This is a genomic window from Streptomyces sp. NPDC085931 (assembly GCF_044540565.1).
Taxonomy (GTDB): domain Bacteria; phylum Actinomycetota; class Actinomycetes; order Streptomycetales; family Streptomycetaceae; genus Streptomyces.
In genome coordinates this window covers 1-115,343 of sequence record NZ_JBITSK010000002.1, presented here as the reverse complement: position 1 = coordinate 115,343, position 115,343 = coordinate 1, and the positions used below count along the sequence as shown (strand labels likewise).

42 protein-coding genes and 2 pseudogenes (1 of these 44 running past the window's edge) are annotated in these 115,343 nt (G+C 74.3%); 24 read left to right on the top strand and 20 right to left on the bottom strand.

All coding sequences use genetic code 11. The features are described from left to right. The 4 genes and pseudogenes from ACIGAN_RS03685 to ACIGAN_RS03670 all read left to right on the top strand — a co-directional run. Positions 1-49, top strand: the 3' end of a protein-coding gene (locus tag ACIGAN_RS03685; protein WP_399854663.1) for a futalosine hydrolase. Its footprint begins 710 nt before the window's first position; the window shows 49 of its 759 coding nt (coding positions 711-759); the start codon falls outside the window, past its left edge; it ends in the stop codon at positions 47-49. Between the two features lie 584 nt (positions 50-633). Beyond that, complete coding sequence (locus tag ACIGAN_RS03680; protein ID WP_399854662.1) at positions 634-24,819, top strand: type I polyketide synthase; 24,186 nt, start codon at positions 634-636, stop codon at positions 24,817-24,819. Positions 24,820-24,885: 66 nt separating this feature from the next. After that, positions 24,886-35,028 carry a type I polyketide synthase gene (locus ACIGAN_RS03675; RefSeq protein ID WP_399854661.1) on the top strand — a complete coding sequence of 3,381 codons (10,143 nt, stop codon included), beginning with the start codon at positions 24,886-24,888 and terminating at the stop codon, positions 35,026-35,028. A 67-nt stretch (positions 35,029-35,095) separates the two neighbouring features. After that, positions 35,096-45,937: pseudogene (locus ACIGAN_RS03670) on the top strand (type I polyketide synthase); the annotation flags it as partial. A 74-nt stretch (positions 45,938-46,011) separates the two neighbouring features. Here ACIGAN_RS03670 and ACIGAN_RS03665 read toward each other — a convergent pair. The 9 genes from ACIGAN_RS03665 to mqnE all read right to left on the bottom strand — a co-directional run bounded on the left by ACIGAN_RS03665 (position 46,012) and on the right by mqnE (position 57,750). Beyond that, positions 46,012-47,046 carry a ketoacyl-ACP synthase III family protein gene (locus tag ACIGAN_RS03665; protein WP_365099786.1) on the bottom strand — a complete coding sequence of 345 codons (1,035 nt, stop codon included), beginning with the start codon at positions 47,044-47,046 and terminating at the stop codon, positions 46,012-46,014. A 110-nt stretch (positions 47,047-47,156) separates the two neighbouring features. Beyond that, the gene (locus ACIGAN_RS03660) at positions 47,157-51,197 is read right to left on the bottom strand and encodes an AMP-binding protein (RefSeq protein WP_399854660.1); all 4,041 of its coding nucleotides are present in this window, start codon (positions 51,195-51,197) and stop codon (positions 47,157-47,159) included. Next, on the bottom strand, positions 51,190-52,041 hold the full coding sequence (locus tag ACIGAN_RS03655) for an ABC transporter permease (protein WP_365743310.1): 852 nt from the start codon (positions 52,039-52,041) through the stop codon (positions 51,190-51,192). Before ACIGAN_RS03655 ends, ACIGAN_RS03660 begins: the two co-directional genes overlap by 8 nt. After that, positions 52,041-53,030: an ATP-binding cassette domain-containing protein gene (locus ACIGAN_RS03650; RefSeq protein ID WP_399854659.1), complete on the bottom strand. Its 990-nt coding sequence runs from the start codon at positions 53,028-53,030 to the stop codon at positions 52,041-52,043. The genes ACIGAN_RS03655 and ACIGAN_RS03650 overlap by 1 nt, the downstream gene beginning before the upstream one ends. A 49-nt stretch (positions 53,031-53,079) precedes the next feature. After that, positions 53,080-54,285: a cyclic dehypoxanthinyl futalosine synthase gene (gene mqnC / locus ACIGAN_RS03645; RefSeq protein ID WP_399854658.1), complete on the bottom strand. Its 1,206-nt coding sequence runs from the start codon at positions 54,283-54,285 to the stop codon at positions 53,080-53,082. Positions 54,286-54,322: 37 nt separating this feature from the next. Next, the gene (locus ACIGAN_RS03640; RefSeq protein ID WP_399854657.1) at positions 54,323-55,228 is read right to left on the bottom strand and encodes a menaquinone biosynthetic enzyme MqnA/MqnD family protein; all 906 of its coding nucleotides are present in this window, start codon (positions 55,226-55,228) and stop codon (positions 54,323-54,325) included. A 62-nt stretch (positions 55,229-55,290) separates the two neighbouring features. After that, the gene (locus ACIGAN_RS03635; RefSeq protein ID WP_399854656.1) at positions 55,291-56,058 is read right to left on the bottom strand and encodes a thioesterase II family protein; all 768 of its coding nucleotides are present in this window, start codon (positions 56,056-56,058) and stop codon (positions 55,291-55,293) included. Positions 56,059-56,211: 153 nt separating this feature from the next. Then, entirely contained in the window at positions 56,212-56,514 is a 303-nt protein-coding gene (locus ACIGAN_RS03630; RefSeq protein WP_351366603.1) for a ferredoxin, read from the bottom strand. A 72-nt stretch (positions 56,515-56,586) separates the two neighbouring features. Then, positions 56,587-57,750, bottom strand: a complete 1,164-nt coding sequence (gene mqnE / locus ACIGAN_RS03625; protein WP_351366600.1) for an aminofutalosine synthase MqnE — start codon at positions 57,748-57,750, stop codon at positions 56,587-56,589. A gap of 482 nt (positions 57,751-58,232) precedes the next feature. Between mqnE and ACIGAN_RS03620 the strand changes: the two genes are divergently transcribed. From ACIGAN_RS03620 to ACIGAN_RS03610, 3 genes and pseudogenes are all read left to right on the top strand, one after another. Then, positions 58,233-59,093 carry a 1,4-dihydroxy-6-naphthoate synthase gene (locus tag ACIGAN_RS03620; protein ID WP_399854655.1) on the top strand — a complete coding sequence of 287 codons (861 nt, stop codon included), beginning with the start codon at positions 58,233-58,235 and terminating at the stop codon, positions 59,091-59,093. Positions 59,094-59,528: 435 nt separating this feature from the next. Continuing rightward, positions 59,529-69,686, top strand: a pseudogene (locus ACIGAN_RS03615) (type I polyketide synthase); the annotation flags it as partial. Between the two features lie 90 nt (positions 69,687-69,776). After that, complete coding sequence (locus tag ACIGAN_RS03610; protein WP_399854654.1) at positions 69,777-79,307, top strand: type I polyketide synthase; 9,531 nt, start codon at positions 69,777-69,779, stop codon at positions 79,305-79,307. Positions 79,308-79,465: 158 nt separating this feature from the next. On the opposite strand, the gene ACIGAN_RS03605 is transcribed toward ACIGAN_RS03610, so the two are convergent. The 6 genes from ACIGAN_RS03605 to ACIGAN_RS03580 all read right to left on the bottom strand — a co-directional run bounded on the left by ACIGAN_RS03605 (position 79,466) and on the right by ACIGAN_RS03580 (position 91,200). Next, positions 79,466-80,032, bottom strand: coding sequence for a LuxR C-terminal-related transcriptional regulator (locus tag ACIGAN_RS03605; protein WP_399854653.1), 567 nt, complete (start codon positions 80,030-80,032; stop codon positions 79,466-79,468). A gap of 603 nt (positions 80,033-80,635) precedes the next feature. Beyond that, positions 80,636-83,458, bottom strand: a complete 2,823-nt coding sequence (locus ACIGAN_RS03600) for an AAA family ATPase (RefSeq protein ID WP_399854652.1) — start codon at positions 83,456-83,458, stop codon at positions 80,636-80,638. A gap of 707 nt (positions 83,459-84,165) precedes the next feature. Next, entirely contained in the window at positions 84,166-87,024 is a 2,859-nt protein-coding gene (locus tag ACIGAN_RS03595; RefSeq protein ID WP_399854651.1) for an AAA family ATPase, read from the bottom strand. A 281-nt stretch (positions 87,025-87,305) separates the two neighbouring features. Beyond that, positions 87,306-88,688 carry an acyltransferase gene (locus tag ACIGAN_RS03590; protein WP_399854650.1) on the bottom strand — a complete coding sequence of 461 codons (1,383 nt, stop codon included), beginning with the start codon at positions 88,686-88,688 and terminating at the stop codon, positions 87,306-87,308. Positions 88,689-88,695: 7 nt separating this feature from the next. Beyond that, the gene (locus tag ACIGAN_RS03585; protein ID WP_399854649.1) at positions 88,696-89,916 is read right to left on the bottom strand and encodes a cytochrome P450; all 1,221 of its coding nucleotides are present in this window, start codon (positions 89,914-89,916) and stop codon (positions 88,696-88,698) included. Positions 89,917-89,976: 60 nt separating this feature from the next. Next, positions 89,977-91,200, bottom strand: a complete 1,224-nt coding sequence (locus ACIGAN_RS03580; protein ID WP_399854648.1) for a cytochrome P450 — start codon at positions 91,198-91,200, stop codon at positions 89,977-89,979. 401 nt (positions 91,201-91,601) lie between these two features. Between ACIGAN_RS03580 and ACIGAN_RS03575 the strand changes: the two genes are divergently transcribed. From ACIGAN_RS03575 to ACIGAN_RS03560, 4 genes are all read left to right on the top strand, one after another. Next, a complete protein-coding gene (locus ACIGAN_RS03575) occupies positions 91,602-91,814 on the top strand; it encodes a ferredoxin (RefSeq protein WP_365099080.1) in 213 nt (70 codons plus the stop codon). Positions 91,815-91,861: 47 nt separating this feature from the next. Beyond that, positions 91,862-93,109 carry an activator-dependent family glycosyltransferase gene (locus tag ACIGAN_RS03570; protein WP_365743287.1) on the top strand — a complete coding sequence of 416 codons (1,248 nt, stop codon included), beginning with the start codon at positions 91,862-91,864 and terminating at the stop codon, positions 93,107-93,109. A gap of 100 nt (positions 93,110-93,209) precedes the next feature. Continuing rightward, a complete protein-coding gene (rfbB, locus tag ACIGAN_RS03565) occupies positions 93,210-94,226 on the top strand; it encodes a dTDP-glucose 4,6-dehydratase (protein ID WP_399854647.1) in 1,017 nt (338 codons plus the stop codon). Beyond that, positions 94,220-95,011 carry an AfsR/SARP family transcriptional regulator gene (locus ACIGAN_RS03560; RefSeq protein WP_399854646.1) on the top strand — a complete coding sequence of 264 codons (792 nt, stop codon included), beginning with the start codon at positions 94,220-94,222 and terminating at the stop codon, positions 95,009-95,011. Before rfbB ends, ACIGAN_RS03560 begins: the two co-directional genes overlap by 7 nt. 135 nt (positions 95,012-95,146) lie before the next feature. Here ACIGAN_RS03560 and ACIGAN_RS03555 read toward each other — a convergent pair whose 3' ends face one another. Next, positions 95,147-96,130 (bottom strand): NAD-dependent epimerase/dehydratase family protein, encoded by a 984-nt coding sequence (locus ACIGAN_RS03555; protein ID WP_365099076.1) that lies wholly within the window; start codon positions 96,128-96,130, stop codon positions 95,147-95,149. Between the two features lie 187 nt (positions 96,131-96,317). Between ACIGAN_RS03555 and ACIGAN_RS03550 the strand changes: the two genes are divergently transcribed. Continuing rightward, complete coding sequence (locus ACIGAN_RS03550; protein WP_365099075.1) at positions 96,318-96,926, top strand: dTDP-4-dehydrorhamnose 3,5-epimerase family protein; 609 nt, start codon at positions 96,318-96,320, stop codon at positions 96,924-96,926. Between the two features lie 48 nt (positions 96,927-96,974). Continuing rightward, a complete protein-coding gene (locus ACIGAN_RS03545; RefSeq protein WP_399854645.1) occupies positions 96,975-98,207 on the top strand; it encodes a macrolide family glycosyltransferase in 1,233 nt (410 codons plus the stop codon). An 89-nt stretch (positions 98,208-98,296) separates the two neighbouring features. On the opposite strand, the gene rfbH is transcribed toward ACIGAN_RS03545, so the two are convergent. Continuing rightward, complete coding sequence (rfbH, locus tag ACIGAN_RS03540; protein ID WP_365098002.1) at positions 98,297-99,598, bottom strand: lipopolysaccharide biosynthesis protein RfbH; 1,302 nt, start codon at positions 99,596-99,598, stop codon at positions 98,297-98,299. Positions 99,599-99,858: 260 nt separating this feature from the next. On the opposite strand from rfbH, the gene ACIGAN_RS03535 reads away from it, so the two are divergent. Further along, entirely contained in the window at positions 99,859-101,214 is a 1,356-nt protein-coding gene (locus tag ACIGAN_RS03535) for an acyltransferase (protein ID WP_399854644.1), read from the top strand. An 89-nt stretch (positions 101,215-101,303) separates the two neighbouring features. Next, a complete protein-coding gene (locus tag ACIGAN_RS03530) occupies positions 101,304-101,930 on the top strand; it encodes a haloacid dehalogenase (protein WP_399854643.1) in 627 nt (208 codons plus the stop codon). A 207-nt stretch (positions 101,931-102,137) separates the two neighbouring features. Here the strand turns inward: ACIGAN_RS03530 and ACIGAN_RS03525 are convergent, their stop codons facing one another. Further along, entirely contained in the window at positions 102,138-102,947 is an 810-nt protein-coding gene (locus ACIGAN_RS03525) for an alpha/beta fold hydrolase (protein ID WP_399854642.1), read from the bottom strand. Positions 102,948-103,157: 210 nt separating this feature from the next. Between ACIGAN_RS03525 and tap the strand changes: the two genes are divergently transcribed. The 6 genes from tap (at position 103,158) to ACIGAN_RS03495 (ending at position 109,213) form a co-directional block, all read left to right on the top strand. Further along, a complete protein-coding gene (tap, locus tag ACIGAN_RS03520) occupies positions 103,158-105,410 on the top strand; it encodes a telomere-associated protein Tap (protein ID WP_399854641.1) in 2,253 nt (750 codons plus the stop codon). Positions 105,411-105,422: 12 nt separating this feature from the next. Next, entirely contained in the window at positions 105,423-105,980 is a 558-nt protein-coding gene (gene tpg, locus ACIGAN_RS03515; protein ID WP_365098011.1) for a telomere-protecting terminal protein Tpg, read from the top strand. Between the two features lie 107 nt (positions 105,981-106,087). After that, entirely contained in the window at positions 106,088-106,540 is a 453-nt protein-coding gene (locus ACIGAN_RS03510; RefSeq protein WP_399854640.1) for an FAD-dependent oxidoreductase, read from the top strand. Between the two features lie 124 nt (positions 106,541-106,664). After that, positions 106,665-106,925, top strand: coding sequence for a WhiB family transcriptional regulator (locus ACIGAN_RS03505; RefSeq protein ID WP_399854639.1), 261 nt, complete (start codon positions 106,665-106,667; stop codon positions 106,923-106,925). A gap of 377 nt (positions 106,926-107,302) precedes the next feature. Continuing rightward, entirely contained in the window at positions 107,303-108,478 is a 1,176-nt protein-coding gene (locus ACIGAN_RS03500) for a glutamate--cysteine ligase (RefSeq protein WP_399854638.1), read from the top strand. Positions 108,479-108,676: 198 nt separating this feature from the next. Then, complete coding sequence (locus tag ACIGAN_RS03495; protein WP_399855315.1) at positions 108,677-109,213, top strand: Dps family protein; 537 nt, start codon at positions 108,677-108,679, stop codon at positions 109,211-109,213. Between the two features lie 283 nt (positions 109,214-109,496). On the opposite strand, the gene ACIGAN_RS03490 is transcribed toward ACIGAN_RS03495, so the two are convergent. Together ACIGAN_RS03490 and ACIGAN_RS03485 are read right to left on the bottom strand one after the other, a co-directional pair. Further along, positions 109,497-110,759: a VanZ family protein gene (locus tag ACIGAN_RS03490; protein ID WP_399854637.1), complete on the bottom strand. Its 1,263-nt coding sequence runs from the start codon at positions 110,757-110,759 to the stop codon at positions 109,497-109,499. Between the two features lie 1,058 nt (positions 110,760-111,817). Next, positions 111,818-112,669, bottom strand: coding sequence for a LysR substrate-binding domain-containing protein (locus ACIGAN_RS03485; RefSeq protein WP_399854636.1), 852 nt, complete (start codon positions 112,667-112,669; stop codon positions 111,818-111,820). Positions 112,670-112,750: 81 nt separating this feature from the next. Between ACIGAN_RS03485 and ACIGAN_RS03480 the strand changes: the two genes are divergently transcribed. The 3 genes from ACIGAN_RS03480 to ACIGAN_RS03470 all read left to right on the top strand — a co-directional run bounded on the left by ACIGAN_RS03480 (position 112,751) and on the right by ACIGAN_RS03470 (position 114,620). Further along, the gene (locus tag ACIGAN_RS03480) at positions 112,751-113,245 is read left to right on the top strand and encodes a cupin domain-containing protein (RefSeq protein ID WP_399855313.1); all 495 of its coding nucleotides are present in this window, start codon (positions 112,751-112,753) and stop codon (positions 113,243-113,245) included. A 171-nt stretch (positions 113,246-113,416) separates the two neighbouring features. Beyond that, complete coding sequence (locus tag ACIGAN_RS03475) at positions 113,417-113,776, top strand: DoxX family protein (protein WP_365744111.1); 360 nt, start codon at positions 113,417-113,419, stop codon at positions 113,774-113,776. A 232-nt stretch (positions 113,777-114,008) separates the two neighbouring features. Further along, on the top strand, positions 114,009-114,620 hold the full coding sequence (locus ACIGAN_RS03470; RefSeq protein ID WP_399854635.1) for a cadmium resistance transporter: 612 nt from the start codon (positions 114,009-114,011) through the stop codon (positions 114,618-114,620). Positions 114,621-115,343 lie beyond the last annotated feature (723 nt).

The following is a 115,343-nucleotide window of genomic DNA, read 5'->3' as shown; positions in this document are numbered from 1 at the left end:
GGTCCTGCGCACCGTGCTCACGCGGGGCGTCCCCCCGCCCTACGGCTGACCGCGGGGGCGGCCGGCGGCAGCTCCGGGGCGTCACATCTCTCCGCGGCCGACCGCCGGGTCCCCGCCCCGGCCGGATCGCCCCGCCGGGCCGCCTCTTCCCGCATCTTCCTGTGCCTGATCACCGGATGGGTGCGGTGGCTTCGCCCCGGCGGGACGATCCGCCCGCCGGGCTGCGTCCTGCTGTGCCCGATCGTCGGCGGGTCCGTGGGCCTCGCCAGGGCGGATCGCCCGCCGTGCTCCCGGGCCGGCCGCCCCCCGACGGCCGTCCTCCCTGGCGGGTGACCCCCGGCACCTCGCCGCAGCCGTCCCGGCCCCAACTCCGCTCGCGCTCACGGCCGTAGAGCGACACGGCCGTGCTCCCGGCCGATGCCCCGGCCTGCGCGAACAGCGAACCGCGGCCGATTTCCAAGGGTTTCCCCAAACAACCCCGCCGGGGGCCGGAATCGGGTGACCGCGCGGGTCATGCTGTCCCCACCGCACGAGGAGATCACCACCGGCGGGGCCCCATCGGGCGCCCCGGCCCGGCACCCGGGCCTCCACGCGGCACCACCGTCACCGAACCGAACAGCATGGGGGCAGTCCATGACGAATGAAGCGCAGCTTCGGGACTACCTCAAGCGGGTCACCGTCGATCTCCACACCACCCGCCGCAAGCTGCGGCAGCTGGAGGCCCGCGAACAGGAGCCCATCGCCATCATCGGCATGAGCTGCCGGCTGCCCGGAGACGTGCGCACCCCGGACGACTTCTGGAACCTGCTGGTCTCCGGAACCGACGCGGTGACGGACTGGCCCACCGACCGCGGCTGGCCCACCGTCCCCGGCACCGACTCCGGCCACCGCCGGGGCGGCTTCGTCCACGACGCCGACCGCTTCGACCCCGCCTTCTTCGGCATCTCCCCGCGCGAAGCCCTCGCCATGGACCCGCAACAGCGCCTGCTGCTCGAAGTGGTCTGGGAATCCCTCGAACGCGCGGGCATCGACCCCGCCGCCCTGCGCGGCAGCCGCTCCGGCGTCTTCGTCGGCTGCAGCGACCAGGGTTACACCTCCGGCCTGACCGAGGTGCCCGAGGACGTCCGCGGTCACCTCCTCACCGGCAACTCCATGTCCGTCCTCTCCGGCCGTGTCGCCTACACCCTCGGCCTGGAGGGCCCCGCCGTCACCGTCGACACCGCCTGCTCCTCCTCCCTGGTCGCCCTCCACCTGGCCGCCCAGTCACTGCGGTCCGGCGAGTGCTCCCTGGCGGTCGTCGGCGGTGTCACCGTCATGTCCAGCCCCGGCGCCTTCACCGAGTTCGCCCGGCAGGGCGGCCTCGCAGGCGACGGCCGCTGCAAGGCGTTCTCCGACGACGCCGACGGCACCGGCTGGGCCGAGGGCGCCGGCATCCTCGTCGTGGAGCGCCTCTCCGACGCCCGCCGCAACAACCACCCCGTGCTGGCGGTCGTCCGCGGCAGCGCCGTCAACCAGGACGGCGCCTCCAACGGCCTGACCGCGCCCAACGGCCTGTCCCAGCAGCGCGTCATCCTCGCCGCCCTGGCCAACGCCGGACTCCCCGCCACGGAGATCGACGCCGTGGAGGCCCACGGCACCGGCACCGCGCTCGGCGACCCGATCGAGGCGCAGGCGCTGCTGGCCACCTACGGCCAGGGCCGTCCCGCCGACCGTCCCCTGCTGCTCGGCTCGGCCAAGTCCAACCTCGGCCACACCCAGGCCGCCGCCGGCGTCGTCGGCGTCATCAAGTCCGTGCTCGCCCTGCGCCACGGCGTACTGCCCCCCACCCTGCACGCCGAGCGGCCCTCGACCCATGTCGACTGGACCGCCGGCCACGTGCGGCTCCTCACCGAGGCCCACGACTGGCCGGAGACCGACCACCCGCGCCGCGTCGGCGTCTCCGCCTTCGGCGTCTCCGGCACCAACGCCCATGTCATCGTCGAACAGGCCCCGCAGCCGACGGCCGAAGAGGCGGACGGCGCCGACCGGACCGACCGGACCGACCGGACCGACCGCGCCGACCGCGCCGATCGCACCGACCGGACTCCGCGGGCGAGCCTTCCGGTACTGCCCTGGGTCCTGTCCGCCCGCGACGAGGAGTCCCTGCGCACCCAGGCCCGCCGCCTGGCCGACCACCTCGCCACCCGGCCGGACGCCGACCCCTACGACCTGGCCGCGTCCCTCGCCACCACCCGCACCGCACACCCGTACCGTGCCGCGGTCGTGGGCGCCGACCGCTCGGAACTCCTGTCCGCGGTGGAGGCGTTGGCCCGCGGCGAAGCCGCTGCCGACGTCTTCACCGACACCGCGCAGGAAGCGGGCAAGATCGCGTTCCTGTTCTCGGGCCAGGGTGCGCAGCGTCCGGGTATGGGGCGTGAACTGTACGAGGCCTACCCGGTGTTCGCGGAGGCCTTCGACGCGGTGTGCGCGCACGTGGGTGGCGAGTTGAAGGATGTCGTCTTCGGTGACGACGCGGAGCGCCTGGCGCGTACGGAGTGGACGCAACCCGCGCTGTTCGCCGTCGAGGTGGCGTTGTTCCGGCTGCTGGAGTCCTGGGGCGTGCGCCCGGACTATGTGGGTGGCCACTCCATCGGTGAGATCGCGGCCGCTCACGTGGCCGGGGTGCTGTCCCTGGAGGACGCCTGCACGCTGGTGAGCGCTCGGGGCCGGCTGATGCAGGCGTTGCCTGAGGGCGGCGCCATGATCGCGGTGGAGGCTGCCGAGGACGAGGTGCTGCCGCTGCTAGCCGGGCGTGAGGTGTCGATGGCGGCGGTCAACGGCCCCCGTGCCGTGGTGATCGCGGGCGATGAGGCGGCTGTGTCCGAGGTCGCCGCCGAGCTGGCCGGACAGGGCCGCCGCACGACCCGTCTGCGCGTCTCCCACGCCTTCCACTCACCCCTGATGGAACCGATGCTGGCGGAGTTCCGCCAGATCGCCGAAAGCATCACCTACACCACTCCGACCCTTCCGGTCGTCTCGAACGTCACCGGACAGCTCGCGTCCGAAGGGGAGTTGACGGCCGACTACTGGGTCCGGCACGTCCGCGAGGCGGTCCGGTTCGCCGATGGTGTCGCCACTCTCGCGGCGGAAGGCGTCACCCGGTTCCTGGAGATCGGCCCGGACAGCACCCTGACGGCGCTGGCCCGTGCCTGCCTGGCCGACGACCGCGGGCTGCTCTTCCTGCCCGCGCAGCGCAAGCAGGGCACCGAAGCCCGCAACCTGATCGGTGCCTTCGCCCGGTTGCACCTGCACGGGGCGGCGGTGTCGTGGCCGGCACTGCTTCCGGGCGCCCGCGTCGTCGAGCTGCCGACCTACGGCTTCCGCCGCGACCGTTACTGGCTGGAGCGCTCGTACGCCGACGATGGCGCCGCGCTCGTTCCTTCCGGGCCACATCACCACGTCGTCTGGACCCCGGTCCAGGGGCTGCCGGAAACGGCGCGGCTGTCCGGGCGCTGGCTGCTCGCCCGTCCCGCGTCCCTCGACGGCGACGACGGATGGGACGGCGTGCTGACCACCGCGCTGCTCGACGCGGGCGCCGACGTGGTCACCGTGGACCACCACCCCCTCGACACGCGGGCCGAGCTGGCAGGCCGTATCGCCGCCGCCGTCGGGGACGGCCCGGTCACCGCGATTCTCTCCGCGCCGGCGCGCAACGGCTCGGTGGACGACGTGCCCGCGGGCGTGCCCGCCACCGCACTGCTTCTCCAGGCCCTCGGCGACGCCCATGTCGACGCTCCGCTGTGGGCGCTCACGCGGGGCGCCGTGACCGCCGACGCGAACGATCCGGCACCCGACCCCGCGCAGGCCGCCGTCTGGGGCCTCGGCCGTGTCGCCGCCCTGGAGCACCCCGACCGCTGGGGCGGGCTCGCCGACCTTCCGCCGACGCTGGACCAGCGTTCCGCGGCGCGGCTCGTCGCCCTGCTCGCCGACGGCACGACGGGCCCGTACCCGCGCGAGGACCAGGTCGCCGTCCGCGCCGCCGGAGCCTTCGCCCGCAGGCTGGCCCCCGCCGCTCCCTCCGCGGATGCGGCCTGGCAGCCGACCGGAACCGTCCTGGTGACCGGCGGCACCGGTGCGCTGGGCGCCCGAGTGGCCCGCTGGGCCGCACGACAGGGAGCCGCGCACCTCCTCCTGGTCAGCCGACGGGGTGCGAAGGCGCCCGGCGCGGAGGCCCTCGACGAGGAACTGCGCCGTCTGGGCAGCGACGTCACGTTCGCCGCCGTCGACCTGACGGACCGTGAGGCGGTCCGGGAACTGCTCGACGCGCACCCGGTGGACGCCGTGGTCCACACGGCCGGCGTCATCGACGACGGAGTGCTCGACGGCCTCGGCCCGCAGGCCTTCCGTTCCGTGTTCGCGGCCAAGACGACGGGGGCGCGGCATCTCGACGAACTGACCCGCGACCGCGACCTGTCCGCCTTCGTCCTGTTCTCCTCGTTCGCCGGCACCGTCGGCTCGGCCGGGCAGGGCAACTACGCCGCCGCCAACGCGTGGCTGGACGCCCTGGCCGAGCGGCGGCGGACCGAGGGCCTGCCCGCCACGTCCCTCGCGTGGGGGCCCTGGGCCGGCGGCGGCATGGCGGCCGACGCCGACGCCGAGGACCGCCAGGTGCGCGGCGGTGTCGGCCTGCTCGACCCCGACCGGGCCCTGGAGGCCCTCGCCCTCCACGCCACCGGGCACCACGCCGCGCCGCTGGTCGCTGACGTCGACTGGGACCGCTTCGGCGCCGCCTTCACCGCCGTCCGCCCCAGCCCGCTGCTCACCGAGGTCTACGGCCACCCGGCCGAGGCCCGTACCACCCCGGCAGCGGCCGGCCTGCGTGACCGCCTCGCCGGCCTGACCCCCGAACGGCGGCGGCACGAGCTGCTGGCCGAGGTGCGCACCCGTGCCGCGGCGGCCCTCGGCTACGCCGGGGTCGAACAGGTGGGTGCGGAGCGGGCGTTCCGCGACCTGGGCGTCGACTCGCTGATCGCGGTCGAGCTGCGCAACACCCTCGCCGCCGCGTGCGGTCTCTCGCTCCCGACGACGGTGGTCTTCGACCATCCGACACCGCAGGCCCTCGCCGGCCACCTGCACGACGAACTCTTCGGCGACACCGACACCGCCGTCACGGCCACCACTGCCGCGGCCGCTGTCACCGACGAGCCGGTGGCGATCGTCGGGATGGCCTGCCGTTTCCCGGGCGGCGTCGACTCTCCGGAGAGCCTGTGGGCCCTGCTGGAGGAAGGGCGCGACGGCATCACCGACTTCCCCGCCGACCGCGGCTGGGACCTCGACCGGCTCTTCACCGCCGATCCGGCCAACCCCTACGCCAGCCACACCGCGAGCGGAGGCTTCCTCGACGGCGTCGGCGCCTTCGACGCGGAGTTCTTCGGTATCTCGCCGCGTGAGGCGTTGGCGATGGACCCGCAGCAGCGGTTGTTGCTGGAGTCGTCGTGGGAGGCGGTGGAGCGGGCGGGGATCGACCCGAGGTCGCTGCGCGGTCGGCAGGTGGGTGTGTTCACGGGTACCAACGGGCAGGACTATCCGGCTTTGTTGGGTGTGGCGGAGGGTGACTTCGGCGGGTATGTCGGCACGGGCAACGCAGCGAGCGTGATGTCCGGTCGCCTTGCCTACGTCCTGGGCCTTGAGGGACCGGCGGTCACCGTGGACACGGCGTGTTCTTCCTCGCTCGTCGCCCTGCACATGGCGGTGCGGTCGCTGCGGTCGGGGGAGTGCGATCTGGCCCTGGCCGGTGGTGTGACGGTGATGTCGACGCCGGGTGCTTTCGTGGAGTTCAGTCGTCAGGGTGGTCTGGCGGGTGATGGCCGGTGCAAGGCGTTCGCGGAGGGTGCGGACGGTACCGGCTGGGGTGAAGGCGTCGGGGTACTGCTCGTGGAGCGGCTGTCCGATGCGCAGAAGCATGGTCACCGGGTGCTGGCGGTGGTGCGCGGTTCGGCGGTGAATCAGGACGGTGCGTCGAACGGGTTGACGGCGCCGAACGGTCCGTCGCAGCAGCGGGTGATCCGCGCGGCACTCGCGGACGCGGGCGTGTCGGCGGCGGAGGTGGACGCGGTTGAGGCGCACGGGACGGGTACGCGGTTGGGTGACCCGATCGAGGCGCAGGCGCTGCTGGCCACCTACGGACAGAACCGCGAAGTCCCCCTGTTCCTGGGGTCGGTGAAGTCGAACCTGGGTCATACGCAGGCGGCCGCCGGTGTGGCGGGTGTGATCAAGATGGTGGAGGCGCTGCGGCGTGGTGTGCTGCCGGCGACGCTGCACGTGGACGAGCCGTCCTCGCGGGTGGACTGGTCGGCGGGCGCCGTGCGACTGGTCACCGAGCGGCAGGAGTGGCCGTCGGTGGACCGGCCGCGTCGGGCGGGTGTCTCCTCGTTCGGGCTCAGCGGCACCAACGCCCACGTCATCCTCGAACAAGCCCCGCAGGAGACGGCCGCCCCGGCCGACCTCGCGGTCTTGCCCGTGATCCCCTGGGTGCTGTCCGGGCGTGGTGCCGATGCGCTGCGCGCGCAGGCCGCCCGGCTGCTCGACGCCGTACGTTCGGCCTCCGACGCCGACCCCCTGCGAATCGCCTCGGCGCTGGCCACCTCTCGTACCCCCTTCGAGGACCGCGCCATCGTGCGAGGCCGTTCCCGCGAGGAACTGCTGGCCGGTCTGGCCGAGTTGGCAGCCGGTGAACCCACTGCCCAGGTCACCGTCGGCACCGTCGCCGAGGGTCGCACGGCGTTCCTGTTCTCGGGTCAGGGTGCGCAGCGCGCGGGTATGGGGCGTGAACTGTACGAGGCGTTCCCGGTGTTCGCGGAGGCCTTCGACGCGGTGTGCGCGCACGTCGGCGTGGAGCTGAAGGACGTCGTCTTCGGTGACGACGCGGAGCGTCTGGCGCGTACGGAGTGGACGCAGCCGGCGTTGTTCGCGGTCGAGGTGGCGTTGTTCCGGCTGCTGGAGTCCTGGGGTGTGCGCCCGGACTTCGTGGGCGGGCACTCCATCGGCGAGATCGCGGCCGCTCACGTGGCCGGGGTGCTGTCCCTGGAGGATGCCTGCACGCTGGTGGCGGCCAGGGGCCGGCTGATGCAGGCCTTGCCCGAGGGCGGCGCCATGATCGCGGTGGAGGCCGCCGAGGACGAGGTGCTGCCGCTGCTGGCCGGGCGTGAGGTGTCGGTGGCGGCGGTCAACGGCCCTCGCGCCGTGGTGATCGCGGGCGACGAGGCGGCTGTGTCCGAGGTCGCCGACGAGCTGGCCGGACAGGGCCGCCGAACGACCCGTCTGCGTGTCTCCCACGCCTTCCACTCACCCCTGATGGAACCGATGCTGGCCGACTTCCGCCAGATCGCCGAAAGCATCACCTACACGAACCCCTCCCTCCCGATCGTCTCCAATGTCACCGGACAGCTCGCGGCCGAGGGGGAGTTGACGACCGCCGACTACTGGGTCCGGCACGTCCGTGAGGCCGTCCGGTTCGCCGATGGCGTCACCACCCTCGCGGCGGAGGGCGTCACCCGGTTCGTCGAGATCGGCCCCGACGCCACCCTGACCGCCCTCACAAGCACCGTCCTCGGCGACGCCACCGACCCGGTCTGCGTGGCCGCGCAGCGCAAGGACCGGTCCGAGGCGGATGCCCTGACCGCCGCACTCGCGACCCTGCACACGACGGGCGCGCGGGTGGACTGGGCCGCGGTGTTCCGTGCCGCCGAAGCCGCCGAAGCCGCCGAAGCCGCCGAAGGCGCCGGTGCCGCCGGCGCGGCCGGTGCCGCCGGCACCGTCCCGCTGCCCACCTACGCCTTCCAGCGCCGCTGGTACTGGCCCGAACCGCGCCGTGCCGACGAGCGGGCGGCCGGGACCTCGGCGTTCGCCGCGCCCGCCGAGGACGCCTTCTGGCAGGCCGTCGAGCGCGGTGACACCCGTGAACTCGCCGACGCGCTGCACCTGGACGACAGCACCCTCGGCACCGTGCTGCCGGCGCTGTCCTCCTGGCGGCGCGCCACGACGGAGCGGCTCACCGCCGACTCGTGGCGCTACCGCATCCGCTGGCAGCGCCTCGACGCCGCCGCCCAGGCCGGTCCGGACACCCGGCGGTGGCTGCTGCTCCAGACCGAGACCGGAGACGACCGTGCGCTCAGCGGCATCGAGGAGTTCCTGCCCCGGATCGAGCGCCTGGTCTGCCCCGAGGAGGCCGACCGGACCGTGCTGGCCGGGCTGCTCGCCGCGGCCGCCGAGGGTGACCCGGTCGCCGGCGTGCTCTCCTGCCTGCCCGGCGTCGGTGCGGCCCTGGCCGTCGTCCAGGCCCACGGCGACGCCGGGCTCACCGCGCCGCTGTGGCTGCTGACCAGCGGTGCCGTCGCCGTCGGCGGCGGCACGGAGGCCGTCGTCGAGCCGGGTGCCGCCGCCGTGTGGGGGCTGGGCCGTGTCGCCGCGCTGGAGCACCCCGACCGCTGGGGCGGGCTGCTCGACCTGCCCGCCCGGCCGGACCGCCGTGCCCTCGCCCGCGCCGCCGCCGTCCTGGCCGCCCGGACCGAGGACCAGGTCGCCGTCCGCGGCGGCACCGCCCACGCCCGCCGCCTCGTCCCCGCTCCGGCGCCCGCCGCCGCGACCGAGCAGTGGACCGCGCCCCCGCGTGTCCTCGTCACCGGCGGCACCGGGGCCCTCGGCTCCCGGGTCGCCCGCTGGGCCGTCGAGCACGGCGCCCGCGAACTCGTCCTCACCAGCCGCCGCGGCCCCGACGCGCCCGGTGCCGACACCCTGCGCGCCGACCTCGCCCGGCTCGGCGCGAAGGTCACCGTCGTCGCCTGCGACACGGGCGACCGCGACGCCGTCGCCCGGCTGCTGGCCGCCCACCCCGTCGACGCCGTGGTACACGCCGCCGGCGTCCTCGACGACGACGTGATCGCCGACTGCACGCCGGACCGGCTCGCCGCCGTCCTGCGCGCCAAGGCGGACGCGGCCGACCACCTCGACGCCCTCACCCGCGACAGCGACCTGTCGGCGTTCGTCGTGTTCTCCTCCATCGCCGGCGTGTGGGGCAGCGGCGGACAGGCCGCCTACGCCGCCGCCAACGCCCACCTCGACGCCCTGGTGGAACGCCGCCGCGCCCGGGGCCTGACCGGCACCGCCGTGGCCTGGGGCCCCTGGGACGGCACCGGCATGGCCGCCGACCCGCGGGCGCAGGAGACGCTGCGCCGTCGCGGACTGCGCCCGCTCGACCCGGACGCGGCACTGACCGCGCTCGGCCGCGCGCTCGCCGCCCGCGACACCGCCGTCGTCGTCGCCGACGTCGACTGGGCCCGGTTCGCGCCCGCGTTCACCACCGGCCGCCCGAGCCCCCTGCTCGCCGACCTGCCCGAGGCCGCCGCGCCGGCCACCACCGGCCCCGCCACCGCGTCCGCCACCACCGCGGGCGGCGCACTGCGCGACCGGCTCGACCCGCTGCCCGCCGAGGAGCGCGACGCCGTCCTGCTGGAGCTGGTGCGCCGTCGCGCCGCCGTCGCGCTCGGCCACGCCGACCCGGCCGCCGTCGCCGAGGGCCGCGCCTTCCGCGACATGGGCTTCGACTCGCTCACCGCCGTCGAACTGCGCAACGACCTCACCGCCGAGACCGGCGTCGCCCTGCCCACCACCCTCGTCTTCGACCACCCCACCCCGGCCGCCGTCGCCGCCCACCTGCGCGAGCGGCTGTACGGGACGGGCGAACAGCGGTCGGAGACGGCCGTGGTGACCACCGGCACCGACCCGGTCGTCATCGTCGGCATGGGCTGCCGGCTGCCCGGCGGCGTCGACAGCCCCGACCGGCTGTGGGAGCTGCTGGCGAGCGGCGGTGACGCCGTCGGCGGGTTCCCCCAGGACCGGGGCTGGGACCTCACAGCCCTGCTGGAGGCCAGCGACACCCGCTCCGGCGGCTTCCTCACCGACGCCTCCGCCTTCGACGCCGCTTTCTTCGGCATCAGCCCCCGCGAGGCCCAGGCCCTGGACCCGCAGCAGCGGCTCTTCCTGGAGACCTCCTGGGAGGCGCTGGAGCGCTCCGGTGTCGCCCCCACCTCGCTGAAGGGCTCCCGCACCGGCGTCTTCGTCGGCGCCGGCAGCTCCGGCTACGCCACCGGCCTCACCGAGGTCCCCGAAGGACTCGGCGGGCACCTGCTCACCGGCCAGGCCGGCAGCGTGGTCTCCGGCCGCGTCGCCTACACCCTCGGCCTGGAGGGCCCGGCCGTCACCGTCGACACGGCCTGCTCCTCCTCGCTGGTCGCCCTGCACCTCGCCGTGCAGTCGCTGCGCTCCGGCGAGTGCGACCTCGCCCTGGCCGGCGGCGTCACCGTCATGGCCGACCCGGGCGCGTTCGTCGAGTTCAGCCTCCAGGGCGGTCTCGCCCCCGACGGCCGCTGCAAGGCGTTCTCCGACGACGCCGACGGCACCGGCTGGGCCGAGGGCGTCGGCGTCCTCGTCGTCGAACGGCTCTCCGACGCACGCCGCAACGGCCACCCGGTCCTCGCCGTCGTCGAGGGCACCGCCGTCAACCAGGACGGCGCGTCCAACGGCCTGACCGCCCCCAACGGCCCCTCCCAGCAGCGCGTCATCCGCCAGGCCCTCGCCTCGGCCGGACTCTCCCCGACCGACGTGGACGCCGTGGAGGCGCACGGCACCGGCACCACCCTCGGCGACCCCATCGAGGCGCAGGCCCTGCTGGCCGCCTACGGCCAGGACCGGCCCGCCGACCGCCCGCTGTGGCTGGGCTCCGCCAAGTCCAACCTCGGCCACACCCAGGCCGCCGCCGGAGCCGTCGGCCTCATCAAGATGGTCCTCGCGCTGCGCGAGAACACCCTCCCGCGCACCCTGCACGCCGAGCGCCCCTCCTCGCGCGTCGACTGGAGCACCGGAAACGTCCGGCTGCTGGGCGAGCCCGTCGCCTGGCCCGCCGGCGACCGCCCCCGGCGCGCCGGTGTCTCCGCCTTCGGCGTCTCCGGCACCAACGCGCACGTCATCGTCGCCGAACCGCCCGCCGGGCCCGCCCCCGCGGCCCACCCCGCCGAGCGCGCCGAGCGCGCCGTGGCGTGGGCGCTGTCCGCGGGCGGCCCGGCCGCGCTGCGCGACCAGGCCGCCCGGCTCCTCACCCACCTTCAGGACCGCCCCGGGGCGCACCCGGCGGACGTGGCCCACGCCCTGGCGTTCACCCGCGCCTCCCTGGAGCACCGCGCCGTCGTCACCGGCACCGGCCGCGACGCCCTGCTGACCGGCCTCGCCGCGCTCGCCGAGGGCCGCAGCGCACCCGGCGTCGTCACCGGCGACACCCTCACCACCCAGGGCGGCACGGCCTTCCTCTTCGCCGGGCAGGGCACCCAGCGCCCCGGCATGGGCCGCGCCCTGTACGACGCCTTCCCGGCCTACGCCGACGCGTTCGACACCGTGTGCGGGCACTTCGACGGGCTGCTGCCGCGACCGCTCGCCGAGGTCATGGCGGACGCCGACGCCGGCACACTGAACCGCACCGAGTACGCCCAGCCGGCCCTGTTCGCCGTCGAGGTCGCCCTCCACCGGCTGCTGGAGTCCCTCGGGGTGCACCCCTCCCACCTCATCGGCCACTCCGTCGGCGAACTGACCGCCGCCCACGTGGCCGGGGTGTTCTCCCTGCCCGACGCCTGCCGCCTGGTCGCCGCCCGCGGCCGGCTGATGCAGGCCCTGCCCGAGGGCGGCGCCATGATCGCCGTGGAGGCCGCCGAGGAGGAGGTGCTGCCGCTGCTCGCCGGCCGCGAGGACACCCTGTCGCTCGCCGCCGTCAACGGTCCCCGCTCGGTCGTCGTCGCCGGGGACGAGGACGCGGCCGACGCCGTCGCCGCGCACTTCGCCGCGCTGGGCCGCAGGACGAGCAGGCTCCGCGTCAGCCACGCCTTCCACTCGCCGCACATGGAGGCGATGCTCGACGAGTTCCGGGCGGTCGCCGCCGGCGTCGCGTACGCCGAACCGCGCATCCCGGTCGTCTCCGACCTCACCGGCCGGCCCGCCGCCCCCGGCGAACTCACCGACCCCGAGTACTGGGTACGGCACGTCCGGCACACCGTGCGCTTCGCCGACGGGGTCGCCGCCCTCGAGGAGCTGGGCACCACCCGGCTCGTCGAACTCGGGCCCGACGCCACCCTGACCGCCCTCGCCCAGACCGCCTGGCGGGGCAGCGCCCCGCTCGCCGTGCCCACGCTGCGCGAGGACAGGGACGAGACCGAGACCCTGCTGACGGCCGTCGGCGCCCTGCACACCCGCGGCGTCCCGGTCGACTGGCGCGCCCTGCTCGCCGTCACCGCCCCCGGCTCCCGCCCGGTGGAACTGCCCACCTACGCCTTCCAGCACCGCCCCTACTGGATCGCGCCCACCACGGCGTCCGGCGACCCGGCCGCCGCCGGACTCGTCGCCGCCGACCACCCCCTGCTCGGCGCGGTCGTCCCGTCCGCGGTCGACGACACCCTGCTGCTGACCGGCCGGCTGACCGCCGACGGCAACGGCTGGCTCGCCGCGCACCGGCTCGGCGGGACCGCCGTCCTGCCGAGCACCGCCTTCCTCGACCTCGCTCTGCACGCCGGTGCCGTCGCGGGCCGTCCGCAGGTCCGCGAACTGGTCCTGGAGAGTCCGCTGCCGCTGCCCGAGCACGGCGGCGTCGCCCTGCAGATCCGCGTCGAGGCCCCCGACGCCCGCGGCGACCGCCCCTTCGGCGTGTACGCCCGCGCCGCCGCCGGCCCCACCGCGGGCTGGACCCGGCACGCGGGCGGCATCCTCACCGCCGACACCGACGCCCTGTCCCTTCCCGTCCACGACCTCACCGCCTGGCCGCCGCCCGGCGCGCGGGAACTGCCCACCGACGGCCTGTACCCGCGGCTGCGCGAGGCCGGTCTGGACTACGGGCCCGTCTTCCAGGGCCTGCTGGCCGCATGGCGGGACGACACGGCCGTGTACGCGGAGGTCGCCCTGCCCGCCCGGGCCGCCGACGAGGCCGCCCGCCACGACCTGCACCCGGCCCTCCTGGACGCCGCCCTGCACCCGCTGGGCCTCGGCGCCTTCGACGGTCTCGGCGACGGACGCGTGCTGTTCTCCGCCGGACCGGCCCGCCTCCACGCCACCGGCGCCACCACCCTGCGGGTCCGGCTCGACCGCACCGGCCCCGACACCCTCGCCCTCACCGCGGCCGACGCGGTCGGCGACCCCGTCCTGCAGATCGGCTCGCTGCTGCTGCGCCCGGCACCCGGCGTCACGCCCACCGGCACCACGGCTCCCACGGCCACGACGCGGGAACCGGCCCCGGCGGCCGAACCGGCCCGCCGCCGCGCCGCCGCCCGCAACCAGCCCGCCGGCAGCCCGCTGGAACGGCTGGCCGCCAGGCCCGCCGCCGAACGCGCCCGCACCCTGCTCGCCACCGTCCGCGACCGCACCGCCGCCGTCCTCGGCCACGCCGGCGCCGACGACATCGAACCCGCCCGGCCCTTCACCGACCTCGGCCTGACCTCGCTCACCGCCGTGGAGCTGCGCAACGGCCTCAGCGCCGCGCTCGGCGTCACCCTGCCCGCCACCCTCGTCTTCGACCACCCCACCCCCGCCGCGCTCGCCGCGCACCTCGCCGACGACCTGTTCGCCACCGCGAGCGCGGACACCCCCGCGGTCGCGGCCCGGCGCCCCGTCGACGACGACCCGATCGCCGTCGTCGGCATGGCCTGCCGCTACCCCGGCGGCGTCAACAGCCCCGAGGACCTGTGGGACCTGGTGCGCGCCGGAGCGGACGGCATCTCGCCGCTGCCCACCGACCGCGACTGGAACCCCGAGCGGCTCTACCACCCCGACCCCGACCACCCCGGCACCGTCTACACCCGCGAGGGCGGCTTCCTGCACGACGCCAGCAGCTTCGACCCGGCGTTCTTCGGCATCTCCCCGCGCGAGGCCCTCGCCATGGACCCGCAGCAGCGCCTGCTCCTCGAGGTCTCCTGGGAGGCCCTGGAGCGGGCCGGCGTCGACCCGGCCGGTGCCCGCGGCTCCGACACCGGCGTCTTCGCCGGCGTCACCTACCAGGACTACGTCACGATCCTCGCCGCCTCCGACGACAACTTCGAGGGCTACGTCGGCACCGGCAACTCGCCCAGCGTCCTGTCGGGCCGCGTCTCCTACGCCCTCGGCCTGGAGGGCCCGGCCGTCTCCGTCGACACCGCCTGCTCCTCCTCCCTGGTGGCCCTGCACCTCGCCGCGCAGTCCCTGCGCCAGGGCGAGTGCTCCCTCGCCCTGGCCGGCGGTGTCACCGTGATGTCGACGCCGGGCTCCCTCATCGAGTTCAGCCGCCAGCGCGCCCTCGCCGAGGACGGCCGCTGCAAGCCCTTCTCCGCGGACGCCGACGGCGCCAGCTGGGCCGAGGGCGTCGGCATGGTCGTCCTCGAACGGCTCTCCGACGCCCGGCGCAACGGCCACCGGGTCCTCGCCCTCATCCGCGGCAGCGCCCTCAACCAGGACGGCGCCTCCAACGGCCTGACCGCCCCCAACGGCCCCTCCCAGCAGCGCGTCATCCGCCAGGCCCTCGCCGCCGCCGGACTGACCCCGCAGGACGTCGACGCCGTCGAGGCGCACGGCACCGGCACCACCCTCGGCGACCCCATCGAGGCGCAGGCCCTCATCGCCGCCTACGGCCAGGGCCGCGCCGAGGACCGGCCGCTGTGGCTCGGCTCGCTGAAGTCCAACATCGGCCACAGCCAGGCCGCCGCCGGCGTCGGAGGCGTCATCAAGATGGTGGCGGCGCTGCGCGAGGGCGTCCTGCCCCGCACCCTGCACGCCGAGAACCCCACCCCGCACGTCGACTGGAGCGCCGGCCGCGTCGAACTCCTCACCGAGGAACGGCCCTGGCCCGACACCGGCCGCCCCCGCCGCGCCGGCGTGTCCTCGTTCGGCATGAGCGGCACCAACGCCCACGTCATCGTCGAGCAGGCCCCCGACGACACGACCGTACGGCCGCCCGCCACGACCGGACTGCCCGCCGTACCCGTCCTGCTGTCCGCCCGCACCCCCGCCGCGCTGCGCGCCCAGGCCGCCCGGCTCCGCACCCACCTGCGCACCCGGCCCGGCACCCCGCTCACCGACGTCGCCTACACCCTCGCCGTGGGCCGCGCCGCCTTCACCCACCGGGCCGCCGTCCTCGCCGACGACGCCGCCGACCTCGACGAGACGCTCGCCGCGCTGGCGGCCGGCGGCCCGCTCACCGGGCCCGCCCTGCTCGCCGACGCCGTGCCGGGCGGCGCCGAACCCGTCCTCGTCTTCCCCGGCCAGGGCGCCCAGTGGGCCGGTATGGGCCGCGAACTCCTCGCCGAGTCACCGGAGTTCGCCCAGTGGATCGACCGCTGCGAGCAGGCCCTCGCCCCCTACGTCGACTGGTCGCTGAGCGCCGTGCTGCGCGGCGACGAGGGCGCCGCCGACCTCGGCCGCGTCGACGTCGTCCAGCCCGCCCTGTGGGCCGTGATGGTCTCCACCGCCGCCCTGTGGCGGGCCCACGGGATCCGCCCCGCCGCCGTGGTCGGCCACTCCCAGGGCGAGATCGCCGCCGCCTGCGCGGCCGGCGCGCTGTCCCTGGAGGACGGCGCCCGCGTCGTCGCCCTGCGCAGCCGCGCCCTCACCCGCATCGCCGGCACCGGCGGCATGATGTCCGTGCCGCTGAGCGCCGACGACACCCGCGCCCGCATGGCCCCCTGGGAGGGCCGCCTCGCCCTCGCCGCCGTCAACGGCCCGTCGTCCTCCGTCGTCTCCGGCGAGGCGGGCGCGCTGGAGGAGATGCACGCCGCGCTCGTCGCGGACGGCGTGCGCGCCCGCAAGGTCAACGTCGACTACGGCTCCCACTCCCCGCAGGTCGAGGAGATCGAGGACGCCGTCCGGGACGCCCTGGCCGGCATCGAGCCGCGCGAGAGCGACATCCCCTTCCGCTCCTCCCTGACCGGCGACTGGCTGGACACCACCGCCCTGGACGCCGGCTACTGGTACACCAACCTGCGGGAGACCGTCCGCTTCGAGGACGCCGTACGCGGTCTGATCGCCGCCGGCCACCGCACCTTCATCGAGGTCGGCCCGCACCCGGTGCTCGCCGTCGGACTGCGCGACAGCCTCGACGCGGCCGGCGTCGACGGCGCCGTCCTCGGCTCGCTCCGCCGGGACCAGGGCGGCCTGCGCCAGTGGCTCACCGCGCTCACCGAAGCCCACCTGCACGGCGTGGACGTCGACTTCCAGACCGTGTTCGCCGGCACCGGCGCCGTCCGCACCGACCTGCCCACCTACCCCTTCGAGCACCGCCGCTACTGGCCCGCCGTACGCGGGACCGCCCCGGCCGACACCGCCGGCGGTTCCCCGGCCGCCGACTCCGTCGAGGCCCGCTTCTGGGAGACCGTCGAACAGGAGGACCTGCGCGGCCTCACCGAGACCCTCGACCTCCCCGCCGACGCCCCGCTGAGCAGTCTCCTGCCCGCCCTGTCCCACTGGCGGCGCGCCGGCCGCGAACGCGCCACCGCCGACGCCCTGCGCTACGCCGTCTCCTTCAGCCCCCTCACCCTGGGCGCCGCCGCCCTCACCGGCACCTGGCTGCTCCTCGCCCCCGCCGCCGAGGCCGGACAGGACGCCACCGCCGACCACGTCGCCGACGCCCTCACCGCGGGCGGCGCCCGCACCGTCCGCCGGATCGCCCTGCCCGACGGCGCACCCGACCGCGCCGCGATCGCCGCCCTGCTCACGGCCGGCGACGAGGACACCGACCGGCCCGCCGGAGTGCTGTCCCTGCTCGCCCTCGACACCCGCGACCACCCCGGCCTCCCGGGCCTCACCGTCGGTCTCGCCACGACCCTCGCCCTCGTGCAGGCCCTCGGCGACCTCGGTGCCGACGCACCCCTGTGGTGCGCCACCCGCGGCGCGGTCGCGGTCGGCTCCGCCGACCCCGCCCCCGTACCCGCCCAGGCCCTGATCTGGGGCTTCGGCCGGGTCGCCGCACTGGAACACGCCGACCGCTGGGGCGGCCTGATCGACCTGCCCGCCGACCTCGACGCCCGCACCGGCACCCGGCTGGCCGCCCTCCTCGCCGACCCCGGCCAGGAGGACCAGATCGCGCTGCGCGCGGCCGGCGCCTTCGGCCGCCGCCTGGTGCACGCCCCCGGCACCGCCGAGCCGGCCGAGCCCTGGAAGCCCGGCGGCACCGTCCTGGTCACCGGCGGCACCGGCGCCCTCGGCCGGCACGTCGCCCGCTGGCTCGCCGACCGCGGCGCCACCCGCCTGGTGCTGGCCGGCCGCCGCGGCGCCGACGCCCCCGGAGCCGGCGAACTGCGCGACGAACTCGCCGCCCGCGGCGTCGACGTCACCCTCGCCGCCTGCGACGCCGCCGACCGCACCGCCCTCGCCGACCTGCTCGCCGGCCTCCCGGCCGACCAGCCGCTCGACGCCGTCTTCCACGCCGCGGGCGTCCTCGACGACGGCGTGATCGACTCCCTCACCCCCGAGCGCATGGCGGGCGTCCTGCACGGCAAGGCCACCGCCGCCCGCGTCCTGCACGACCTCACCCGCGACCTGGACCTGTCCGCCTTCGTCCTGTTCTCCTCCACCGCCGGCGTCCTCGGCGGCGCCGGCCTCGGCAACTACGCCCCGGGCAACGCCTACCTCGACGCCCTCGCCGCCGAGCGCCGCGCCGCGGGCCTGCCCGCCACCGCCGTCTCCTGGGGGCTGTGGGCCGACGGCGGCATGGTCGGCGACGCGGCGGGCGAGCGCATGCGCCGCCACGGCGTCCACCCCATGGACACCGGCACCGCCTGCCAGGCCCTCGGCCGGGCCCTCGACCTCGGCGACACCCACGTCGTCGTGACCGACCTGCGCTGGGACACCTACGCGCCGTCCTTCACCGCGCCCCGGCCCAGCCACCTGCTGGACGAACTGCCCGCCGCCCGCCGGGCCCTGGACGCCGCCGGAGACGACACGGCGTCCGGCACCGCCGACATCTCCTCGCTGCACGCCCACCTCGGCGCCCTGCCCGAGTACGAGCGGGCGGACGCCGTCCTGGGCATCGTGCGCAGCCACGTCGCCGGCGTCCTCGGCCACCCCTCCGCCGACGCGGTCGACCCCGCCCGGCCCTTCACCGACCTGGGCATCGACTCGCTCAGCGCGGTCGAACTGCGCAACGGCATGAACCGCATCACCGGCCTGCGCCTGCCCAGCACGCTCGTCTTCGACCACCCCACCTGCCGGGACCTGGCCGACTTCCTGCTCGCGCAGGTCGCCGCGGACACCGGCACCGGTGACACCCCCGCCCCGGCCGCGGCCGACGCCGTCCACCGCGCACCCGCCGCGGAGGACCCCATCGCCATCGTGGCCATGGGCTGCCGTTTCCCCGGCGGCGTGCACACCCCCGAGCAGCTGTGGGACATGCTGCTGGCCGGCGAGGAGGGCCTGGTGCCCTTCCCCGAGGACCGCGGCTGGGACCTCGGCGTCCTCTTCGACACGGAGCCCGGCAAGACGGGCACCGTCGCCACCCGCACCGGCGGCTTTCTCGCCGACGCCGGCGCTTTCGACCCGGCCTTCTTCAACATCTCGCCCCGTGAGGCCCTCGCCATGGACCCGCAGCAGCGGCTGCTGCTGGAGATGGCGTGGGAGACGTTCGAGCGGGCCGGGATCGACCCGCGCGCGCTGCGCGGCAGCCGCACCGGTGTCTTCGCCGGCACCAACGGCCAGGACTACACCGGCATGCTCGCCGCGTCCGGCGAGGACTTCGAGGGCTACATGCTGACCGGCAACGCCGCCAGTGTCGTCTCCGGCCGGCTGTCGTACACCTTCGGCCTGGAAGGCCCGGCGGTCACCGTCGACACCGCCTGCTCCGCGTCCCTCGTCGCCCTGCACCTGGCCGTGCAGTCGCTGCGCGCGGGGGAGTGCGACCTCGCCCTCGCGGGCGGCATCACCGTCATGGCCTCACCGGGCCTGTTCGTCGACTTCAGCCGTCAGCAGGGGCTGGCGGCTGACGGGCGGTGCAAGGCCTTCGCGGACGCGGCGGACGGGACCGGGTTCTCCGAGGGCGGCGGTCTGCTGCTGGTGGAGCGGCTGTCGGACGCGCGCCGGCTGGGGCATCGCGTACTGGCGGTGGTGAAGGGCAGCGCGGTCAACCAGGACGGCGCGTCCAACGGTCTGAGCGCGCCGAACGGCCCCTCTCAGCAGCGGGTGATCCGGGCCGCGCTCGCGGACGCCGGGCTGTCGGCGGCCGAGGTGGACGCGGTGGAGGCGCACGGCACGGGCACGCGGCTGGGTGACCCGATCGAGGCGCAGGCCCTGCTGGCCACCTACGGGCAGGAGCATGACGCGGAGCGTCCGCTGTACCTGGGTTCGGTGAAGTCGAATGTGGGTCACACGCAGGCGGGTGCCGGTGTGGCGGGTGTGATGAAGATGGTGCTGGCGATGGAGCACGGTGTGCTGCCGGCGACGCTGCACGTGGACGCGCCGTCCTCGCACGTGGACTGGGAGCAGGGTGCGGTCGAGCTGCTGACCGAGGCGCGGGAGTGGACCGTGCCGGGGGACCGGCCGCGGCGTGCGGGTGTGTCGTCGTTCGGGATCAGCGGCACCAACGCGCACGTCGTCCTCGAAGCCGCCCCCCAACAGCCCGCCCCGCAACAGCCCGACACGGAGACGCCCGAAGTCCCCGCCGCCGCCCACGGCACCCTGCCCTGGGTCCTCAGCGCCCGCAGCCGCGACGCGCTGCGCGCCCAGGCCGCCCAGCTCCTCGCCCACGCCGGGCGGAACCCCGGCCACACCGCGGCCGACCTCGGCCTGTCCCTGACCGCGACCCGCACCGTCTTCGAACACCGGGCCGTCGTGCTCGGCGCCGACCGCGCCGCCCTCACCGACGGACTGCGGCTCCTCGCCGACGGCGAGACGGGACCGCACACCGTCACGGGCACCCACCGAGGCGAAGGCAAGACCGCCTTCCTCTTCTCCGGACAGGGCTCCCAGCGCCCCGGCATGGGCCGCGGCCTGTACGACGCCTTCCCGGCGTTCGCCGACGCCTTCGACGCCGTCTGCGTCCACCTCGGTGACGACCTGCGCGCCGTCGTCCTCGGCGACGACGCCGAGCGGATCAACCAGACCCGGTGGACCCAGCCCGCCCTCTTCGCCGTCGAGGTCGCGCTCTACCGCCTCCTCGAATCCTGGGGCGTGCGGCCGGACTTCGTCGCGGGCCACTCCATCGGCGAGATCGCCGCCGCCCACGTGGCCGGCGTCATGTCCCTCCCGGACGCCTGCGCCCTGGTCGCCGCACGCGGCCGGCTGATGCAGGAACTCCCCGAGGGCGGCGCGATGTTCGCCGTCGAGGCGGCCGAGGACGAGGTGCTGCCGCTGCTCGCCGGCCGCGCCGACGCGGGCATCGCCGCCGTCAACGGGCCGCGCTCCGTGGTCGTCTCGGGCGCCGAGGCCGCGGTCGCCGAGGTGGCCGCCGAACTCGCCGCGGGCGGCCGCCGCACCACCCGGCTGCGCGTCAGCCACGCCTTCCACTCGCCGCTGATGGACCCCATGCTCGACGCCTTCCGCGAGGTCGCCGCCGGCATCGCCTACGCCCCGCCCCGCATGGCCGTGATCTCCAACGTCACCGGGCGGGCCGCCGCCCCCGGCGAACTGCAGGACCCCGAGTACTGGGTCCGCCACGTCCGCGAGGCGGTCCGCTTCCACGACGGTGTCGCCTGGCTCGCCGCGCACGGAGCCGACCGGTTCTGGGAGATCGGCCCCGACGGCACCCTGACCGCCCTCGCCCAGGACTGCCTCGCCGAGGACACCGGCGACCGCCTGTTCGTCCCGTCGCTGCGCAAGGACCGCGACGAGGCCGACGCCCTGCTCGACGCCCTCGCCCGCGCCTTCGCCAAGGGCGTGGACGTCGACTGGCCCCGCCTCTTCGACGGCACCGGCGCCCGCGTCGTGCAGCTGCCCACCTACCCCTTCCAGCGCCGCCGGTTCTGGCCGCGACCGCCCGCCCTGCTCGGCGACGTCACCGCCGCCGGCCTCGGCACCAGCAGCCACCCGCTGCTGGGCGCGGCCGTCGCCCTCGCGGACGGCGACACCCACCTCCTCACCGGACGCCTGTCCCTGCACTCCAGCCCCTGGCTGAAGGAGCACGCCCTCACCAGCACCGCCCTGTTCCCGGCCACCGGCTTCCTCGACCTCGCCCTGCACGCCGGGGCGCAAACCGGCTGCGAGCACGTCGCCGAGCTGACCATCCTGACCCCGCTCACCCTTCCCGCGCACGGCGGAGTCCAGGTGCAGGTCCGCGTCGAGGCGCCCGACGCCGGCGGCGCCCGGGCGCTGACCGTGCACGGCCGCCCGGACGACGCCCACCCCGACGACCCGTGGACGCTGCACGTCAGCGGCCTGCTCACCGCCGAACCGGCCGCCGGCGCCTCCTCGGCGTACGACTTCACCGCCTGGCCGCCCCGGGACGGCGAGGAGGTGCCGCTGGACGGCTTCTACGAGGCGTTCGCCGACCGCGGCCACCTCTACGGCCCGCTCTTCCAGGGGCTGACCCGGGTGTGGACGCGCGGCGAGGAGGTCTTCGCCGAGGTCCGCCTGCCCGCCGACGCCGACCCCGCCGCCGGAGCGTTCGAGCTGCATCCGGCGCTGCTCGACGCCGCCCTGCACGCCGTGATGTTCGTGCCGATGGAGGACGCCGGACGGCTCCCGTTCTCCTGGAACGACGTGCGGCTGGACGCCGTCGGCGCCTCCGCCCTGCGGGTGCGCATGGTCCAGCGGGGCCCGGAGGCCGTCGCCCTCGAACTCGCCGACCCGGCCGGCCGGCCCGTCGCCTCCGTCGGCTCGCTCACCCTGCGCGAACTCACCGGCGACCTCGACGGCGCCACCGTCGGCAGCCCCGGCCGGCAGGGCCTGTACGAAGTGGACTGGCAGCCGGTGCCCCCCTCCGGCGCGCCGGTCCCGGCGGACTGGGCGGTCATCGGGTCCGCGGAGGCCCGCGACCTGGCCGCGGCCCTGCGCGAGGCCGGGCACACCGCCACCGTCGTCCCCGGCCCGGACGCCCTCGCCGACGCCGCCGTACCGGACACTGTGCTGTACGCCGTGCCGGCCGCCGGCCGGACCGCCGACGGCGACCCGGCGCGCCGGGCACGGGACCTCACCGCCGAGGTGCTGGCGTTCCTCCGGCGGTGGCTGGACGACCCGGCGTTCGCCGCGGCGCGCCTCGCCGTCGTCACCCGCGGCGCCGTGCCCACCGGGCCCAGGCCCGCGGACCCGGCCCAGGCCGCCGTCTGGGGCCTGGTCCGCTCCGCCCGCACGGAGAACCCCGGGCGCCTGGTCCTCGTCGACACCGACGGCACCACCGCCTCCGCCGCGGCGCTGCCCGGCGCGCTCGGCGACACCGCGTTCGAACTGGCCGTGCGCGACGGCTCCGTGACCGCGCCCAGGGTGGTGCCGCTGGCCGCCGACCGGGCCCTCGTCCCGCCGCCCGGCACCGAGGCGTGGCGGCTAGGCGTCGAGCGCAAGGGCACCCTGGAGGGCCTGCGGCTCATCCCCTGCCCGGAGGTCACCGCCCCGCTCGGCCCGCGCGAGATACGCATCTCGTTGCGCGCCTGCGGCGTCAACTTCCGCGACGTCCTCACCGCGCTCGGCATGTACCCGGGCGACGCCACCGCCATCGGTCTGGAGGGCGCCGGCGTGGTCACCGAGACCGGCGCCGACGTGACCTCCGTCGCCCCCGGCGACCGCGTGATGGGCATGTTCGCGGGCGCCTTCGGACCGGTCGCCGTCGCCGACGAGCGCATGGTCGCGCCCATCCCGAAGGGCTGGAGCTTCGCGCAGGCCGCCACCGTCCCGATCGTCTACCTCACCGCCTACTACGCCCTCGTCGACCTCGCCGCCCTGAAACCCGGCGAGAGCGTCCTCGTGCACGCCGCGGCCGGCGGTGTCGGCTCCGCCGCCGTCCAGCTCGCCCGCCACCTCGGCGCCGAGGTCTACGGCACCGCGTCCCCGGCCAAGTGGGACGCGCTGCGCGCCGCCGGCCTCGACGACCGCCACCTCGCCTCCTCCCGCGACCTCGGCTTCGAGGAGCGGCTGCGCACCGCCACCGGGGGCCGCGGCGTCGACGTGGTCCTCGACTCCCTGGCCGGGGAGTTCGTGGACGCCTCCCTGCGGCTGCTGCCGCGCGGCGGACGCTTCCTGGAGATGGGCAAGACCGACGTCCGCGACCCGGCCGCGGTCGCCGCCGACCACCCCGGCGTCCGCTACCGCGCCTTCGACCTGGTCGAGGCCGGACCCGACCGGATCGGCGAGATCCTGCACGAGCTGGCGGACCTGTTCGACCGGGGGGTGATCGAGCCGCTGCCGATGACCGTGTGGGACGTGCGCCGCGCCCCCGAGGCGTTCCGGTACCTCAGCCAGGCCAAGCACGTCGGCAAGGTCGTCCTCACCGTGCCGGCCGCCCCCGACCCCGAGGGCACCGTGCTGATCACCGGCGGCCTCGGCGGGCTGGGCCGCGCCACCGCCCGGCACCTGGTCGCCGAGCACGGTGTCAAGCACCTGCTGCTCGCCGGCCGGCGCGGCCCGGACACCCCCGGCGCGGCCGACCTGCGCGCCGAACTCGCCGCCCTGGGCGCCGAGGTGACCGTCGCCGCCTGTGACGTCGCCGACCGCACCGCGCTCGCCCAGCTCCTCGCGGGCATCCCCGCCGACCGGCCGCTGACCGCCGTCGTGCACACCGCGGGCGTCCTCGCCGACGGCGTCCTCACCTCCATGACGCCCGCCCGGCTCGCGGAGGCGCTGCGGCCCAAGGCCGACGCCGTCGTCGCCCTGCACGAGCTGACCCGCGACCTGGACCTGGCCCGGTTCGTGGTCTTCTCCTCCGTCGCCGGCACCTTCGGCGGCGCCGGACAGGCCAACTACTCCGCCGCCAACGCCTTCCTGGACGCCTTCGCCCACCACCGGCGCGCCCTCGGCCTGCCGGCCGTCTCCCTCGCCTGGGGCACCTGGCTGCCGGACGCGGGCATGACCGGCGACCTCACCGACGCCGACCGCGAACGGCACGCCCGCACCGGCATGGTGCCGCTCGGCCCCGAGCGCGGCATGCGCCTGCTGGACGCCGCGTCGGCCTCCGACCGGGCCGCCCTGCTGCCCATGGACCTCGACGCCGCCGCCCTGCGCGAGCACCACGACGTCCTGCCGGTCCTGCTGCGCGGCCTGGTCCGCACCCCCGTCCGCCGTCGCGCCGACGCCGCCCCGGCGGCGGCCGGAGCCGCCACGGCCACCGAGGCGACCCTGGCCGAACGGCTGGCACCGCTGTCCGCCGCGGACCGCGAGCAACTGCTCCTCGACGTGGTGGCCGAACAGGCCGCCGCCGTCCTCGGACACGGCTCGGCCGACGCGATGGAACCCGACCAGACCTTCAAGGAGCTCGGCTTCGACTCCCTCACCGCGGTCGAACTGCGCAACCGGCTCGGCGCGGTCACCGGACTGCGGCTGCCCGCCACCCTGGTCTTCGACTACCCGACGCCGCTCGCCCAGGCCCGGCACCTGCTGGACGCCCTCGACCTGCCCGAGCCGCCCGGCACCGCACAGGCCCTGCTCGGCGAAGTGGACCGCCTGGAGAGCGCCCTGCGCGACGCGGCCGTGGACGGCGAGGACCGCGAGCGGGTCACCGCCCGGCTGCGGGAACTGCTCTCCCGCTGGCAGGGCGAACCGGTCCCCGCGGCCGGCGCCCCCGTCCCGGTGGAGGACGACGAGGAGCTGGCCGGGGTCGAGACGCCGGGCGACCTCTTCGACCTGATCGACCGCGAGCTGGGAGACGCATGAGCACCCCGCCGCCCTCCCGACCGCACCCGACGCCCCGGCCCCGCCGGGTTCAAGGAAGTGACACACGTGGCTGACGACGACAAGTACGTGGAATACCTCAAGCGGGTCACGGGCGAACTGCGGCAGACCCGCCGCCGGCTGCGCGAGGCGGAGGACCGGGTCCGCGAGCCGATCGCCATCGTCGCGATGAGCTGCCGCTTCCCCGGCGACATCCGCAGCCCCGAGGACCTGTGGCGGCTCGTCGACACGGGCGGCGACGCCATCGGCGCGCTGCCCGCGGACCGCGGCTGGGACATCGAGGACCGCTACGACCCCGACCCCGACCGCCCCGGCACCTTCTCCACCCGGGAGGGCGGCTTCCTCCGCGACGCCGCCGCCTTCGACGCGGCCTTCTTCGGCATGAGCCCCCGCGAGGCCCTGGCCACCGACCCCCAGCAGCGCCTGCTGCTGGAAGCCTCCTGGGAACTGCTGGAGCGGGCCGGGATCCGGCCGCAGACCCTGCGGGGCAGCGCCACCGGCGTGTTCGTGGGCGCGGCCACCTCCGGCTACGGCCAGGGCCCCGTCGAGGTGCCCGAGGACGTCCACGGCCTGATGCTGGCAGGCAACGCCACCTCCGTCGCCTCCGGCCGCATCTCCTACGTCCTCGGCCTGGAGGGCCCCACCGTCACCGTCGACACCGCCTGCTCCTCCTCCCTCGTCGCCCTGCACTGGGCGGTGCAGGCCCTGCGCAACGGCGAGTGCGACCTCGCGATGGCCGGCGGCGTCGCCGTCATGGCCACCCCCGGCCTGCTGTTCGAGTTCAGCCGGCAGCGCGGCCTGGCGCCCGACGGCCGCTGCAAGGCGTTCGCCGACTCCGCCGACGGCACCGGCTGGTCCGAAGGCGTCGGCCTGCTCCTGGTGGAACGCCTCTCCGACGCCCGCCGCAACGGCCACCCCGTGCTCGCCGTGGTCCGCGGCTCCGCCGTCAACTCCGACGGCGCCTCCAACGGACTGACCGCCCCCAACGGCCCCGCCCAGCAGCGGGTGATCGAGCAGGCCCTCGCCAACGCCGGTCTCACCGCCGCCGACGTCGACGCCGTCGAGGCGCACGGCACCGGCACCACCCTCGGCGACCCGATCGAGGCCCAGGCCCTGCTGGCCACCTACGGCCAGGACCGGCCCGCCGAACGGCCGCTGCTGCTCGGCTCCCTGAAGTCCAACCTCGGCCACACCCAGGCCGCCGCCGGAGTCGCCGGCGTCATCAAGACCGTGATGGCGCTGCGGCACGGCCGGCTGCCGCGCACCCTGCACGTCGACACGCCCTCCACGCACGTCGACTGGGACGCCGGACACGTCCGCCTGCTCACCGAGCCCGCCGACTGGCCGGACACCGGCGACCGCCCGCGCCGGGCCGCCGTCTCCTCCTTCGGCATCAGCGGCACCAACGCCCACACGATCCTGGAGGCCGCACCCGAGCCGGAGCCCGCGGCGGACGACACGACCCCGACGGCCGCTCCGGCCGAACCGCTGCCCCTGGCCCCCTGGTTCCTGTCCGCGCGCAGCGCCGAGGCCCTGCGCGGCCAGGCCGCACGGCTCCTCGACCACGTCACCGCCCACCCCGGGCACGACCCGCACGACACCGCCCGCGCCCTGGCCACCACCCGGCAGGCCTTCGAGCACCGGGCCGCCGTCCTCGCCCCGGACACCGCCGCCGCACGCGACGCGCTGCGCGCCCTCGCCGACGGCGAGGAGCACCCGGCCGTCGTCACCGGCCGCACCCTGCGCGGCGGCACCGCGTTCCTGTTCCCCGGGCAGGGCGCCCAGCGCCCCGGCATGGGCCGGGACCTGTACGACGCCTTCCCCGCCTTCGCCCGCGCCTACGACGAGGTCTGCGCCCACCTCGACCCCGAACTCGGCCTGTCCCTCAAGGACACCGTCCTGCACACCGGCGACGAGGAGGCCCTGCGCGCCACGGGACTCGCCCAGCCGGCCCTGTTCGCCTTCGGGGTGGCCCTGTTCCGGCTGCTGGAGTCCTGGGGCATCACCCCCAAGTACCTGCTGGGCCACTCCCTGGGCGAGCTGACCGCCGCCCACGTCGCGGGCGTGTGGTCGCTGGCCGACGCCTGCCGGCTCGTCGCCGCCCGCGGCCGGCTCATGCAGGCACTGCCCGAGGGCGGCGCCATGATCTCAATCGACGCGGCCGAGGACGAGGTGACCCCGCTGCTCGCCGCGCACGGCGACGCCGTGTCCGTCGCCGCCGTCAACGGGCCCCGCGCCACCGTGATCTCCGGCAGCACCGCGGCCGTCGAGGCGGTCGCCGCCGAACTCGGCGCCCACGGCCGGACCACCCGGCGGCTGCGCGTGTCGCACGCCTTCCACTCCGCCCGCATGGACGGCGCCCTCGACGAGTTCCGGCGCGTCGCCGAGAGCGTCACCGCCCGTCCGCCGCGGATCACCGTCGTCTCCGACCTCACCGGCCGTGCCGCCACCGCCGAGGAACTCGCCTCGGCCGACTACTGGGTACGGCACCTGCGCCACACCGTCCGCTTCGCCGACGGCGTCGGCCACCTCGTCGAGCGGGGCGTCACCCGCTTCCTCGAACTCGGCCCCGACGCCTCCCTCACCGCGCTCGCCCGCACCTGCCTGCCCGACGACACCACCGAGCGGGTCTGCCTGCCCCTGCAGCGCAAGGGCCGCCCCGAGCCGGCCACCCTGCTGGCCGCCGTGGCCGGGGCCCACGCCCACGGTGTGCCCGTCGACCACGAGCGCCTCCTCGGCGGCCCGGGGCCGGACGCCCCCCGGATCGAGCTGCCCACCTACGCCTTCACCCGCGAGCGGTACTGGCTGCGGCCCGCCGCACAGACCGGCGATGTCAGCGGTGCCGGTCTCGCGGGCGCCGGGCACCCACTGCTCGGTGCCGTGGTCCGCGTCGCCGACGAGGACCGGGTCCTGCTCACCGGCCGCCTGTCCACCCGGAGCCAGCCCTGGCTCGCCGACCACACCGTCTCCGGGACCGTCCTGCTGCCCGGCACCGCCTTCGTCGAACTCGTCCTGCGGGCCGGTGACGAGGTCGGCTGCGGCCTGCTGGAGGAGCTCACCCTCCAGGCGCCGCTGGCCCTGCCCGACGGCACCGGCGTGCAGCTGCAGATCGTGCTGGGCGCCCCCGACGACGCGGGCCGCCGCACGGTCGCCGTCCACGCCCGCCCGGACGCCGACGACGACACCCCCTGGACCCGGCACGCCACCGCCGTCCTCGCCCCGGCCACCCCCGCCGCGGCCGGCGACGACCTGACCGCATGGCCGCCCGCCGGCGCCCGTCCCGTCCCGCTGGACGACTTCTACGCCGCGCTCGCCGCCCAGGGCTACCAGTACGGCCCCGTCTTCCAGGGCCTGCGCGCCGCCTGGCGCGACGGCGACGTCCGGTACGCCGAGGTCTCCCTGCCCGAGGACGAGCACCGCGACGCCGCCCGCTTCGGACTGCACCCCGCGCTCCTCGACGCCGCCCTGCACGCCCAGCTCACCGGCGGCGGCGAGGCGGACGGCGACGGCGGGGGAGTGGGCCTGCCCTTCGCCTTCAGCGGCGTCACCCTGCATGCCGTCGGCGCCACCGCCCTGCGCGTCCGGCTCGACAAGCGCCCGGGCGGTTCGGTGCGGCTGCGCGTCGCCGACGGCACCGGACGACCCGTGGCCACCGTCGACTCCCTCGTCAGCCGCCCGCTGTCCGCGGACGCCACGCCCGCCGCCCGGCCGGCCGACGGAGCGCTGTACGCCGTCCGCTGGACGGCCGCCGACCTGCCCGGGGCGCCGGCCACGGACGGCTGGCGCCTGGCCGCCGAGGACCCGTCGGACCTGGTCCCCGACTGGCCCGCGCTCGGCGCCGACGGCTGCACCGCCGCCGTCCTGCCCTTCGCCTCCGCACCCGGCGAGACCCCCGCCGCGGTCGCCTCCCGCGCCCTGGACGCCCTGCACACCCTCCTCGACGACGAGCGCACCCGGGACGCCCCTGTGGTCGTCGTCACCCGGGGCGCCGTCGCCGCCGGGGACGAGGACGTACCGGACCTGTCCGCCGCCGCCCTGTGGGGTCTGGTGCGCTCCGCCCAGACGGAGAACCCCGGCCGGATCGTCCTCGCCGACCTCGACGGCACCGACGCCTCCCGCACCGCCCTGGCCGCCGCGGTCGCCTCCGGCGCACCGCAACTCGCCCTGCGCGAGGGCCGGTTGCTCACGCCCTCGCTGACGCGTGCGGGCACCGCGCGGAACGCCGCCGAGAACCCCGCCGGCCCCGACGCCGCACGGACCGCCGCCTGGGACCCGGACGGCACCGTCCTGATCACCGGCGGCACCGGTGCGCTCGGTGCGCTCGTCGCCCGGCACCTGGTCACCACGCACGGCGTGCGCTCCCTGCTGCTGCTCTCCCGCAGCGGCCCGCACGCCCCCGGCGCCACCGAGCTCGCCGCCGAACTCACCGCCCACGGCGCGGCCGTCCGCATCGAGGCCTGCGACGCGGCCGACCCCGCGGCCCTCGCGGCCGCCCTGGCCACCGTCCCCGCCGAGCACCCGCTGCGCGCCGTCGTGCACACCGCCGGCGTCCTCGACGACGGCGTCCTCGCCTCCCTCACCCCGGACCGCCTCGCCACCGTCCTGCGCGCCAAGGCCGACTCCGCGCTCGCCCTGCACCGGGCCACCCGCGACGCCGGCCTCACCGCCTTCGTGCTGTTCTCCTCCGCCGCCGGCCTCCTCGGCGGCGCCGGACAGGCCAACTACGCCGCCGCCAACACCGTCCTGGACGCCCTCGCCCAGCACCGCCGCGCCCAGGGACTGCCCGCCGTCTCGCTCGCCTGGACCCTGTGGCAGCACGACGGCGGCATGACCGGCGGCCTCGACGACGGCGACGTACGCCGCATCGCCGCCTCCGGACTGCCCGCCCTCGCCCCCGCGCACGCCCTGCGGCTGCTGGACGAGGCGCTCACATCCGACGAGGCCGTGCTCGCCCCGCTGCGCACCGACCCCGCCGCGCTGCGGGCCGCCGCCGCGGCCGGCCGGCTGCCCGCCCTGCTCCACGGCCTGGTCCCGGCACCGGCCCGGCGCACCGCCCGCACCGCGGACGGCGCCGACTCCTCCGCACTCCTGCGGCGCCTGGCCGCACTCACCGGACCCGAGCAGGAACGCCTGCTGCTGGACGTGGTGCGCCGCCACGCCGCCGTCGCCCTCGGCCACGGCTCGGCCGGCGCCGTCGACGGCGAACAGTCCTTCAAGGACCTCGGCTTCGACTCCCTCACCTCGGTCGACCTGCGCAACCGGCTGAACGCCGAAACGGGACTCAGGCTGCCCGCCACCCTGGTCTTCGACCACCCCAGGCCCAGCGCCCTCGCCCGCCACCTGCGGCAGGAACTCGCCGGCAGCGCCGAGACGGCCGAGACCGCCACCGCCGCCGCGGGCGACGACGACCCCGTCGTCATCGTCTCCATGGCCTGCCAGTACCCCGGCGGAGTCACCTCCCCCGAGGAACTGTGGCGGTTCGTGTCCGAGGGCGGCGACGCCATCGGGGCCTTCCCCACCGACCGGGGCTGGGACCTGGACCGGCTGCCCGGCCTGGAGGCCGGCTTCCTGCACGGCGCCACCCACTTCGACGCCGCCCTGTTCGGCATCTCCCCGCGCGAGGCCCTCGCCATGGACCCGCAGCAGCGCCTGCTCCTGGAGACGTCCTGGGAGGTCTTCGAGCGCGCCGGCCTCGACCCGCTGGCCCAGCAGGGCAGCCGCACCGGCGTGTACGTCGGCGCGATGGGTTCCGGCTACGCGTCCGGCCTCGCCGACATCCCCGAGGGCATGGAGGGCTACATCGGCCTCGGCGTGTCCGGCAGTGTCATCTCCGGCCGGGTCGCCTACACCTTCGGCCTGGAGGGGCCGACGATGACGGTCGACACCGCCTGCTCCTCCGCCCTGGTCGCCCTGCACCTCGCCGCCCAGGCGCTGCGGCGGGGGGAGTGCTCGATGGCGCTGGCCGGCGGCGTCACCGTCATGGCCACCCCCGGCACCTACACCGAGTTCACCGCGCAGAACGGCCTGGCCGCCGACGGCCGCTGCAAGGCGTTCGCCGCCGCCGCGGACGGCACCAGCTTCTCCGAGGGCGTCGGCATGCTCCTGCTGGAACGGCTGTCGGACGCCCGGCGCAACGGGCACCCGGTGCTCGCCGTCGTCCGCGGTTCGGCCACCAACCAGGACGGCGCGTCCAACGGCCTGACCGCCCCCAGCGGCCCCTCCCAGCAGCACGTCATCCGCCAGGCCCTCGCCTCGGCCGGACTCTCCGCCGCCGACGTGGACGCCGTGGAGGCGCACGGCACCGGCACCACCCTCGGCGACCCCATCGAGGCCCAGGCCCTGTTCGCCACCTACGGCCGGGAGCGTCCCGAGGGGCGGCCCCTGCTGCTGGGCTCCGCCAAGTCGAACTTCGGCCACACCCAGGCCGCCGCGGGCGCCGCCGGCGTCATCAAGATGGTGATGGCGATGCACCACGGCGAACTGCCCCGCACTTTGCACGTCGACGAACCCTCCCCGCACATCGACTGGTCCAGCGGCACCATCGAACTGCTCACCGAGCCCCGCCCGTGGCCCGCCCGCGAAGGACGCCCCCGCCGGGCCGGCGTCTCCTCCTTCGGCATCAGCGGCAGCAACGCCCACGTCGTCCTGGAGGAGCCCCCCGCCCCCGCACCCGCTCCCGAACGGGACGCGGCGGCCGTCGTGCCGCGCGCCCACCCCGTCTCCGGGCACACCCCCGAGGCGCTGCGCGCCCAGGCGGCCCGGCTGCGCACCCACCTGCGCACCGCCGACCACGACCCGCGCGACCTCGCACACACCCTGGTCACGGCCCGCCACGCGCAACGCCACCGGGCCGTCGTCGTCGCCGAGGACCGGGAGGAACTGCTCACCGGCCTCGCCGCCGTCGCCACCGGCGAGAGCGCCGGCCACGTCGTCACCGGCGCTGCCGACGGCGGCCGCCTCGCCGTCCTGTTCAGCGGCCAGGGCGCCCAACGCCCCGGCATGGGCCGCGACCTGTACGCCGCCCACCCGGTGTTCGCCGAGACCTTCGACGCCGTCTGCGCCGAACTGGACCGGCACCTGGACGGACCGCCGCTGCGGGAGGTCGTCCTCGCCGCCGAGGGCAGTGCCGAGGCGGCGCTGCTGGACCGCACCGCCTGGACCCAGGCCGCCCTGTTCGCCTTCGGCACGGCCGCCCACGCCCTGACCGCCTCCTGGGGCGTCCGGCCCGACGTACTGGCCGGGCACTCCGTCGGCGAGCTCACCGCCGCGCACGCCGCCGGGGTGCTCGACCTCGCCGACGCCTGCGCCCTGGTCGCCGCGCGCGGCCGGCTCATGCAGGCGCTGCCGGAGGGCGGCGCGATGACCGCCGTCGAGGCCACCGAGGCGGAGGTGCTGCCGTACCTGGAGGGCCGGGCCGACCGCGTCGCGATCGCCGCCGTCAACGGGCCCGTCTCCGTCGTGGTCTCCGGCGCCGCGGACGACGTGGACGCGGTCGCCGCCGAGTTCGCCGCGCGCGGCCGCCGGACCCGGCGCCTGCGGGTCAGCCACGCCTTCCACTCGCCGCTGATGGACGCCATGCTGGAGGACTTCCGGCAGGTGGCCGCGCGCGTGCGCTACGCGCCGCCGGCCGTCCCCGTGGTGTCGAACCTGACCGGTGCCCTGTGCGCCGGCGAGGACCTGTGCACCCCGGACTACTGGGTGCGCCACGTCCGCGAGGCCGTGCGCTTCGCGGACGGGGTGCGCGCCCTGGAGACCGAGGGCGTCACCCTCTGCCTCGAACTCGGCCCCGACGCCACCCTCACCCCCCTGGTCCGCGACGGCGTCGGCGACCCGGCCGCCGTCACCGCCGTGCCCCTCCTCCAGCGCGACCTGCCCGAGACGCGCGCGGCGCTGCTGGCCGCCGCCACCCTGCACGCGCACGGCCGCGGAGACCTGCCCGCCCACCCCGCCGACGCCGGCGCCCGGCCCGTCGCCCTGCCGACGTACGCCTTCCAGCGCGAGCGCTACTGGCTGGAACCGTCCGCTCGGACCGCCGCGCCCGCGGCCGACGGCGACTTCTGGGACCTGGTCGAGGCCGCCGACCCGGCAGCCCTGGCCGAGCGGCTCGACCTCGACGCGGACGCCCCGCTCAGCGCCGTCCTGCCCGCCCTCGCCGCCTGGCGCGGCGCGGACCGCAGGCACGCCGAGGAACAGCGCTGGGAGCACCGCGTCACCTGGCGGCCCGCCGCCGACGGCGCCACCGCCGCCCTCACCGGCACCTGGCTGCTCGCCGTCCCCGGCTCACTGGACGGCGGCCCCTGGGCCACGTCGATCGCCGAGGCACTCACCGCGCACGGCGCCCACGTCCGCGTCCTGCCCGTGGACTGCGCGGGCGCCGACCGCACGACCCTGGCCGCCGCCTACGACACCGCCCGCGAGGACGGCCCGGCGCCCGCGGGCGTGCTGTCCCTGCTGGCCGCCGACACCCGGCCGCTGCCCGGCCACCGCGCCGTCCCGGCCGGCCTCGCCGCGACCACCGCCCTCGTGCAGGCCCTCGCCGACCGGGCCACGGGCCCGGACACCACCCGCCTGTGGGCCGTCACCGCGGGCGCGGCCGGCGTGCTGGGCCACGAGGCGCCCGCCGCACTCGAACAGGCCGCCGTATGGGGCCTGGGCCGCACCGCCGCGCTGGAACACCCGCAGCTGTGGGGCGGACTGGTCGACCTGCCCGCCGGCACCGGTGCCCTCGCCCCCGACATCGCCCGCCGGCTGTGCGCGGTCCTGGCGGACGGCCGCGAGGACCAGACCGCCGTGCGCGCCGCCGGCACCTTCCTGCGCCGCCTCGAACGCGTCCCCGCCGCACGGCCCGCCGGGACGTCGCCCGACTGGACGGGCACCGTCCTGCTCACCGGCGCGACCGGCGCCCTCGGCCTGCGCACCGCCGCCTGGCTCGCCTCCCGCGGTACCACCCGGATCGTCGCCGTCAGCCGCTCGGGCCCCGGCTCGCCCGGCGCCGCCCGCCTCGAGGAGACCCTGGCCGGCACCGGCACCGCACTCGTCCTGGCCGCCTGCGACGTCGCCGACCGGGACGCGCTCGCCGCCCTGCTGGCCGAGCACCCCGTCGACGCGGTCGTGCACACCGCCGGCGTGCTCGACGACCGGCTCATCGACGGCATGGACGCCGACGCCCTGGAGCGCGTGCTGCGGCCCAAGCTCGCCGCCGCCCGCAACCTCCACGACCTCACCCGGGACCGGGACCTGACGGCGTTCGTCCTGTACTCGTCGGTCTCCGGCACCCTGGGCACCATCGGCCAGGCCAACTACGCCGCCGCCAACGCCTGCCTCGACGCGCTCGCCGAACAGCGCCGCGCCGCCGGCCTGCCGGCCACCTCCCTGGCCTGGGGCCCCTGGGCGGGCGGCGGCATGGCGACCCGGGACGCCGGCACCGAGGCCCGCATGCGCCGCGGCGGCATCAGCCCCCTCGACCCCGACCGGGCGGTGGAGGCGGTCGGCCGGGCCACGGCACGCACCGACGCCGTGCTCGCCGTCGCCGACATCGACTGGGCGCGGTTCGCCCCCGGCTTCACCACCTCCCGGCCCAGCCCGCTGCTCGCCGAACTGCCCGAGGTGCGCGAACTGCTCGCCCGGCGTCCCGAGAGCGCGGACGCGGACGCCGGGCAGGCCCTGCGCGCCCGGCTGGCCGGACAGACCCCCGCCGAACGGGAACGCACGCTGGTCGGCCTGGTGCGCACCGAGGCCGCCGCCGTCCTCGGGCACGCCTCCGCCGACCGGGTCGGCGCCACGCAGGCGTTCAACGCCCTCGGCTTCGACTCGCTGACGGCGGTCGAACTGCGCAACCGGATCGGCGCCGCCACCGGTCTCGCCCTGCCGGCCACGCTCCTGTTCGACCAGCCCAACGCCACCGCGCTCGCCGGACACCTGCTCGGCCGGCTCACCGACGACACGGACGCGGCCGGCGCCGTCCTCGCCGACCTCGACCGGCTGGAAGCGGCCCTGTCCGGGCTGCCGGCCGGCGACGCCCGGCTCGACCGCATCGGCGCCCGCCTGCAGTCGCTGCTCGGACGCATCGGCGGCACCGCGACCGCCGCCGCACCGGCCGCGGCGACCGGCGACGACATCACCGACCGCCTGGAGTCCGCCGCGGCGGACGAACTCTTCGACTTCATCGAGAACGACCTCGGCATCTCCTAGCGGGGACGGCCACGGGACCTCGGAAACGGGTGAGGAACGCATGAGCGATGAGGACAAGCTCCTCGGCTACCTGAAGAAGGTCACGGCCGATCTCCACCAGACGCGACAGCGGCTGGCGGCGGCCGAGGCCCGCGAGAAGGAACCCATAGCGATCGTCGCGATGGGCTGCCGCTTCCCCGGCGGCGTGTCCGGCCCCGACGACCTGTGGCGGCTGCTGGAGGACGGCACCGACGCGATGACCGACTGGCCGCGCGACCGCGGCTGGGACGTCGAGTCGCTCTACGACCCGGAACCGGGCACGCCCGGCCGCAGCTACACCCGCACCGGCGGGTTCATCGACCGGGTCGCCGACTTCGACGCCTCGTTCTTCGGCATCTCCCCGCGCGAGGCCGTCGGCACCGACCCGCAGCAGCGGCTGCTGCTGGAGATCTGCTGGGAGGCCCTGGAACGCGCCGGCATCGACCCGCTCGCCCTGCGCGGCAGCCGCACCGGCGTGTTCGCCGGCACCAACCTGCAGGACTACCCCGCCCTGCTCGCCCACTCCGACAACGCCGGCGACGACGGTGTCGGCAACTCGCCCAGCGTGCTCTCCGGGCGCATCTCGTACACCCTGGGCCTGGAGGGCCCGGCCGTCTCCGTCGACACCGCCTGCTCCTCCTCCCTGGTCACCCTGCACCTGGCCGCGCAGGCGCTGCGCGCGGGGGAGTGCGACCTGGCCCTGGCCGGCGGCGTCACCGTCATGTCGACCCCGACGATCTTCCTCGAATTCAGCCGCCAGCGCGGGCTGTCCCCGGACGGACGCTGCCGGGCCTTCGCCGACGCGGCCGACGGCACCGCCTGGGGCGAGGGCGCCGGCGTCCTCGTCGTCGAGCGGCTGGCCGACGCCCGCCGCAACGGCCACCCCGTCCTCGCCGTGCTGCGCGGCTCCGCCGTCAACCAGGACGGCGCCTCCAACGGCCTGACCGCACCCAACGGGCCGTCCCAGGAACGCGTCATCTGGCAGGCCCTGCGCTCCGCCGGACTCGCCCCCGCCGACGTCGACGCCGTCGAGGCGCACGGCACCGGCACCACCCTCGGCGACCCCATCGAGGCCCAGGCCCTGCTGGCCACCTACGGCCAGGACCGGCCCGCCGACCGCCCGCTGCTGCTCGGCTCGGTGAAGTCCAACATCGGCCACACCCAGGCCGCCGCCGGAGTCGCCGGCGTCATCAAGACCGTCCTCGCCCTGCGCGCCGGCCGCCTGCCGGCCACCCTGCACGTCGACCGGCCCAGCCGGCACGTCGACTGGAGCGCGGGCCACGTCGAACTGCTCACCGAGGCCCGCGACTGGCCCGGCACCGGCGACCGGCCGCGCCGCGCCGCGGTCTCCTCCTTCGGCGTCAGCGGCACCAACGCCCACGTCATCCTCGAACAGGCCCCCGAGCCGGACCCGGACGAGACGGCCGCGCCGGCCGACGACACCCCCCGCGCCCGGGCCTTCCCCGTCTCCGGGCGCACCGCCGCCGCCCTGCGCGCGCAGGCCGCCCGCCTCGCCGCCCACCTGCGGGCCGCCCCCGACGGCACGCCCCGCCCCGCCGACCTGGCCTGGTCCCTGGCCGCCACCCGGCCCGCCCTCGAACACCGGGCCGTGGTCGTCGCCCGCGACCGGGACGATCTCCTGCGCGGCCTGGCCTCACTCGCCGAGGGCACACCCGACGCGGCCGTCGTGCGCGGTGTCGCCGACACCGACGGCGACCCGGTCCTCCTCTTTCCCGGCCAGGGCCCCCAGTGGGAGGGCATGGCCACCGAGCTGTACGGGGCCGACCCGCGGTTCCGCCGCTTCTTCGACGAGGCCGCCGCCGCGGTCGAGGCGTTCACCGACTACGCGGTCCTCGACGTGCTGCGCCGCGCACCGGGCGCCCCGCCGCTGGAGCGCCTCGACGTCGTCCAGCCCACCCTGTTCGTCGTCTGCGTCGCACTCGCCCGGCTGTGGATGGCCTGCGGAGTGCGCCCCGCCGCGGTGGCCGGGCAGAGCCAGGGCGAGATCGCCGCCGCCCACATTGCCGGCGTCCTCACCCTGGAGGACGCCGCCCGCGTCGTCGTCACCCGCTCCCGGGAACTGACCGCCATCACCGGCCGCGGCGGCATGGTGGCCGTCCCCCTGCCGCTCGCCGAGGTGGAACAGCTCCTGACCCCCTACGAGGGCCGGATCTCGGTGGGTTCGGTCACCGGCCCGCGCTCGGTCACCGTCTCCGGGGACGCCGAACCGCTCGCCGAACTCCTGACCGTCCTCACCGACGCCGGGGTCCGCGCCCGCCGCGTCCCCGTGGACTACGCCTCCCACTGCGCCCAGGTGGAGGAGGTCCGCGACGCGCTCCTCGCCGGGTTCGCCCCGGTCCGCCCGCGCCCCGCACAAATCCCCTTCCACTCCACCGTCACCGGGGCCCGCGTCGAGGACACCACCACCCTCGACGCCGCCTACTGGTACGACAACGTCCGCCGCCCGGTCCGCTTCGAGACCACCGTGCGGGACCTCGCCGCAGCCGGGCACCGCGTCTTCGTCGAGGCCGGCCCGCACCCCGTCGTCACCACCGCGGTCGGCGACATCCTGGAGGACCTCGGCATCACCGACGGCGCCGTCCTCGGCACCCTGCGCCGCTCCGAAGGCGGACCCGAGCGCTTCCTCGCCTCCGCCGCCGCCCTCGCCGTGCGCGGCGGCAGCGTCGACTGGACGGCCGTCCACGACGAGCCCGCCCACCGCGTCGACCTGCCCGTCTACGCCTTCCAACGCCGCCGCTACTGGCCCGCCTTCACCGGCGCGCCGGCCGCGGACACCGCCGCCGGCACCGCGGACGCCCCGTTCTGGCAGGCCGTCGAGGCGGGCGACCTCGACACCCTGGCCGCCGCCCTCGACCTGGAGCCGGACACCGTCTCCGCCCTCGCCCCCGCCCTGGCCGGCTACCGCAGGCGCAGCACCGACCGGGCCACCGCCGACCGCTGGCGCTACCGCATCACCTGGCACCCCCTGGCCGACCACCCCGCCCCCGCGCTGACCGGACGCTGGCCGCTGCTGGTGCCCCGCGGCCACGAGGACGGCCCCGAGGCCACCGCGGTCCGCGCCGCCCTCACCCGGGCCGGCGCCGACTGCGTTCCGGTCGTCGTCGACACCGCCGCCGACCGCGCCGCCCTCGCCGCCGCCCTGTCCGGCGCGGCCGACGGAGCCCGGGCCGTGCTGTCCCTCCTCGCCCTGGACGACACCCCGCACCCCGGCCACCCGCTGCTGCCGGGCGGGTTCGCCGCCACCGTCGCCCTCGTCCAGGCCATGGACGACCTCAACACCCGCCTGCCGGTGTGGTTCCTGACCCGCGGCGCCGTCGCCACCGCGCCCGCAGCGGGCCCCGACCACCCCGCCCAGGCCCTCGTCTGGGGCTTCGGCCGGGTCGTCGCGCTGGAACAGGCCGACTGCTGGGGCGGCCTGGCCGACCTGCCGGCCGACCCGGACGACCGCGCCGCCGACCGGCTGATCGCGGTCCTCGGGGGCACCGACCACGAGGACCAGGTCGCCATCCGCCCCGCCGGCGTCCTCGGCCGCCGCCTGGAACGCGCCGCCACCGGCGGGCTGCCCGCCCGCCGCCGCTGGCAGCCCGGCGGCACCGTCCTGGTCACCGGCGGCACCGGCGCCCTCGGCCGGCACGTCGCCCGCTGGCTCGCCCGCTCCGGCGCCGAGCACCTGCTGCTCGTCAGCCGCTCCGGCCCCGACGCGGAGGGCGCCGCCGGGCTGCTGGAGGAACTCGCCGCCCACGGAGCCCGCGCCGAGCTGGCCGCCTGCGACATCGCCGATCCCGACGCCCTCGGCTCCCTGCTCGCCGCCATCCCCGCCGGCCGGCCCCTGACCGCCGTCTTCCACACCGCGGCCGTCCTCGACGACGGCGTCATCGGCTCCCTCACCCCTGACCGGCTCGCCGAGGTCCTGCGGGTCAAGGTCGGCGGCGCCCTCAACCTCGACGCCGCCACCGCCGGACTCGACCTGTCCGCGTTCGTGCTGTTCTCCTCCTCGTCGGGCGTCTTCGGCAGCCCCGGACACGGCAACTACGCCCCCGGCAACGCCTTCCTCGACGCCCTCGCCGAGGACCGCCGCGCCCGCGGACTGCCCGCCACCGCCGTCGCCTGGAGCGGCTGGGCCGACGGCGGCATGGCCTCCGGCACCGTCGGCGAACGCCTCCAGCGGCACGGCGTCCGCCTGATGGACCCCGCCGTCGCGGTCACCGCCCTCCAGGACGCCCTCGACCACGACGACACGACGCTGGTCGTCACCGACATCGACTGGGAGGTCTTCGGCGCCGAACTCGACAAGGGCCGTCCCCGGCGCCTGTACGCCGCCCTGCCCGACCTCGAGCGCCTGCGGGCGAACCGGCCCGCACCCGGCGCCGGCGAAACGGACACGGCGGACACCGAGGGCGGGCTCCCCGCCCAGCTCGCCGCCCTCTCCGACGCGGACCGCAGGCACGCCCTGCTGCACCTCGTCCGCGCCCACATCGCCTACGTCCTCAACCACCCGAGCCCCGACGACGTCGAACCCGCCCGCGCCTTCCGCGAACTCGGCTTCGACTCCCTCACCGCCGTCGAACTGCGCAACACCCTCGGCGAGGCGACCGGCATGCGGCTGCCCGCCACCCTCGTCTACGACTACCCGACCCCGGCCGCGCTCGCCGAACACCTCGACCAGCAACTCGCCCCCCGGCAGGGGCTCCCCGCCTCCGGCGCCGGCCCCGCCGGGCCGCGCACGGACACCGCCGACGACCCCGTCGTGATCGTCGGCATGGCCTGCCGCTTCCCCCGCGGCGCGGACACCCCCGAGCGCTTCTGGCAGCTCCTGGCCGACGGCACCGACGTGATGGGCCCCTTCCCGCAGGACCGGGACTGGGACCTGGAGTCCCTGTACGACCCCGAGCCCGGACGGGCCGGCCGCACCTCCACGCTCACCGGTGGTTTCCTCGACGGCTTCGCGGACTTCGACCCGGGCGTGTTCAACATCTCGCCGCGTGAGGCCCTCGCCATGGACCCGCAGCAGCGGCTGCTGCTGGAGATGGCGTGGGAGACGTTCGAGCGGGCCGGGATCGACCCGCGCGCGCTGCGCGGCAGCCGCACCGGTGTCTTCGCCGGCACCAACTACCAGGACTACACCTCCCGCCCGATCGCACCGGGCGACGAGGTCGGAGCCCACCTGGGCACCGGCAACTCCGCCAGTGTCATGTCGGGCCGGCTGTCGTACACCTTCGGCCTGGAAGGCCCGGCCGTCACCGTCGACACCGCCTGCTCGTCCTCCCTCGTGGCCCTGCACCTGGCCGTGCAGTCGCTGCGGGCGGGGGAGTGCGACCTCGCCCTCGCGGGCGGAGTCACCGTGATGTCGACGCCCGGTCTGTTCGTCGACTTCAGCCGTCAGCAGGGGCTGGCGGCTGACGGGCGGTGCAAGGCGTTCGCGGACGCGGCGGACGGCACCGGGTTCTCCGAGGGCGGCGGTCTGCTGCTGGTGGAGCGGTTGTCGGACGCGCGCCGGCTGGGGCATCGCGTACTGGCGGTGGTGAAGGGCAGCGCGGTCAACCAGGACGGCGCGTCCAACGGTCTGAGCGCGCCGAACGGCCCCTCTCAGCAGCGGGTGATCCGGGCCGCGCTCGCGGACGCCGGGCTGTCGGCGGCCGAGGTGGACGCGGTGGAGGCGCACGGCACGGGCACGCGGCTGGGTGACCCGATCGAGGCGCAGGCCCTGCTCGCTACCTACGGGCAGGAGCATGACGCGGAGCGTCCGCTGTACCTGGGTTCGGTGAAGTCGAATGTGGGTCACACGCAGGCGGGTGCCGGTGTGGCGGGTGTGATGAAGATGGTGCTGGCGATGGAGCACGGTGTGCTGCCGGCGACGCTGCACGTGGACGCGCCGTCCTCGCACGTGGACTGGGAGCAGGGTGCGGTCGAGCTGCTGACCGAGGCGCGGGAGTGGACCGTGCCGGGGGACCGGCCGCGGCGTGCGGGTGTGTCGTCGTTCGGGATCAGCGGCACCAACGCGCACGTCGTCCTCGAAGCCGCCCCCGAACAACCCGCCCCGCAACAGCCCGCCGCCGGCACGGAGGAGAAGCCGTCCGGCGACGTCCCGTGGGTCGTCAGCGGCCGCGACCCGCGGGCCCTGCGCGACCAGGCCCGCCGCCTGCTCGACCACGTGAGCGCGCACCCCGGCGTGGCCCCGGCCGACACCGCCCTTGCCCTGGCCACCACCCGCACCGCCTTCCCCCACCGCGCCGTCCTCGTCGGCGCGGGCCCGGACGACCTCACCGCCCAGCTCCGGGCCCTCGCCGACGGCACCCCGCTGCCGGCCACCGTCACCGGCACCGCCCGCACCGGCGGACGCACCGCCTTCCTGTTCACCGGACAGGGCGCCCAGCGCCCCGGCATGGGCCGTGAACTGCACGCCGCCTTCCCGGTGTTCGCCGACGCCTTCGACGCCGTGTGCGCACGCGTCCCCGGCCTGCGCGAGGCCGTGTTCGGGGACGACGCCGACCTCGTGCACCGCACCGAGTACGCCCAGCCCGCCCTCTTCGCCTTCGAGGTCGCGCTGTTCCGGCTGCTGGAGTCGCTCGGCGTACGCCCCGACGTGCTCGCGGGCCACTCCATCGGAGAGATCGCCGCGGCCCATGTGGCCGGCGTGTTCTCCCTCGACGACGCCTGCGCCCTGGTGGCCGCCCGCGGACGCCTGATGCAGGCCCTCCCGCCGGGCGGTGCGATGGCCGCCGTGCGGGCCACCGAGGCCGAGGTGGCGCCCCTGCTGGCCGGACGGGAGGACGAGATCGGCGTCGCCGCCCTCAACGGGCCCGACGACACCGTCGTCTCCGGCACCGAGGACGCCGTGACGGAGGTCTGCGCGCACTTCGCCCGGCTGGGCCGGCGCGCCACCCGGCTGCGGGTCGGCCACGCCTTCCACTCGCCCCTGATGGAGCCGGTGCTCGAGGAGTTCCGGGCCGTCGTCACCGGCCTCTCCTACGCCGAGCCGGCCCTGCCCGTCGTGTCGACCGTGACCGGCTCGGCCGCGGAAACCGGCCTGCTCACCGACCCCGAGTACTGGGTACGGCACGTCAGGCGGCCGGTCCGGTTCCACGACGCCCTGCTGCGCCTGCGCGACCTCGGGACGCGCCGCTTCCTGGAGGTGGGCCCCGACAGCCGGCTCACCGCCCTCGCCGAGGCGGCCCTCACCGAGGCGGAGCCCGAGGCCGCGCCGGACGCGGTGTTCACCGCCGCCGTCCAGCGCGACCAGCCCGAACGACGCCGGCTGCTCACCGCGGTCGCCACCCTCTTCGCCCACGGCGCCGACCCCGACTGGGCGGCCCTGCTGCCCGGCACCCGGCCCGTGCCCCTGCCCACGTACGCCTTCCAGCGGCAGCGCTACTGGCTGCCCACCGTGCCGGCCGACGCGGTGGCCGCAGCCGGCGGAGCCGATCCCGCCGGTCACCCGTTCCTCGACGCCGAGATCACCCGGGCGGGCTCCCAGGAGCTGCTGTTCACCGGGCGGCTGTCCACGCGCACCCAGCCCTGGCTCGCCGACCACGCCGTCCTCGGGCAGGTCATCCTCCCCGCCACCGGCTTCCTCGACCTCGCCGTACACGTCGGCGACCGGGCCGGCTGCGGCCACCTGAGCGAACTCACCCTGCTCAGCCCGCTCGCCGTACCGGAGCGGGGAGCCGTCCCCGTCCAGGTCACCGTCGACGCCCCCGACGAGTCCGGGCGCCGCTCCTTCGGCATCTGGTCACGGCCCGCCGGGGACGGGGGGGACTGGCGCCCCCACGCCCGGGGCGTCCTCGCGCCGCAGGTCCCCTCCCCGCCGACGGGCGACCTGGCCGCCTGGCCGCCGCCCGGCGCCGTCCTCGTCTCCGACTCCGACCCCTACGCCGCCTTCGCCGCGGCCGGTTTCGACTACGGGCCCGGCTTCCGCGGGCTGCGCACCGTGTGGCAGCGCGGCGAGGAGGTCTTCGCCGAGGTCGAACTGCCCGAGCCGTACCGGGAGGACGCCGCCCGCCACGGCCTGCACCCCGCGCTCCTGGACGCCGCCGTCCAGGCGCTGCTGGTGCGGCGCCCGGGAGTACCGGCGGACGAACCCGCCCCGCCCATGCTGCCGTTCGCCTGGACCGGGCTGACCCTGCACGCCACCGGCGCCACCGCGCTGCGGGTGCGGCTGGCCCCCGCCGGGCACGACCACGGCTACTCCGTCCTCGTCGCCGACACCACCGGGCAGCCGGTCGCCACCGCCGACGCGATCACCCTGCGCGCGGTGAGCCCCGCCGAGGGCCCGGACCGGCCCGAACTGCTGCGCCTGGACTGGCGGGAGACCCTGCCACTGCCGGCCGCGCCGCGCGCGGAGTCGGTGCGCTGGATCGTCCTCGGCGCCGGTGACGACCGCGTCGCCGCCGCCCTCGACGGGGCCGGCGTGCACCTGGAGACCTACGCCGACCTGGAGGCCCTGGCCAAGGCGGTCGACACCGGCATGACCATGCCCGAACTGGTCCTGGTGGCCCCCGAACCCAGCCGCCCCGACGGCCACGCGGCACCCGACGCGGTACGGGGCCTGCTGACCCGGGTGCACGAGCTGATGTGCGGCTGGCTGGCCGACGACCGGTTCGCCGGCTCCCGGCTGGTCCTCGTCACCCGCGCCGCCGTCACCGCCGGCCCGGTCACCGCGTCTGCCGGGGCGGCCCTGCCGGACGTCGCCGGCGCCGCCCTGTGGGGACTGGTGCGCTCCGCGCAGGCCGAGCACCCCGGACGGTTCCAGCTGCTGGACCTGCCCGGCGAGCCCACGGACGCCGACGACCGGGCGCTGCTCGCCGCGGTCGCCGCCGGCCACCCGCACGGCGCCGTCCGCGACGGACGCCTCCTGCACCCCGACGTCGCCCCCGCCGCCACCGGCCCCACCACGCCCGGCCTGGCCGCCGGAACCGTCCTGGTCACCGGCGCCACCGGCACCCTCGGCCGGGCCGTCGCCCGGCACCTGGTCACCCGGCACGGCGTGCGCTCCCTGCTGCTGGCCGGCCGCCGCGGCCCCGCCGCCGACGGCGCCGACACCCTGGTCGCCGAACTGACCGCACTGGGGGCCAGGGTCCGGCTGGAGGCCTGCGACGTCGCCGACCGCGCCGACGTCACCCGCCTGCTGAGCCGGCTGCCCGACGACGCGCCGCTCACGGGCGTCGTCCACGCGGCCGGCGCCACCGACGACGCCGTGCTCACCGCCCTCGACCCGGGCCGTCTGGACACCGTGCTGCGGCCCAAGGCGGACGGCGCCCGGCACCTGCACGACGCCACCGCGCACCTCGGCCCGACGGCGTTCGTGCTGTTCTCCTCCGCGGCCGGCACCTTCGGCGCGCCCGGCCAGGCCAACTACGCGGCCGCGAACGCCTTCCTCGACGGGCTCGCCGCCCACCGGCACGCCCTCGGGCTGCCCGCCGTCTCCGTCGCCTGGGGACTGTGGGACGGCGACAGCGGCATGACCTCCCGGCTGTCCGCCACCGACCGCGGCCGGCTGGCCCGCGGCGGACTGCGCCCGCTGGCCACCGACGAGGCCCTCGCCCTGCTGGACGACGCGCTGACCGCCACGGACCCCGCGGTGATCGCCGTACGCACCGGCTCGGGCACCGCGGGAGTACGCGCGCTGCTCCGCCCCGCTCCCACCGCCGCGGCCCGCCGCACGGTCGAGGCCGGGTCCACCGGCGGACCGGTCACCTCGCGCCTGCTCGCCGGCACCACGCCCGAGGAGGGCCGCGCCCGTCTGCTCGGACTGGTCCGCGACCTGGCCGCCAGCGTGCTGGGCCACCCCTCGGCCGACGCGGTCGAACCCGACCGCCTCTTCACCGAGCAGGGCTTCGACTCCCTGACGGTGGTGGAACTGCGAAACCACCTCGCCTCGGCGACCGGTCTCACCCTGCCCCCCACCCTGCTGTTCGACCACGCCACCCCCGAGGCGCTCGCCGCCCACCTGCACCAGCGCCTCGACGCGGAGCCGCAGCGGGCCGCGGCACCCGCCGGCGGCCCGGCTCCGGCCGGTCCGCCGGTCCGCGCCGAGGACACGATCGGCGGCCTGTTCAAGGCGGCCTGCCTGGACGGCCGGGTGGACGACGGCTTCACGCTGCTCCAGGCGGCGGCCGGACTGCGCCCCACCTTCACCGCCCCGGCCGACCTGCCGTCCGTCCCGGAGGCCATCCGCCTGTCGGCCGGCGACGCCGCCGCACCCCTGGTGTGCTTCAGCTCCTACGTCGCCCTCGCCGGCGTCCACCAGTACGCCCGGTTCGCCTCCCGCTTCCGCGGCCGGCGCGACGTGTGGGCGCTGCCCACCCAGGGCTTCGGCGCCGGGGAGCCGCTGCCCGCCACCTTCGACGCGGTGGCCGACCTGCACGCCGACGCCGTGCACCGCACCGTCGGCGACACCCCGGCGGTCCTGCTCGGCTCCTCCTCCGGCGGCGTGCTGGCCCTGTCCGCGGCCCGGCGCCTGCAGGAGCGCGGCGCGGCACCGGCCGCCGTCGTCCTGCTGGACACCTACATGCCGCGGGCCGACTCGCCGTTCCTGCGCTTCTCCCAGCAGATGCTGAGCGGCATGTTCGAACGTGAGTCGATGTTCGCGCACATGGACACCGACCGGCTGACCGCCATGAGCTGGTACGTGGCGCTCATCGGCGAATGGGAGCCGGGCCCGCTGGACTGCCCGGTCCTGCTGGTGCGTTCCAGCGAACCGCCGGTGCCCCCGGCCCCCGGGGAGGAGCTGCCCGCGCACGAGTGGCAGACGTCCTGGGACCGGGCCCACACCGTGCTCGACGTCCCCGGCAACCACTTCACCATGATGGAGGCGCACGCCCGCTCCACCGCCGACGCCACCGACGGCTGGCTGACCGGCCTCGGCGCCTGACGTGGGTCCGAGGACACAGCGCAAGGGCCCGCCCCCTCATCCGAGGGGACGGGCCCTTGCGTCGTGCCGCGCGGTCACTCGGCCCAGTGCGGCACCTCGGTGACCGTGACCACGGCCGCGCTGCACAGCCAGCCGGGCCCCTGGGACACCAGCAGCACGTGGTCGCCGGGGGACACCGCCCGGGTGCGGACCAGGTGCTCCAGCGTGATGAACACGTCCGCGCCGCCCACGTGCCCCACCGCCCGGCCGAAGTCCCAGCTGCACCGGTCCATCGTCAGCCCCAGCGGCATCATGATCGAGTACTCGATCATCCGGCCGTCCATGTTGATGGGGACGACCTTCGCCAGGTCCGAGGCGTTGATCCCGGCGTCCACCAGGGAACGCTGGATGATGTCCAGGTCGAACAGGGTCAGCTTCTCCATCGTCTCCGACAGCGGCATCTCGCGTTCGGTGAACCGCTGCGCCCGCTCGGCCATGTCGGACATCGACCCGGCGCCCTCGCGCAGCACCAGCGGTCCGTCACCGCGGTGCCACTTCTCCAGCTCGTGCAGCACCCCGGAGTTCAGCGACCGCACCTCGGCGAACCCGCCCTCGTCGCTGACCAGCGCCGCCGCCGCGCCGTCCCCGAGGATGTACGCCTGCCCGAAGCCCCGCCAGCGGTCCATGGTGGGGGAGGAGAAGTTCTCCCCCGTCGTCAGCAGCACCGACCCCGCCTCGGCGGCCCCCGTGAGCTTGCCGATCGCCACCTCCAGCGCGCTGAGCATGCCGTCGCAGCCCTGCTGGAGGAAGAGCGCGGGCAGCCGTCCCAGCCCCAGCTCCCGCAGGATGTAGCCGGGCGGGTACGCGCCTTCGGGTGCCTGGTAGTGGACCGCGCTGTGGATGTGCGCCCCCAGGTCCTCCGGGTCGATCTTCGAGCGGTCCAGCGCGATCCGCGCCGCCGACACCGCCAGGTCCATCGCCGGTACGTCCCCCGCGACATGCGCCCCGGTCAGGCCGTTCGCGGCCTGGATCTCCGCGTCCAGCCGGCCCTCGGCCACCGCCTGCTCGGCACTGGCCCAGGCGGGCAGCACCACGCCCAGCGACTCGACGTACACGTTCTCGACACGCATCTCTTCCTCCTCCTGGCCGGCCTGTCGGGCCGGCCTCCATGGGCGGCGTCGAACACGGCACCGGGCGGCAGCGCACCCCTCGGTGCCCTGCCGCCCGGCGTCGGCCCGCCTCAGCCGGCGAGCAGTTCCTCCCGCAGATGACGGGCCAGCCCCGCCGGTGTCGCGAAGTCGAAGACCACCGACGCCGGCAGCGACAGCCCGGTTGCCGACTCCAGTGCGTTGCGCGCGGTCAGCGCGGTCAGCGAGTCGAAGCCCAGCTCGCGGATCTCCTGGTCGGCGGGCACCTGTCCGGCGCCGGTGCGGCCCAGCGCGTCCGCGAAGTGCCCGCGCACCAGACGCAGCAGGATCTCCTCCTGCTCGGCGCCCGTGAGCGCGGCCAGGCGGTGCCGCAGCCCGCCGGGGTCGGCGACCGCGTCGCGCGCGGCCCGCCGCACCGTGCCCGGCGCGAGGCCGCGCAGCAGCGCGGCGCTCGCCGTGAGGGGCGCGACGGTACGCGGGCGCGGTATCCCGGGCCGCTCGGCGGTGAGCGCCGGCCGTCCGGCGTCGACGGCCGCGGCGAACAGGTCGGCGGCCTCCTCCGGCGGTCCGGCCGGGCCGCGCACCGACACGGCCGCCACCCCCGCCTCCCGCAGCCGGCGGGCGCAGACGTCGAACACCGCCGCGACCGCCGCGTCCGCGGGTCCCGCCTCGCGCGGGCCGGGCGTGGCGAACACCACGGACGTCACCGCGGCGGAGGGTGCAGAGCGGACCAGCTCCAGTGCCGGGTCCACGACGGGGCGCAGCGCGGCGTCCACGTCGGCGTCCCGCTCGGCCCGTACGGAAGCGGCGAACACCACGGTCGCGGGACCGGCGGCGAGCAGTGCCCGGACGGATCCGGCCGGGTCGCCGGGCTCCCACGGCACCGGATCGCCGTCCCACGGCACCGGATCGCCGCCCCCGGTGGCCGTCGGCATCCGGTCGGCCGCGTTCTTCGCGTACGGGCCCGCCAGCAGCGGCCGGAGCCCGGGCCACACGGCCGGCAGGAACGCCGCCGGACCCGCCTCCTCGCCCGCGGCGAACAGCGCGACCCGCCCGGCCGGGGGACTGTCGGGCACCGCCACCGGCAGCCGGGCCGCTCGCGGCCGGCGGACCTCGCCGCCGCGCAGCGCGAGCCGGGGCTCGCCCGAGGCGACTGCGGCCTCCACCCGCCGCCAGGAGCGTTTGACGGCGTCGGTCTCGATCAGCGCGAACCGGCCCGGCGCCCGGTCCTGGACCGCGCCGACCAGACCCCACACGGCGGCGGCCGCCGGGTCCGGCGGCACGCCGTCCTCCCGGGCGGCGAGGGCGCCGCGGGTCAGCACGACGAGACGGCTGTGCGCGAAGCGGGGACCGGCCCAGTGCCGCACCCAGCCCAGGGCCTCGTCGACGGCCGCGCGCACCGCGTCGGCGGACGACGGTCCCTCCGCCGTTCCGGCCGGCGACACGACCACCACGTCCGGTACCGGGGCGCCCTCCTCCACCGCGGACAGCAGCTCCGGCAGACCGGGCTGGATCTCGCAGTAGCGGCCGGCCGACATCAGCCCCGAGCGGGCCCCCAGCGCGTCCGCGCCGACGACCGTCCAGCGTTCCTGCCGCGGCGGCGTGCGGGGCAGGTCGAAGACGTCCCACACCTCCTCGAACAGGCCGTCCTGCTGGGCCGCGGACGCCGCCCGGACGGCAGCGCGGGCGAACGGGGCGAATGTCACCGAGCGCGCCGTCAGCACCGGGTCCCCGGCACCGTCCGAGGCGTCCACCGACCAGGTCCCGTCCGCCGCGGCCCGCAGCCGCACCCGCAGCACCGACGCGTCCACCGCGTACAGGGACACCTCGCGCCAGGACACCGCGGTCACCGGTTCCGGTGACCTGCCGGCCGCGGCCGCGAACGCCGCCTCCAGCAGGGCCGGGTGCACCTCGAAGCCGTCCCGCGCCGTGGTCCAGTCCGGCAGCGACACCTCCACGAACACCTCGTCGTTCCGCCGCCACACCGCGCCCGGCACCCGGCCGTCCGGCTCGGCGTCACCGGCGCTGTCGCGGCGGGCGCCCTGCGGGGGCCACACGGCCACCGGATCGTCCGGCTCCGGCAGGGCGCCGGGCGCCACCGCGCCCGTCGCGTGCCGGGCCCACGGGCGGTCCGCGGCGCCGTGCGCGTCCCGCCGTCCGTGCACCTCCACGCGCCGCACACCGGCACCGTCCGCCGCGCCCACGGTCACCCGCAGCTGCACACCGTCCTCGCGGGGCACCACCAGCGGCTCGTCGGCCGAGAGTTCGACCACGCGCGCGCAGCCGGCCCGGCCTGCCGCGTACAGCACCAGCTCCAGCAGCGCGGATCCGGCCAGGACCGTGCCGCCGCCGGTCCGCCGCAGCAGCGAGGGGTCGGTCCCGGCGGCCGTGAGACGGCCGGTGTACACCAGTTCCTGCCGGTCGGGCAGCTCGACGCACGCGGTCAGCAACGGGTGACCGGTGTCGTCCAGCCCCAGGTCGGCGGCGCCGGTGTACCGGCGGGCCGACTCCGCGGCCTGCCGGTTCCGGCGCCACAGCAACCGGCCCGCCGCACCGGCCAGTTCCTTGCGGATGACCTTGCCGGCCGGGTTGCGCGGCACCTCGGCGATCTCGTGGATCTCCTCCGGCAGCTTGAACGCCGACAGCCGCTCCCGGCACACGGCCAGCACGGCGTCGACGTCGATCCCGTCCGGGCCCGGCACCAGGTAGGCCGCGGGGACCTCGCCGAGCGACTCGTGCGGGACACCCGCCACGGCCGCGTCGGCCACCCCGGGGGCCGCGGCGAGCGCTTGCTCCACCTCGCGCGGGTGGATGTTCTCCCCGCCGCGGATGATGAGCTCCTTGAGCCGGCCCGTGATCGTCACATAGCCGTCGGCGTCCTGCCGGGCCAGGTCACCGGTGCGGTACCAGCCGTCCGACAGGACGGCCGCGGTCTCCTCCGGCTGCCGGTGGTAGCCCAGCATCAGGGCGGGGCTGGAGACCCAGATCTCCCCCTCGGAGCCCGGTTCGACCTCCGCGCGGGTGCGCGGATCGGTCAGCCGCAGCGTCAGCCCGGGCAGCGGCACCCCGCACGAACCCGGCACGTACGGCCCGCCGGGCAGGTTGGTCGTGATGGCGCCGCCGGTCTCGGTGGAGCCGTAGCTGTCCAGCAGCCCGATGCCGAAGGCGGCCCGGAACTCCTCGTGCAGGGACCGCGGGCAGGAGGAGCCCGCCACCATGCACACCCGCAGCCGCGGCACCTCCACGGCACCGGAGCGGGCCAGCTCCACCATGTGGTGGAACAGCGTCGGCACGCCCACCAGGAACGTGGCGTCCTCCTCCCGCGCCCGGAGCAGCACCTCCTCGGCCGCCGGCGCGTCGGTGATGCGGGCGCTCGCGCCGACGGCGACCACACCGAGCACGCAGATGTTGTGCGCCGCCGCGTGGAAGAGGGGCATCGGCCACACGAGGCGGTCCTGCGGCGACAGCCCCAGCAGCGGGGCGTTGCACGCGGCCGTCGCCCACAGGGAGCCGCGCTGCGTGGAGACGACGCCCTTGGGGCGTCCGGTCGTGCCGGAGGTGTACAGCATCCAGGCCGGCTCGTCCAGGCCCAGGTCGTCGCGGGGCGGGTCGCGCAGCGACCAGGTCGACGCCAGGACCTCCCACTGCGGCAGCGTCTCGTCGCGGGCCTCGGCGAACCCCGGCTCGGAGGCGTCACCGACCAGGATCACCACGACGTCCGGCCGGTCCGCGAGGACCCGGCGCACCTGCGGCAGCTGCGCCGCACCCGTGATGACCACCCGGGCCGCGCAGTCCGCCAGCAGATGGGCCAGTTCGGGGTCGGTCGACTGCGGGTTCAGCGGCACCCCCACGCCGGCGGCGCGGGTGACGGCGAGATAACTCTCCACCGTCTCCACCCGGTTCGGCAGGTAGATCACCGCCGACTCGCCGCGGCCAAGACCCAGGCCCACCAGGTGCCCGGCGACCCGCGCCGTGCGCCGGTCCAGCTCGGCCCAGGTGACCGAGCGGCGGCCGTCCTTGAAGGCGACGCGGTCCGGCTGCCGGGCCGCGTGCCCGGCGAGCAGTTCGTGCACCGGCCGGATCAGATCCGCCCGGAACGTGGCGTCCGTCATCAGGCCGTCCCCCTCAGGCACCGGCCGCACGGTAGCGGCGTACCGCCAGCGTCCGGCACACCACGGCGATGACCACCGACCAGGTCACCGAGACCAGCACCGGATGCTGCGCGGGCCATGCCCCGGTGGCGGCGAGCCCCGGGTTGCCGAACAGCTCGCGGGCCGCCTGCACCGTCGCGCTCAGCGGATTCCACTCGGCGGCCCAGCGCAGCACCGTCGGCAGCGTGGACGGCGCCACGAACGCGTTGGACAGGAACGTCAGCGGGAACAGCCACAGGAAGTTGCTGGTCGCCGCCGCCTCCGGGGCGCGCACCGACAGTCCGACGACGACGCCCACCCACGACAGCGCGTACCCCATGAGCAGCAGCAGCGCGAAGGCCGCGACCGCCCGGAGCACACCGTGGTGGATCCGCCAGCCGACCAGCAGCGCGCAGAGGATCATCACCACGATGACGATCACGTTCTGCACCAGGTCCGCGACCGTGCGCCCGGTCAGCAGCGCGCCGCGCGCCATCGGCAGCGACCGGAACCGGTCCACCATGCCGCTGTGCACGTCGGTGGCCATGCTGACGCTGCTGTTGCTGGCCGTGGCGAACGCGATGGTCTGGGCGAAGAACCCCGGCATCATGAACTCCCGGTAGGCCGCCGGGCCCTGCGCGCCGGGCAGTCCGAAGGAGCCGGCGAACAGGTAGGCGAAGAGCAGCACGAACACCACGGGCTGCACCAGGCTGAGGATCAGCACCTCGGGGATCCGCACCATGCGCAGCACGTTGCGCCGGGTCACCACCAGGACGTCGCGTACGGCCTTGGCGGCCGTACCGGGCTTCAGTTCGGGTACGGCGGGTGCCGCTGCCGACACGTTCATCACTCCTTCTCGCTCGGCGCGCCGACGCCCACCGCGGCCCACCCGGTGCCTGGTGACACGTTCTCGGTCAGGGCCAGGAAGACCTCGTCCAGAGTGGGGCGGCGCAGCCCGATGTCGGTGATCTCGATGCCCTCGGCGTCCAGCGCGTTGACCACCTCCGCCAGCAGCCGCACCCCGCCCTCGGCCGGCGCGGACACCGTGGCCCGGGGCCGGTCGACGTCCGGGGTGCGGCCGGCGAGCCGGGCCAGCAGCCGTGCGGCGGCGTCGAGTTGCTCGGACCAGGACACGACCAGCTCGATGCGCCGGCCGCCGGCCCTGGCCTTGAGGTCGTGGGGGGTTCCCCGGGCGATGATCCGCCCGTGGTCGACCACCGCGAGGTCCTGGGCGAGCCGGTCGGCCTCCTCCAGGTACTGGGTGGTCAGCAGCAGCGTGGTGCCCTGCCGCACCAGATCCTCGATGGCGTCCCACAGCAGCAGCCGGCTCGTCGGGTCCAGACCGACCGACGGCTCGTCCAGGAACATCACCGAGGGCCGCACCACCAGCGCGCACGCCAGGTCCAGGCGGCGCCGCATGCCGCCGGAGTAGGTGCTCGACACCCGGTCGGCGGCGCCGGCCAGGTCGAACCGGTCGAGCAGTTCGTCGGCGCGCCGCCGGGCCGGGCGCGAGCGCAGCCCGTACAGCTCGCCGATCATGCGGAGGTTCTCGCGGCCGGTGAGCCGGTCGTCGACGGCGGCGAACTGGCCCGACAGGCCGATCGCGAGCCGCACCGAGTCCGGGTCGCGGACCACGTCGTGACCGGCCACGGTCGCGGTGCCCGCGTCCGGGCGCAGCAGCGTGGTGAGCAGACGCACCATGGTGGTCTTGCCCGCTCCGTTGGGGCCCAGCAGCCCCAGCACGCTGCCTTCCGGTACGTCCAGGTCGACTCCGTCGACGGCCCGGACATCGCCGAAGGTCTTCACCAGACCCGTGGCGTGAATGGCGCCCGCCATGGGCTTCTCCGTCCTTGTGCGCAGGGGTGGGGGTGGGGGAGCGCGGTCGTCAGGTGGCGGCGATCAGCTTCAGTTCCGGGTGTGCGGTCCCGCCCTCGATGGCCGTGGAGGACACGTGCGAGACGACGCGGTCGTCGACGGGGTCGTTCGCCGGGTCGTCGTGCACCACGAGGTGCTCGTAGGTCGTGGAGCGCTGCGCCGGCACCCGTCCCGCGGCGCGGATCAGGTTGATCAGCTCCATCAGGTTGGAACGGTGCCTGGCGCCCGCGGAGGACACGACGTTCTCCTCGAGCATGACCGAGCCGAGGTCGTCGGCGCCGTAGTGCAGGGAGAGCTGGCCGACCTCCTTGCCGGTGGTCAGCCAGGAGCCCTGGATGTGCGGCACGTTGTCGAGGAACAGCCGGGCGACGGCGATCATCCGCAGATACTCGAACAGGGTGGCCTGGGTACGGCCCTTCAGGTGGTTGTTCTCGGGCTGGTAGGTGTACGGGATGAACGCGCGGAAGCCGCCCGTGCGGTCCTGGACGTCACGGATCATGCGCAGGTGCTCGATGCGCTCGGCGTTGGTCTCACCGGTGCCCATCAGCATCGTGGACGTCGACTCCACGCCCAGGTTGTGCGCGATCTCCATGATCTCCAGCCAGCGCTCGCCGGACTCCTTCAGCGGGGCGATGGCCTTGCGGGGCCGCTCGGGCAGCAGCTCGGCGCCGGCACCGGCGAAGGAGTCGAGGCCGGCGGCGTGGATGCGCTGGATGGCCTCCTCCACGCTGACCTTGGAGATCCGCGCCATGTGCTCGACCTCGGAGGCGCCCAGGCTGTGGATGACGAGCTGCGGGAACTCCTTCTTGATGGCGGCGAAGTGCTTCTCGTAGTACTCGACGCCGTAGTCCGGGTGGTGGCCGCCCTGGAACATGATCTGGGTGCCGCCCAGCTCGACCGTCTCCGCGCAGCGGCGCAGGATGTCGTCGAGGTCGCGGGTCCAGCCCTTGGCGGTGTCCTTCGGCGCGGCGTAGAAGGCGCAGAACCGGCACGCCGTGACGCAGACGTTCGTGTAGTTGATGTTGCGCTCGATGATGTACGTCGCGATGTGCTCGGTGCCTGCGTACCGGCGGCGGCGCACCGCGTCGGCGGCGGCGCCCAGGGCGTGCAGCGGGGCGTCGCGGTAGAGGTCGAGGGCCTCTTCGGGGGTGATCCGCCCACCGGCGGCAGCACGGTCGAGGACGGACTGGAGGGAATGGTGTGGAGGTCGGGACACGGTGCCGGCCTTTCCGGTGGCGTGGTCGGGGAAGTGATCAGGAAGCAGCGGGTTCGAGCAGCCGGACCACGACGTCGGGCGGGAAGCCCGCGTCGTCTCCGCCGACCCGCTGGGCGAACTCGGCGATGCCGGCGAGCTGGGCCCGGCCGAGGCTGAAGTCGAGAGCGGTGGTGTAGTAGCGCTCCAGCGTCGCGGCGTCGAACTCCTCCCATTGGGCGGCCTGTTCGCACACCTTGGTCACCTCGGCCAGCGACAGGTCGCGCGAGGCGAGCAGGTCGGCGTGGACGCGGTGCACCAGCTCCGGCTCCCGGTCCAGGAAGTCGCGGCGTGCCGCGAAGACGGCGAAGACGAACGGCAGACCCGTCCAGTCCTTCCACATCCGGCCCAGGTCGTGCACCCGCAAGCCCATCCTCGGTGCCTCGTGCAGGGCCGCGCGCAAGGCCGCGTCACCGATGACCACGGCGGCCTTTGCCTCGGACATCATGGTGCGCAGGTCGGGCGGGCAGACGTAGTAGTCGGGACGCACCCCGACGCGCTCGGCCAGCAGCAGCTGCGCCAGGCGCACGGAGGTGCGGCTGGTCGAGCCCAGCGCGACACGCTGACCGTCGAGGTCCTCCAGCGGCACCTGGCTGACGATCAGGCAGGACATCACGTCGCCGTCGCTGCCGACCGCGATGTCGGGCAGGGCCACCAGGTCGTCCGCGTGCCGCAGGAACTCCAGCAGGCTGATCGGCCCGATGTCCAGGTCGCCCGCGGCCAGCGCGTCGTTGAGGCCGTCCGGGGTGTCGGTGTGCAGCTCCATGTCGAGGAGGGTGCCGGTGCGGGCCAGCCCCCAGAACAGCGGCAGGCAGTTGAGGAACTGGATGTGCCCCACCCGGGGCCGGCGGCGGCGCACCGGGATCGGCACCGGCGCCGGTGCCTCGGGGGCGAGTTGCTCGGTCATGGTGCACAACTCCCGGAACGGGTCGAGGGGGACGGGCGGCGGAGGGAGCCGGCCGCGGGAGGTCAGGCCGGTCCGGTGGTGCGGCCGGCGGCGAAGTGTTCGGTCAGCACGGCCAGGACCTCGCCGGGCCGCTCCGACAGGAAGAAGTGCCCGCCGGAGAAGACGCGCACGTCGCAGTCGCCCTCGGTGTGCCCGCTCCACGCGCGGGCCTCCTCCAGCGAGGTGCGCGGATCCGCGTCCCCGGTCAGCACGGTGACGGGGCAGCGCAGCCGGGCGCCGGGCTCGCAGCGGTAGGTCTCCACGGCCCGGTAGTCGCTGCGGATGGCGGGCAGCACCATGCGCAGCAGTTCCTCGTCCTGGAGGACCTTGGCGTCCGTGCCGGCCAGGGCGCGCAGTTCGGCGACCACACCGTCGTCGTCGAGCGTGTGCACGTGCTCGTCGCGGGTCCTGGAGGGGGCGCGGCGGCCCGACGCGAACAGCCGGACCGGCCCGGCCCCGTTCCGTTCCATGCGCCGGGCCGTCTCGAAGGCGACCAGGGCTCCCATGCTGTGCCCGAAGAAGGTCAGCGGACGGTCGTCCCAGCCGGCCAGCGCCGCCGCGACCCCGTCCGCGAGTTCGGCGACGGAGGCGGGTCCCGGCTCGTTCCGGCGGTCCTGGCGTCCGGGGTACTGGATCGCGAGGACGTCGACCCTGGGGCTCAGCGCGGCGGCGACGGGCACGTAGAAACTGGCCGACCCGCCGGCGTGCGGAAAGCACACCAGACGGCCGGCCGCGTCGGGAGAGGGCCGGAACCTGCGGATCCACAGGTCGGCGGAGAGGGTGGTGCTCATGGGATGTGGGGTGTCCTTCCCGGGTGTCGACGTGCCCGCTCCGCAGGGCAGGGATGCAGCGTGTGGTGCGCGGGGTGCGGTCCGGAGGGGGCGGGGCCCGCCGGCCGGCACAGGGGCCGGTGCGGCGGTCCCGCCCGGTGGGGGTCGGGGCGGTCAGGCGTCCACGGCGTCGGGTCCGTGGATCTCGACACCGTCGGCGACGCGGCGGACGTGGATGCACTCGCCGGGGCACTCCTTGGCCGAGTCGACCACGTCGGAGAGCACCTCCAGCGGGATCCTCGTCGTCGCGCCGGGTTCCTGCAGCAGTTCGTCCTGCTCGCTCTTCACGTAGGCGAGTCCGTCGATGTCCAGCTCGAACACCTCGGGCGCGTACTGGGCGCAGATGCCGTCACCGGTGCACAGGTCCTGGTCGATCCAGACTTCCAGGTCCTCGTTGTTCGTCGTCTGGGGGGACATTCACACCTGCCTGGCGGAGTCGTCGTGGGTCTGCGGGCGTGGGGGAGAGGAAGTCACAGTGCGGCCGCCGGTTCACACGCGCATGGGCTGCGGGGACTCGCGGCGCGCCGGGTCGGGGCCGTCGTACTCGCGGATGATCTCGTAGCGGGTGTTGCGCTCCACCGGGCGGAAGCCGGCGTCGCGGATCAGGTCGAGGAGGTCCTCACGGGTCAGCTTGTTCGGGGTGCCGTAGTTGTCGGCGTCGTGGGTGATCTTGTACTCGACGACGGAGCCGTCCATGTCGTCCGCGCCGTGCTGGAGGGCCAGTTGCGCGGTCTGCAGGCCGTGCATCACCCAGAACACCTTGACGTGCGGGACGTTGTCGAACAGCAGGCGGGAGACCGCGAAGGTCTTCAGGGCCTCCGCGCCGGTCGCCATCCGGGTGCGGGCCTGGAGGCGGTTGCGGACCTTGCCGTCCTTCATGTCGACGAAGTCGTGCTGGTAGCGCAGCGGGATGAACACCTGGAAGCCGCCGGTCTCGTCCTGCAGTTCACGCAGCCGCAGCACGTGGTCCACGCGGTGGCGGGGCTCCTCGATGTGGCCGTAGAGCATGGTGCACGGGGTCTTCAGGCCCTTCTCGTGCGCCAGGCGGTGGATCCGCGACCAGTCCTCCCAGTGGGTGCGGTGGTCGACGATGTGCTGGCGGACCTCCCAGTCGAAGATCTCCGCGCCGCCGCCGGTCAGCGACTCCAGGCCCGCGTCGATCAGCTCGTCCAGGATCTCGGAGGCGGACAGCCCGGAGATCGTCTCGAAGTGGTGGATCTCGGTGGCCGTGAACGCCTTCAGGCCCACGTTGGGCAGCGCCTTCTTCAGCTCGCGCAGGGAGCGCGGGTAGTAGCGCCACGGCAGGTTCGGGTGCAGCCCGTTGACGATGTGCAGCTCGGAGAGGTGCTCGTTCTCCATCGCCTTCGCCAGCCGGACGGCCTCCTCGATGCGCATCGTGTACGCGTCCGCCTCGCCCGGCTTGCGCTGGAAGGAGCAGTACGCGCAGGAGGCCGTGCACACGTTCGTCATGTTGAGGTGGCGGTTGACGTTGAAGTGCACGACGTCGCCGTTCTTGCGCGTGCGCACCTCGTGCGCCAGACCGCCCAGCCAGGCCAGGTCGTCCGACTCGTACAACGCGATGCCGTCCTCGCGGGACAGCCGCTCACCGGAGTGGACCTTCTCCTCCAGCTCGCGCTTGAGCCCAGCGTCCATGGCCGGGAACCTCCTCGGTCAGTGCCTCGTGGCACACGTAGTGGGTCCGAGCACGCGCAGCACGTGGCTCGTCGGCCCCCCGGAACGGAACGATCTCCCGCGGACCGTGGACCGGCCGTCCCGCCCAGGGACGGGCGGGCGGGACGGACCGAGCCGCACCATCCGGGCGGCCGCGTCGAGGCCGTCCGGCGGGAGCCCGCGGAGCCGGCCAACGATCCGGGTGCCACGGGCCCCGGCCGGACGACGGGGGCATCGACACCGCTCCGGGTGGGGCGCTCCCATCCTCGCGGACGGCAGTCTGGGGAAAACCCCATACCCGCAACGGCTTTGCTGAGGACGACGGCCCCGTGCCGCCCGGCATGTCCCTGGCCGCCCGGCACGTCCCGGGCCGTACGGCACGTTCCGGGTCGCCCGGCACGCCCCCGGCCGTACGGCACGTTCCGGGCCGACCGCCGGACCGCAGACCGAGGGAGCCACCGCCCATGACGTCACCGCTGACCCTGGCGCACTCGCCGTGCCCCAACGACACGTTCGTCTTCCACGCCTGGACCGAGGGGCTGCTCCCGGAAGCCCCCGAGGCGCGGCTCACCTTCGCCGACATCGACGTCACCAACGGGATGGCCGCACGCGGTGAACTGGACGTGCTGAAGATCTCCTACGGGGCACTGCCCCACGTCCTGGACGACTACGCCCTGCTGCCGTGCGGCGGCGCCCTCGGCTACGGGTGCGGCCCCCTCGTCCTGTCCGCCGGACCCGCCGAGCCCACCGCGCTGGCCGGCGCCCGCATCGCCGTCCCCAGCACGAGCTCCACCGCCTACCTGCTGTTCAGGCTGTGGGCCGCCGAAGCCGTACCGGGCGGCGTCGGCGACATCACCGTCCTGCCGTTCCACGAGATCATGCCGGCCGTACGCGACGGCCGCGTCGACGCCGGCCTGGTCATCCACGAGGCCCGCTTCACCTACGAGCGCCACGGTCTGCACCGCGTCGCCGACATGGGCGAGGAATGGGAGAAGCTGACGGGCCTGCCCATCCCCCTCGGCGCCATCGTCGCCCGCCGCTCCCTCGGCGAGCCCCTGCTCCACCGGATCGCCGACACCGTACGGGCCTCGCTGCGCGCCGCCCGCCGCACACCCGCCGCCTCCCGCGCCCACGTCCTGCGGCACGCCCAGGAGATGGAACCGGACGTCGTCGACCGGCACATCGGCCTCTACGTCAACGAGTTCACCGCCGACCTCGGCCAGGACGGCCTGCACGCGGTCCGCGCCCTGCTGGACCGCTCCGCGCGACTGGGCCTGCTGCCGGCGCTGCGGGACGGAGCGCTGGAGATGACCGCCCGCCTGTGAGCGGCACCCCCGCCGCACGCCCCGCCGCACAAGGCACGGGCGGCACAAGGAACGGGCGGCACAAGGCACGGGCCGCACACGGTACCGGCGGCACAAGGCACGGGCGGCACAGGGCTTGGGCGGCTCGGGGGTCCGGGCGGCTCGGGGCAGGGGTGGCCGCCGGACCCGAACGGCACGCACGCGCCCGGCGAACGGCACGGCAACGCTAGAAGTTCTCTTAGAGCCCCCGGCCGAACCTCCGGAACCGTCCCCGGCCGTCCCCATAATCGCCCTGGAGGACGGCCGGGCACCGGGAGCGCCACGGCCGCCCGCCGCGAGGGCCCCGGCCGCCGGACCCGCCCTCGCCCGGCCCCGGCACCCAGGTGCCGGGGCCGACACGATGGCCCGTGCCCCACCGGCGAGCCTCCGCGCCCGCCGCCGAAGGGAGACCGATCCGTGAGCGAGGACAAGCTTCGCGACTTCCTGACCCGCGTCTCCACCGACCTCCAGCGCACCCGCGCACGGCTGCGCCAGGTCGAGGCCAGGGCAACGGAACCCATCGCCGTCGTCTCCATGAGCTGCCGCTACCCGGGCGGCGTCCGCACCCCCGAGGACCTGTGGCGCCTCGTCGACACCGGCACGGACGGTGTCTCCGGCTTCCCCGACGACCGGGGCTGGGACCTGGACGCCCTCTACCACCCCGACCCCGCCCACCCGGGGACCTGCTACACGCGGGAAGGGGGATTCCTGCACGACGCCGCCGACTTCGACCCCGCCTTCTTCGGCATGTCACCCCGCGAGGCACTCGCCACCGACCCGCAGCAGCGGCTGCTGCTCGAACTGACCTGGGAAGCCCTCGAACGCGCCGGCCTGCGCCCCTCCGACCTGCGCGGCAGCGCCACCGGGGTGTTCGCGGGCGTCATGTACAACGACTACGCCACCCGCTTCCCCGAGCCGCCCCCCGGGGTCGAGGGCCACCTCGGCAACGGCAGCGCGGCCAGCATCGCCTCCGGCCGCATCTCCTACACCTTCGGTTTCGAGGGCCCGGCCCTGACCGTCGACACCGCCTGCTCCTCCTCGCTGGTCGCCCTGCACCTGGCCGTCCAGGCACTGCGCGCCGGAGAATGCGACCTCGCCGTGGCCGGCGGCGTCGCCGTCATGTCCACCCCCGTCACCTTCCTGGAGTTCAGCCGGCAGCGCGGACTCTCGCCCGACGGACGCTGCAAGTCCTTCGCCGAGGCGACCGACGGCACCGGCTGGGGCGAGGGCGCGGGCCTGGTCCTGCTCGAACGCCTCTCCGACGCCCAGCGCAACGGCCACCAGGTCCTCGCCGTCATCCGCGGCTCCGCCGTCAACCAGGACGGGGCGAGCAGCGGCCTCACCGCCCCCAACGGCCCCGCACAGCAGCGCGTCATCCGCGCCGCACTGGCCTCCGCCGGGCTCTCCCCGGCCGACGTCGACGCCGTCGAGGCGCACGGCACCGGCACCACCCTCGGCGACCCCATCGAGGCGCAGGCCCTGCTCGCCACCTACGGCCAGGAACGGCCCGACGGGCGGCCCCTGTGGCTGGGCTCCCTCAAGTCGAACATCGGCCACACCCAGGCCGCGGCCGGGGTCGGCGGCGTCATCAAGATGGTCCAGGCCCTGCGCCACGAACGCCTGCCGCGCACCCTGCACGTCGACGCCCCCACCACCAAGGTCGACTGGACCGAGGGCGATGTACGGCTGCTCACCGAACCCGTCGCCTGGCCGCGCACCGAACGCCCGCGCCGTACGGGCGTGTCCGCGTTCGGCGTCTCCGGCACCAACGCCCACGTGATCCTGGAGGAGGCCCCGGCCGCCACCCCGGACGACGACCCGGCCGCCACCCCGGGCGACGCCGCGGACACGGCCCGGCCGGCCGCCCGCACGTCGCCGGTACTGCCCTGGATCCTCAGCGCGCGCACCCCCGCGTCCCTCCAGGGGCAGGCCCGCGCCCTCCTGGACCACATCGAGGCGCACCCCGGCACGGACGACCGGGCCGTCGCCCACACCCTGGCCACCCGACGCACCTTCTTCGAACACCGCGCCGTCGTCCTCGGCACCGACCGGGACGCCCTCCTCGCCGGTCTGCGCGCTCTCGGCGCCGGCGGGTCCCCGGCGAACACGGTGACCGGCACCGCACACCGCGGCGGCAAGGTCGCCTTCCTGTTCTCGGGCCAGGGCGCGCAGCGCGCGGGTATGGGGCGCGAACTGTACGCGGCGTTCCCGGTGTTCGCGGAGGCCTTCGACGCGGTGTGCGCACACGTCGGCGCGGAGCTGAAGGACGTCGTCCTCGGCGCGGACGGCGACGTGCTGGAGCGCACCGAGTGGACGCAGCCGGCGCTGTTCGCGGTCGAGGTGGCACTGTTCCGGCTGGCCGAATCGTGGGGTGTACGGCCGGACTTCGTGGCCGGCCACTCCGTCGGCGAGATCGCGGCCGCTCACGTGGCGGGCGTGCTGTCCCTGGAGGACGCCTGCACGCTGGTGGTGGCACGTGGACGGCTGATGCAGCAACTGCCCCCGGGCGGCGCCATGGTGGCTGTCGAGGCCGCCGAGGACGAGGTCCTCGCACTGCTGGAGGGGCGCGCCGGGCAGGTGTCGGTGGCGGCGGTCAACGGCCCCCGTGCCGTGGTGATCGCGGGTACCGAGGCGGCCTTGACCGAGGTCGCCGATGAGCTGCGGGCGCAGGGCCGGCGCACGTCCCGCCTGCGGGTGTCGCACGCGTTCCACTCGCCCCTGATGGAACCGATGCTGGCCGGGTTCCGCGCGGTCACCGAGCGCCTCACGTACCGGCCCGCCGCGATCCCGGTCGTCTCCACCGTGACCGGCCGGGTGGCGGCGGCCGGTGAGCTGGACGCCGAGTACTGGGTGCGGCACGTCCGGCAGCCGGTGCGTTTCGCGGACGGTGTCACCACCGCCGCGGCGGAGGGGGTCACCCGCTTCCTGGAGGTCGGTCCGGACGCCACCCTCACCGCACTGGCCCGCACCTGCCTGCCGGACGAGCAGGGACCGCTGGTCGTGCCGATGTGCCGCAAGGACCGCGACGAGGCGCACACGGCCGTGTCCGCCCTCGCGTCCCTGCACACCACGGGACTGACCGTCGACTGGAACGCCCTCGTCCCGGGCCCTCAGCCCCATGTCGACCTGCCCACCTACGCCTTCGAGCGGCACCGCTACTGGCTCGACCCGGTCATCGGCCACACCGGCCACCGCGGCGAGCACCCCCTGCTGTCCCACGGCACCCACCTCGCCGACTCGGCCACCGTCATGGCGACCGGACGCCTCTCCCGGCGCGCCCAGCCGTGGCTGGCCGACCTCCCCGCCGGCGGCGGCACCTCGGTACCCGGATCCGTCCTCACCGACCTCGCCCTGCACACCGGACGCGCCCTCGGCGCCCACCACCTCGCCGAACTGCACATCGACGTACCGCTGCCGCTCCCGGCCACCGGTGAGACCGAGGTGCAGACGGTCACCGAGGCGGGCGACGGCGAGGACCGACGGACCTTCGCCCTCTACGCACGGCCCTTCGACCCCGACGCCGACCGGACCGACGAGCTGCGGCCCTGGACGCGCCACGCCCACGGCACACTGACCCGTGCCCAGGACGAGGAACCGGCCGTGAGCGCCGCTCTCACGGAGGGCACCTGGCCGCCTTCCGGCGCGGTTCCGGTCGACCCCGAGGAGCTGTACGGCGCCCTCGACCTCCCCGACGCGCCGAACCCGGCATCGCGCCCCCTCAAGGCCGTGTGGCGCCGGGCGGACGAGATCTTCGCCGACGTCGCACTGAACGAGGGCCAGGAGGCGGACGCCGCACGGTTCGCCGTGCACCCGGCCCTCCTGGACGGCGCGCTCGTCGCACTCACCGCGCTCGGACACCCCGCCCCCCGGCTGCTCACCTGGTCCGGCCTCACCTTGCACGCCCACGCGGCCACCTCGGTCCGCGTCCACATCACCCCGAACTCCGGCACCGGGGCCACGCTCCGGCTGCTGGACGGCGCGGGCGCCCCCGTCCTGACCGCGCGAGCGGTCACGGTCACACCCCACGAGCCGGACGACCTCCCGGCGGACGCCCCGCAGCCCACCGGAGACCTCTACACCGTCACGTGGACCCCCGCCGGGCCCGCCTCCCTGCCGGAACCCGCCTCGACGACCCTCCTCACCGGCCCGGACGACATACTCGCGGACGTCTCCGACACCCCCTACGGCGAACTGGTCGTCGTCCCCTGGCACTCCGCCGACGCCGACGCCGCCACGGCGGCCGGCGCGCACACGTCCACCGCGCACGCCCTGGCCCTGCTCCAGCGCTGGCTCACCGACCCCCGCGCGGCCCGCTCACGGCTCCTCCTGGTCACCCGGCGCGCGGTCGCCGTGACCGGCGACGACACGGTCACCGACCTGGCGGCCGCCGCGGTCCGCGGACTCGTGAAGTCGGCCCAGTCCGAGAACCCGGGCCGCTTCCTGCTCCTCGACACCGATGGCACCCCCTCGGACGACGACCTCGCACTCGCCGCCCGCCTCGACCACGAGGACCTCGCACTCCGCGACGGCCGCCTCCTCGCCCCCACCCTCACCCGAGCGGACACCACCCGGACGGACACCACCCGAGCGGACATCACCGGGACGGACACCACCCGAGCGGACACCACCCGGGCGGGCACGACCGCGCGGACCCCCGTCGCGGCCTTCGACCCGGACCGGACCGTCCTGGTCACCGGCGGCACCGGCACCCTCGGAGCGGCCACGGCCCGCCACCTCGTCGTCCGCCACGGCGTCAGGCACCTCCTGCTCGTGACACGCCGTGGAACGGACGCCCCCGGAACGACCGAACTGGTCGCCGAACTGGCCACCCACGGCGCCCGTACCACCGTGGTGAGCTGTGACGCAGCCGACCGTGACGCCCTCGCCGCCGTCATCCGCGCGATCCCCGACGACCACCCCCTCGGTGCCGTGGTGCACGCCGCCGGCGTGCTCGACGACGGAGTCGTCACGTCCCTCACCCCGGCCCGGCTCTCCACCGTGCTGCGCCCCAAGGTCGATGCCGCGTGCCACCTGCGCGACCTCACCAGGGACCACGAGCTGTCGGCGTTCGTGATGTTCTCCTCGGCCGCTGCCACCCTCGCGGGCCCCGGCCAGGGCAACTACGTGGCCGCGAACAGTTTCCTCGACGCCCTCGCCTCCGCCCTGCGCGCCGAGGGCCGCCCCGTGCTGTCCATCGCCTGGGGACTGTGGGAGGCCGACAGCTCCATGACCCGGGAGCTGACCGGCGCCACCCACCACAGGGCCGCCCGCCACGGCATCACGGCGCTGCCCACCGACGACGCCCTGGCCCTCTTCGACCGCGCCCTGGCCCACACCGGCGGCACCCCCGTCCCGCTGCGCCTGGACCGGTCCGCCCTGCGCCGCACCGCCGACCGGCTCCCGCCTCTGCTGCGCTCCCTGACGGGCCGCCCGGCCCTGCGCACGGCCGTCGCACCCGCGCAGGGGACCCCTGCGGCTCAGGACTTCGCGCGGCTGCCGGAGCCGAGGCGCCGCGACGCGGTGACCGATCTCGTGCGCAGCACCCTGTCCCTCGTGCTGGGACACGCCCCGGGCACACCCGTCGGTCTCGACCAGCCCTTCACCCAACTGGGACTGGACTCCCTGACCTCCCTCGAACTGCGCAACACCCTCAGCCGCGAGACCGGCCTGCCCCTGCCGGCCACCCTCGCCTTCGACTGCCCCACCCCCCGGGCGGTCGCGGACCACCTGCTGACCGCCCTCGCCCCGCCGGCACAGCAGGACGTCCACACGGCCTCGGCGGCCCCGGACGGCACGAGTGGCACGCCGGCCGACGACCCGATCGTCATCGTGGGCATGGGGTGCCGCTTCCCGGGCGGAGTGGAGAGCCCCGAACAGCTCTGGGACGTACTCCTCCGGGCCGAGGACACCATCGGTGAGTTCCCCACCGACCGCGGCTGGTCCGAGGTGCCCACTCCCGGCGGTCCCGACGCGGACTACGTGCGCCTGGGCGGTTTCCTGGACGATGTCGCCGGGTTCGACGCGGAGTTCTTCGGTATCTCGCCGCGTGAGGCGTTGGCGATGGATCCGCAGCAGCGGTTGTTGCTGGAGTCGTCGTGGGAGGCGGTGGAGCGGGCGGGGATCGATCCGAGGTCGCTGCGCGGTCGGGAGGTCGGTGTGTTCACGGGTACCAACGGGCAGGACTATCCGGCTTTGTTGGGTGTGGCGGAGGGTGACTTCGGCGGGTATGTCGGCACGGGCAACGCGGCCAGTGTCATCTCCGGACGTCTGGCTTACGTCCTGGGCCTGGAAGGACCGGCGGTCACCGTCGACACGGCCTGCTCCTCCTCGCTCGTCGCCCTGCACATGGCGGCGCGCTCCCTCACCTCAGGTGAGTGCTCGATGGCCCTGGTCGCCGGAGTCACGGTGATGTCCACCCCGGCCGCCTTCGCGGAGTTCAGCCGTCAGGGTGGTCTGGCGGGTGATGGCCGGTGCAAGGCGTTCGCGGAGGGTGCGGACGGAACCGGCTGGGGTGAAGGCGTCGGGGTACTGCTCGTTGAACGGCTGTCCGATGCGCAGGCGAACGGTCATCGAGTGCTGGCGGTGGTGCGTGGTTCGGCGGTGAATCAGGACGGTGCGTCGAACGGGTTGACGGCGCCGAACGGTCCGTCGCAGCAGCGGGTGATCCGCGCGGCTCTGGCGGACGCGGGGGTGTCGGCGGCGGAGGTGGACGCGGTTGAGGCGCACGGGACGGGTACGCGGTTGGGTGACCCGATCGAGGCGCAGGCGCTGCTGGCCACCTACGGCCAGAACCGTGAAGTCCCCTTGTATGTGGGGTCGGTGAAGTCCAACCTGGGTCATACGCAGGCGGCCGCCGGTGTGGCGGGTGTGATCAAGATGGTGGAGGCGTTGCGGCGTGGTGTGCTGCCGGCGACGCTGCACGTCGACGAGCCGTCCTCGCGGGTGGACTGGTCAGCGGGCGCCGTGCGACTGGTCACGGAACGCCAGGAATGGCCGTCGGTCGACCGGCCCCGCAGGGCGGGTGTCTCCTCCTTCGGCTTCAGCGGCACCAACGCGCACGTCATCCTCGAACAAGCCCCGCAGGAGACGACCACTCGGCCGACGGAACTCGACGCTCCGCCCATGACTCCGTGGCTCGTCTCGGGCGAGGGCGGCGACGCCCTCCGTGCGCAGGCGGTCCGTCTGCACGCGTACGCCCGGACCAGCCCGGACGTCGACCTCAACGCCGTGGCCGCCGCGCTGGCGACGCAGCGGACGTCCTTCACGAATCGCGCCGTCATCCGAGGTCGTGACCGTGAGGAACTCATGGCCGGACTCCTCGCGCTCGCCGAAGGCCGTACCGCGCCTCAGGTCACCGTGGGTGCCGTCGCCGAGGGTCGCACGGCGTTCCTGTTCTCGGGTCAGGGTGCGCAGCGTCCGGGTATGGGGCGTGAACTGTACGAGGCGTTCCCGGTGTTCGCGGAGGCCTTCGACGCGGTGTGCGCACACGTCGGCGCGCAGCTGAAGGACGTCGTCTTCGGTGACGACGCGGAGCGTCTGGCGCGTACGGAGTGGACGCAACCCGCCCTGTTTGCCGTCGAGGTGGCTCTGTTCCGACTGCTGGAGTCCTGGGGTGTGCGCCCGGACTATGTGGGTGGGCATTCAATCGGTGAGATTGCTGCTGCGCATGTGGCCGGGGTGCTGTCCTTGGAGGATGCCTGCACGCTGGTGGCAGCCAGGGGCCGGCTGATGCAGGCCTTGCCCGAGGGCGGCGCCATGATCGCGGTGGAGGCCGCCGAGGACGAGGTGCTGCCGCTGCTGGCCGGGCGTGAGGTGTCGGTGGCGGCGGTCAACGGCCCCCGCGCCGTGGTGATCGCGGGCGACGAGGCGGCTGTGTTCGAGGTCGCCGCCGAGCTGGCCGGACAGGGCCGCCGAACGACTCGCCTGCGTGTCTCTCACGCCTTCCACTCGCCGCTGATGGAGCCGATGCTGGCGGAGTTCCGTGAGGTCGCCGAAGGCATCACCTACACCACTCCGACCCTTCCGGTCGTCTCGAACGTCACCGGACAGCTCGCGTCCGAAGGGGAGTTGACCGCCGACTACTGGGTCCGGCACGTCCGTGAGGCCGTCCGGTTCGCCGATGGCGTCGCCGCCCTCGCGGCGGAAGGCGTCACCCGGTTCCTGGAGATCGGCCCGGACAGCACCCTCACCGCACTCGCCCAGAACTGCCTGCCCGACGCGCACGGTGCGCTCATCGCTGCCACCCTCCGCAAGCACCGCGACGAAGTGGACACCGTGCTGGAGTGTGTGGCCGCCGGGCACACGACCGGGATGGCGGTCGACTGGGCGTCGATGATCGGCACCCGGGCCACGGAGGGTGTGGCACTGCCGACCTACGCCTTCCGGCACGAGCGGTTCTGGCCGCAGACGAAGCGTGCACGGACGGCACCGCTGGCCGAGGGCACCGGGGTCGCGGACGACGCCGACTCCTGGGAGACGGTTGCTCCCGGGGAGTCGCGCGAACTGGCGCGCTCCCTCGGCATCGGTGAGGAGGTCGTCGAGGAGATCGTGTCCGGTCTCGCCGCTCGGCGGCGGGAGCGCGCCCTGCGCGCTCAGGTGGACGGCTGGCGCTACCGCGTCGAATGGGAGGCGGTCGCGCCGCCCTCGGCGCCCAGGGGAACGGGGCGATGGCTGGTGCTCCACCCGGCCGACGGATCGGACGGCCTCGACACCGTCGTCGAGGCACTGCCCGGTTGCCGCACCCTCGCCGTCCCGAAGGGCACCGGCCGTGCTTCTCTGGCACGCGATCTGGTCTCTGCGGCCCGCGGCGATTCCCTCGCCGGAGTGGTCGCCCTGCCCGACTCGCTGTCCTGGGCCCTCACCGCCGTCCAGGCGCTCGGCGACGCCGGCACGGCCGGACCCCTGTGGTGCGTCACCACGGGTGCCGTGTCCGTCGGGCATTCCACGGAGGGCGCTGTGAACCCGGAACGGGCCGCCGTCTGGGGATTCGGGCGCGTGGCTGCCCTGGAGTACCCCGATCGCTGGGGCGGACTGGTCGACCTGCCGGCCACGCCCGACGCGGACACGGCCGGCCTGCTCGCGGCAGCGCTCACCGGCTCGGGCGAGGACCAGCTCGCCCTGCGGGCCGGCAGGATGTTCGCGCGTCGCCTCCGTGAGCATCCGGCCCACCTGCCCGCCGTGACCGGCTGGAAGTCACCGGGGCGGGTGCTCGTCACCGGCGGCACCGGTGCCCTCGGCGGGCACGTGGCGCGCTGGCTCGCCGAGCGCGGCGCGCACGAGATCGTGCTCGCCGGCCGGCGCGGCCCCGACTCCCCGGACGCGGGTCGGCTCGTGGAGGAGATACGCGCCGCCGGAGCGGAGCGGGTGCACGTCGAGCGGTGCGACATGGCCGACCGCGATTCCGTCGCCGCGCTGCTGGCCCGACACCGCGTCGACGCCGTTTTCCATGCCGCCGGCGTACCCGACTCCACGCCCATCGACGAGGTCGACGACGCTCACCTGGCCGACGTGTGGTCGGCGAAGGCGGCCGGTGCGCTGTACCTGGACGAGTTGACGCGGGGATGGGGGCTGGAGGCGTTCGTCGTCTTCTCGTCGATCGCGGGCGTGTGGGGGAGCGGCGGGCAGAGCGTGTACGCGGCGGCGAACGCGTGCGCCGACGCCGTGGTGGAAGCGCGTCGTGGCCGTGGCGAGACGGGACTGTCGGTGGCGTGGGGCCCGTGGTCGGGCGGGGGAATGGTGTCGAGTGTGGGTGCGGTGGAGCTGAAGCGTCGAGGGTTGCAGGTGATGGAGCCTCGGCACGCACTGCTGGGACTGGGGCGTGCGCTGGAGGCGGGTGACGGCCTGGTCGTGGTGGCCGATGTGGCATGGGAGCGCTTCGTCCCCGCGTTCACCAGCCGTCGGCCCAGCCGCCTGCTGAGCACGGTCCGCGCCCTCGACACCGGCGACTCCGCCGTCAGCGCAGGGACGACGGAGAGTACGACGGGGAGTGCGACGAGCACGACGGCCAACTCGGCCGAGGACGCTCGCGAGCGTCTGGTACGCCGCCTGGCCGACCGGCCCGAGAAGGAACGGCGCCGGGCCCTGCGCGAGCTCGTCCAGGAGCGGGCGACTGCGGTGCTCGGCCGGTCCGCCGATCGTGTGGTGCACGTCGACCGGCCCTTCAAGGACGTCGGATTCGACTCCCTCACCGCCGTCGAACTGCGGAACGGACTGAGCGCCGAAACCGGCCTGCGACTGCCCCCGTCCCTCGTCTTCGACCACCCGACGCCTCGGCACCTCGCCGATCACCTCCACGACGAACTCTTCGCGCCGCAGTCGGCCACCAGCCCGCTTCCCGCGGCCACCGGGCGGGACGAGACCCGTCTCCGCGAAGCCCTCGCCGCCATCCCCTACGCCACATGGCAGGAGAGCGGCCTGCTGACGGCCGTGCTCGCCCTGGCGGAGAGCGAGAAACGAGCGTCGGACACACAGCCCCAGACCACCGACGCCGGCGCTACCGCTGCCGACGACAACGGCATCGGCTCCATGGACGTCGACGCCCTCGTCCAGCTGGCCCTCGGCGACACCTCGTCCTGAGGCTGCGCCGCCCGAGGCACCGTGTCCCCCCGCCCGCTGTCCTCGCCACCCGTCCGCCCGAGTACGGATCACCCACCAGTGGAGCTGAGCATGTCCACCCCCGAAGAGCGCGTCGTCGCCGCGCTGCGCGCGTCCCTGCTCGAGAACGAGCGCCTTCGCCGGCACAACGAGGAACTCCTTCGGACGGCGAAGGAGCCGATAGCCATCGTCGGCATGGCCTGCCGCTACCCGGGTGACGTCACCGGTCCGGACGATCTGTGGCGGCTGGTCGACGCCGGCGTCGACGCCATCTCCCCGTTCCCCGCCGACCGGGGCTGGGACACCGAGGACCACACCAGTCCGTCCACCACGGACCAGGGCGGGTTCGTCGCCACGGCGACCGAGTTCGACGCCGGGTTCTTCGGTATCTCTCCGCGTGAAGCGCTGGCCATGGACCCTCAGCAGCGGCTCGTCCTGGAGGCGTCCTGGGAGGCGCTCGAACGGGCGGGCCTCACCTCCGCCTCCGTGCGCGGAAGCCGGACCGGCGTGTTCATCGGCTGCAGCAACCAGAACTACGGCGCCGACACAGGTGACGAACTGCCCGAAGGGATCGAAGGGCACCTGCTCACCGGCAACGCGGCCAGCGTGGTGTCGGGCCGGGTGTCCTACGTCCTGGGCCTGGAAGGACCGGCCGTCACGGTGGACACCGCGTGCTCGTCGTCGCTGGTGGCGCTGCACCTGGCGGTCCAGTCGCTCCGGTCGGGAGAGTGCGACCTCGCGCTCGCGGGCGGTGTGACGGTGATGTCCACACCCGACGTCTTCACCGAGTTCAGTCGTCAGGGTGGTCTGGCGGGTGACGGCCGGTGCAAGGCGTTCGCAGAGGGTGCGGACGGCACCGGCTGGGGTGAAGGCGTCGGGGTACTGCTCGTTGAACGGCTGTCCGATGCGCAGGCGAACGGTCATCGAGTGCTGGCGGTGGTGCGCGGTTCGGCGGTGAACCAGGACGGTGCGTCGAACGGGTTGACGGCGCCGAACGGTCCGTCGCAGCAGCGCGTCATCCGCGCGGCACTGGCGGACGCGGGCGTGTCGGCGGCGGAGGTGGACGCGGTCGAGGCACACGGCACCGGTACGCGGTTGGGTGACCCGATCGAGGCGCAGGCGCTGCTGGCCACCTACGGCCAAGACCGCGAAGTCCCCCTGTTCCTGGGGTCGGTGAAGTCCAACCTTGGCCATACGCAGGCGGCCGCCGGTGTGGCGGGTGTGATCAAGATGGTGGAGGCGCTGCGGCGCGGTGTGCTGCCGGCGACGCTGCACGTGGACGAGCCCTCTTCGCGGGTGGACTGGTCGGCGGGCGAAGTACGGCTCCTGACCGAGCGGCGCTCATGGCCCGACACCGGCAGCCGTCCCCGACGCGCCGCCGTCTCGGCGTTCGGCGTCAGCGGCACCAACGCTCACGTCATCCTGGAACAGGGTCCCGTGCCCGCGGTCACCGAGCCGCCCGCCTCCGTGACGGGCGGCGAGCCGACCGTCTGGCTGCTCTCCGGCCGCAGCGAGGAGGCACTGCGCGCCCAGGCTCGCAACCTCCGCGCCTTCGCCGATCAGCACCCGGAAACACCGGCGGCCCTCACCGGACTCGCCCTCGCGACGACCCGCACCCACTTCGAGCACCGGGCTGTCGTCGTCGGCGGGCCCCCGCGTCTCGTCGACGCGCTGGCCGAACTCGGCTCCGGGACCACGCCGTACGACGTCGTGATCGGCCGGGACCGGGGCGAGGCACGACAGGCGTTCCTGTTCTCGGGTCAGGGTGCGCAGCGCGCGGGTATGGGGCGTGAACTGTACGAGGCGTTCCCGGTGTTCGCGGAGGCCTTCGACGCGGTGTGCGCGCACGTCGGCGCGGAGCTGAAGGACATCGTGTTCGGTGACGACGCGGAGCGTCTGGCGCGTACGGAGTGGACGCAGCCCGCGCTGTTCGCCGTCGAGGTGGCGTTGTTCCGGCTGCTGGAGTCGTGGGGCGTGCGCCCGGACTTCGTGGGCGGGCACTCCATCGGTGAGATCGCGGCCGCTCACGTGGCCGGGGTGCTGTCCCTGGAGGACGCCTGCACGCTCGTGAGCGCGCGGGGCCGGCTGATGCAGGCCCTGCCCGAGGGCGGCGCCATGATCGCGGTGGAGGCCGCCGAGGACGAGGTGCTGCCGCTGCTGGCCGGGCGTGAGGTGTCGGTGGCGGCCGTCAACGGCCCCCGTGCCGTGGTGATCGCGGGCGACGAGGCGGCTGTGTCCGAGGTCGCCGCCGAGCTGGCCGGGCAGGGCCGCCGCACCACCCGTCTGCGCGTCTCCCACGCCTTCCACTCACCCCTGATGGAACCGATGCTGGCGGAGTTCCGTGAGGTCGCCGAAAGCATCACCTACACCACCCCCGCCCTCCCGATCGTCTCCAATGTCACCGGACAGCTCGCGGCCGAGGGGGAGTTGACGGCCGACTACTGGGTCCGGCACGTCCGTGAGGCCGTCCGGTTCGCCGATGGCGTCGCCGCCCTGGCGGCGGAAGGCGTCACCCGGTTCCTGGAGATCGGCCCGGACAGCACTCTCACCGCACTCGCCCAGAACTGCCTGCCCGACGCGCACGACTCACTGTTCGTGTCCGTTCTGCGTAAGGACGACTCGGAGCGCGTCGCCGTTCTTCGGGCGGCCGCACGCCTCCACGTCGACGGCGGTGAGGTCGACTGGCCCGGCGTGCTGGGCGACCGCGACGGGACACCCGAAATGGAGCTGCCCACCTATCCCTTCCAGCGCAGCCGCTACTGGCTGGGGCCGAAGGACTCGGCCAAGGACGCTCCGACAGGCCCCGCCCGCGCCTCCGCAGTCGTCGACGCTGCCTTCTGGTCCGCCGTCGAACGGCAGGACGTCACCGGCCTCGCCGCGGATCTCGACCTCGCGCCGGAGGCACTCGACGCGGTGGTCCCCGCGCTGTCCGACTGGTACCGGCGCCGGCAGGACCAGGCGGAACTGGACGCCCTGTGCCATGAGGTCTCCTGGCGCCCTCTGACAGGCGACGACATGGTGCCCGTCGCCGCAGCTGCAGCCTCCCGCGTGGACCGCTGGACGGTCCTCGCGCCCAAGGACCCGGACCCCTCGGTGCGGGCGTTGGCGGACGAACTCGCGGAGGGACTGCGCGCCCAGGGACTGGCGATACGGATCTGTCAGGTCGACGCCGCGGATCCGGAAGCCTGCGCCGCAGCCGTCCTCACCGCCACCCCCACCGCCACTGCGACGGACACGGAGACGGACACGGCGGGAGTCCCGCAAGGGGCCCAAGCCCCGCACGGCATCCTCTCCCTGCTGGGCTTCTCCACGTCGACGGACGCCGTCGTCGCAACGCTCACCGCCGTGCAGGCGCTGGCCCGGGAGGTTCCCGGCGCGAGGCTGTGGGCGATCACTCAGGGCGCCGTCGCCGTCGGCGGCCCGGACCACATCACCCGCCTGTCCCACAGTGCGGTCTGGGGACTCGGCCGGGTCGTCGCCCTGGAGCACCCGGACCTCTGGGGCGGCCTGATCGACCTTCCCGCGCGGACGGATCACCGGGTATGGACCCGACTGGCGTCGGCGCTGATGCGCCTGAAGCCGGGCGAGGACCAGGTCGCGCTGCGTTCCCACGGCATGTTCGGACGCCGGGTGAAGCCCTCCGCGCCGCTCGCAGCGCGCATGGCTTCCGTCGCCGACGCCGGCTGGACACCGGGTGAGGGCGCCGTGCTCATCACCGGCGGCACCGGCGCCCTGGGCGCTCAGGTGGCACGCTGGGCCGTCCAGCGGGGTGCCCGCCGCCTCCTCCTGGTCAGCCGCCGGGGCGAACAGGCTCCCGGCGCCGCGGAACTCCGTGCCGAACTGGAGCAGTCGGGCGCTCGCGTGACCATCGCGGCCGTGGACCTCTCCGTCCGCGAGCAACTGGTCGCCCTCCTCGCGGAGTACTCCGTCGACGCGGTGTTCCACGCGGCCGGGGACCTGGAGGACGGGACGGTCCTCACCACGGACGCCGACCAGGTGCGGCGCGTGATGGGACCGAAGGCCGACGGAGCGCTGCTGCTGGACGAACTGACCACCGGCACCGACCTCACCGCGTTCGTCCTGTTCTCCTCCCTGGCCGGAACGATCGGCAGCCCGGGGCAGGGCGCGTACGCGGCCGCCAACGCGGTGCTGGACGCGCTGGCCGAGCGGCGCCGCGCCGAGGGCCTGCCCGCGACGTCCATCGCGTGGGGCCCCTGGGCGGGCGCCGGCATGGCCGCAGTCGCCGGCGGCCGACGCCGCGGACAGGGGGCAGTGACCCCGCTCCCTCCCGAGACCGCCCTGTCGGCGCTGGGAGCGCTGGTCGACGCCGGAGCCGTCACCCGGCTCGTCGTCGCGGCCGACTGGAGCCGCTTCGTGCCCGCGTTCACCACCTCGCGGCCCAGCGCACTTCTCACCCCGCTGAGTCCGGTGCCGACCGCCTCCCCGGGCCGGGCCGCCGCCCGCGACGCCGGAGGGACCACGGACGACCTGCGCCTGCGCGTCAACTCCCTGCCCCGCGAGGCCGGACAACGTCTGGTCCTGGACGAGGTGCGCGAGCGTGCGGCGGCCGTCCTCGGCCACGCCGGGACGGAACAGGTGGGCCCCGATCGGGCGTTCCGCGACCTCGGCGTCGACTCGCTGATCGCGGTGGAACTGCGCAACGTCCTGGCGGCGGGCTGTGGAGTCACGCTGCCGGCCACGGCCGTCTTCGACCACCCGACCCCGCAGGACCTCGCCGCTCACATCTACGGCGCACTGCGCGAGGACACCGACACCGCCGTCACGGCCACCGTTTCCACGGTCGCCGTCACCGACGAGCCGGTGGCGATCGTCGGGATGGCCTGCCGTTTCCCGGGCGGCGTCGACTCTCCGGAGAGCCTGTGGGCGCTGCTGGAGGAAGGGCGCGACGGCATCACCGACTTCCCCGCCGACCGTGGCTGGACCGGCCTGGACGCGCTCTACGAACACTACGCACGTTCAGGGGACGGCACGGCGGACGCGGACTACGTGCGCCTGGGCGGTTTCCTGGACGATGTCGCCGGGTTCGACGCGGAGTTCTTCGGTATCTCGCCGCGTGAGGCGTTGGCGATGGATCCGCAGCAGCGGTTGTTGCTGGAGTCGTCGTGGGAGGCGGTGGAGCGGGCGGGGATCGACCCGAGGTCGCTGCGTGGTCGGCAGGTGGGTGTGTTCACGGGTACCAACGGGCAGGATTATCCGGCCTTGTTGGGTGTGGCGGAGGGTGACTTCGGCGGGTATGTCGGCACGGGCAACGCGGCGAGCGTGATGTCCGGTCGTCTGGCCTACGTCCTGGGCCTTGAGGGTCCGGCGGTCACGGTGGACACGGCGTGTTCTTCCTCGCTCGTCGCGCTGCACATGGCGGTGCGGTCGTTGCGGTCGGGGGAGTGTGATCTGGCGCTGGCCGGTGGTGTGACGGTGATGTCGACGCCGGGTGCTTTCGTGGAGTTCAGTCGTCAGGGTGGTCTGGCGGGTGATGGCCGGTGCAAGGCGTTCGCGGAGGGTGCGGACGGTACCGGCTGGGGTGAAGGTGTCGGGGTACTGCTGGTGGAGCGGCTGTCCGATGCGCAGAAGCAGGGTCATCGGGTGCTGGCGGTGGTGCGCGGTTCGGCGGTGAATCAGGATGGTGCGTCGAACGGGTTGACGGCGCCGAACGGTCCGTCGCAGCAGCGGGTGATCCGCGCGGCTCTGGCGGATGCCGGGGTGTCGGCGGCGGAGGTGGACGCGGTCGAGGCGCACGGGACGGGTACGCGGTTGGGTGACCCGATCGAGGCGCAGGCACTGCTGGCCACCTACGGACAGGACCGCGAAGTCCCCCTGTTCCTGGGGTCGGTGAAGTCGAACCTGGGTCATACGCAGGCGGCCGCCGGCGTGGCCGGTGTGATCAAGATGGTGGAGGCGTTGCGGCGTGGTGTGCTGCCGGCGACCCTGCACGTGGACGAGCCGTCCTCGCGGGTGGACTGGTCGGCGGGCGCCGTGCGACTGGTCACCGAGCGCCAGGAGTGGCCGTCGGTGGACCGGCCCCGTCGGGCGGGAGTCTCCTCGTTCGGGCTCAGCGGCACCAACGCCCACGTCATCCTCGAACAAGCGCCTCCGGCGGAGACGAAGTTCCATCCCGACGCCGATGGCGTGTTGGTGCCCTGGCTCGTCAGCGGCCGGAGCGAGGCGGCTCTGCGTGCCCAGGCCGGCCGACTCCTCGCTGCTGTGGAGGAGCTGCCCGCGCCCGGTCTGGCGGACTTCGCGGGGGCGCTCGCGAGCGCCCGGTCGTCGTTCCAGCACCGTGCCGTGGTGATCGCCGCTGACCGGGACACGTTCGTCCGCGATCTACGCGCCCTGCACCTGGGCGGCGAGCCGGGCGCACACACGGTCACCGGCGAGACCCGCCACGGTCGCACGGCGTTCCTGTTCTCGGGCCAGGGTGCGCAGCGCGCCGGTATGGGGCGTGAACTGTACGAGGCGTTCCCGGTGTTCGCAGACGCCTTCGACGCGGTGTGCGCGCACGTCGGCGCGGAGCTGAAGGACATCGTCTTCGGCGACGACGCGGAGCGCCTGGCACGTACGGAGTGGACGCAACCCGCCCTGTTCGCCGTCGAGGTGGCGTTGTTCCGGCTGCTGGAGTCCTGGGGTGTGCGCCCGGAGTTCGTCGGCGGGCACTCCATCGGTGAGATCGCGGCCGCTCACGTGGCCGGGGTGCTGTCCCTGGAGGACGCCTGCACGCTGGTGGCAGCCAGGGGCCGGCTGATGCAGGCGCTGCCGTCGGGTGGGGCGATGGTGGCGGTGGAGGCCGCCGAGGAGGAGGTGCTGCCGCTGCTGGCCGGGCGTGAGGTGTCGGTGGCGGCGGTCAACGGCCCGCGCGCCGTGGTGATCGCGGGTGACGAGGCGGCCGTCTCCGAAGTCGCCGACGAGCTGGCCGGACAGGGCCGCCGCACCACCCGCCTGCGCGTCTCCCACGCCTTCCACTCGCCGCTGATGGAACCGATGCTGGCGGAGTTCCGTGAGGTCGCCGAAGGCATCACCTACACCACCCCCGCCCTCCCGGTCGTCTCCAATGTCACCGGACAGCTCGCGGCCGAAGGGGAGTTGACGACCGCCGAGTACTGGGTCCGGCACGTCCGTGAGGCCGTCCGGTTCGCCGACGGCGTCGCCGCCCTCGCGGCGGAAGGCGTCACCCGGTTCGTCGAGATCGGCCCCGACGCCACCCTGACCGCCCTCACCCGCACCGTCCTCGGTGACGCCACCGACCCGGTCTGCGTGCCGTTGATGCGCCGCGACGCGGCCGAAGAACTCGCCCTGTTGCGCGGACTGGCCGTCTTCCACTCGAGCGGTGGCAGCGTCGACTGGACGGCGTTGCCGGTCATTCGTACGCAGGCCCACGTGGACCTTCCCACGTACCCCTTCCAGCGCACCCGGTACTGGCCCGCTGCCGACGCGCCCGCCGCCTCGCGCGTGTCCGCCGCGTCGGCCTCCCAGGTGTCCTCCCGGGCGCCCTCCACGGACGGGGCCTTCTGGTCGATCGTCGAGCACGAGAGTCCCCAGGACCTGGCCGGCCGTCTCGGGGTTCCGGAAGACGCTCTGGAGACCGTGCTGCCCGCCCTGGCCTCTCTGCGGCGCGAGCATGCCGTACGCGAGGAGGTCGACCACTGGCGGTACCGCGTCGACTGGGAGCCGGTCGACGCGGGAGCGGCCGGGCCTGTGCGGGGACGCTGGCTGCTGCTGCAGCCGTCTGGCGACGCCGTGCCCCTCGAAGGGCTCGAGGAGTTCGTACCGGGGCTGGAGCGCGTGGACTGCGGGGTCCGGGACCGTGAGGGGCTGACCCGTCTGCTCGGTTCGGTCGTCGAGGGGGAGGCGCCGGCCGGCGTGCTCTCCTGCCTGACGGGTGCCGCGTCCGGTGCCGACGACGGCGCTTCCGGCGTGGTCGCCGCCGTGGCGGACACCATGGCGCTGATCCAGGCGCTCGGTGACGCCTCCGTGACCGCGCCGCTGTGGGTGGTCACGCACACCGGCCCCGGGCCGGGCGACGCGCCCGAGGACCCGGCGCAGGCCGCTGTGTGGGGTCTGGGGCGGGTGGCCGCGCTGGAGCATCCCGACCGGTGGGGCGGGCTGATCGACGTGTCGCCCCGGGCGAGCCGAACAGAACTCACTCGCCTGGCCTCCGTTCTGGCGCGTGCCGACGAGGACCAGGTGTCCTTGCGTGGCACCGCGGTGTACGCGCGACGCCTGCGCCCGGCCCCGCCCGGCGGCACCGTGCCGGCCGGCGACTGGACGGCTCCGGCCCGGATGCTGGTCACGGGCGGCACCGGTGCGCTCGGCGGCCGGGTCGCCCAGTGGTTCGCCGAACACGGCACCCGGGAACTCGTCCTGACGAGCCGCGGCGGGTCCGCCTCGCCCGGCGCCGCCGATCTCGTGGCGCGGCTGCGTGCGGCCGGAGCGCAGCGCGTCGACGTCGTGGCGTGCGATGTCGCCGAGCGCGCCGAGGTGGCCGACCTGCTCACCGCCCACCGGGTCGACGGCATCGCCCACGTGGCGGGCGTCCTGGACGACGACCTCATCGACGCGATGACGCCGAAACGCCTGGAGCACGTGCTGCGGGCCAAGGCTCTGGGGGCGGTGCACCTGGATGAGCTGACGCGGGGGTGGGCTCTGGAGGTGTTCGTGGTGTTCTCGTCGATCGCCGGTGTGTGGGGGAGTGGCGGTCAGGGCGCCTATGCGGCTGCCAACGCGTGCGCCGACGCGGTCGTGCGGGCACGTCGCGGGCGGGGCGAGGTGGGAACCTCGGTGGCGTGGGGCCCCTGGTCGGGCGGGGGAATGGTGTCGAGCGCGGCGGCGGTGGAACTGCGGCGTCGGGGGTTGCGGGTGATGGAGCCGGCCCGTGCCCTCGTGGGACTGGGGCGTGCGATGGAGGTGGCGGACGGCACGGTGGTCGTGGCGGACGTGGAGTGGGAACGGTTCGTTCCCGCGTTCACCAGCCGCCGGCCCAGCCCGTTGCTGACCACCCTTCCCCAAGCGGAGGCCGTGACGGACCGGAGAGGCACTCCCGAGCAGCACGGCGGCGGCGGAGTCCGGCCCGCACTGGTGGAACGGGTGATGTCGCTGCCGGACGCGGACCGGCCGGCCGCCCTCCTGCTCCATGTGCGGCAGGTCGCGGCCGTGGCGCTCGGGCACGCCGACCCGGGCGCCGTGCCCGCGGACCGGGCCTTCCGCGACATGGGATTCGACTCGCTGACGGCCGTCGAGCTGCGTGACCGGCTCACGAGGGACACGGGACTGCGACTGCCCTCGACGCTCGTCTTCGACCATCCCACCCCCGCCGCCCTCGCCCGCCACCTGGACGGCGAACTGACCGGTGGGGGCGGGACGGTGACGGGCCTGCTGGCCGATCTGGAGACCGGCATCGCGCGCATCCTGCAGGCGGATCCGGACCGGGACGCGCGCACGTTGCTGGGTACCCGGCTGCGGGCGCTGCTCGCGGAGGTCGAGGGCGTGCCGGCCGACGAGACGGACGCGGGCGGTGCCTCGCTCAGCGACCTTCTGGAGGAGGCGAGCGACGACGAGTTGTTCGACTTCATCAGCCGCGAACTGGAGCAGTAGGCGGCGGGCCCGGGGCGGCGGGCTTCCGCCTCGGGCACACGTGTCGGCGGCCGTACCAGTAGGGATGGTACGGCCGCCGCTTCACCCGAGGTGAGGGCCGGAGCCCGGCTCGGTCGGTCGCGATCCGCGCTCGCTGCGGGAGCCGGACCGCCCCGTGGTTACTTGATGAACTCCGGCAGCACGCGAGGCGGCCACTGACCCACCGTCAACATGCCCATGGAATGGGCGCGAGCCACCAGCGCGGCCCGGTTGGGGGCCTTGAGCTTCCGCAGCATGAGGCCGACGTGGTACTCGACGCCCTGTCTGCTGAGATAGAGCTTGGCGGCGAGCTGCACGGTCGAGGCGCCCGCGGCGACCCCCTCCAGGACCTGTGCGTCGAGCTTGCTGAGCAGCCGCTCGCGAGGGATGCCGACCACGTCCTTCACGTCCGTGCCGTCCACCTCCGTGTCCGGCCGTACCTGCACGACGATTCCGGCCAGGCGCCCGGTGCTGTTCTGCACGGCGATGCCGGTCAGTTCACCGGAGAAGATCCGGCCGGCGTTCCCCAGGCCGACCATGCGCTCGGCGAAGCGCTGCGAGCGGCCCTCGGCGAGCCGGGCGAAGTGACGGTTGAGCACGGTAGGGGCCGAGGGGTGGAGCAGTTCGTACAGGTTGCGGCCGCAGGTGTCGGCCGAGGTGCGGCCGAACTGGCGCGAGAAATTGGGTTCAGCGGCCACGATGTGCATCTCGGGATCTATGTGGGCCGTGTAAAAGCGTCGATTACTCAGTGCATGAGCTCGGTTCTCCTGGGTATTTCTGTGGGCGCCCGCAAGATGCGGCGGGGAGATCCTGTCCCTGGTGTGCGAGACACTAGCTGCGTGCGTGGTCACTGCGACGCACCGTCTTTCTGCGTTCAGATGTGGGGGATGCCCGTACCACCTGAGAGCGCATCTGATCACAGGTGGTACGAACTCGGCCGGGTCGCGGTCACTGACCCGCCGAGTTTTCTCTGATCAACTGCGGGAGAGCCTAGGAATGTCCCTACAGACCGGTCAAGCAAACCTTTGCGTGGCGCCAAAACACTGTGGTTCGGTGGTTCGGTGGTGCGGCCCGTGAGGGGCCACGGGGCGCCGCCCGAACCGCTGTTGCCCGGCCTGACCGGCCAAGTCCTCGCTGGACGGTTGCGTGCCGCCCGCTCCTTCCCGTCGTCTCCGTGACGACCGCGGCCGGCCGGTCGGCGGGATCGCCCGAGGCGCCGGTCCTGCCCGCGTGACCGTTTGCCTCCTGTGGATGCCCGTTTGCTGCCCGATCGGACGGCGGGCAGGGGAAGGGTGGCGGACCGGTATGCGTCACGAGTCCGGTGTTCCGCCGAGTTCCTCGAGGGCTCGGGCAAGATCCGGGCGGCCCGGGATGCCCAGCTTGCGGTACGAGTTCGTCAGATGCTTTTCCACCATGCGTGAACTCGTGCCCAGCCTGGCTGAAATCGCCGAATTGCTCAGACCGGTCGCCGCCAGCTCCGCCACTTTGCGCTCGGACGGAGTCAGCAGGTCCGTTCTGGCGGAAGTCCGGGGAGCGTGCTCGTCCCTCTTCAGCGCGATTGCCCGAGCCAGGGAGTCGGCTCCGTTGTCGACGGCGAGTTCGTGCGCCCGTTTGAGTGCGGACGCGCGCCGTCTGCGGTCCGTTTCGGGGTGGGTGCCGAGGGCGTACAGCGCCTGGCACAGTTCGTGCGTGTTGCTGCCCTTCTCCAGCACCTCGACGGCCTCCTGCAGCAGCGTCACGCCCTCCCGCCCCGGGGAGACCCTGCCCAGGGCCACCAGGGCGCGTCCCAGCCTGACCGGGGCGCCCCAGGCGCGGGAGCGCTCGACCTCCAGAAGTGCGGAGGCCACCGCCTCCTCGTGCTCGCCGAGACGGTGGTGCATGAGGGCGGCGCAGGACGCCCAGGGAACCGTGACCGGGTTGTGCCAGCCGATGCGCTCCGCGCGCTGGCCCGCCGTCCGGAAGTGGACCAGCGCGGTGCGGGTCTCGCCGCGCCCGGCCGCGATGGTGCCCCGGGCCAGGTGCAGCAGGGCGGCCAAGTGCTGGTTCTCGACGTGCAGTCGGTGCCGGGTGAGGATCTGCTCCGCGAGGTGCGGCTCCTCGGTGTGGAGGGCGACGATGGCCAGGACCGCGGCGCAGATGGTCGGCAGGCCTCCGCTGTCGGGCCCGGCCAGCGCGTCGGCCTGGACCACCTTCTGCCGGGCGTGCGCCAGCCGGCCGTCGGCGAGCGCGACCAGGGCCTGCTCCGCGCGGATGACGGCCTGCTCCACCTCCCCGCCCCTGCGCTGGGCGAGCAGGTGAGCCTCGCGCAGCCAGCCGGCCGCGCCTTTCGTGCGGCCGGCGCCGGCCAGGATGTTGATGGCCAGCGGCATGGTGCTGTGGACGTGCTCGGGGGCGGGGGGCTCACGCTCCAGCAACTGGGTGCACAGCGCCGTCAGCTCCTCGGCGGAGGCGGAGTTGGAGACGAACGCGATGTGCATGAGGGATGTCACCAGCTCGCGTTCCCCGGTCGTTCGCAGGGCGGGGGAGGGGCCCAGTGACCGGAACCGCCGCAGGGCCCGCTGCGCATGGGCGGGATCCTGCGCCGACAGCACGTGCTCGCGGGCCTCCAGGCGCAGTGCGAGCTCTCGTTCGATCCAGTCGTCCGGCTCGGACCGGCCCAGTTCCTCCGTCACGGCGCGCCGGACGGCGTCGATGCCGAACGCGGCGGGGTCCATCAGCAGCGGACCCAGCCGGGTCACGGCGTCGGCCCGCTCCCGTACCGACTCCAGCAGCGGTACGGCCTCCGCGACGTGCCGCAGCGAGGCGGCGGAGGCGAAGCTGCGCTCGGCCGTCGCGAGGTCGACGAGCAGCCGGGCGCGGTCGTGGTCCGTCGGGGAGGTGTCCAGCAGCGCGCGCCTCAGGTAGCGGGCCGCGTCCCGGGGCGAGCCGCGCCTCACGGCGCTGTCGGCGGCGGTCCGCAGGATCTCCACCGCCTGCGGGCCGTGCAGGGTGATCACCGACATGAGCTGTTCCGCGGCCAGCTCGGCCGGATGGCCGGTCCGGTGCAGCAACTCGGCCGCCACGCCGCGCATGGCGGTGCGCTCGGCCGCCGGCATGCTCTCCTCCAGCAGGTCCCACAGCAGCGTTCCGGGGATGAGGGAGCCGGAGCGCTCCGCCACGAGTCCGGCGAGCCGCAGGACGTCGACGGCCTCCGCCCGCCGGGGTTCGTCGATCTCGGCCAGACGGGTCATCAGCTGCGGGTCCGCCACGGCGTCGAGCACGGTCAGCGCGTAGGCGACGCGCCGGACGTGGTCCGGCTGGGAGCGCAGGAAGGCGGCCAGGCGCCGGCGCGCCCGTTCGGGACGGAGCGCGGCCGCCGCCGCGGCGCCGGCCTCGGTGGGCTGGAGCCCCTGGTACTGCGCCTCGTCCACCAGGGCCGTCACCAACAGCGGGTTCCCGCCACTGCGTTGGAGCAGCGTGTCGACGAACGCGCCGTGGGGCGGTGTGCCGTAGGCCTCCTCCACCAGCAGGCTCACGCTGTCGCGGCCGAGGGCGGCCAGCTCCACCGTACGGTCCGCCTGCTCCAGCAGTTGCCCGACGTGGTCCCGGGCGCCGCGGACGTCGCCGGGCAGGACGGACAGGACGAACAGGACGCGGTGCTGTCTTCGCCGTGCGAGGGCTGGCGCCAGCGCCAGCAGGGAGTCGGTGTCCGACCACTGGAGGTCGTCCACCATCACCACGACCGGCTGCCTGGACGCCATGGACTCCAGCAGGGTGGTCAGCCGGTGCGGCGCCTGCTGGAAGGCCACCGTGGACCACGGCGGGACGGCACCGGCGACGGGCGGCGCCGCGGTGCACGCGGCAACCGCCGCTTCCCGCAGCCCGCGTCCCTGCTCGTCGGCCGGCACGGCTGCCAGGACGGAGTCCATCAGCTGCCGTACGACGCCGAGGGTGTAGGTCTCCTCCGCGGCGGCCGCCTGGGCCCGCAGCGTCAGGAACCCCCCACCGTGCGCGTGTGCCGCCACCGCCTCCAGGAAGGTCGACCGGCCGACCCCCAGGGGGCCCCGGACGACCAGGAGGGAACCCTCTCCCTCCGCGGCGCGGCGCAGTGCCGACGTCGTTCGCGCCAGCTCGGACTCGCGCTCCAGCAACAAGGCGGTGGCCCTCCTTCGATGGTACGGGCCGTCGGCCACCGCCCGGGGCGTGGCCGGACGGGACTCCGTGAGCGTGACGCGGGGTGCCGGCAGTGCGCGAACAGCACCCGCGAGGGAGCCGGTGCCCATGCGCACGGGAGCCCTCGCGGCTCCACCCCGAAAAAGCGTTCATCACTGCTGTCAAAACCTTTGGGGAGGAGCAGATCACAACGACGCGCGAGGCAGCAAGGGGGCTCGGGCCACAGTGGACCCCCGTGCGGGCGCCGGAAAGTGAACAGCCATCACCTCACGCGTGACGGGCGCGTAAGCGGAACGCTCCGAGAAAACGGTTTCCGTCAGGGGGCGAGGAGGCATGGACTGCCCGACCGCCACCGAGGGACCGTGCCGACCTGTGACTTCACCGTGCCGGACGCCCGCGAAGCGATGCCGGTCATTCGCGGGCGAGAAAGCGCCGAAGGGAAGCGGAAGACCGGGTCGGGGCGGATGGAAAAGTGTCGGAACGCACATTGCGGCAGGGCAGGAAAAGCGGCGCTGTCGGCCGGTGGGACGGACGGGTTACCCGCCACCTTTACTACATGATTCCGTCCGGCGGGAGGGCCCGCCCGGAATTGACAGCAACACGACAGAAACGCGGCGGCGCGGTACGGCCGCCGGCACGGCGTCCACCGGGGTGCCGTGCGGTCCACCCCGGCGGACGGCTCATGCGATCACATCCGGCGGTCCCCGCCGTGGACGTCCGCCGACTCCATGGCGTCGCGCAACTCCCGCCGGCCGGACAGATCGAGCTTGCGGTACACGGACGTCAGATGGACCTCCACGGTCCGCTGGGTGACGAACAGGGTCTCCGCGATCCACGCGTTGGAACGCCCGTCCGCCGCCAGACGGGCCACCTGGGCCTCACTGCGGGTGAGGGCCGCCAGCCCCCGGGAGACGGGCCGGCGCGGACGGGCACCCGTGGCCAGCAGCGCCCGGTGGGCGATCTCGTGCAGCGGGCGGGCGCCGAGCGCGTACGCCTCCTCCCACCCCTGCCGCAGCACCTCCCGGGCCGCCTTGCGGTACCCGAGCTCGTGCAGCGCGCGGCCCCGGGCGACCTTCACCCGTGCCGTCAGCAGAGCCGCCCTCGTCCCGCCGAGCGCGTCCTCCGCCTCCTCCAGCAGCCTCACCCGTTCGTCGGCGGCGGCCGTCGCAGCCCACAACTCCAGCCCGGTGCCCAGGGCGAGACGCAGCCGCGCCGACCGAGCCCCGGCGACGGCCTCCTCGGCCAAGGCGCGGGCCGCGCGCTGGTCACCCAGGGCCAGATGCGCCCGGCCGGCCCAGTACCACCAGGGCGAGACGGCCGGGTTGGTGCGCTGCCAGGCCTCCTGCCGGCGTCCGCACTCCCGCAGGTCGGCCAGCGCGCGCTCGGCGTCCTCCTGCGCCAGCCGGAGCCGGCCGCGGGCGCACAGCAACTCGTTCCACTGCCACGCCTCGCTCCCGGCCGGATCGGGCACACGCCCGCACAGCTCCTCGGCCTCCGCCAACTGGCCGCGGTCCAGGAGCGTGTGCAGCCGCACGGACAGCGGGAGCGCGTCGTGCGCGTTGGCACGGGCCACGGTGGTGCCGCGCAGCGCCTCGGCGGTGTGCCGCAGCGCACTGTCGAGGTCGCCGAGCCGTTCCTGCGCCTCGGCGCTCAGCGCGAACAGGTTGGGGTGGATCTGGTCGAGCAGCGGGTCGGTGCCGTCGATCAGCTGGCGGTAGACGTCCTGCGCCTCGTACGGCAGGTCGGCGTACAGCAGCACCGACGCGGCGATCGTGAGGAAGGCGGGGGAGTTCTCGGTCGGGCCGCTCCGCCCGGTGATCCTGAGTGCCGCCGCCACCGATTCCGCCACCCGGTCCATACGGGCCACCGAGATGACGGCCCGGGCGGCGAGCAGCGCCCGCTCCGGGGCGGTGTCGCCCGGCAGGGCGAGGTCCATGGGCACCGTGTCGAGCAGCCGCCGGTAGGCGGCCCGGTCGACCGTGGCGGCCATCAGCAGCTGTGCCTCCAGCAGGTGGACGCTCTGCGTCCCCAGGGGCAGCAGGGCCGGGTCCGAGCGGTACCGGTCGAGCAGATCGAAGGCACGGTCCATCCGGCCCTGGCGGGTCAGCGCGTCGGCGAGGGTGCTGACGGCCTTGAACCGCAGGTCCGCGGAGGTCGTCCGGTCGAGGGCCGCCGTCAGGTGCCGGACACTGGCCTCCGGGTCCAGCCGCGCCTCGGCCGTGCCCAGTTCGATCAGCAGCCCGGGGTCGCAGTCGTCCGCGGCACCGTCCGGAACGCAGGACCGCAGGAACATGACCGCCATGCCCGGCGAGGCGTGCAGCATCGCCTCGCGGGCCGCCTCCCGCAGGACCGTCGTGGCCCACGGCTGGATCGCTGTGGCGGGGGACCGGCACAGGTGGTCGGCGACGTCCGCCGCTCCCGCGCCGATGTCGTGCAGCAGCCGGGCCGCCCGGCCGTGCGCGGCGGCGCGCTCGTCGTCCGGCAGGTCGTCGAGCACGGCGCGGCGCACCAGCGCGTGCGTGAAGGCCCAGGTGCCCGCGGCGTGACCGCCGTTCACCAGCCCCAGGGAGCCCAGCACCAGCAGGGACCGGTCGAAGGACGCGGCGTCCACCAGGGCCAGACGTGCGCACAGTTCGTGGGCGGCCCCGTCCCCCAGCACCGCCATGGCACGGGCCGCGTTCACCGTGGCCGGCGCCTGCCGGTGCAGCAGACGCACCACCCGCGCCCCGAAGGCCTGCATGTCCTGCTCGCTCACCGCGCTGAGTTCGGCGCCCGTCAGCGGCAGGTCCTCCGCGTCGAGCGTCCGGATGAGCCGGGTCGCCAGCAGCGGGTTGCCGTGGGTGGCGGCCAGACACGCCTGCTGGAACGCCGCGTCGGTCTCGGCTCCGGTGAGGCGGCGGGCCAGCAGGCCGATGCCCGCCCCGGTGAGCGGGCGGGGCCGCAGCACCCGGCAGGACGCGAGCGTGGTGATCTCGGCGAGGGCCGGCGCGTCGGAACCGCTGCGGCCCACGAGCGCCAGCAGGACCGGCAGGCCCGTCAGCCGCCGCGCGGTGTGCGCCAGCAGGCGCAGGGAGGCGGGGTCGGCCTCGTGCGCGTCGTCCACCGCGATCAGCAGCGGAGTCCGGGCGGCGGCACGCCGGATGACGTCGTGCAGCCGCGTCAGCACACCGAACGAGACGTCCCCGACGTCGTTGTCGCAGCACAGCAGCGCGGGTGGCCGCCGGTCCGCGAGCCCGTACGCCACGGACTGCCCGGACCCGGCGCTGTCCGGCAGGCCGGACAGCAGGGCGTGCGCGGTACTGAGCGGCATCCGGTGCCCGTCGGCGGTCTCCGCGTGAACGACGCGCAGGCCCAGGCCGCGCGCTTCGGCGACCAGGGCCCGCAGCAGGGCCGTCTTCCCGATACCGACCGGGCCCTCCAGGACGACGAGGCCGGAGCGTCCCGCCGCGGCGCGCCGCACCAGCTCACCGAACAGGGCGAGCTCGCGTTCCCGCTCCACGAGTGGCGGGGGCTCCGGGGAATCGTGGCCCTCCGAGGCAGCGATCATGACCGTGTCCCTCTCTCCCGGTGCTCCCGGCGTCGCAAGGCATCCCACGCACCGGGGCCGCCATGGCCGGCGGTTGCCGGCGCGCGCCCGGCGGTCCGGCCGGACGGCCCCTGCGCTGGTCGCCATCTTGGCTCAGACCAGCACGGCCGTCGTCGCCGACTGCCCCTTCCGCCCGGCGCGGTCCGTCCCCACCGTTCCCCGGGCGCAGGGGTGTGCCGCCTGGCCACCCGCCGCACCCGCCGCACTCGCCCACGGCCGTTCACCGTACCGCGCACGCGACCTCACCCCGCGCGGCCGGAGACCGCGCGCGGGTGCAGCCGCTCCTGCCAGCGCGGGGAGCGGGCCAGGTCCGCGTGCTCCTCGGACAGGCACAGGTACACGTCCCGGCCCCCGTCCTCCTGCGGCGTCGGGGTGACGTGCACGGTGGGGACCGGCAGGTCCGGGAACTCGTACCAGAACGGCTGCCCCGCGCCGAGGTCGATCCGGTACAACGGGAAACGTGACCAGTTGTTGACGGACAGGGACGTCTCGGACACGTCGAGGGCGTGTACCGACATCACGTGCCGGGAGACGCCGCGCCGGCGGTAGGAGCCGAGGAAGGCGATCTCGTCGCGGAGCTTGTCCTCCGTGTTGCTCCCCAGGCACCGCCGCACGTCGGCCGCCACCGCGCCCAGGGACCGGCCGCGCAGGTCTCCGGCCCGCAGCGACGTCCAGCTCTTGGTGACGCAGTTCCCCCAGTACGACGACGGCAGGGCGCCGCCCAGCACGGACTGCGCGCCGACGACGAGGCCCAGCCACTCCACCGATTCGTCCGGGTGCCCGCGCAACTCGCCCAGCACGCGCCACAGATGGGCCGTCAGCACGTCGTTGGTGGACACCCACGCGCCCGGGTCCGTCAGGGCACCCAGCGCCTCGCTCTTCATCGCGGCCAGCTCGGCCGCCTCGAACCGCGTGGTGACGGTGGCGCGTTTGCGCAGCCCCGGGCGCAGGGTGCTCAGCAGACGCCGTGTCCGGCCCATCCCGGCGAACGCCCGGTTGTCCCGCGTCTCCGGACGGTCCGACAGCCGGCCGAGCGCCTCCAGCGCCCCTCGGTCGTGGCTGGGGGGCTCCCAGGGCAGCCCGAGGTGCTCACGCGACCAGCTCTCCAGGAAGGCGAGGGTGCTGCCGCCGTCCGCCAGGCTGTGGTTGACGAGGACGCCGAGCACCGACCCGCCACCGCGCATCTGCGTGAGCCGGATCTTCAGCAGGGGAGTGTCCCTGTCGACCACACCGAAGGGACTCACCTCGCGCAGCACGTCCCCGATGACCGGCTGCGCGCGCAGCAGATGACCGTACTCGCGCATCGGCTCGGGACTGGACGCCTCGGTGAAGCGCACGCCCGCGTCGTTGCAGAGCACGCTCAGTCCGCCGTCGGCGTCCCGCAGCAGCCGCCCCGCCAGCAGCGGGTACCGCAGCAGCGTGCGGGCCAGTGAGTCGCGCAGCGCCGCGCCGTCGAGCGTCTTGCGGTAGAAGAACGTCAGCGGCGTGTACCAGGGACCGGTCAGCAGGTCGTAGGGGGTGAGCCGGACCCGGTCGCCGTCGGCCGCACCGGCCCGCACCGTGTGCACGCTCTCCACCCGGCTGTCGACCACCGTCCGGAACGGCGGCGTCTTCCTTCTGGCCACGGCCGCCTCAGTCCCAGGCCACCAGCAGCCGGTCCACGCCGTAGTGCACGGCGCGGTCCCGCAGCGGCACCTTTTCGGCCGGCTCCGCCAGCCGCAGGGTCGGGAACCGCTCGAACAGCGCGCGCAGCCCGATCCGCAGGCTGGCGCGGGCCACGTGCTGGCCCAGGCACTGGTGCGCGCCGAAGCCGAGTGCCAGGTGCTTGCGCGGCACCCGGGTGACGTCGAGCCGGTCCGGGTCGTCGAAGACCTCGGGGTCGCGGTTGGCCGCCGGCAGCGACAGCACCACCGTCTGGCCCGCCCTGATCGTGGTGCCGCCGATCTCCACGTCCTCCAGCGCGCACCGGCTGGAGCCCATCTGCGAGATGGTGAGGTAGCGCAGCAGCTCGTCCACCGCCCCCTGCGCGTACAGCTCGGGCCGCTCCCGCAGCAGGGCCAGCTGGTCGGGGTGCTCCAGCAGGGCGAAGGTGCTCAGCGACAGCATGTTCGGCGTGGTGTCCAGCGAACCGGCCAGGGTGAGCACGGCCATGTTGACCAGCTCCTCCTCGGTCAGTTCACCGGTCGCCGCCAGCCTGCCGAAGAAGTCGTCCCCGCGCTCGGCCATGCGCGCGCGGATCATGGGGCGGATGAGGGCGTCCATCGCCTCCACGTGGTGGATGAACTCCTCCAGCGTGTAGGTGAGCGCCATCAGTACCGAGAAGTGCTCCTGGATGCCGTCCATCAGCTCCGGCTCGACGTCCATCAGCGAGCACGTCGAGCGCAGGCCGACCTTCTCGGCGAAGGCGGTCACCAGATCGGCCGGCGAGCCCTCGGCCGCCATCTCCTCCAGGGCGTCGTCGACGATGCGCGCCAGGTGGGGCTCGTGCCGCTGGACGTTGCGCAGCGTGAAGTGGCCCGCCAGCAGCCGCCGGTACTTGGTGTGCTCGGGCGCGTCGGTCTTGGCGAAGGAGCCGGGCGGCGAGGGCTGGGGCGCGTACTCGGTCATCGGGAACGGCGGGGCCACGACGTGCGCGAGCAGTTCGTTGCGGTGGCTGAAGCGGTCGTCGGCGAGGATCTGGCGGACCAGGTCGTGCCGGGTCACCAGCCAGCCGGAGGGGTCCTTCGGCGCCACCTGGAAGGTGATCGGGCTGACCGGCTCCTCGGCGCGCAGCCGGGCGTAGGCGGCGGGCGGGTCGAAGGGGCACGTGCCGCGCTCGGAAGGGATGACCGGGGGATCGGGGCGGGTCTTCATGGGATCACTCCGTCGCAGGGCGAGGATGGCGTGCGGGCAGGGCGGGTGGTGCGGGGGACGTCAGGCGCGTTCCACGCACAGCGGCAGGTGCCGGGCGCCGAAGACGTTGGTGCCGTGCCACGAGAGCCGGACCGTGGGGTCGACGCGGATGCCGGTGAAGCGGTCCAGCAGGGCCTCCAGGGCGATCCGGCCCTCCAGCCGGGCCAGCGGGGCCCCGATGCAGTAGTGGATGCCGTGGCCGAAGGCCGCCTGCCGGGCGTTGGCGCGCTCCGGGCGGAACGTGTCCGGGGCCTCGAAGACCCGCTCGTCGCGGTTGGCGGCCAGCAGCCACAGGTGCACCAGCGTGTCGGGGCCCACCTCCAGGCCCGCGACGGTCGTGGCGGTCGTGGTGACCCGCTCGATCCGGGTGAACGGCGGCCGCAGCCGCAGCGTCTCCTCGATGACGGCGGGGATCAGCGAACGGTCCGCGCGCACCTTCGCCAGCAGGTCCGGGTCGGAGTCCAGGCAGATCAGCGCGTTGCCGACCAGTACCGACGTGGTGATGTGCCCGGCGAGCAGCAGGAGGGTGGCGAAGCTGGCGATGTCCTCGTCCTCGAGGCGCTCGCCGTCGACCTCGGCGCCGACCAGGGTGCCCAGCAGGTCCGCTCGGGGTTCCTCGCGCCGGGCCTCGATGAAGCCCTGGAGGTAGGCGGTGATGGTCACCGCGGTCTCCTCCATGCGGCGCACGCTCTCGGGGTCCTCCGGATCGGTGGACAGCAACTGGTCGGCCCAGCCCTGGAACAGTTCCCGGTCCTGCGTCGGCACGCCCAGCATGCGGGCGATGACCGTCACCGGCAGCGGGTTGGCCAGCGCGTCCACCAGGTCGAAGCGGTCCCCGGTGACGGCGTCCAGCAACTCGCCGGTCAGCTCCGTGATCCACGGCTCCAGACCGGCGATCAGACCGGGCGTGAACGCCTTGCTCACCAGCCGGCGCATCTTCCCGTGCAGCGGCGGGTCCAGCAGCAGGAGCGTGCCGCGCGGTGCCTTCTTCTCGCCGCCCGACAGGCGGCCCACCGTGTCCGAGGAGAAGGTGGCGGGATCGGACAGCACCTGCTGCACGTCGGCGTGCCGGAAGACGTGCACGCGCCCGGAGTCGTCCCGCCAGGCCCGCTGCTCCTCGCGCATCCGCGCCGCCCACGCCAGCAGGGTGGCGCCGCCGTCCGGTTCGACGGTCGGCGCGCGGCCGGGCCGGGGGGCCGCCGCGGGCGTGGGGTCGAGCACGTCCGAAGTGCCTTGCTGCGCCACCCGGATTCCCCTTTCACGACAGTGTTCGTACGGTCGCCCGCGTCCCGCGTCGCGTCCGCGGCCGTCCCGCGGCGTACCGGACACGGGCACCACGACGGCCGGTCCGGGAGCGCGCTGCACCAGGCACTGGTGGTCGGCGCCAACTGCGTTCCCGCGGGCCGCCGTTGCTGCCGGCCACTCCAGCACGGCCGCGGCGTGCCCGGCCAGCGGCGCCGCCGCACTCTAGGGATTTTCCGAGTACCGGCCGGTCACCTCCGCCCCCGGAGCCAGGCGCTCCGCATCAATCACTGGAGGAAACCCCAGACAGCGCCGCTCCACGCGCCCCTTCGCCCCGGGACGCCCCCAAGATGGGCTCGACCCGGCACACGTGACCGGGCCGACCGGCGAACAAGGGGGCGGCCATGGACATCACCATCGATCACGACCGGTGCATCGGCGCCGGCCAGTGCGCGCTCGTCGCACCCGCCGTCTTCGACCAGCGCGACGAGGACGGACTCGCCGTACTGCTCGTCGACCGGCCCGGAGGCGACCAGCACGCCGCGGTGCGCGAGGCGGCCGAGTCGTGCCCGCTGAGCGCCATATCCGTACGTGAGGACCGGGAGCCGACGGACTGAGGTCCGTCGCGCACCGCCCGCGCGGCCACCGACGAGGAGAGAAACGAATGCGCGTCCTGTTCGCCGGCTTGCCGGAGAAGTCGCACGTCTACACGATGGTGCCGCTGGCCTGGGCCCTGACGGCCGCCGGGCACGAGGTGCTGATGGCCAACGCCCCGTCGCTGACCGAGGCCATCACCGGCGCCGGTCTGGTCGCCGCGCCGGTGGGCGACGACCACGACCTGCACCGCGACATGGCCGTCGCCCGCGACTCCCAGGACGCCGACGTCGCCAACTGGAGCCACCTCGGCTACGGCGACGTCGACCACGCCGGCCTGGTCCAGCGCTACAGCATCAGCGTCCCCTACGGGTTCGCCCGCTACAACGACCCGATCCTCGACGACCTCGTCGCCCTGGCCCGCGACTGGCGGCCCGACCTCGTCGTACGGGACCCCATCGCCTACGCGGGCGGCATCGCCGCCCGGGCCTGCGGTGCCGCCCACGCCCGTCTGCTGTGGTGCGCCGACGTCTACGGCCGGGCCCGCGCCACCTTCGTCGAACTCGCCCGGGACATGCCCGAGGAACAGCGCGTGGACCCCCTCGCCGACTGGATCGACGAGCGGGGCCGCCCGTACGGCGTGCGCTGCGACGAGGAGCTCCTCAACGGGCAGTTCACGCTCGACACCCTGCCTCCGAGCCTGCGCCCGGCGACCGACCTGCGCACCGTCTCCATGCGGTACGTCCCCTACAACGGCCGTGCCGTGCAGGAGGACTGGCTGCGCGAGGAGCCCAAGCGGCCCCGGATCTGCGTCACCCTGGGACGCACCAACACCGAGGCGTACGGCGGCGACTACGTGGCCGTCGAGGACATCCTGCGCTCCCTGTCCCGGCTCGACGCGGAGATCGTCGCCGCGCTGCTGCCCGAGCAGACCCGGCGCCTGGGCGAACTGCCCCCCAACGTAAGGGCCGTCAGCGGCGTCGCCCTCAACACGCTGCTGCCGGGCTGCGCCGCCGTCGTCCACCACGGCGGCTGGGGCACCTTCTCCACCGCCCTGGTGAACGCCGTGCCGCAGCTGGCGCTGTCCACCCTCGTCGCCGACCAGGAACTGCGCGGCCGGTCCCTGGAGGAGGCCGGCGCCGGATTCTTCCTGCACCACTCCGAGAGCGACCCCGACCGGGTCGCCGACCTCGCCCGACGGCTCCTGGACGACCCCTCTCACGCCGCCGCCGCCCGCCGGTTGCGCGACGAGTCCGCCGCCATGCCCAGCCCCTACGACGTCGTGCCGGAGCTGGCCGACCTGGCCACGGGCAACTGAGGCACGTCGGCCTCGCGCCCACCGGGCCGCCCCCACGCACCACCGAAGAGGAAGGAGGACGGCGCACGCTCGGCACCGCCCGCTGACGCGCCGCATCCACATGAGTCAGACGCGCATCCTGGTGACCGGCGGTGCCGGCTTCATCGGCTCCCACTACGTCCGCACCCTGCTCGGCCCCGACGGCCCCGACGACGTCACCGTCACCGTGCTCGACGCCTTCACCTACGCCGCCAACCCGGCCAACCTCGACCCCGTCCAGGACTCGCCCCGCTACCGCCTGTGCGTCGGCGACATCTGCGAACCCACCGTGGTCGACGCGCTGATGGCCGAACACGACCAGGTGGTGCACTTCGCCGCCGAATCCCACGTGGACCGCTCCCTGTCCAGCGCCACCGAGTTCGTGCGCACCAACGTGCTGGGCACCCAGGTCCTGCTGGACGCCGCCCTGCGCCACGGCGTCGACCGGTTCGTGCACATCTCCACCGATGAGGTCTACGGCTCGATCCCCGAAGGCTCCACCTCCGAGGAGCACCCGCTCCACCCCAACTCCCCGTACGCCGCGTCCAAGGCGGCCTCGGACCTGGTGGCCCTGTCCTACCACCGCTCGCACGGACTCGACGTGCGGGTCACCCGCTGCTCCAACAACTACGGGCCCCACCAGTTCCCCGAGAAGATCATCCCGCTGTTCGTGACCCGCCTGCTCACCGGCGCGAAGGTGCCGCTGTACGGCGACGGACTCAACGTGCGCGACTGGCTGCACGTCGACGACCACGTCCGGGGCGTCGAACTCGTCCGCACCCGCGGCCGGGCCGGCGAGATCTACAACATCGGCGGCGGCACGGAACTGGACAACCGCCGGCTCACCGAACTGCTGCTGCGGGCCTGCGGCGCGGACTGGGACAGCGTCGAGTACGTCACCGACCGCAAGGGACACGACCGGCGCTACTCCGTCGACTGGGGCAAGGCGCACACCGAACTCGGCTACACGCCGCGCAAGGACTTCACCGAGGGCCTCGCCGAGACCGTCGCCTGGTACCGGGACAACCCCGACGTGTGGAGGGAGGCCGCCCGCCGCGCCGCCCTGCCCGAGCCGTCCTCCGGAGCGGTGCCGTGCTGAGGTGGCGAACCCTGGGCCCGCTGCGGGCCACCCGCGACGGCCGGGACGTCACTCCCACGGCGCCGAAGGTGCGCCAGGTCCTGGCCCTCCTGCTGGCCCGCCGCAACACCGTCGTACCCCTGACCGCCATCACCGAGGAACTGTGGTCCGGCCAGGCCCCCCGCAGCGCGGTCACGACCGTGCAGACGTACGCCTACCAGCTGCGCAAGGCGCTGCACGAGGAGCGGGAACCGGACGGTCCCGACGGCGGGCCGCTGGCCACCCACGCGCACGGCTACCTGCTGCGGGTGGGCCCCGGCGCGTGCGACGCGGAGGAGTTCACCTCACTGACCGGCGCGGCGCGCACCGCGCTGGCCTGCGGCGACCCCGCCACCGCCGAGACCCTGACCGGCCGGGCGCTGGAGCTGTGCGACGGGCCGCCCTTCGCGGACGTGGCCCACGGCCCCCTGCTGCGCGGATACGCCCTGCGGATGGGGGAGCTGCACCTCCAGGCGCAGGAACTGCGCGTCACCGCCGGCCTGCAGCTGGGCCGGCATCGTGAACTCGTGGGCGACCTGAAGGAACTGGCGTGCGCGTACCCGCTGCACGAGTGGTTCCAGGGCTCCCTCATCATCGCCCTCCAGCGGTGCGGCCGGCGCAGCGAGGCACTGGAGGTCTACCAGCGGCTGCGCGCGGTGCTGCGGGACGAGCTCGGTCTCGACCCCTCGCCCGGACTCCAGCAACTGCGCCAGCACGTCCTGACCGACAGGGTCAGCACCGCGGACCTCGACCTGCTCCCCGGCTGAGCCGCGCCCCCCGCCGGCACCCCGCGCCCGCGCCGGGCGGACGTCCTCGTCCGTGCCCCGACGCCGACGGCGCGACGGCACGCCCCCATGCCGACGGCGCGACGGCACGCCCCGGTGCCCCGGGCGCCGGGGCGGTCACTCCTGCCGCGCCGCGGCCCGCCACAGGTCCTCCACCATGTCCCGGGGGGTGCGCCGCGGCTCCCAGCCGAGCACCGCGCGCGCGGCCGAGACGTCCACCCCCGTCCAGTCGTTGTCCGCGGCCGGACGCAGCTCCGCCGTGCCCCGCTCCACCAGCGTGGCCCGCCGGCCGCTGATCTTGAGCAGCAGATCGACCATGTCCCGGACGTGCTGCGAGGTGCCGCTGGCGATGTTCAGCACCCGGCCCGAGGCGTCGGGCGCCCGCAGCGCCGCGACCACGGCGCGCGAGACGTCCAGCGCGTCGACGAAGTCACGGCTGCTGCGCAGGGGCGAGACCCGTACCTGCGCCGGCGCCCCGTCCTCGCCGCCGGCCAGCAACTGCGCGGCCACCTGACCGAGCAGGCTCGCCCTGGGAGTGCCGGCGCCGATGACGTTCGACAGCCGCAGCACCACCGCGTCCGCGTCCCCGGCCCGCACGGCCCGCAGAACCGCCCGGCTGCCCATCAGCTTGGTCCGCCCGTAGTCGGAGACCGGCTCCTCCGGCGACGACTCCGTCAGCCACACCCCGTGCGGCTGCGGCGCGTACTCGTGCACCGACCCGAGCTGGATCAGCCGCGGCCGCACCCCGGAGGCGGCGAGCGCCGCGAGCAGCCGGTCGACGAGCAACTCGTTGTTGCGGCGCATCCCCTCGGCATCGGGGGACCACACCTCACCGGCGGCGTTCACGATCGCCACGGGCCGTTCCGTCCCGATCAGCCGGGTCAGCGCCTCCGGGTCGCCGTGCGCCAGGTCCATCGGCCGGAACCGCCAGGACGCCGGGGTCTTGAGCGGGCGGCGCGCGACGGCGAGGATCTCGTACCCGGCCGCCTCCAGCGCCGCTCCCACGTGCCCGCCGACGAAACCGGTCGCTCCGAGGACGACCACCCGACCGGACCCGGGACCCGGCCCGTCCGGTCGTCCCCGGACACCGACCTCCGTCATGCCGCTCTCCTCCCGGGCCCGCCGAGGCGTGCCCGTCCGTCTCCGCAACCCGCGACGCGGACGCGCGGGGCTCGGCAGCCACCTTGGCACCCGCCGGTCCAGGATCCCTCGAGGCTCCGTCGACCCGATCCGTTCGCGGCCGGTCCTGGATCGGTCCTCGACCGGGGTTGCCTACGGTGCTGTCACCATGAAGGTTCGAGAGATGGCCGTGCCGGACGCGTACCACATCACCCCGCGTCACCTGCGTGACGCGCGCGGCAGCTTCTACGAGTCGTTCCGGCACGACCGGCTGGCCGAGGAGATCGGCCGCCCCGTGCCCGTCGCGCAGGTGAACTACTCGGTCTCGCGCCGCCACACCCTGCGCGGGCTGCACGGGACACTGCTCCCACCGGGACAGGCCAAGGTCGTGTGCGTGGTGCGGGGCGTGGTCCTCGACATCGTCGTCGACCTGCGCGTCGGCTCGCCGACCTGGGGCGTCTACGAGGTGAACGAGCTGTCCGCCGAGACCGGCGAGACCCTGTTCGTCGCCGAGGGCCTGGTCCACGGCTTCCTCGCGCTCACCGACGACACCTGCGTGTCGTATCTGTGCTCCACCGAGTTCGTGCCCGGCACCCAGGTGGACATCGACCCCTTCGACCCCGAACTCGACCTGCCCTGGGGCCTGTCGGAGGCGCCGCTGATGTCGGCCAAGGACTCCTCGGCCATCTCCGTCGCCGAGGCCCGCCGGGCCGGGATCCTGGCGGGGTACGAGGAGTGCCTGGCGCACTACGCGGCGCTCCGCGAGGCCGCCCGCTGATCACGGCCGGCCGCGGCCCCGCCGTCCGCCCGACCCCTAGGAGAGCCGATGCCGCCCGGCACCCCCGCACCCCGCCTGCACTACGCCCTGCTGCTCTTCGCGGACTTCGGTCACATCGCCCCCACGCTGGGCGTGAGCCGCGAGCTGCTGAACCGCGGACACCGCGTCTCCTACGTCGTCGACGAGAAGTTCGCCGCCACCGTCGAGGAGATCGGCGCGCAGGCCGTCACCTACACCTCCGCCCGCGGCGACTTCTACCGTGCGGCCGACCCCACCCCGGACCGGCTCGCCGAGGACGGCTACGCCCTGCTCGTCGACACCGTGCGCACCGTCTTCCCCACGGCCATGGAGGCGTTCACCGCCGACCCGCCCGACGTCGTCCTGTACGACTTCGAGACGGTCGCCGCCGGCCGGGTCGCCGCCCGGGTGCTGGACGCGGTGCCGGTGCAGCTGTGCCCGAGCCACGCGGCCAACGAGTCGTTCTCGATGCGCGCCCAGATGTGGGGCGCCGACCACCCGGTGATGGCCCGGGGCGCCAAGGTGATGGTCGACTTCATGGCTGAGCACGGCATCGGCCTCGACGAGATGACCCGCTACGGCGCCGAGTGGGACCGGCGCAACCTGGTGTTCCTGCCCCGGGCCTTCCAGATCGAGGGCGACAGCTTCGACGACCGGTTCGCCTTCGTCGGCCCCACCTTCGCCGAGCCCGCCCCCGGCTCCGGCCGGTGGTCGCCGCCCGCCGACGGCCGGCGCGTGGCGCTAGTGTCCCTGGGGACCGAGGCGGGGGACCGGGGCGACTTCTTCCGGCTGTGCGCGGAGGCGTTCGACCCGGCCGACTGGCACGTGGTGATGACCCTCGGGCGCGGCAGCGATCCGCGGGCGCTGGGGCCGCTGCCCGCGCACGTCGAGGCGCACCCCTGGCTGCCGCACCCGCTGGTCCTGCCGCACGCCGACGTCTTCGTCTGCCACGCCGGCATGGGCAGCCTCATGGAGGCCCTGTACTACGGGACGCCCGTGGTGGCACTGCCCCGTGCCCACGAACTGGTGTTGAGCGCTGAGCAGTTGGAGCGGTGCGGCGTCGGCCGCTCGCTGACCCGGTCCGGACTGACCGCACCCGCTCTCGCCGCCGCGGTGGCCGGCCTGCTCGCCGACCCCGAGACGCCCGCCGCGCTCGCCCGCATGCGGGAGGCGGTCCGTACGGCCGGTGGCGCCGCCCGGGCCGCCGACCTGCTGGAGACCTGGGCCGCCGCCGACCGCCACGCGGTCCGGGCCGCCGGCTGAACACCCCCGCGCTTCCCGCGCGCGCCCGCCCGTGGGTCCCCGGCACCGGTGCCGGGGACCCACGGGCGGACAAGGGGAGGGGTGTGGCGTCAGTGCGGCAGCGTCACGTACTCGCTCACCGTGTTGATGCTGTGGTCGATCATCTCGTCGGTCAGACCCGGGTAGACGCCGATCCAGAACGTGCACTCGGTGGTGATGTCACTGTTCGTGAGCGGCCCGCTGACCCGGAACTCCCGCCCCTCGTACGCGGGGTGGCGGGTGAGGTTGCCCGCGAAGAAGCGCCGGGTGGCGACCTTGCTGGACTCCAGGTGATCGATGAGCGCACCCGGCGCGAAGGGCGCGTCGGGGCGCACGGTGATGGCGAACCCGAACCAGCTGGGGTCGCTGCCCTCGGTGGCTTCGGGCAGCAGCAGGTGCGGCAGCCCGTCCAGCCCTTCCCGCAGCCGGGCCCAGTTCCGCCTGCGCGCGGCACCGAACTCCTCGATACGACCGAGCTGCTGGAGTCCGAGTGCCGCTGCCACGTCGGTCGACTTCAGGTTGTAGCCCACGTGGGAGAAGATGTACTTGTGGTCGTAGCCCGGGGGGAGCGACCCCATCTGATGCTCGAAACGCTTGAAGCACCGGTTGTCCTCGCCCGGCTCGCACCAGCAGTCCCGCCCCCAGTCGCGCATCGACTCCACGATCCGGGCCAGCACCAGGTTGTCGGTCAGCACACAGCCGCCCTCGCCCATCGTGATGTGGTGCGCGGGGTAGAAGCTCTCCGTCGCCAGGTCGCCGAAGGTGCCGGTCAGCTGCCCGCCGTACGTGCTGCCCAGGGCGTCGCAGTTGTCCTCGATGAGGAACAGACCCCTGTCCTGGGCCAGTTGGGCGATCTCCCGCACCGGGAACGGGTTGCCCAGCGCGTGCGCCATCATGATCGCCCGGGTGCGCGGGCCGATCGCCTGCTCCACCCGCTCGAACGAGGCGTTGTACGTGCCCAGTTCCACGTCGACGAACACCGGCACCAGGCCGTTCTGCAGGATCGGGTTGACCGTCGTGGGAAAGCCGGCGGCCACCGTGATCACCTCGTCGCCGGGCCGCAGGCGGTCCTCGCCCAGCTGGGGCGACGTCAGCGAGCTGAGCGCCAGCAGGTTCGCCGAGGAACCCGAGTTGGTCAGATGCGCCTTGCGCAGGCCGAAGTACTTCGCCAGTGACCGTTCCAGCCGACGTGTGCTGACACCTGCGGCGATCCGCAGGTCGAGGGCCGCCTCGACCAGGGCCACGCGGTCGTCCTCGGTGAGCACGGCGCCGGAGGCCTGCACGGGGGTGACCCCCGGCACGAACCCCGACGAGACGCTGGAGCGGTGGTATTCGCGAACCAGATCGAGGATTTCGGTCTTGTCGTACCCCATCGGCTGATGGCCTCCTGTGTGTGCCGGTGGGGACGAGACGTACGGCCGGCTCGCAGTCGAAGCGGGTCCCCACGCCCGTATCGATCGATCGGGGGATCCCAGACCAGCACGCGGGCGCACCCGTGGGCCAGCGCTGCTGGACAACTCTAGGGATCCACCAAAAGGCACGCCGCTCGCCGGGTCTAGGGATTTCCTCGCCCTGTACCGGTGAGGCTGGAGCGTCCGGCCACCGCCCTCCGACCGACCATCTGGAGACGATCATGAAACGCGGCCCCGCGGAAGGTGACGCCGACCGTACCGTGCTCCTGCGCTCCGGAGCGGCCAGTGGCGAACGCGTCCGGCTGAGCGTCTACGACCTGATGACCGGCACCTTCGCCACGGCCCGTACCTTCTACTACCGGCAGCGCCTGGACGCCGCCGCCCTGCGGGAGTCGCTGCGCCGGACCCTCGTGCACTACCCCCTGCTCACCGGGCGCCTCGAACGGGACACGGACGGCGGCCTGAGCGTCGTCTGCAACGACGCCGGTGCCGTGTTCGCCGAAGACCACCGCGACCGGCCCATGCCCGACTACGGCCCCGGCCGGTCGGCCAGGACCGATCTGCGTCACTACGTCCACTCCGTCAACCCCTTCCGGGTCGTCGGTCACGACACCCCGCTGCTGACGGTCAAGGTGACGCACCTGCGTGGCGGCTCCGTCCTCGGCGTCACGATCAACCACAGCCTGGTCGACGGCGGCGCATACCTCGACTTCCTCCTGCACTGGTCGCGCACGCACCGAGGGCTGGACCATCCGGCGCCGTGCCACGACCGCGCCCTCCTGGACGGCCTCGCCGCCGGCACACCACCCGCTCCGGACGACCCGCAGTACACGGTGGTCACCGGACGGGGCAAGTTCGCCTTCCTCTGGCGGGTCAACGCGCGCGCCCGCCGCATCCAGACCCTCACCACCCGATTCTCCGCGGCGGAGGTCCTGGCGCTGCGGGACACCGCACGCACCGGAGGCGACGGCACCCGGGCGTCCAGCGGTGACGCCCTCAGCGCCCATGTGTGGCGGGTCCTGGGCCGGCTGCGCGACCGGGACCCGGAGGCGACGGAGCGACTGGGCATCGTGGTCGGTCTGCGCACCGCGCTGGCGGACCGGCTGCCGCACGGGTACTGGGGCAACGCGGTCTCCAACACCACCGCCGCACTGCCGGCCCGTGCGCTGCGCGAGGAACCCCTGGCGCACACCGCGTCAGCGGTCCGTGAGGCCCTCGACCGTGTCACCGAGCGCCGGATCAGCGAGGAGACCGCGTTCCTGGAGGCGCAGCGGCGCGCGGGCCGGACGAACCGGGTACTCAGCCGCATGGCCCTGGACGCCTTCGAAGGCACCGTCGCCCTCAACAACGTCAGCCGGCTGCCGGTGTACGCGATCGACTTCGGCGCCGGCCGGCCGTTCTGGTTCGAGTACCCCGCGATCCCCATCCCGTGGACCGTCCTCATCACCCCCACACCGGACGACGACCACAGCCGCGACGTGCACCTCAGCATCCCCCGCGAGGCGGCCGAGGCTCTGCGCACCACCGAGTGGTCACGACGCCTGCACCCCGCGGAACACACGCGTGAACGCCCCTGAACCGCCTGCCCGTCCGTGCACGCTTTGCGGAGCCATCGTGCACATTTCCGCAGGGGGCGCGCCCACGATGGCATGATTGAATCGTGTTCATGGTCGATCACGTCGGCGCCGTCTTCTTCTCCCTGGACTGCGTCCTGATGCCGGGACGAACCCTGACCCATGTCGTCGAGGAGCGTCTCGGCCTGCGCGCGCCCACGACCCCGGCCGAGCCGGCCGACGCGCGCCCCGACGCCGCCCGCTGGGCCGGAGTGTCCGAGGACGCGCTGCGCGCCGAACTGGAGGATCTCGCGCCGCTCCCCGGCGTCCAGGAGACCACCGACTGGTGCTGGCGCAGCGGACTGGTCCCGGTCGCCCTGTCCCTCACCTGGACGCCGATCGCCGCTCACCTGGCCGACCGGTTCGGCTTCCACTCCTACTCGGGCCGGCCCCTGGAGGTCAGGTCAGGCCACTTCACCGGCCGCGCCTCCGCCCCGGTGCGGGTCATGACACAACGCGATTTCGCGGTCCGACGGGCCGGCGAACTCGGTGTGCCTCTCACCGACTGCGCCGCCGTCGGGGCGTGCCCCGCCGAAGGCCCGCTCTTCGACGTGGTGGGCATCGGCATCGCCTTCAACGCTCCGGACGACGTCCGCGCCTTGGCGACCACGGCCGCGGACGGCGACGACCTCCGTACGATCATCCCCGCACTGGAGCGGCTGACCGCCCGGACGAGGTAGCGCACGTCCGCACGGCCCACCTTGCTCACCGCCGCCGTTCGCGTCCGTGCCGGAGTTCGGGCCGACCAGGACGCGGACCGGATCGTTCGGATGCGGACAGGAAGCGCAGGGCGGAGCCGGTCACGTGGACGCCCGACGGGTCAGCAAGCACGCAAAGCGTCTGGTGGAGCCGCTTCGCTGGTCGAAAACCCATCTGTCAAGGGCTCGTCAGCCTGTCAGTCCCTTGCAGGGCCTGCTCGATATGCCGGGCCAGGCTCCCGGGGTCCTGCGCGTGCGCGAGGTGGCCCAGGCCGGGCATGGTGACCACGCGGGCCGGGGCAGGGCCGACGCGAACGCGGCGAACGCGTCACCGTAGGGCGGGACGCCCTCGTTCTCGGCGCCGAGCAGCAGGGTGACGGGCCGATCGAGCTTGCCCAGCTCCCGCAGGTCGGCACGGTGGCGGTTCAGGGCCGTCAGCTCCCCGGCCAGCGGGGCGGCCAGGCGCCGGAGCGCCTCCCAGGCGGGGCTCCGGCGCAGACGTGCCACGTACTCCTGGGAGAACCCGGACACCTCGCGGTTCACGATCTCCACGGCGCGGTCCAGATCGCCGGCCTCGTCGGCCTCCTGCAGGGCGCCGAGCACGTGGTGGCCGAAGGGCCGTGCGACGGGTTCGTAGAGGACGAGGGAGTGCACGGCTGCGGGGCGCCGCGCCGCCGTCTCCAGCGCGATGAGCCCACCGAAGCTCCAGCCGAACAGATCCAGCCCCTGCTCCCCGTCCTCGGCGGCGACGATCTCGTCCAGCACACGGTCCAGGTCGTCGATCTCGGTGCACACCGAGTAGTCCGCGCCGAGCTCTCCGCTGGGCCGGCGTCCGCGCCGGTTCAGCACGTAGACCGGTCCGGCCGGCTCCAGCGCGTCCACGACGGGCTGCCAGGCGGCGGCGTCGGCCATGACCCCCGGCACGATGAGCAGGGGCCTGCCCGTGCCATCCCGCCGGGTCAGGGTGATCCGGACACCGTCGCGTTCTGTCTCAAGCACGGTGGTGACCTCCCCGGCTAGCCCTTGTACCCGCGGACGCGTCCACACCGTATCCGCGATGAGATGGCCCGGCGGTGGGCGATGGCACTTTCCGGCCATCGAGAGACTTCCCGAGCGCCTTGGGCTCCAGACCAGGCACCTCACCCGGACCAGGCCGCGTACGGAAGCTGTACGCAATCCGTACGGTAGGGTGAGCGGCGGAGGTGTGGCATGTCCGATTTGTTCGATGCGGTCGACGCCTTGGTCGCGTCCCGCGCTGCGCTGCCGCCGGTGCAGGAGCGCAAGCGACTGCGGCAGGCTCACGGCCTGACGCTGGACGAGGTGGCCGCCGCGTTGCAGGTGCGTCGCGCGACGGTGTCCGGCTGGGAGTCGGTGAGGAAGCCGGTCGAGCCGCGTGGACCGGAGCGGGAGGCGTACGCACGGCTGCTGAACCGGCTCGCGGAGCTTTACCCCGCCCCCGCCCCGCCCGCCACGGCGCCGGTCGGCAACGACCCCGAGCCGGCGGAACAGCCGCAACCGGCAACACCGGCCCCGAACACAGCACCCTCCACAGGACAGGCAAACACTCAGCCCATCCTCGAGTCCGTCGCGCCCGCCGAACACTCCACGCCCGCCGCGCCCGCCGAACGCTCCGCGCCCCGTCCTGCACGCACCGCCAGTAGCGTGGCGATGCCGCGCGGCTCTGCTCCGCGGAAAACCGCCTCGGCCGCTGCCCCGGCGAGGACTTCCGACGGACGTTTCGAGAACGGTCCGCTCGCGGTGATCGATGTCGACGCCGACGGCCGGGTCCTCGCGTATTGCACGGGCGGCCTGGTCCTGGACGTGCCTGCGAAGAGCGTCCCGGCGCTGGTGGAGTGGACGCTGTCGGAGGCAAAGCTGGGACAGCCGAGGCTGTCCGGCCCGGGCAAGGACGCCGACCCGCTGCTCGTGCTCACCGAAGCCGCGCTGAAGCGCTACGGCCTGCCCGTCGCCCTCACGAACGAGGAGCGGCTCGCCGGGCGGCTCCCGGAGGGCCACAAGGTCGTCAAGCAGTTGGCGCGTGCGGAGTGGAAGCTGACCAAGCGCGGGCTGGGGCCGTGGGCGCGAATCTACCGCCCGGCCAGCGGTTCAGAACGGGCGTGCGTGCAGCTGTGCATCCCGTCCTGGCACGCGCTCGACGCCCGGCACTGGGGCAACGCCGCGCAACTGCCGCCGGCGGAACTCGCCCGGGTGCTGGGCGTCTACGCCTCCCGAGTGATGACACCGCGCGGCTCCACCGCCGTGACCGGCCTGGAACTGATGACCGCCCTGCACCCACCGACCCGCGCCTCCGAGCCCGACGCCGTTGGCCGCCGGCACTCCGAGCACAACCCCGGTTCCCTGGGCAAGGACCCGGTCGACTGCGCCCCGTGCGAGGCCCCGGACGGCCACCCGCTGCTCGCGGATCTGCCGCGCTTCCAGGTCCGCGGCCCCGCGGAGAAGCTGTTCGAGGAGGCCTACGACTGGGCACGGCCCATGACCGACGACGAGTGCACCCTGCGGCACCTGGTCGGCATCGACGTGAACATGGCCTTCGCCGCCGGCGCCAACGGCCTCATCGTCGGCCTCGGCGAGCCGACCCACGTCAAGCAGCCGGTCTTCGACGCGAAGCTGCCCGGCTCATGGCTGGTCGACCTCTCCCACGTCGACCTGTCGAAGGTGAAGATCGGCAAGGACAAGTGGGCGGACCTGGACGGCGACCTGCTGCCCAGCCCCTTCACCCCGAAGGGCGACCGTCCCGAAGGCCCGGCCTGGTACGCGACCCCCACCGTCGCCTACGCCCAAGAGCTCGGTTACGAGGTGCGCCCGATCGAGGCCTACGTCCGCCACGACCACGGCCGCTACCTGGACGGCTGGTACCAGCGCCTGCGCGACGCCTACCTGGCCACGATGGCCGACCTCGGCGTGCACGCCGACATGGCACCGGCCGACTTCCTGGCGGCGATGGACGGCTACCGACAGCGGGACCCGGAGCTGGCGATCGTCGTGTCGGCGATCAAGGCCACGGTCAAGGGCGGTCTGGGCAAACTGCGCGAACGCCCCCGCGGTGAGGGCTGGCGCCCCGGCCGGCCCTGGCGGGCACTGTCTCGCCCCACCTGGCGGCCGGACATCCGCGCCGCGGTCATCTCCCGCACCCGCGTCAACCTGCACCGCAAGATCGTCAAGCACGCGGCGTTCACCGGCCAGTACCCGATCGCGATCCTCTCCGACTGCGTCGTCTACGCGGCCGACGGCACCAGCCCGCTGGACTTCCTGCCCTACCGCGACGGCAAGCCGCTGCCCGGCGGCTTCAAGCTCGGCGTCAACCCCGGCCTGGTCAAGCACGAAGGCACCCAGAGCGTCCTGTGGGGCGAGGAGGTCCGCGAACGCTTCGACGCGCCGGAGCTCAACCTCGCCCGCTACATCAAGGACGGCACCGTCACCGACATCGACAACGGCGAGTAGGGGAGAGCGACGATGAGCCTGTTCGGTGACGGCCTGGAAGCCGCGGTGCAGAAGGCTTTCACCCGCCCGGCACCCAAAACCGCGCCCGCCCAGATGCGCTACCTGGTCAAACAGCTCAAGAGCACCCGAGCGGTCGCGCAGATGCTGCGCATCTCCCAGCGCACTGTCGAGCGCTATGTGAAGAACCAGATCAGGAAGCCGCGCCCGGACCTCGCCGCCCGGCTGGAGCGCGAGGTGACCAGGCGGTGGCAGCCGCAGGTCAGGGCCAGGGCGCGGCAGAGAGCGGCGACGACCGGGGGCATCGTCATCGACACGCGCGCCCGGATCGGCTACACCGCACCGATCGGCACGACCGACGACGCCCGCCTCAGGCACCTGACCGTCGCGCTGCCGCCGCAGTACGCAGCCCGCCTCTTCGACGCCCAACAGGCTGGCGCCGCCGACCAGCAACTGCAGCAGATCGCCGCCGAAGGCCTCAAGGAGATGTACTTCCAGGACGGCGGCCGCCGCGCCGGTGACCTGGAGGAGATCCGCTTCACCGACATCGAGCACATCGAATTCGACTTGTGAACAGCGCGTGCTGCCGACCGACCCCCGGCGCCGGCCCGACACGGTGGCCTTGCTGCTGTCCGGGCTGTTCGTCCGAGCACGCGATGTGGCTGCGCTGGCCGTGCACGGTGCCCGCGACGGACCGTGTCCGGCCCCGTGCGCTCAAGCACGCGCCTGGTCACACCACGCGCTCCGCGCTCGCCGAGGCCGGATTCTCCGAGACGTTCATCGAGGGCTTCTTCCGGCCGTTCGTGTCGGGCGTCTTCCTGGAGTACGCACTGGAGACCGCAAGCCGGGTGTTCCACCCGGTCTGGCGCAGCATGCTGCGAGGCTCCCTGTGCCTGCGGACCTTCGGCATGCAGTGCCTCCCGCGCGCTCTGGTCGCCGCGCTCCCCGAGGGCACCGTCCGGCTCGGCTTGCTGATCGACCGGATCGCGGAAGCGAGCGTGATCACGGCGGACGGCACAGAGTTCTCGGCCCGGGCGGTCGTGGTGGCTACGGGCGTCGGCGCGGCCGCGAAGCTGGTGTCCGGCCTGGACGTGCCCGCGCACCGGACAGGTCACCACGTAATACCCGTATAGACGGAAAATCCGCCTATAGTCATCCAGTCGTATCGGGCACTAGCATGGCGCTCACCTCTGCCGGGACCGCGGTGTGTGCTGCCGCGGCGACACCGACGTGCCGGTCGGCTGCTGGAGGTGCGGTATGGCGCGCTCACTCGCGTCCTGGAACGTTGACATCGGCTGGCACGCGCAGGCGTTGTGCGTGGGGGAGGATCCCGAGCTGTTCTTCCCCCTGGTGGAGACCGCGGCGGCCGCGGCTCCGGCCCGCGCGGTGTGCAGACGCTGCCCCGTGCTGATCGACTGCCGCGACTGGGCCGTCCGCCACGGCGAGACGGACGGCGTCTGGGGTGCCACCACCCCCAGTCAGCGGCGGGCGCTGCGCCGCGCGGCCCTGGACAGCTGACCGCAGCGACACCGCCGTTTTCCCTGCATGCGGCACGAGCGACATCACACGCGACCCCTCCAGCGGGGCGGGCTGAGCGGCCAGAACGCCGTTGAGGGGACCAAGGAACGTGTACGGGGACCAGACGAAGAAGTCCGCACCGCCGTTGCCTTCTCCCGTGGAGTACTGCCCCCGCTTGGAAACGGGGCGTGCGGGCGCGTCGGCGATCGCGTCGATGACGGGCCGCGGCGTCTGTGTGCCCGGGCCCGTCGAAGTGGACGGCCCGGCGGCCAGCGCCGACACCTGAGGACGACCCACCCCGACCCCGACGACGATGCCCCCCGACGTCCGTCAACCCCATCCGCTCTCCCGCCACTTTCTGAGACAGTGTCATCACTATGAGCAGTCAACCTCGCAGCGAGACGGCTCCGGTGGACGCCCCCGAGCCGCTCCGCCCCTCCGCACCCGGCCCCGTTCCGGAACCGCTCACCGTCGGGATCGAGGAAGAACTCCTCCTCATCGACCCGGCCGGCAGGGCTCCGAGCCCTCACGGACCCGAGTTGGTCGAGGCGGCGACGGACGCCCTCGGCGACCGGGTGAGCACCGAGCTGACCCGTTACCAAGTCGAACTGCGCACCCACCCGCACAGGTGCCTGAAGGAGGCCGACGACCAGATCCGTAGCAGCAGAACGACAGCCGCCCGCGTCGCCGCCCGGCTCGGACTACGCCTCGCCTCCACCGGCACACCCGTGCACGGCCAGGCGAACCCCGTACCCATGACTCCCGGCGCCCGCTACGCACGGAGCACCGCCCACTTCCGCGCCCTGGACGACGAACAGATCGTGTGCGCCTGCCACGTGCACGTCGGTGTTCCCGACCCCCGTGACGCCGTCCACGTCAGCAATCATCTGCGGCCCTGGCTGCCGACGTTGACGGCCCTGGCGGCCAACTCCCCCTTCTGGGACGGCAGGGACACCGGGTACGCCAGCTGGCGTACCACCACCTGGGGGCGCTGGCCCGTGGCCGGCCCGCCCCCTTACTTCGAGTCCCCCGCCCACTTCGAGGACCTCGTCCACACCCTCATCGAAGCGGAGGGTCTCATCGACCGGGGAGGCCTGTACTGGGACGTGCGTCCCTCGCACCACCTGCCCACCATCGAGGTCCGGGTCGCCGACGCCGCGTTGACCCCCGACGACACGCTCGTGCTGGGCGCCGTCGTCAGGGCTCTGACGGCCACCGCCCTCGCCGCCGTCCGGGCCGGCGAGCCGGCCCCGCGCCCGTCACCGGAAGTCCTGCGCGCGGCCTGCTGGCGCGCGGCCCGAGACGGGCTGTCGGGCCAGGGCATCGATCCGGTCACCGGGCGCCTGATGCCCCAGGCCTCCCTGGTCGAACGACTGCTGAACACCATCGCCCCGGCGCTCCGCCGGCACGACGACCTCGACCTCGTACGTGAGCAGTGGCGGCGCCTGAGGGCCGAGGGAAACGGCGCCGACCGCCAGCGCGCGGCCCACCGGCGGCGCGGCAGCACGGATGACGTCGTCGACTACCTCGTCTCGGCCACCTGCCCGCAGTGAAGGGAACGCCGTGCCCCGCGCTGGCCGGACGGTCCACCGGGCTGCACGGCGCCGGGGCACGGCGGAATCCGTACGGCTGTCCTGGAGGGGCAGGCGAGCCGGGGCGGTGGTTGCCTGATCGGAAGGACGTTCATCCGCCGGCAGGAGAAAGGTACGGTCGTGGCTTCTGAGCCCTCCCTCCACTACACCGTCCCGGGCATGTCCGCCCAGGACAGTTCCGAGATCATCGAGCTGCTCCAGCGGCGGCTGCACTCGCTGAACGATCTGCACCTGACGCTCAAGCACATCCACTGGAACGTCGTCGGTCCGCACTTCATCGCGGTGCACGAGATGCTCGACCCGCAGGTCGAGCAGGTACGGTCCATGACCGACGACCTGGCCGAACGGATCTCCACCCTCGGCGGTGTCCCGCAGGGCACGCCAGGAGCACTCGTCGCCGACCGCACCTGGGACGACTACTCCATCGGCAGGGCGGAGGCCATCGAGCACCTGGGCGCTCTCGACGTGGTCTACACCCGCCTCATCGAGGATCACCGTGAGGCGATGGAAGCGACCGAGTCATCCGACCCCGTCACGCAGGACATCCTCATCGAGCAACTGCGCGGACTGGAACTGTTCCAGTGGTTCGTCCGCGCCCATCTGGAGAGCAGCGGAGGGCGCCTGAGCACAGCCGACGCCAGGACGGAACAGGCGGCCGCCGACCAGGCCGCCGAACAGGCCCGCCGACAGCCCTGAGACGAGACCCCGGCAGCCTTGAGCGGAACCCTCGGGCGGCGGCGGACGTCTCGGAGGAACGCATGGGCATCGCCTCCACCGCCTACGCAGAAAATGAAGTCCACTGGGACCGTTCGAGGTCCTGCTCGGCGGCGACGAGAGCACGGCTGGTGGCGGATCGGTCCCCGAGCATCGCGAGCGCGCCCGCACGTGGCAGGCGGAGCAGTGCGCGGCCGGCCGGCCGGCTCGTTGTTCTGGCTGTTCTGGCTGAGGAAAGCGGGCTCCGTAGCGGCGTTGCCGCCGTTCATGCGCGTTCCTCGGTGACGCTCGTCGGCGCGGAGTGCGGCCGCCGGCCGACTTGTCCAGTCGTCCCTCCTCGCCGGGCGTTGGCGTGCGGCAGAGCCTCATTGCGCACTCCGGAGAGGGTCTCGTGGAGGCCGAGGCCCTCCGGGTGCCTGCGGACGGCCCCCGCGTACAGGACGATGAGGGCCAGGCAGGGCAGCGGGGCCAGGAGCATGGCGAGCCCTTCGACCGGGGCTGCCGCCATCGAGTGGGCCACGTCCCGGTAACCGACTCCACCAGTGATCTGAATGAGGACGGAAGGGTCGGCGGCGGCGTTCGGCAGGGTCGCCATGGCGATGACGCACAAGACGCCGAAGGGCAGACCGAGCGCCGCTGTGCGCAGTGCGAGCGCACCGTACCCCGGCCTGCCGCCACTCCTCGTGACGAGCTTCAGCAGCAGGACGTGCTTGCCGGGAGTAGCGCCGCTCCACCGCGGCACCATCACGAACCACAGGGCCCAGACGACGGGCGGGACCCACAGCACAGCGTCGGCCCCCGCGCCGAGGTAGACGATTGCGGCGACCGCTCCGGTGAGGAGGGCGGCACCCGTCATGTCCAGCAGCAGGGCCACCAGGCGGCGTCCGAACGGGATCCTGGTCAGTTCCAGCACGCGGTCGTCGAGGGTGCTCAAGGCCGGCAGAGCGCGGGCAAGGGGCCCGGCAGCCGCCCACCCGAGTGTCGCTCCCGCTGTGTTGGCGATGAGGTCGTCCACTGCGAAGAGGCGGTACGGGCACGCGTACACACCCCACAGTCCCGTGAACTGGGTGAGTTCGAAGAGCAGCGACCCGGCTAGTCCTGCCACGGTGGCGGCGATCAGCCCCCTGCGGAAGTGAATCCGCACGAAGACTCCGAGCGGGAGCAGCAGGAGGAGGTTGAAAACAGTCTGCCAGAAGGCCGAGTTGTCGAGCACCAGAGCGTTGAGGGTGACGCGGTGGTGTGCCTCCTTCCAGATGTCCGCAAAGGCCACGCCGGGCATGAACTGCGGCTGGGCGAAAGAGGGGTACTTGACGCAGACGTCCACCGACCGGGAAGGAAGCGGCACTATCGTCAGGCACAGGGCGGTGAGGGCGTAGTACACGCCCCCGTACAGCGAGAGCACACGCCAGCGGGTCATGACTCCGTGTCGCCGGTAGATCGCGACGGCTGTCGGAACGAATATCAGGAGCGCGAGTCCCGGGAACAGCAGAGCGGCCGTGCGGATCGGCAGCAGGTAAACGTCCGTCATGCGCGGCCACTATACACACGACGTATACGTGGCGAGTATAGTGACTGTGCGTACTCGAACGCGGCGAAAACTTGGCGTAGCGCAGCACCTCCGACCAGGATCCCGCGACCCCCTGGGCGAAGGTCTCCCAGACAGGGAACCCCCGCGAGGAACATCCGCTCCCGCACCGTCGACCTGACGATCGCTGGTCCATGGTGCGCCGGCCGATGATGGCGGCGATGACGTCGGGGTGGCTGGTGGCGGTAGCTTCCCGGCCAGATCTGCTTAAGCCGCATGGCGCCCGGCCCGGTGCATCCAGGTCCCCGAGTGCCCTGGCCTGCGACGGGCGCGGGGCGCGCGGACCGGGACCGTGGTCACACCCACTCAGGGCGCACCGGTATCGAGAGAACACGGTGGACCTCGACACCGGGCGCCTGGAGTCCGGCACGCTCGCCGACTACCTCGTGCCCGCGAACGCCGACGTCCCCTACATCGACGTGCACCTGCTCGGCCGGCCCGACCCTGTCCCTACCGGTCCGCTGGGCGACGGCAGCAAGGATGTCGGGACCAGGAGTCTCGGCGCCCGCGCTCTCGGGGAGATCGGCACGGTGGGCTCGGCGGCCGGGACCGTCGTCGCCTTCAAGAAGCCGCGCTCGCCGCGCGAGAACCTGACTGCGAGGATGCTGCGCGAGATCGAGGTGGCGCAGCAGCTCGGCACCAACCGCCAGATGATGCCGGTCCTCGACTTCAGCCCGCGTGCCGAGTGGTCGTCATGCCGATGGCCGAGAGCACCGCCGAACGCTTCCAGCCCGCCTCCAGCCCTGACCTGCACCACGATCCGGCCGCTCTGCGGGCCTCGGTCGACGCGGTCGCCTCCGCCCTGGCCGAGCCCACCGCCTGGACTACCTGCACCGCGGCATCAAGCCTGCCAGGCCACACCGGACCCGGCTCGCCGTCCTCACAGCCCTGTGGCTCTATTCACGAGCAGCGACACAAGGTATTCACCATCTCCGAAGGCGGCCTCGAGGGCTGCAGCGTTTCGCATTGTTCACGAGCTGCGGCAGCGCCATTGCCGATCCTCACTGGCGGTACACGGCTGTCGCGATCTTGATCAATGATCGGGTCAACGGGTTGGTGTCTCCTTCGTTACGAACCGCCACCACTCGGCTCGGTGCCATGTCGACCAGCGGCACCACGCTGAACTCCGCGGGCAGGTCGTGTCCGAGCGGGGCCAGGCCGACCGTGCCGTTCCACAGCACAGCCTGCAGGCATTCCTGGACGGAGCGCACCACTGGGCCCTCCCGCGGCCTGCCACCGTTCCAGTACGACTGCCAGACGGGGTCTGTGCCCTGCGGGAACTGGAACCACCGGCGGTCGCGCAGCTCGGCCAGCCGCAGCTCATCGGGGCGGGCCAGCGGATCGTCGGCGCGCAGGACCACACCGACCGGATCGGTCCGCAGCGTACGCACCGTCAGGGCGGTCTCGTCGAACGGCGCCCGGGTGAGGGCGACGTCGACCACTCCAGCGCGCAATCCGCACGTCGGGTCAGTCAGATCGGTGTCGCGGATGCGGATGTCGACTCCGGGGTGGTTTCGGCGGTAGGCCGCGGCCAGCCTGGCCACTCCCGGGTCGGTGCCGTCGCCCAGGATGCCGACGGTGATAGTCGCGACGCCGGCTGCCGCGCTCACACGTACCCCGACGCGGTCGGCGTGGTCGAGCAGGGCTCGTGCCTCGTCGAGCAGCACCGCGCCCACTGGAGTGAGCCTGACGCCGGTGGGCGAGCGGGCGAAGAGCAGGGCCCCGACCTCGGCTTCCAACTGTTTGATCGCCCGGCTCAGCGGCGGCTGACTCATATGCAGTCGGGTGGCGGCCCGGCCGAAATGGAGTTCCTCGGCGACCGCCACGAAGTAGCGCAAGGTCCGTAGCTCCACGCTGCAACGATACCCATGAGGTATCGGCCCCGCTGAATGGGTCTTGGACACCGGCGCGGTCCCGGCGGTGCACTCGTGACCATGACCGAAAAAGCGAAGACCAGCGAGCCGCAGGCCGACCCCGCCGTATCGGTGGTGGGTCCCCACGACGGCGAGACGCTCGTTCTGGGCACCACGCGCATGCGCGTACTGGAGGACGGCAGCCACACCGGGCACCGCCTGGCGATCGCCGAGTCCGTCCTCGCCCCGCACACGCAGGGTCCGCCGCAGCACCGCCATGGCCAACACGACGAAGGCTTCTATGTCCTCTCCGGCACCGTGCGATTCACCGTCGGGGACGAGGACTACGACGCCACTGCGGGGACGCTCGTCATGGTTCCGCCCGGCACCCCGCACACCTTCGCCAACCTGACCGACCAACCCGCCGTCATGCTCAGCACATTCACCCCCGACCTGTATGTGCAGTACTTCCGAGACCTCCATGAGGTGCTCGCATCCGGGCAGCCGCTGACGCCACAGGTCAACATCGACACCATGAGCCGCTACGCGACACAGCCCGCGACCGACCTCGGCTGAAGTCGGCGGGACGGAACGGCCCGGCCGCCCTCCTTCCGGCCTCCGGAGCCGTGACGCTCCCGCCTTCCGCGTCCGAACCCTCGGACGACGGACCGGCCGTCTCCATGTCCTTCCCTGGCACTCGACGCAATCGACAGGACCCCGCGAACCGGGGCCGCGTGAACGGAAACCATGAACATCGCCTACTGGATCGTCGCGGGACTGCTCGCGCTCTTCTACTTCTACGCAGGCACGCTGAAGGTGATCCGCAGCCGCGATCAACTCCGACCGATGATGGCTTGGGTCGACCGTGTTCCCCTGCCCGCCCTCAGGGCGCTGGGGGCGGTCGAAATACTCGGCGCGGTCGGTCTGGTCCTACCACCGCTGACCGGTACCGCTCCTTGGCTGGCATCGGCCGCAGCCATCGGTTTCGTACTTCTGCAGACCGGTGCGATCGCCGTTCACCTGACCGGAGAAGACCGCAGGATCACACTCAATGTCGCACTCACCGCCACCGCGGCCGTGACCGTCTGGTTGGCCACCATGCCGTGATCGCGGCTACGTCCTCCACCGGCGGAGGCGACTGCCCGGCCAGCCGCCTCACGTCTCACCAACCCCGGCGAGCTGCCGGCCATGCCGGAGCCGGAGGAGGAGCCGAGCCAGATCCTCGACCTCACGGCCGCCCCGACCCAGTACGTTCATAAGGCGCAGGCCGACCGCGACGCTGAGGTATGGGCTCTCGGTAGCGTTTTGGGACACCCGCGTCGAAGGGGAGTACCCACTCGTGGACCTGGGCATCATCGGGCAGGCAGCCGGACTGTTCGCCGTCACCAACATCGACGACATCCTGATCCTGGCGCTGTTCTTCGCCCAGGGCGCCGGCCACCCCGGCTGCACCCGCCGGATCGTGCTGGGCCAGTATCTGGGCTTCGCCGCGATCCTCGCCGTGGCCGTGGCCGCCGCCTTCGGCGCCACCTTCCTGCCCGAGTCCGCCATCCCCTGCCTCGGCCTGCTGCCGCTCGCCCTGGGCCTCAAGGCTGCCTGGCAGGCATGGAAGGACCATCGAGACGGGGACGGGGACGGGGACGAGGAGGCAGAACCGACCAGGGCGGGTGGGCCGAGCCCGCTGGAGGTCGCCGCAGTCACCTTCGCCAACGGCGGCGACAACATCGGCGTCTACGTGCCCGTCTTCGCCACCGCCGGCATCGGTGGCATGACGGTGTACGCAACGGTGTTCCTTGTGTTGGTGGCCGTGTGGTGCTTCGCGGGCAGGTTCTTCGCCACCCGACCCGTCGTCGCACAGGCCCTCGCCCGATGGGGCCACGTTCTGCTGCCCCTGGTCCTGATCGCCATCGGCCTGCTCATCCTCATCGAGGGCGGCGCCTTCGGCCTGTAGAGCTGGCCTGCGCGTCGTCCGCTTCGACTACGACCGCTCGCCCATGCCGTCAGCGCGGCGAAGTCGTCGACAGCAAGGCCGCATCGGGGGTCGATCCGGTGCAGTAGGGCCGGACCATCGTGGTGTTCCTTCACCCAGGTGCGATCCGCCTCTGTGATCTCGTCGTCGATCCAGGCGAACGCCCGACCCTTGGCCCACGCGACGATCTCCGGCGTCTTCCAGAACACACCGCCGCCGGGCTGGGCCCGCGGTGAGGACCAGGCAATGAAGGGCACCTCGGGCAGTCCCAGGACCGGCGCGACGAAAGTGTCGGCTTTCTGCCATGTCGTTGACCACACCAGGTCGCAGAGAAGCGCGTGCAAGGCCGGGCCGTGATTCAGGTTGTGCCACACGCGCAGCGGTTTCACCGGCTTGTTCGGCAGCCCCCACTCAGTCAGCCGACGCCGCTCGGCGGCCTCCCGGCGAGGTGTCAGCACCGGGCTAAGCCCTCAAAAGTCCAGCGAGCTGATCACCGCATCACGGTGCGAGGACGCGGGCCGGTGCGCAACGGCCGGCCGTGGAGCCTGCCTCCGGAGGACCGCGTGCTCCTGTTGCCGCCTACTGATGGACAAACCTGACCCTGCGTCAACTAGTGCCGCATCAGGCAACGTTCGCCCTGGGTGGTCTGCGACGATGACTCCATGGACGAAGAGGTCATTCCCATTCTTCGCGTCGAGGACGCTG

Coding starts and splice junctions, on each gene's coding strand:
- ACIGAN_RS03535 (WP_399854644.1), top strand. CDS start 99,859: ATGAAACGCGGCCCCGCGGAAGGTGACGCCGACCGTACCGTGCTCCTG.
- ACIGAN_RS03650 (WP_399854659.1), bottom strand. CDS start 53,030: ATGGCGGGCGCCATTCACGCCACGGGTCTGGTGAAGACCTTCGGCGAT.
- ACIGAN_RS03585 (WP_399854649.1), bottom strand. CDS start 89,916: ATGAAGACCCGCCCCGATCCCCCGGTCATCCCTTCCGAGCGCGGCACG.
- ACIGAN_RS03545 (WP_399854645.1), top strand. CDS start 96,975: ATGCCGCCCGGCACCCCCGCACCCCGCCTGCACTACGCCCTGCTGCTC.
- ACIGAN_RS03570 (WP_365743287.1), top strand. CDS start 91,862: ATGCGCGTCCTGTTCGCCGGCTTGCCGGAGAAGTCGCACGTCTACACG.
- rfbH (WP_365098002.1), bottom strand. CDS start 99,598: ATGGGGTACGACAAGACCGAAATCCTCGATCTGGTTCGCGAATACCAC.
- ACIGAN_RS03575 (WP_365099080.1), top strand. CDS start 91,602: ATGGACATCACCATCGATCACGACCGGTGCATCGGCGCCGGCCAGTGC.
- tap (WP_399854641.1), top strand. CDS start 103,158: ATGTCCGATTTGTTCGATGCGGTCGACGCCTTGGTCGCGTCCCGCGCT.
- ACIGAN_RS03555 (WP_365099076.1), bottom strand. CDS start 96,130: ATGACGGAGGTCGGTGTCCGGGGACGACCGGACGGGCCGGGTCCCGGG.
- ACIGAN_RS03680 (WP_399854662.1), top strand. CDS start 634: ATGACGAATGAAGCGCAGCTTCGGGACTACCTCAAGCGGGTCACCGTC.
- ACIGAN_RS03635 (WP_399854656.1), bottom strand. CDS start 56,058: ATGAGCACCACCCTCTCCGCCGACCTGTGGATCCGCAGGTTCCGGCCC.
- ACIGAN_RS03495 (WP_399855315.1), top strand. CDS start 108,677: ATGTCCGCCCAGGACAGTTCCGAGATCATCGAGCTGCTCCAGCGGCGG.
- ACIGAN_RS03630 (WP_351366603.1), bottom strand. CDS start 56,514: ATGTCCCCCCAGACGACGAACAACGAGGACCTGGAAGTCTGGATCGAC.
- ACIGAN_RS03610 (WP_399854654.1), top strand. CDS start 69,777: ATGTCCACCCCCGAAGAGCGCGTCGTCGCCGCGCTGCGCGCGTCCCTG.
- ACIGAN_RS03605 (WP_399854653.1), bottom strand. CDS start 80,032: ATGCACATCGTGGCCGCTGAACCCAATTTCTCGCGCCAGTTCGGCCGC.
- rfbB (WP_399854647.1), top strand. CDS start 93,210: ATGAGTCAGACGCGCATCCTGGTGACCGGCGGTGCCGGCTTCATCGGC.
- ACIGAN_RS03665 (WP_365099786.1), bottom strand. CDS start 47,046: ATGCGTGTCGAGAACGTGTACGTCGAGTCGCTGGGCGTGGTGCTGCCC.
- ACIGAN_RS03640 (WP_399854657.1), bottom strand. CDS start 55,228: ATGACCGAGCAACTCGCCCCCGAGGCACCGGCGCCGGTGCCGATCCCG.
- ACIGAN_RS03655 (WP_365743310.1), bottom strand. CDS start 52,041: ATGAACGTGTCGGCAGCGGCACCCGCCGTACCCGAACTGAAGCCCGGT.
- ACIGAN_RS03480 (WP_399855313.1), top strand. CDS start 112,751: ATGACCGAAAAAGCGAAGACCAGCGAGCCGCAGGCCGACCCCGCCGTA.
- ACIGAN_RS03620 (WP_399854655.1), top strand. CDS start 58,233: ATGACGTCACCGCTGACCCTGGCGCACTCGCCGTGCCCCAACGACACG.
- ACIGAN_RS03500 (WP_399854638.1), top strand. CDS start 107,303: ATGAGCAGTCAACCTCGCAGCGAGACGGCTCCGGTGGACGCCCCCGAG.
- tpg (WP_365098011.1), top strand. CDS start 105,423: ATGAGCCTGTTCGGTGACGGCCTGGAAGCCGCGGTGCAGAAGGCTTTC.
- ACIGAN_RS03550 (WP_365099075.1), top strand. CDS start 96,318: ATGAAGGTTCGAGAGATGGCCGTGCCGGACGCGTACCACATCACCCCG.
- ACIGAN_RS03530 (WP_399854643.1), top strand. CDS start 101,304: ATGGTCGATCACGTCGGCGCCGTCTTCTTCTCCCTGGACTGCGTCCTG.
- ACIGAN_RS03475 (WP_365744111.1), top strand. CDS start 113,417: ATGAACATCGCCTACTGGATCGTCGCGGGACTGCTCGCGCTCTTCTAC.
- mqnE (WP_351366600.1), bottom strand. CDS start 57,750: ATGGACGCTGGGCTCAAGCGCGAGCTGGAGGAGAAGGTCCACTCCGGT.
- ACIGAN_RS03505 (WP_399854639.1), top strand. CDS start 106,665: ATGGCGCGCTCACTCGCGTCCTGGAACGTTGACATCGGCTGGCACGCG.
- ACIGAN_RS03595 (WP_399854651.1), bottom strand. CDS start 87,024: ATGATCGCTGCCTCGGAGGGCCACGATTCCCCGGAGCCCCCGCCACTC.
- ACIGAN_RS03490 (WP_399854637.1), bottom strand. CDS start 110,759: ATGACGGACGTTTACCTGCTGCCGATCCGCACGGCCGCTCTGCTGTTC.